113 protein-coding genes and 1 tRNA gene (2 of these 114 cut by a window edge) are annotated in these 115,343 nt (G+C 36.7%); 81 read left to right on the forward strand and 33 right to left on the reverse strand.

Annotation, left to right across the window (positions count from 1 at the left end):
• From yycF to RK01_RS00545, 6 genes are all read left to right on the forward strand, one after another.
• Positions 1 to 170 carry the final stretch of a response regulator YycF gene (gene yycF, locus RK01_RS00520; protein WP_016171337.1) on the forward strand. Its footprint begins 535 nt before the window's first position, so 170 of the gene's 705 nt are visible here — the last part of the coding sequence; its start codon lies off the left edge, out of view; the stop codon is at positions 168 to 170.
• Between the two features lie 4 nt (positions 171 to 174).
• Positions 175 to 2,013 (forward strand): cell wall metabolism sensor histidine kinase WalK, encoded by a 1,839-nt coding sequence (walK, locus tag RK01_RS00525; RefSeq protein WP_016171338.1) that lies wholly within the window; start codon positions 175 to 177, stop codon positions 2,011 to 2,013.
• Positions 2,010 to 3,335 (forward strand): YycH family regulatory protein, encoded by a 1,326-nt coding sequence (locus RK01_RS00530; protein ID WP_016171339.1) that lies wholly within the window; start codon positions 2,010 to 2,012, stop codon positions 3,333 to 3,335. The genes walK and RK01_RS00530 overlap by 4 nt, the downstream gene beginning before the upstream one ends.
• The gene (locus tag RK01_RS00535) at positions 3,336 to 4,205 is read left to right on the forward strand and encodes a two-component system regulatory protein YycI (protein ID WP_016171340.1); all 870 of its coding nucleotides are present in this window, start codon (positions 3,336 to 3,338) and stop codon (positions 4,203 to 4,205) included. It begins immediately after the preceding gene.
• A 77-nt stretch (positions 4,206 to 4,282) separates the two neighbouring features.
• A complete protein-coding gene (locus RK01_RS00540; RefSeq protein WP_016171341.1) occupies positions 4,283 to 5,086 on the forward strand; it encodes an MBL fold metallo-hydrolase in 804 nt (267 codons plus the stop codon).
• Positions 5,087 to 5,403: 317 nt separating this feature from the next.
• Positions 5,404 to 6,756: an MSCRAMM family protein gene (locus RK01_RS00545; protein ID WP_016171342.1), complete on the forward strand. Its 1,353-nt coding sequence runs from the start codon at positions 5,404 to 5,406 to the stop codon at positions 6,754 to 6,756.
• Positions 6,757 to 6,977: 221 nt separating this feature from the next.
• Here the strand turns inward: RK01_RS00545 and RK01_RS00550 are convergent, their stop codons facing one another.
• Complete coding sequence (locus tag RK01_RS00550) at positions 6,978 to 7,616, reverse strand: NAD(P)-dependent oxidoreductase (RefSeq protein WP_016171343.1); 639 nt, start codon at positions 7,614 to 7,616, stop codon at positions 6,978 to 6,980.
• A 103-nt stretch (positions 7,617 to 7,719) separates the two neighbouring features.
• Positions 7,720 to 8,337: a CPBP family intramembrane glutamic endopeptidase gene (locus tag RK01_RS00555; protein ID WP_016171344.1), complete on the reverse strand. Its 618-nt coding sequence runs from the start codon at positions 8,335 to 8,337 to the stop codon at positions 7,720 to 7,722.
• Positions 8,338 to 8,542: 205 nt separating this feature from the next.
• On the opposite strand from RK01_RS00555, the gene groES reads away from it, so the two are divergent.
• Both groES and groL read left to right on the forward strand, forming a co-directional pair.
• The gene (gene groES, locus RK01_RS00560; protein WP_016171345.1) at positions 8,543 to 8,827 is read left to right on the forward strand and encodes a co-chaperone GroES; all 285 of its coding nucleotides are present in this window, start codon (positions 8,543 to 8,545) and stop codon (positions 8,825 to 8,827) included.
• 38 nt (positions 8,828 to 8,865) lie between these two features.
• Positions 8,866 to 10,494 (forward strand): chaperonin GroEL, encoded by a 1,629-nt coding sequence (gene groL / locus RK01_RS00565; RefSeq protein WP_016171346.1) that lies wholly within the window; start codon positions 8,866 to 8,868, stop codon positions 10,492 to 10,494.
• 87 nt (positions 10,495 to 10,581) lie between these two features.
• On the opposite strand, the gene RK01_RS00570 is transcribed toward groL, so the two are convergent.
• Positions 10,582 to 11,346 carry a MerR family transcriptional regulator gene (locus RK01_RS00570; RefSeq protein WP_016171347.1) on the reverse strand — a complete coding sequence of 255 codons (765 nt, stop codon included), beginning with the start codon at positions 11,344 to 11,346 and terminating at the stop codon, positions 10,582 to 10,584.
• A gap of 311 nt (positions 11,347 to 11,657) precedes the next feature.
• Between RK01_RS00570 and RK01_RS00575 the strand changes: the two genes are divergently transcribed.
• The 6 genes from RK01_RS00575 (at position 11,658) to RK01_RS00600 (ending at position 18,636) form a co-directional block, all read left to right on the forward strand.
• Positions 11,658 to 12,014, forward strand: a complete 357-nt coding sequence (locus RK01_RS00575; protein WP_016171348.1) for a DUF1827 family protein — start codon at positions 11,658 to 11,660, stop codon at positions 12,012 to 12,014.
• Positions 12,015 to 12,208: 194 nt separating this feature from the next.
• Positions 12,209 to 13,690 carry a nicotinate phosphoribosyltransferase gene (locus RK01_RS00580; RefSeq protein WP_016171349.1) on the forward strand — a complete coding sequence of 494 codons (1,482 nt, stop codon included), beginning with the start codon at positions 12,209 to 12,211 and terminating at the stop codon, positions 13,688 to 13,690.
• Positions 13,690 to 14,511 (forward strand): ammonia-dependent NAD(+) synthetase, encoded by an 822-nt coding sequence (nadE, locus tag RK01_RS00585; protein ID WP_016171350.1) that lies wholly within the window; start codon positions 13,690 to 13,692, stop codon positions 14,509 to 14,511. The genes RK01_RS00580 and nadE overlap by 1 nt, the downstream gene beginning before the upstream one ends.
• A 258-nt stretch (positions 14,512 to 14,769) precedes the next feature.
• Positions 14,770 to 16,563: a sulfatase-like hydrolase/transferase gene (locus RK01_RS00590; protein ID WP_016171351.1), complete on the forward strand. Its 1,794-nt coding sequence runs from the start codon at positions 14,770 to 14,772 to the stop codon at positions 16,561 to 16,563.
• Between the two features lie 19 nt (positions 16,564 to 16,582).
• Positions 16,583 to 17,329 (forward strand): tRNA 2-thiocytidine biosynthesis TtcA family protein, encoded by a 747-nt coding sequence (locus tag RK01_RS00595; protein WP_016171352.1) that lies wholly within the window; start codon positions 16,583 to 16,585, stop codon positions 17,327 to 17,329.
• Between the two features lie 203 nt (positions 17,330 to 17,532).
• The gene (locus RK01_RS00600) at positions 17,533 to 18,636 is read left to right on the forward strand and encodes a glycerate kinase family protein (protein WP_016171353.1); all 1,104 of its coding nucleotides are present in this window, start codon (positions 17,533 to 17,535) and stop codon (positions 18,634 to 18,636) included.
• Positions 18,637 to 18,677: 41 nt separating this feature from the next.
• Here RK01_RS00600 and RK01_RS00605 read toward each other — a convergent pair whose 3' ends face one another.
• Positions 18,678 to 19,514 (reverse strand): LysR family transcriptional regulator, encoded by an 837-nt coding sequence (locus tag RK01_RS00605; protein ID WP_016171354.1) that lies wholly within the window; start codon positions 19,512 to 19,514, stop codon positions 18,678 to 18,680.
• Positions 19,515 to 19,656: 142 nt separating this feature from the next.
• Here RK01_RS00605 and RK01_RS00610 point away from each other — a divergent pair, with 142 nt between their 5' ends.
• Positions 19,657 to 20,622 carry a TDT family transporter gene (locus RK01_RS00610; protein ID WP_016171355.1) on the forward strand — a complete coding sequence of 322 codons (966 nt, stop codon included), beginning with the start codon at positions 19,657 to 19,659 and terminating at the stop codon, positions 20,620 to 20,622.
• A 136-nt stretch (positions 20,623 to 20,758) separates the two neighbouring features.
• On the opposite strand, the gene RK01_RS00615 is transcribed toward RK01_RS00610, so the two are convergent.
• Together RK01_RS00615 and nrdI are read right to left on the reverse strand one after the other, a co-directional pair.
• Positions 20,759 to 21,118, reverse strand: coding sequence for a hypothetical protein (locus tag RK01_RS00615; RefSeq protein ID WP_016171356.1), 360 nt, complete (start codon positions 21,116 to 21,118; stop codon positions 20,759 to 20,761).
• Positions 21,119 to 21,262: 144 nt separating this feature from the next.
• Entirely contained in the window at positions 21,263 to 21,703 is a 441-nt protein-coding gene (gene nrdI, locus RK01_RS00620) for a class Ib ribonucleoside-diphosphate reductase assembly flavoprotein NrdI (RefSeq protein WP_016171357.1), read from the reverse strand.
• Positions 21,704 to 21,830: 127 nt separating this feature from the next.
• On the opposite strand from nrdI, the gene RK01_RS00625 reads away from it, so the two are divergent.
• Positions 21,831 to 22,397 (forward strand): GNAT family N-acetyltransferase, encoded by a 567-nt coding sequence (locus RK01_RS00625; RefSeq protein WP_016171358.1) that lies wholly within the window; start codon positions 21,831 to 21,833, stop codon positions 22,395 to 22,397.
• Positions 22,398 to 22,704: 307 nt separating this feature from the next.
• Here the strand turns inward: RK01_RS00625 and RK01_RS00630 are convergent, their stop codons facing one another.
• On the reverse strand, positions 22,705 to 23,217 hold the full coding sequence (locus RK01_RS00630) for an LURP-one-related/scramblase family protein (protein ID WP_016171359.1): 513 nt from the start codon (positions 23,215 to 23,217) through the stop codon (positions 22,705 to 22,707).
• A 50-nt stretch (positions 23,218 to 23,267) separates the two neighbouring features.
• On the reverse strand, positions 23,268 to 24,140 hold the full coding sequence (locus RK01_RS00635) for a Cof-type HAD-IIB family hydrolase (RefSeq protein WP_016171360.1): 873 nt from the start codon (positions 24,138 to 24,140) through the stop codon (positions 23,268 to 23,270).
• A 225-nt stretch (positions 24,141 to 24,365) separates the two neighbouring features.
• On the opposite strand from RK01_RS00635, the gene RK01_RS00640 reads away from it, so the two are divergent.
• The 4 genes from RK01_RS00640 (at position 24,366) to RK01_RS00655 (ending at position 27,368) form a co-directional block, all read left to right on the forward strand.
• Positions 24,366 to 25,055, forward strand: a complete 690-nt coding sequence (locus RK01_RS00640; RefSeq protein WP_016171361.1) for a uracil-DNA glycosylase — start codon at positions 24,366 to 24,368, stop codon at positions 25,053 to 25,055.
• Positions 25,056 to 25,218: 163 nt separating this feature from the next.
• Entirely contained in the window at positions 25,219 to 26,205 is a 987-nt protein-coding gene (gene pta / locus RK01_RS00645; RefSeq protein ID WP_016171362.1) for a phosphate acetyltransferase, read from the forward strand.
• A gap of 174 nt (positions 26,206 to 26,379) precedes the next feature.
• The gene (gene tsaE, locus RK01_RS00650; RefSeq protein ID WP_016171363.1) at positions 26,380 to 26,850 is read left to right on the forward strand and encodes a tRNA (adenosine(37)-N6)-threonylcarbamoyltransferase complex ATPase subunit type 1 TsaE; all 471 of its coding nucleotides are present in this window, start codon (positions 26,380 to 26,382) and stop codon (positions 26,848 to 26,850) included.
• Positions 26,847 to 27,368, forward strand: coding sequence for a GNAT family N-acetyltransferase (locus RK01_RS00655; protein ID WP_016171364.1), 522 nt, complete (start codon positions 26,847 to 26,849; stop codon positions 27,366 to 27,368). Before tsaE ends, RK01_RS00655 begins: the two co-directional genes overlap by 4 nt.
• A 94-nt stretch (positions 27,369 to 27,462) precedes the next feature.
• Here the strand turns inward: RK01_RS00655 and RK01_RS00660 are convergent, their stop codons facing one another.
• On the reverse strand, positions 27,463 to 27,996 hold the full coding sequence (locus RK01_RS00660) for a 3'-5' exonuclease (protein ID WP_016171365.1): 534 nt from the start codon (positions 27,994 to 27,996) through the stop codon (positions 27,463 to 27,465).
• 78 nt (positions 27,997 to 28,074) lie between these two features.
• Positions 28,075 to 28,830: an exodeoxyribonuclease III gene (locus RK01_RS00665; RefSeq protein WP_016171366.1), complete on the reverse strand. Its 756-nt coding sequence runs from the start codon at positions 28,828 to 28,830 to the stop codon at positions 28,075 to 28,077.
• 93 nt (positions 28,831 to 28,923) lie between these two features.
• Here RK01_RS00665 and RK01_RS00670 point away from each other — a divergent pair, with 93 nt between their 5' ends.
• Both RK01_RS00670 and murB read left to right on the forward strand, forming a co-directional pair.
• Positions 28,924 to 29,823 carry a Gfo/Idh/MocA family protein gene (locus RK01_RS00670; protein ID WP_016171367.1) on the forward strand — a complete coding sequence of 300 codons (900 nt, stop codon included), beginning with the start codon at positions 28,924 to 28,926 and terminating at the stop codon, positions 29,821 to 29,823.
• Between the two features lie 71 nt (positions 29,824 to 29,894).
• Positions 29,895 to 30,791, forward strand: a complete 897-nt coding sequence (gene murB / locus RK01_RS00675; RefSeq protein ID WP_016171368.1) for a UDP-N-acetylmuramate dehydrogenase — start codon at positions 29,895 to 29,897, stop codon at positions 30,789 to 30,791.
• A 48-nt stretch (positions 30,792 to 30,839) separates the two neighbouring features.
• Here murB and RK01_RS00680 read toward each other — a convergent pair whose 3' ends face one another.
• Genes RK01_RS00680 through RK01_RS00695 form a run of 4 tightly spaced genes read right to left on the reverse strand, consistent with a single transcriptional unit; the run spans position 30,840 to position 33,824 of the window.
• Positions 30,840 to 31,493 (reverse strand): ECF transporter S component, encoded by a 654-nt coding sequence (locus RK01_RS00680; protein WP_016171369.1) that lies wholly within the window; start codon positions 31,491 to 31,493, stop codon positions 30,840 to 30,842.
• Positions 31,493 to 32,050, reverse strand: a complete 558-nt coding sequence (gene coaC, locus RK01_RS00685; RefSeq protein WP_016171370.1) for a phosphopantothenoylcysteine decarboxylase — start codon at positions 32,048 to 32,050, stop codon at positions 31,493 to 31,495. Before coaC ends, RK01_RS00680 begins: the two co-directional genes overlap by 1 nt.
• Before the next feature lie 22 nt (positions 32,051 to 32,072).
• On the reverse strand, positions 32,073 to 32,828 hold the full coding sequence (coaB, locus tag RK01_RS00690; protein WP_016171371.1) for a phosphopantothenate--cysteine ligase: 756 nt from the start codon (positions 32,826 to 32,828) through the stop codon (positions 32,073 to 32,075).
• A 12-nt stretch (positions 32,829 to 32,840) separates the two neighbouring features.
• Positions 32,841 to 33,824 (reverse strand): YhdH/YhfP family quinone oxidoreductase, encoded by a 984-nt coding sequence (locus RK01_RS00695; RefSeq protein ID WP_016171372.1) that lies wholly within the window; start codon positions 33,822 to 33,824, stop codon positions 32,841 to 32,843.
• A 303-nt stretch (positions 33,825 to 34,127) separates the two neighbouring features.
• Here RK01_RS00695 and RK01_RS00700 point away from each other — a divergent pair, with 303 nt between their 5' ends.
• The 4 genes from RK01_RS00700 to RK01_RS00715 are packed head-to-tail and all read left to right on the forward strand — an operon-like array spanning position 34,128 to position 37,943.
• On the forward strand, positions 34,128 to 35,216 hold the full coding sequence (locus RK01_RS00700) for an ABC transporter ATP-binding protein (protein WP_034864840.1): 1,089 nt from the start codon (positions 34,128 to 34,130) through the stop codon (positions 35,214 to 35,216).
• Between the two features lie 11 nt (positions 35,217 to 35,227).
• Complete coding sequence (locus tag RK01_RS00705; protein WP_016171374.1) at positions 35,228 to 36,037, forward strand: ABC transporter permease; 810 nt, start codon at positions 35,228 to 35,230, stop codon at positions 36,035 to 36,037.
• Entirely contained in the window at positions 36,034 to 36,873 is an 840-nt protein-coding gene (locus RK01_RS00710) for an ABC transporter permease (RefSeq protein ID WP_016171375.1), read from the forward strand. Before RK01_RS00705 ends, RK01_RS00710 begins: the two co-directional genes overlap by 4 nt.
• Positions 36,870 to 37,943, forward strand: coding sequence for an ABC transporter substrate-binding protein (locus RK01_RS00715; RefSeq protein WP_016171376.1), 1,074 nt, complete (start codon positions 36,870 to 36,872; stop codon positions 37,941 to 37,943). The genes RK01_RS00710 and RK01_RS00715 overlap by 4 nt, the downstream gene beginning before the upstream one ends.
• 261 nt (positions 37,944 to 38,204) lie before the next feature.
• Here the strand turns inward: RK01_RS00715 and RK01_RS00720 are convergent, their stop codons facing one another.
• Positions 38,205 to 39,110, reverse strand: a complete 906-nt coding sequence (locus RK01_RS00720; protein WP_016171377.1) for an ArsR/SmtB family transcription factor — start codon at positions 39,108 to 39,110, stop codon at positions 38,205 to 38,207.
• A gap of 244 nt (positions 39,111 to 39,354) precedes the next feature.
• Between RK01_RS00720 and RK01_RS00725 the strand changes: the two genes are divergently transcribed.
• The 8 genes from RK01_RS00725 to RK01_RS00760 all read left to right on the forward strand — a co-directional run bounded on the left by RK01_RS00725 (position 39,355) and on the right by RK01_RS00760 (position 49,706).
• Positions 39,355 to 40,167 (forward strand): sugar-binding domain-containing protein, encoded by an 813-nt coding sequence (locus RK01_RS00725; RefSeq protein ID WP_016171378.1) that lies wholly within the window; start codon positions 39,355 to 39,357, stop codon positions 40,165 to 40,167.
• A 12-nt stretch (positions 40,168 to 40,179) separates the two neighbouring features.
• On the forward strand, positions 40,180 to 41,184 hold the full coding sequence (locus RK01_RS00730; RefSeq protein WP_016171379.1) for a glycoside hydrolase family 2 TIM barrel-domain containing protein: 1,005 nt from the start codon (positions 40,180 to 40,182) through the stop codon (positions 41,182 to 41,184).
• 69 nt (positions 41,185 to 41,253) lie between these two features.
• A complete protein-coding gene (locus RK01_RS00735; protein ID WP_016171380.1) occupies positions 41,254 to 42,831 on the forward strand; it encodes a type 2 periplasmic-binding domain-containing protein in 1,578 nt (525 codons plus the stop codon).
• Positions 42,832 to 42,980: 149 nt separating this feature from the next.
• Positions 42,981 to 43,958, forward strand: a complete 978-nt coding sequence (locus RK01_RS00740; RefSeq protein ID WP_016171381.1) for an ABC transporter permease — start codon at positions 42,981 to 42,983, stop codon at positions 43,956 to 43,958.
• An 18-nt stretch (positions 43,959 to 43,976) separates the two neighbouring features.
• Positions 43,977 to 44,879: a carbohydrate ABC transporter permease gene (locus RK01_RS00745; protein WP_016171382.1), complete on the forward strand. Its 903-nt coding sequence runs from the start codon at positions 43,977 to 43,979 to the stop codon at positions 44,877 to 44,879.
• 5 nt (positions 44,880 to 44,884) lie between these two features.
• Complete coding sequence (locus RK01_RS00750; protein ID WP_016171383.1) at positions 44,885 to 45,511, forward strand: YesL family protein; 627 nt, start codon at positions 44,885 to 44,887, stop codon at positions 45,509 to 45,511.
• A 22-nt stretch (positions 45,512 to 45,533) separates the two neighbouring features.
• Positions 45,534 to 47,669 carry a GH92 family glycosyl hydrolase gene (locus RK01_RS00755; RefSeq protein ID WP_016171384.1) on the forward strand — a complete coding sequence of 712 codons (2,136 nt, stop codon included), beginning with the start codon at positions 45,534 to 45,536 and terminating at the stop codon, positions 47,667 to 47,669.
• Positions 47,670 to 47,726: 57 nt separating this feature from the next.
• Positions 47,727 to 49,706 carry a glutaminase domain-containing protein gene (locus RK01_RS00760; protein WP_016171385.1) on the forward strand — a complete coding sequence of 660 codons (1,980 nt, stop codon included), beginning with the start codon at positions 47,727 to 47,729 and terminating at the stop codon, positions 49,704 to 49,706.
• Between the two features lie 404 nt (positions 49,707 to 50,110).
• On the opposite strand, the gene RK01_RS00765 is transcribed toward RK01_RS00760, so the two are convergent.
• Both RK01_RS00765 and RK01_RS00770 read right to left on the reverse strand, forming a co-directional pair.
• Positions 50,111 to 51,472 (reverse strand): family 4 glycosyl hydrolase, encoded by a 1,362-nt coding sequence (locus RK01_RS00765; protein WP_016171386.1) that lies wholly within the window; start codon positions 51,470 to 51,472, stop codon positions 50,111 to 50,113.
• A gap of 18 nt (positions 51,473 to 51,490) precedes the next feature.
• Positions 51,491 to 52,297 carry a carbohydrate deacetylase gene (locus tag RK01_RS00770; RefSeq protein ID WP_016171387.1) on the reverse strand — a complete coding sequence of 269 codons (807 nt, stop codon included), beginning with the start codon at positions 52,295 to 52,297 and terminating at the stop codon, positions 51,491 to 51,493.
• A 155-nt stretch (positions 52,298 to 52,452) separates the two neighbouring features.
• Between RK01_RS00770 and RK01_RS00775 the strand changes: the two genes are divergently transcribed.
• Positions 52,453 to 53,169 (forward strand): MurR/RpiR family transcriptional regulator, encoded by a 717-nt coding sequence (locus RK01_RS00775; RefSeq protein ID WP_016171388.1) that lies wholly within the window; start codon positions 52,453 to 52,455, stop codon positions 53,167 to 53,169.
• A gap of 31 nt (positions 53,170 to 53,200) precedes the next feature.
• Here RK01_RS00775 and RK01_RS00780 read toward each other — a convergent pair whose 3' ends face one another.
• Together RK01_RS00780 and ald are read right to left on the reverse strand one after the other, a co-directional pair.
• The gene (locus RK01_RS00780; RefSeq protein WP_016171389.1) at positions 53,201 to 55,204 is read right to left on the reverse strand and encodes a glucose PTS transporter subunit IIA; all 2,004 of its coding nucleotides are present in this window, start codon (positions 55,202 to 55,204) and stop codon (positions 53,201 to 53,203) included.
• Positions 55,205 to 55,866: 662 nt separating this feature from the next.
• On the reverse strand, positions 55,867 to 56,976 hold the full coding sequence (gene ald, locus RK01_RS00785) for an alanine dehydrogenase (RefSeq protein ID WP_016171390.1): 1,110 nt from the start codon (positions 56,974 to 56,976) through the stop codon (positions 55,867 to 55,869).
• Positions 56,977 to 57,173: 197 nt separating this feature from the next.
• On the opposite strand from ald, the gene RK01_RS00790 reads away from it, so the two are divergent.
• Positions 57,174 to 57,923, forward strand: coding sequence for a potassium channel family protein (locus RK01_RS00790; protein ID WP_016171391.1), 750 nt, complete (start codon positions 57,174 to 57,176; stop codon positions 57,921 to 57,923).
• A 153-nt stretch (positions 57,924 to 58,076) separates the two neighbouring features.
• On the opposite strand, the gene RK01_RS00795 is transcribed toward RK01_RS00790, so the two are convergent.
• Positions 58,077 to 58,757, reverse strand: coding sequence for a C39 family peptidase (locus tag RK01_RS00795; protein ID WP_016171392.1), 681 nt, complete (start codon positions 58,755 to 58,757; stop codon positions 58,077 to 58,079).
• A gap of 280 nt (positions 58,758 to 59,037) precedes the next feature.
• Between RK01_RS00795 and rpsN the strand changes: the two genes are divergently transcribed.
• From rpsN to RK01_RS13585, 5 genes are read left to right on the forward strand one after another with little or no spacing between them, the layout of a single operon-like run.
• Positions 59,038 to 59,307, forward strand: coding sequence for a 30S ribosomal protein S14 (rpsN, locus tag RK01_RS00800; protein WP_016171393.1), 270 nt, complete (start codon positions 59,038 to 59,040; stop codon positions 59,305 to 59,307).
• 32 nt (positions 59,308 to 59,339) lie between these two features.
• Positions 59,340 to 59,513: a 50S ribosomal protein L32 gene (rpmF, locus tag RK01_RS00805; protein ID WP_016171394.1), complete on the forward strand. Its 174-nt coding sequence runs from the start codon at positions 59,340 to 59,342 to the stop codon at positions 59,511 to 59,513.
• Positions 59,514 to 59,523: 10 nt separating this feature from the next.
• Entirely contained in the window at positions 59,524 to 59,901 is a 378-nt protein-coding gene (locus RK01_RS00810) for a hypothetical protein (RefSeq protein WP_016171395.1), read from the forward strand.
• 14 nt (positions 59,902 to 59,915) lie between these two features.
• Positions 59,916 to 60,065, forward strand: coding sequence for a 50S ribosomal protein L33 (gene rpmG, locus RK01_RS00815; RefSeq protein WP_016171396.1), 150 nt, complete (start codon positions 59,916 to 59,918; stop codon positions 60,063 to 60,065).
• A 52-nt stretch (positions 60,066 to 60,117) separates the two neighbouring features.
• Positions 60,118 to 60,249, forward strand: coding sequence for a putative metal homeostasis protein (locus RK01_RS13585; RefSeq protein WP_016171397.1), 132 nt, complete (start codon positions 60,118 to 60,120; stop codon positions 60,247 to 60,249).
• Between the two features lie 131 nt (positions 60,250 to 60,380).
• On the opposite strand, the gene abc-f is transcribed toward RK01_RS13585, so the two are convergent.
• Positions 60,381 to 62,318, reverse strand: a complete 1,938-nt coding sequence (abc-f, locus tag RK01_RS00820; RefSeq protein WP_016171398.1) for a ribosomal protection-like ABC-F family protein — start codon at positions 62,316 to 62,318, stop codon at positions 60,381 to 60,383.
• A gap of 257 nt (positions 62,319 to 62,575) precedes the next feature.
• Between abc-f and RK01_RS00825 the strand changes: the two genes are divergently transcribed.
• Positions 62,576 to 63,211, forward strand: a complete 636-nt coding sequence (locus tag RK01_RS00825) for a redox-sensing transcriptional repressor Rex (RefSeq protein WP_016171399.1) — start codon at positions 62,576 to 62,578, stop codon at positions 63,209 to 63,211.
• 253 nt (positions 63,212 to 63,464) lie between these two features.
• On the opposite strand, the gene RK01_RS00830 is transcribed toward RK01_RS00825, so the two are convergent.
• Complete coding sequence (locus RK01_RS00830; RefSeq protein ID WP_016171400.1) at positions 63,465 to 63,803, reverse strand: thioredoxin family protein; 339 nt, start codon at positions 63,801 to 63,803, stop codon at positions 63,465 to 63,467.
• Between the two features lie 271 nt (positions 63,804 to 64,074).
• Here RK01_RS00830 and RK01_RS00835 point away from each other — a divergent pair, with 271 nt between their 5' ends.
• From RK01_RS00835 to RK01_RS00855, 5 genes are all read left to right on the forward strand, one after another.
• Positions 64,075 to 65,019 carry a permease gene (locus tag RK01_RS00835; protein ID WP_016171401.1) on the forward strand — a complete coding sequence of 315 codons (945 nt, stop codon included), beginning with the start codon at positions 64,075 to 64,077 and terminating at the stop codon, positions 65,017 to 65,019.
• Complete coding sequence (locus tag RK01_RS00840) at positions 65,016 to 65,861, forward strand: TIGR03943 family putative permease subunit (RefSeq protein WP_016171402.1); 846 nt, start codon at positions 65,016 to 65,018, stop codon at positions 65,859 to 65,861. The genes RK01_RS00835 and RK01_RS00840 overlap by 4 nt, the downstream gene beginning before the upstream one ends.
• A gap of 159 nt (positions 65,862 to 66,020) precedes the next feature.
• Positions 66,021 to 66,287 (forward strand): IreB family regulatory phosphoprotein, encoded by a 267-nt coding sequence (locus RK01_RS00845; protein ID WP_016171403.1) that lies wholly within the window; start codon positions 66,021 to 66,023, stop codon positions 66,285 to 66,287.
• Positions 66,287 to 66,721, forward strand: a complete 435-nt coding sequence (gene ruvX, locus RK01_RS00850; RefSeq protein WP_016171404.1) for a Holliday junction resolvase RuvX — start codon at positions 66,287 to 66,289, stop codon at positions 66,719 to 66,721. Before RK01_RS00845 ends, ruvX begins: the two co-directional genes overlap by 1 nt.
• 15 nt (positions 66,722 to 66,736) lie before the next feature.
• The gene (locus RK01_RS00855; protein WP_016171405.1) at positions 66,737 to 67,048 is read left to right on the forward strand and encodes a DUF1292 domain-containing protein; all 312 of its coding nucleotides are present in this window, start codon (positions 66,737 to 66,739) and stop codon (positions 67,046 to 67,048) included.
• Between the two features lie 237 nt (positions 67,049 to 67,285).
• On the opposite strand, the gene RK01_RS00860 is transcribed toward RK01_RS00855, so the two are convergent.
• Positions 67,286 to 68,221, reverse strand: a complete 936-nt coding sequence (locus tag RK01_RS00860; RefSeq protein ID WP_016171406.1) for an alpha/beta hydrolase — start codon at positions 68,219 to 68,221, stop codon at positions 67,286 to 67,288.
• Positions 68,222 to 68,378: 157 nt separating this feature from the next.
• Here RK01_RS00860 and RK01_RS00865 point away from each other — a divergent pair, with 157 nt between their 5' ends.
• The 3 genes from RK01_RS00865 (at position 68,379) to RK01_RS00875 (ending at position 70,570) form a co-directional block, all read left to right on the forward strand.
• Entirely contained in the window at positions 68,379 to 68,939 is a 561-nt protein-coding gene (locus RK01_RS00865; RefSeq protein WP_016171407.1) for a TetR/AcrR family transcriptional regulator C-terminal domain-containing protein, read from the forward strand.
• 100 nt (positions 68,940 to 69,039) lie between these two features.
• Positions 69,040 to 69,720: an SDR family oxidoreductase gene (locus RK01_RS00870; RefSeq protein WP_016171408.1), complete on the forward strand. Its 681-nt coding sequence runs from the start codon at positions 69,040 to 69,042 to the stop codon at positions 69,718 to 69,720.
• A 169-nt stretch (positions 69,721 to 69,889) separates the two neighbouring features.
• Entirely contained in the window at positions 69,890 to 70,570 is a 681-nt protein-coding gene (locus tag RK01_RS00875) for a YcjF family protein (protein WP_229084821.1), read from the forward strand.
• A 282-nt stretch (positions 70,571 to 70,852) separates the two neighbouring features.
• On the opposite strand, the gene RK01_RS00880 is transcribed toward RK01_RS00875, so the two are convergent.
• The 3 genes from RK01_RS00880 to RK01_RS00890 all read right to left on the reverse strand — a co-directional run bounded on the left by RK01_RS00880 (position 70,853) and on the right by RK01_RS00890 (position 74,317).
• Positions 70,853 to 71,968, reverse strand: a complete 1,116-nt coding sequence (locus RK01_RS00880; RefSeq protein WP_016171410.1) for a family 8 glycosyl hydrolase — start codon at positions 71,966 to 71,968, stop codon at positions 70,853 to 70,855.
• A gap of 38 nt (positions 71,969 to 72,006) precedes the next feature.
• Positions 72,007 to 73,317, reverse strand: coding sequence for a glycosyltransferase family 2 protein (locus RK01_RS00885; protein ID WP_016171411.1), 1,311 nt, complete (start codon positions 73,315 to 73,317; stop codon positions 72,007 to 72,009).
• A 142-nt stretch (positions 73,318 to 73,459) separates the two neighbouring features.
• Positions 73,460 to 74,317: a hypothetical protein gene (locus RK01_RS00890; RefSeq protein ID WP_016171412.1), complete on the reverse strand. Its 858-nt coding sequence runs from the start codon at positions 74,315 to 74,317 to the stop codon at positions 73,460 to 73,462.
• A 366-nt stretch (positions 74,318 to 74,683) separates the two neighbouring features.
• On the opposite strand from RK01_RS00890, the gene RK01_RS00895 reads away from it, so the two are divergent.
• The 6 genes from RK01_RS00895 to RK01_RS00920 all read left to right on the forward strand — a co-directional run bounded on the left by RK01_RS00895 (position 74,684) and on the right by RK01_RS00920 (position 82,138).
• Positions 74,684 to 76,138 (forward strand): amidase, encoded by a 1,455-nt coding sequence (locus RK01_RS00895; protein ID WP_016171413.1) that lies wholly within the window; start codon positions 74,684 to 74,686, stop codon positions 76,136 to 76,138.
• Positions 76,139 to 76,170: 32 nt separating this feature from the next.
• Positions 76,171 to 77,016 carry a transporter substrate-binding domain-containing protein gene (locus RK01_RS00900; protein WP_016171414.1) on the forward strand — a complete coding sequence of 282 codons (846 nt, stop codon included), beginning with the start codon at positions 76,171 to 76,173 and terminating at the stop codon, positions 77,014 to 77,016.
• Entirely contained in the window at positions 77,016 to 77,684 is a 669-nt protein-coding gene (locus RK01_RS00905) for an amino acid ABC transporter permease (RefSeq protein WP_016171415.1), read from the forward strand. The genes RK01_RS00900 and RK01_RS00905 overlap by 1 nt, the downstream gene beginning before the upstream one ends.
• A 396-nt stretch (positions 77,685 to 78,080) precedes the next feature.
• Positions 78,081 to 79,826: an ABC transporter ATP-binding protein gene (locus RK01_RS00910; protein ID WP_016171416.1), complete on the forward strand. Its 1,746-nt coding sequence runs from the start codon at positions 78,081 to 78,083 to the stop codon at positions 79,824 to 79,826.
• Positions 79,827 to 79,929: 103 nt separating this feature from the next.
• Positions 79,930 to 81,684, forward strand: coding sequence for an ABC transporter ATP-binding protein (locus RK01_RS00915; RefSeq protein ID WP_016171417.1), 1,755 nt, complete (start codon positions 79,930 to 79,932; stop codon positions 81,682 to 81,684).
• A 94-nt stretch (positions 81,685 to 81,778) separates the two neighbouring features.
• A complete protein-coding gene (locus RK01_RS00920) occupies positions 81,779 to 82,138 on the forward strand; it encodes a hypothetical protein (RefSeq protein ID WP_016171418.1) in 360 nt (119 codons plus the stop codon).
• 122 nt (positions 82,139 to 82,260) lie between these two features.
• Here RK01_RS00920 and rnhC read toward each other — a convergent pair whose 3' ends face one another.
• Positions 82,261 to 83,205, reverse strand: coding sequence for a ribonuclease HIII (gene rnhC, locus RK01_RS00925; protein WP_016171419.1), 945 nt, complete (start codon positions 83,203 to 83,205; stop codon positions 82,261 to 82,263).
• Positions 83,206 to 83,513: 308 nt separating this feature from the next.
• Between rnhC and RK01_RS00930 the strand changes: the two genes are divergently transcribed.
• From RK01_RS00930 to RK01_RS01005, 16 genes are all read left to right on the forward strand, one after another.
• The gene (locus tag RK01_RS00930) at positions 83,514 to 83,963 is read left to right on the forward strand and encodes a cell division protein ZapA (RefSeq protein ID WP_016171420.1); all 450 of its coding nucleotides are present in this window, start codon (positions 83,514 to 83,516) and stop codon (positions 83,961 to 83,963) included.
• 3 nt (positions 83,964 to 83,966) lie between these two features.
• Entirely contained in the window at positions 83,967 to 84,515 is a 549-nt protein-coding gene (locus RK01_RS00935) for a CvpA family protein (RefSeq protein WP_016171421.1), read from the forward strand.
• 71 nt (positions 84,516 to 84,586) lie between these two features.
• Positions 84,587 to 86,953: an endonuclease MutS2 gene (locus tag RK01_RS00940; RefSeq protein WP_016171422.1), complete on the forward strand. Its 2,367-nt coding sequence runs from the start codon at positions 84,587 to 84,589 to the stop codon at positions 86,951 to 86,953.
• 216 nt (positions 86,954 to 87,169) lie between these two features.
• Positions 87,170 to 87,484 (forward strand): thioredoxin, encoded by a 315-nt coding sequence (gene trxA, locus RK01_RS00945; RefSeq protein WP_016171423.1) that lies wholly within the window; start codon positions 87,170 to 87,172, stop codon positions 87,482 to 87,484.
• 311 nt (positions 87,485 to 87,795) lie between these two features.
• Positions 87,796 to 88,779 carry a LacI family DNA-binding transcriptional regulator gene (locus RK01_RS00950; protein ID WP_016171424.1) on the forward strand — a complete coding sequence of 328 codons (984 nt, stop codon included), beginning with the start codon at positions 87,796 to 87,798 and terminating at the stop codon, positions 88,777 to 88,779.
• Positions 88,776 to 89,678 carry a ribokinase gene (gene rbsK / locus RK01_RS00955; protein ID WP_016171425.1) on the forward strand — a complete coding sequence of 301 codons (903 nt, stop codon included), beginning with the start codon at positions 88,776 to 88,778 and terminating at the stop codon, positions 89,676 to 89,678. Before RK01_RS00950 ends, rbsK begins: the two co-directional genes overlap by 4 nt.
• Positions 89,653 to 90,051, forward strand: coding sequence for a D-ribose pyranase (gene rbsD / locus RK01_RS00960; protein WP_016171426.1), 399 nt, complete (start codon positions 89,653 to 89,655; stop codon positions 90,049 to 90,051). The genes rbsK and rbsD overlap by 26 nt, the downstream gene beginning before the upstream one ends.
• A gap of 12 nt (positions 90,052 to 90,063) precedes the next feature.
• Positions 90,064 to 91,548, forward strand: a complete 1,485-nt coding sequence (locus RK01_RS00965) for a sugar ABC transporter ATP-binding protein (protein ID WP_016171427.1) — start codon at positions 90,064 to 90,066, stop codon at positions 91,546 to 91,548.
• 2 nt (positions 91,549 to 91,550) lie between these two features.
• Positions 91,551 to 92,516, forward strand: a complete 966-nt coding sequence (locus RK01_RS00970) for an ABC transporter permease (RefSeq protein WP_016171428.1) — start codon at positions 91,551 to 91,553, stop codon at positions 92,514 to 92,516.
• Between the two features lie 127 nt (positions 92,517 to 92,643).
• Positions 92,644 to 93,570 carry a D-ribose ABC transporter substrate-binding protein gene (locus tag RK01_RS00975; RefSeq protein WP_016171429.1) on the forward strand — a complete coding sequence of 309 codons (927 nt, stop codon included), beginning with the start codon at positions 92,644 to 92,646 and terminating at the stop codon, positions 93,568 to 93,570.
• 212 nt (positions 93,571 to 93,782) lie between these two features.
• Positions 93,783 to 95,999 carry a L,D-transpeptidase family protein gene (locus RK01_RS00980; RefSeq protein ID WP_016171430.1) on the forward strand — a complete coding sequence of 739 codons (2,217 nt, stop codon included), beginning with the start codon at positions 93,783 to 93,785 and terminating at the stop codon, positions 95,997 to 95,999.
• A gap of 367 nt (positions 96,000 to 96,366) precedes the next feature.
• A complete protein-coding gene (gene uvrC, locus RK01_RS00985) occupies positions 96,367 to 98,160 on the forward strand; it encodes an excinuclease ABC subunit UvrC (RefSeq protein ID WP_143139800.1) in 1,794 nt (597 codons plus the stop codon).
• A gap of 187 nt (positions 98,161 to 98,347) precedes the next feature.
• On the forward strand, positions 98,348 to 98,776 hold the full coding sequence (locus tag RK01_RS00990; protein WP_016171432.1) for a hypothetical protein: 429 nt from the start codon (positions 98,348 to 98,350) through the stop codon (positions 98,774 to 98,776).
• Positions 98,777 to 98,889: 113 nt separating this feature from the next.
• A complete protein-coding gene (locus tag RK01_RS00995) occupies positions 98,890 to 99,198 on the forward strand; it encodes a PadR family transcriptional regulator (RefSeq protein ID WP_016171433.1) in 309 nt (102 codons plus the stop codon).
• A 76-nt stretch (positions 99,199 to 99,274) separates the two neighbouring features.
• On the forward strand, positions 99,275 to 100,174 hold the full coding sequence (locus RK01_RS01000) for an ABC transporter ATP-binding protein (RefSeq protein WP_016171434.1): 900 nt from the start codon (positions 99,275 to 99,277) through the stop codon (positions 100,172 to 100,174).
• The gene (locus RK01_RS01005; protein WP_016171435.1) at positions 100,167 to 101,423 is read left to right on the forward strand and encodes an ABC transporter permease; all 1,257 of its coding nucleotides are present in this window, start codon (positions 100,167 to 100,169) and stop codon (positions 101,421 to 101,423) included. The genes RK01_RS01000 and RK01_RS01005 overlap by 8 nt, the downstream gene beginning before the upstream one ends.
• Positions 101,424 to 101,500: 77 nt before the next feature.
• On the opposite strand, the gene RK01_RS01010 is transcribed toward RK01_RS01005, so the two are convergent.
• Together RK01_RS01010 and gloA are read right to left on the reverse strand one after the other, a co-directional pair.
• Positions 101,501 to 102,211: a gamma-glutamyl-gamma-aminobutyrate hydrolase family protein gene (locus RK01_RS01010; RefSeq protein WP_016171436.1), complete on the reverse strand. Its 711-nt coding sequence runs from the start codon at positions 102,209 to 102,211 to the stop codon at positions 101,501 to 101,503.
• A gap of 134 nt (positions 102,212 to 102,345) precedes the next feature.
• Positions 102,346 to 102,720: a lactoylglutathione lyase gene (gene gloA / locus RK01_RS01015; RefSeq protein ID WP_016171437.1), complete on the reverse strand. Its 375-nt coding sequence runs from the start codon at positions 102,718 to 102,720 to the stop codon at positions 102,346 to 102,348.
• Positions 102,721 to 102,849: 129 nt separating this feature from the next.
• Between gloA and RK01_RS01020 the strand changes: the two genes are divergently transcribed.
• Positions 102,850 to 103,296, forward strand: a complete 447-nt coding sequence (locus tag RK01_RS01020; protein WP_195516267.1) for an NUDIX hydrolase — start codon at positions 102,850 to 102,852, stop codon at positions 103,294 to 103,296.
• A 197-nt stretch (positions 103,297 to 103,493) separates the two neighbouring features.
• A complete protein-coding gene (locus tag RK01_RS01025) occupies positions 103,494 to 105,209 on the forward strand; it encodes an ABC transporter ATP-binding protein (RefSeq protein ID WP_016171439.1) in 1,716 nt (571 codons plus the stop codon).
• Between the two features lie 125 nt (positions 105,210 to 105,334).
• Here RK01_RS01025 and yidA read toward each other — a convergent pair whose 3' ends face one another.
• The 3 genes from yidA to RK01_RS01040 all read right to left on the reverse strand — a co-directional run bounded on the left by yidA (position 105,335) and on the right by RK01_RS01040 (position 108,517).
• The gene (yidA, locus tag RK01_RS01030; RefSeq protein ID WP_016171440.1) at positions 105,335 to 106,150 is read right to left on the reverse strand and encodes a sugar-phosphatase; all 816 of its coding nucleotides are present in this window, start codon (positions 106,148 to 106,150) and stop codon (positions 105,335 to 105,337) included.
• Between the two features lie 141 nt (positions 106,151 to 106,291).
• On the reverse strand, positions 106,292 to 107,650 hold the full coding sequence (locus tag RK01_RS01035; protein WP_374047519.1) for an HD domain-containing protein: 1,359 nt from the start codon (positions 107,648 to 107,650) through the stop codon (positions 106,292 to 106,294).
• Between the two features lie 60 nt (positions 107,651 to 107,710).
• Entirely contained in the window at positions 107,711 to 108,517 is an 807-nt protein-coding gene (locus RK01_RS01040; protein ID WP_016171442.1) for a lipoate--protein ligase family protein, read from the reverse strand.
• A gap of 277 nt (positions 108,518 to 108,794) precedes the next feature.
• On the opposite strand from RK01_RS01040, the gene RK01_RS01045 reads away from it, so the two are divergent.
• From RK01_RS01045 to RK01_RS01060, 4 genes are all read left to right on the forward strand, one after another.
• A complete protein-coding gene (locus tag RK01_RS01045) occupies positions 108,795 to 109,229 on the forward strand; it encodes a YwiB family protein (RefSeq protein ID WP_016171443.1) in 435 nt (144 codons plus the stop codon).
• Between the two features lie 75 nt (positions 109,230 to 109,304).
• Entirely contained in the window at positions 109,305 to 109,919 is a 615-nt protein-coding gene (gene rpoE, locus RK01_RS01050; RefSeq protein WP_016171444.1) for a DNA-directed RNA polymerase subunit delta, read from the forward strand.
• Positions 109,920 to 110,054: 135 nt separating this feature from the next.
• Positions 110,055 to 110,600, forward strand: a complete 546-nt coding sequence (locus tag RK01_RS01055) for a hypothetical protein (RefSeq protein ID WP_229084790.1) — start codon at positions 110,055 to 110,057, stop codon at positions 110,598 to 110,600.
• Positions 110,578 to 111,882, forward strand: a complete 1,305-nt coding sequence (locus RK01_RS01060) for a glycosyltransferase family 2 protein (RefSeq protein ID WP_016171446.1) — start codon at positions 110,578 to 110,580, stop codon at positions 111,880 to 111,882. Before RK01_RS01055 ends, RK01_RS01060 begins: the two co-directional genes overlap by 23 nt.
• A 103-nt stretch (positions 111,883 to 111,985) precedes the next feature.
• Here the strand turns inward: RK01_RS01060 and rpoN are convergent, their stop codons facing one another.
• On the reverse strand, positions 111,986 to 113,308 hold the full coding sequence (gene rpoN, locus RK01_RS01065) for an RNA polymerase factor sigma-54 (protein WP_016171447.1): 1,323 nt from the start codon (positions 113,306 to 113,308) through the stop codon (positions 111,986 to 111,988).
• Positions 113,309 to 113,360: 52 nt separating this feature from the next.
• Between rpoN and RK01_RS01070 the strand changes: the two genes are divergently transcribed.
• The 3 genes from RK01_RS01070 to gap form a co-directional block, all read left to right on the forward strand.
• Positions 113,361 to 113,432 (forward strand) — tRNA-Arg (locus RK01_RS01070).
• A gap of 344 nt (positions 113,433 to 113,776) precedes the next feature.
• The gene (locus RK01_RS01075; RefSeq protein WP_195516268.1) at positions 113,777 to 114,874 is read left to right on the forward strand and encodes a sugar-binding transcriptional regulator; all 1,098 of its coding nucleotides are present in this window, start codon (positions 113,777 to 113,779) and stop codon (positions 114,872 to 114,874) included.
• Between the two features lie 37 nt (positions 114,875 to 114,911).
• A protein-coding gene (gene gap, locus RK01_RS01080; RefSeq protein WP_016171449.1) for a type I glyceraldehyde-3-phosphate dehydrogenase crosses the window boundary here: on the forward strand, positions 114,912 to 115,343 show its 5' portion. It continues 570 nt past the right edge of the window; the window shows 432 of its 1,002 coding nt (coding positions 1-432); its start codon is at positions 114,912 to 114,914; its stop codon lies beyond the right edge, outside the window.

A 115,343-nucleotide genomic window follows, 5' to 3' on the forward strand; every position in this document is an offset into this window, starting at 1 on the left:
AACACTTATTACAAACTGTTTGGGGTTATGATTATTTTGGCGACGTTCGTACTGTTGACGTAACTGTGCGACGTCTACGAGAAAAAATCGAAGACAATCCTAGCCATCCCAATTATTTAGTTACAAGACGAGGCGTAGGGTATTACTTGCGCAATCCGGAACAGGAGTAATGGAATGAATAAAAAAGTTCGCTTTTTTCAATCAGTGAACTTTAAAATCGCCCTGGCATTTATCTTGATCTTAATTATTTCGATCGAGATTATCGGGGCGTATTTTATTCGCGGATTGGAAAATAAAACGGTGGAAAGTTTTACCACCGGCATGAATCGGCAAGCCGCCAGTTTAGCTGGCACATTAGGTTCTGAATTAAGTAAAGATGAAGGCAAAGATACCGATGAAGCGGATGCTTCAATACAAAGAATTATTGATACCAACAAGAGTGGCGATATTATTGAAATTCGTGTTGTGGATGAAAAAGGAATTGTACGCGCCACTACCAATGTCTCAGATCGTAGTGCAAGAGGAAAGAAAAATGATTATCGCGATATTGATGATTTAGCAGTGAAAACGGAAATGGCAATTGATGATGCCACGGGAAATCGGGTCTATATCAATGTTCAACCCATTCAATCGCCTACAGGTGACACTATTATCGGGGCAGTTTACATTAAAAGCGATATTGAAAAACAATACTTAGAAATTCAAAATACGGCATTAATTTTTGTCACTGCCTCTATTATTGCTGCTGCTATTTCGATTATCGTAGCCGTTTTAGTTTCCCGTTCGATTACACAACCAATCGGGGAAATGCGCGAACAAGCGCGGCGTATTGCCAGAGGAGATTACAGTCGTAAGGTTGCTGTCCATGGAAAAGATGAGTTAGGACAATTGGCGGAGACTTTTAATCAACTAGGCGATCGCATCGAAGAAACACAAGAAGCAATGGAAGCGGAACGCAACCGTTTGGACAGTGTTCTTTCCCATATGACAGATGGGGTTGTTGCAACAGATAGACGCGGCAAAGTAATTACAATTAATGAAATGGCAACAAACCTTTTAAATGTTACGAGTGAAGAAGCAGTCGGCCATTCAATTTTAGAATTATTAGATATTGAAGAAGATTATACGTTGCGAAAATTATTGGAAAATCCTGATGAAATGTTGATTCCACGAGAAGCGCCAGATGGTAGTGAGTTGATATTACGGACCGATTTTTCTATGATTCGCAGAGAGTCTGGATTTATTAGTGGATTAGTTGCCGTTATGCATGATGTAACCGAACAAGAAAAAACAGAGCAGGAGCGACGTGAGTTTGTTTCAAATGTCTCTCATGAACTACGGACGCCTTTAACGAGTATGCGAAGTTACATTGAAGCGTTAAGTGAAGGGGCATGGGAAGATCCAGAGATTGCACCTAATTTTTTAAAAGTAACGTTGGATGAAACAGACCGCATGATTCGTATGATTAATGATCTATTGAATTTGTCACGGATGGATAACGATAAAAATAATATGCAGCTGGAATATATTAATTTCAATGAACTAGTCGATTTCGTTTTAGACCGTTTTGATATGATGGTGAATGCGCAAGATCAAAAGAAAAAATATATTATTCGGCGCGAGTTTACCAAACGTGAATTGTGGGTCGAAGTAGACACAGATAAAATGATGCAAGTGATTGATAATATCATGAACAATGCGATTAAATATTCTCCTGATGGTGGGACGATTACGGTGCGACTGATGGAAACCCATAATAATATTGCGTTGAGTATTCAAGACCAAGGCCTTGGAATTCCCAAAAAAGATTTACAAAAAGTTTTTGATCGTTTTTACCGTGTGGATAAAGCACGGGCTAGAAAACAAGGGGGCACAGGTTTAGGGTTGGCTATTTCAAAAGAAGTTATTAAAGCGCACGGGGGTAGTATCTGGGCTGAAAGTACAGAAGGGCGCGGTTCAACGTTCTTTATTACACTGCCTTATGAACCATATGAGGGGGATTGGTGGGAATGAAAATATCAGAACGCATTATCAGGATTGGTTTAATTGCGTTGATTATATTGAGTTTTTATCTTTCTTATATGATTTGGTTAAGTCCAACTGCTAGAAGCAGTCTGCAAACAGATAAACATACCGAACGTATCGTGAGCACCACACAAAATATCCGAAAAGCAACGGACATTTTTTTACCATTACGTTTGGTTTGGGTGAATGGTGAAGATAATATTAAGCAAACTTCTTCTGATATCCTCATTGGAGATGTTCAAAGTTTAGTAAATAAGGCTAGCTTTGGCACGCCGGAGAAAAAAACATATGATAACGATGAAAACTTTCTAGCTGATGTGGATATTAAACATGGCGTGGAACTTTCTTATTTTGGTCCGTTTCTTGTGAAAGAGTACGCCGAGATGTTTAATTTGGACTTAACACTAGATAAATTACAAGATGTTCATTTTACGAAAGCTCAAATTGATTTTGATAGTCACCAAATCCGTTTTGTCAATATGCGGCGACATCAAATTATTGAAGTGCCCATCACAATTGATGAGATGAAAATTTCTCAGCTTATGACAGACGCTGACGAGAAAAATTGGCTAATTATGAATGAAGAGAATCGGATTTCGAGTATGCAATACAATACACAAAATCCGGTCAAATTAAAACGTTATAGTTATATTGCCTCCAATTTATCTTATACCACTTTTCGGGATGCTTTTTTTTCCAATCCCCAAGATGTAAAAATGAATGAGGAAACAAGTAATTTAGTTTTATACGATGGTACGGAAAATATGAGTATCCAAGAAGAAAAGCAATTAATTGACTTCAGAGGTGAGATTGATTTAAGCGGTGGTGAAGGAGATATCTATTCACAAAGTTTCAGCTATATTGCGCGTCTTGGCTCGAATTTAGGAAACTTGCGCTATTTTGATCGCGACAAAGATGAAATTAGTTATCGGATTTTTGTCGAAGGTTATCCAGTTTTTGGTGATGCCTATCAAGGTGAAGTAAATTTGAAAGTTAATAGTGAAAATAAGACAGATAATGGCACATTACCGGTTCAGATCTTATCCAGTATGAATGCAATTCAAGTACCGATTCCGTCAGATGAAACGGTTGAACTGCCACCAAGCCATACGATTATTGAAAATTTAACTTATATGGGTGTGAACCAAAGCCTTGTTCAGTCATTGGTTATTGCTTATGGTCGTCAAGACTTATCTTCGACAAGCGGTGTCGTTGATTTAGTGCCGATGTGGTACATTCGTTATGATGGCCAATGGTATTCTTATGACGATCTTATTACAAAACTGCAGCAAGGAACGGGGGCGGATTAATTGGATTTTAAAAAAATCGAATGGATCTTTTTCTTGGCTTTTCTGGGGCTGAATATCTTTTTGTTTAGTATCTATCATGCTGCCCGTAATGAAGAAGGTAATGTTTCTAGTACCAATCAAAAAATTGATATTGAACAACGCTTAGAAGCAGATGAAATCGATATTAAGGGAAAACTTTCCGCAGAAGTAAAAGAAGGTTATTACCTGGCGGCTGTACCGACCGATATGAATGATGCTATCAATAATGAAAAAAATAAAAACAACGGATCCTTTAATAATGAAGTTAGTTTTGCTGGTGATGGTCATAGTCAGGTCATCTACACTCCTAGCACGAATTTTTATATTAAAGATGGCAAAGAAACCAAAGAAAACGTGGCTTCTTTTTTGAAAGATACAAAAGAAGTTCTATTTGGCGGGGAGTATCAATACTTGCCCCATGAGTCGTTGACAGATCCAGAATATCCTGAGATTATCTGTGCGCAAAGTTTTGAAGGTATTCCTTTTTATGACAATACCAGTAAAATGGAGATTGTTTTAGAAGAAAACGATGGACTGCTACGTGTTTCACGATACATGCAAACCCATTTATCTGCGATTGAAAAACTCCGGGAAAAGATGGCACTGTACAGTGAAAAAGATGCTGTAAACACACTTTATATCAATAATAAACTGCCAGCAAAATCAAAGATTTTATGGCGACAACTCTCGTATGTGATGATTTTACAAGTTCGAGGGAAAAACGTTTATGTACCGGCTTGGCTAATTGCCGTGGAAAATGGGAATAATAATATTCAAATAGAAACGGTTAATGCCTTTACAAATCGTATCATTACCAATAATACGTTACAAAAGGTGGAAAATACCAATTAAGGTATGTATAATAGAAACGTTTAGAAGGTGTCGTTATTTAGTGGATACTTTAGTTTAGTTGAAGGGAAGTCTAGCAGATGGTAGAAGCTGCTTTAAAAATTAGTGTGTTAGCCAGTGGCAGTTCTGGCAATTCTTTATACATTGAAAGTGAAAAAAAACATCTACTCGTCGATGCCGGTCTTTCTGGTAAGAAGATTACATCACTAATGGCTGAGGTTGGAAAAAATCCTGCTGATTTAGATGCCATTTTAGTAACCCATGAACATCGAGATCATATTCATGGTGTCGGGGTCCTGGCTAGAAAGTATGGATTAGACGTTTATGCCAATGAAGGAACGTGGCAGGCGATGGATGGCATGTTGGGAAAAATTGATGTAGCCCAAAAGCATATTTTTGAAATGGGCAAAGTATTAACGTTTGGTGACATGGATGTTGAAAGTTTTGGTGTTTCCCATGATGCTGCAGCTCCTCAATTTTATCGGTTCCACAAAGATGGTAAATCTTTTGTCATGTTGACTGATACGGGGTATTGTAGCGATCATGTCCGGGGAATTATCCGGGATGCAGATGCATATCTAGTGGAAAGTAATCACGATTTAGAGATGTTACGCATGGGGCCTTATCCTTGGAGTTTGAAACAGCGGATTTTAGGTGATCGCGGACATTTGTCAAATGAAGATGGGGCTTTAGTTATGACTGATATTATCGGCGATAATACCAAACGAATTTATTTAGGCCACTTAAGTAAAGAGAACAATATGAAAGAACTTGCTCATTTAACGATGAAAAATGTTTTAAAAGAACATGACTTAGGTGTGGATTATAATTTCAAAATTTATGATACCGATCCGGATCAGGCTAGCGAATTATTTGCGATTTAAATTATGTAGAAAATTGGATGATTGTTGTAGAACTGTTACGTTAGAATACAGCTACAATAAGATTGAAATTTAGTTCACTAATTAATGACAAAAACACACTTGTGTATATACACAAGTGTGTTTTTGTGTTTACTGTGATCCGGTTATATCTTTCTTAATACGAAAAGTCTAAACAAGGTCTTGTATAAAGAAGGTGTACATTTTTAAAAAATCGACGCTGATGGCAGAGCGTTAGGGAATGCAAAATATGAGTTGTTGAAACAAGGAAAGCCTGCCATTGTCACAACTTTGTTGTAGACGGCAAACAAGTGAATGGGATGAAGCTTAATTTAGCTAACTATCAGGCCGCGATTACTGGTAAAAAAACAAGTGGAGATACAAAATTAGCAGGTGCAGAGTATCAAATTTTCAGAGCTAATGATACTAGGACACCGTTGACCACAACTGATAAAGACGGTAATAGTCAGACGATTCTTAAAACGGATAATGAGGGAGAATTTTATGCAAAAGGTCTAAGTGCGGATGATTATATTTTGAAAGAAATAAAAGCGCCGACTGGCTATATCTTAGATGAAACAACGCATAAATTTACTATCTATCCACAAAAAGATAAACCCGCAACTTTAGATTTGGGAAATTTTGAAAATTATCAGGGAACCGCAAAATTAATTAAAAAAGCAACCTCTGGAAAATTATTGGCGCGGGCTATCTTTGAAGTTCAAGATATGAAAGGTAATGTCATTCAAAATAGTCTGATGTCTGATGAAAATGGTACGGTATCTGCAAGTAATCTCGCTCCGGGGGATTATCAATTTATTGAAACGAAAGCGCCGACTGGCTATATTTTAAATACAACACCTGCGAAATTTAGTATTGCAGATAAGGCAGTTGGCAGACCTGAAACTGTGGTTGCTTCTGATAATTTTATCAATTATCAAGGTGAAGCGCAGTTGATAAAACATGATGCAGACAACAAAGCATTAGCCGGTGCGCTCTTTGAAGTGCAAGATACTGCTGGAAAGGCCATTCAAAGTGATTTGGTATCCAATGGTGATGGCAAAGTCGTTGCAAGTAATTTGGCCCCCGGAAAATATCAGTTTGTTGAAACGAAAGCACCAACCGGTTATATCTTAAATACAACGCCAGTGGAATTTACCATTACAGACAAAGAGGCCGGCAAACCAGAAATGGTTAAAGCTTCCGATAATTTTGTCAATTATCAAGGGGAAGTGGAATTACTAAAAGTAGATGCAGCGAATTCAAATAAAAAATTGAAAAATGCAGATTTCCAATTGCTTAATGATGATAAAAAAGTATTACAAAACTCACTGAAAACAAATAGCAAAGGAATTTTAACTGTTTCCAACCTTGAACCGGGTAAGTATTATTTCAAGGAAATCAAAGCTCCAACAAATTATCAATTGGTAGATAATTTAATTGAATTTACAATTACAAAAGACCATCGCGGTGCACCTCAAGCAGTCCAACTTGTGGTGAAAAACCAACTTATAACTAAACCTACACAACCTAATAAGCCTACTAAACCAAAAGAGGGTTATTATCCAAAAACAGGCGATAAATTTAATATTGTTGGAATTTTATTAGGTCTGATAGTGATAGTTAGCGTAACAGGAATTTATCTCTTTACGTATTTGCGTAAAAAAAGATAAATAAATGGTTTCCTCATTAAGTAATACTGTCTTAAAAAGTTAGACTGTAAAACTAACTATTAAGATTGGGATTGCTTAATGGGGTTTTTTGTTTAAAAAATCAGGCTTATTTTCATAAGCCAAAAATAAAAAATCCATCTAAGTTTTACCTTAAATGGATTGAGAGATCTGATTTTATTCTTATAGGATTCAATTTTTTTTAAAATTTTCCAAGATTACACTTAGTAATTTTCACTGTTTCCAGCAATACTTATATGAACATTTTTCTGAGGGGTTTCAATCAAATCCATCACGCCTTTTGCATAATCTGCCATACTGACTTCACTTTTACCCGCCATATCTTTTTGTAAAATATCTTTATTTATCTGATATTTGCCCGTATAAGGAGCATCATAAATAAAGTTAGCTGCCGGGGATACGTAAGTCCAAATAACGTCAGGCACTTCTTTTAATGCGGCTAATGACTGTGCCATATTTGCAGCAGTTGGATGGATAGGAGAATTTTCTGGAATGGTGTCTAGCAGACGTTTGGTGCGCTCGGCGCTTAAATATAGCGAAGAAGCTCCCCCTACTACAATGAGCCAAACTGGTGTTCCACTCAGAATATTTGCTAAGTGTACCAAACTACTTTTATGTAGTTCTTCTTTTCCGCGTGGCGCATTAAAAGCATCAATCACTACATCAAAATTATTTAAATCTGCTGTTGTTAAATCGAAAAGATCTTTTTTTATAACTGGAACAGAGACTGACAATTTGTCAGGACTACGAACGATTGCAGTAACATCATAATTCTCAGCTAATGCGGCTTTTAAAAGGTGACTGCCGACATGACCTGTTGCGCCAATAATTCCAATTTTCATCAAAATGCCTCCTTCAAGATAAAAAAATCATTACAATCCTTATTTTAACGATAAGCTTCTTTTTTTGCTAAAAAAAAGCCTCCTAAAAAAGAAGACAAAAAAATTAAGATTTAAAACGAAGTACTTGAATAATTAATACTAAAATATTCGCACCACAATGGCTAATAATTGCTGTTTTTAGGGAACCGCTTTTAACATAAACAAAAGACAAGAAGCAACCTAAAATAAAATAGACCAAAATATCGCTATCTGTATGAACGAGAGCAAAAGCAGCAGAGCTAAGTAAGATGGAAAGTGGTAAAGAAAAATATTCACTAAAAAAGCCAATACAAGCACGTCTAAATACGAGTTCTTCCATAATAGGGCCACAAATAGTTGCTACAATTGCAAAAATAGGTCGTTGCCATATGACTTCCATCATGTTTAAACTACGGTTGAAATTATTTTGGATACTAAAAAAGGTTTCGACATAACCCGCGATACCAATCAATAGAATGGTTAACAGCATACCAGTCACTCCAAAAGTGAGGATGGATTTTTGATTAAGACGAGGCGTTTCAAAAGGTAAAGGCTGTCCTTTTTGATATAAAAAAATCAAAATACCGGTGCCAATCAAGTAGGATAGACTAGCAGAGAGCGTTTCACCATTAATTATTTCTGGAATTAAGAAGACTAAAGTGTAACATAAAATTGACATAAAACTGTATTTAATTTGCGACATCAGACATATCCTCCAGTTATCTAATAAAAGTATACCTGAATCGCTTTCTTAGGACAATCACTTCAGAAAATAGACAAAAATTCTTCAATAAAAAAACAAGGGAAAAAACTTGCAATGTATGGGTAAAATGAGTAATATAGTTCTTGTAGGTTAGCACTCGTTATAAGAGAGTGCTAATACATGAAAATTGATGGAGGGATTTATCGTGTTAAAACCATTAGGTGATCGCGTGATCATTGAAGTCGCAAAAGAAGAAGAAAAATCTGTAGGCGGAATTGTTCTAGCCTCTGCAGCTCAAGAAAAACCACAAACTGGTACTGTCGTGGCTGTTGGCGAAGGCCGCGTTTTAGAAAATGGTGAAAAAGCCGCAATCCCAGTTGCTGTGGGCGACCAAGTAATGTTTGAAAAATATGCTGGCTCAGAAGTAAAATATGACGGCCAAGAATATTTAATTGTTAATGGGAAAGATATTATTGCAATCGTAGAATAATCACGACTATATTAAAAAATTTGAATGAGGTGTTTAGGATGGCAAAAGATATTAAATTTGCAGAAGATGCTCGTGCCGCTATGGTGCGTGGTGTAGATAAATTAGCTGATACAGTAAAAGTAACCTTAGGGCCTAAAGGTCGTAATGTTGTTTTAGAAAAATCTTATGGCTCACCATTAATTACTAATGATGGTGTAACCATTGCTAAAGAAATAGAATTAGAAGATCATTTTGAGAATATGGGTGCCAAACTTGTTTCTGAAGTTGCCTCAAAAACCAATGATATTGCCGGTGACGGTACAACAACTGCTACTGTTTTAACCCAAGCAATTGTGCGTGAAGGAATCAAAAACGTAACAGCGGGTGCTAATCCTTTAGGTATTCGCCGTGGGATTGAATTAGCAACAAAAACTGCTGTGGCAGAATTACACAACATCTCTACTATTGTTGATTCAAAAGAAGCGATTGCACAAGTTGGTGCTGTTTCTTCCGGCAGCGAACAAGTAGGTAACTACATTGCGGACGCTATGGAAAAAGTTGGGAACGATGGTGTAATTACAATTGAAGAATCAAAAGGGATTGAAACAGAACTAGACGTTGTAGAAGGTATGCAATTTGACCGTGGTTACTTGTCACAATATATGGTAACTGACAACGACAAAATGGAAGCTGTCTTAGATAATCCATATATTTTAATTACAGACAAAAAAATCTCTAACATTCAAGATATCTTGCCATTGTTGGAACAAATTTTACAACAATCAAAACCATTATTGATTATCGCTGATGACGTAGATGGTGAAGCATTACCAACTCTTGTATTAAATAAAATTCGCGGTACTTTCAATGTTGTTGCTGTTAAAGCACCAGGCTTTGGTGATCGTCGCAAAGCAATGTTAGAAGATATTGCTGTTTTAACAGGTGGTACTGTGATTACGGACGATTTAGGTCTTGAATTGAAAGATGCAACAATCGAAAGTTTAGGTCAAGCAAGTAAAGTTGTGGTTGATAAAGATAATACGACAATCGTCGAAGGGGCTGGGCAAAAAAATGCTATTGCTGCTCGTGTCCAATTAATCAAAAATCAAATCGCTGAAACAACTTCTGATTTTGATCGTGAAAAATTACAAGAACGTCTAGCAAAATTAGCTGGTGGTGTTGCTGTGATTAAAGTTGGTGCGCCAACTGAAACAGAATTAAAAGAAATGAAACTACGCATTGAAGATGCTTTAAATGCTACTCGTGCGGCAGTGGAAGAAGGCATGGTTTCTGGTGGTGGTACAGCATTAGTTAACGTCATTGCTAAAGTTGTGGCGATTGAAGCCGAAGGTGATGTAGCAACTGGTGTGAAAATCGTGGAACGTGCTTTAGAAGAACCAGTTCGTCAAATCGCTGAAAATGCTGGTTACGAAGGCTCTGTTATTATCGATAAATTAAAACATGCTGAAGTTGGCATGGGCTTTAACGCTGCTAATGGCGAATGGGTAAACATGGTGGAAGCCGGTATCGTTGACCCAACCAAAGTAGCGCGTTCAGCTCTACAAAACGCAGCTTCTGTTGCTGCTTTGTTATTAACAACTGAAGCAGTTGTTGCTGACAAACCAGAACCACAATCTGCTTCAGCAGCTCCTGGTATGGATCCAGCTGCCATGGGCGGCATGATGTAATTTAATCAAATAAAAAGTGATGGTCCCGTGACCATCACTTTTTTTGTAGGTAAAGCGATTATATGCTTTTCATAAGAGATAAGATTATTACGCTGTGGTATAGTAATAAATTACATCATGTAAAATATCCACGACGTCAGCTTCTACGCGATCGTTATAATAAGCGGCAAAACGTTCATCTGAGACATACATATCTGCTAAATTCCGATGATATTCTGCATTGTAAAACGGTGCTGCAATTTGTAACCACGCTTTATGCGCACGAAAAACTTTTTGCGCAATTTCACTTGCCAAATCAATTCTTTCGGTTTGCGCTAAAATTTTTAAGTTAGCAAATAGCTCTTGTTCTGCTGTTTGCAATTCCTCGTATTGGACAAAAGTTAAATGAGCCCACTTTTCATTTGCTGTTGCAACCATTTCATCGCCGTATTTTTCCCGAATTTCTTTACCATAGTGCGCTTCATTTTCCGCAATTTTTTCTGTTTTGAAAGCAGAAAATTTTTCCCTATTTTCCATTTGATTTCCTCCTTTGTAATAAACCAATGTTTGAGAAAGTGTGTGAATCATTTTATTCAACTGCGCTTGTTGCTCTAAAAGCAGTTGATACTGTTCTTCTAAAAGTGCTAGCCGTTTTTGTTGTGATAAATTCATCGCCTCTTTGATTTTAGCCAAACTAAAGCCAAAGCTTTTAAAAAATAGGATTTGCTGTAATGCATTAACAGCATCGTCATCATAAAAGCGATAGTCAGAGTCTGGTTTGCGTTGGGCTTTTAATAAACCAATTTGATCATAATAACGTAATGTGCGGCTAGAAATATGGGCTAATTTTGCTAATTCGTTAATTGTGTACATACAAGGGCCTCCTACTTACAGTAATTCAATTTCACTTCTCCCATATAGAATAAGGTTTGACGCAACGTCAAAGTCAAGCCTTTTCTCCGCAATACTTTGATGTTTTTTAGGAGCATCACGATAAACACAAACAATCAGGATTCATCTAACGCGGACTCGTTTAGGCAGCATAATTCAAAATTCTACCAATTTTCAAGGTTTAAACAAACTTTCTTAGCAAAAGTTGAAAAGTGTTTATGTTATACTATTTTTGCGGAGGCTTACAAAATCGTGTTACCACATAATTAAATTCATTTGAAAGGAAAGATGTTATGAAAATAATCGAAACGCCAGTAAATAAAAACTTGAACTTAGAAAATTTTTATCCTAATATTACCAAATTTATTTTTGGCAAGACTGCTCTTAAATATTATAAACTGTATGCAGCAGATCGTACGCAAGTGATTTATGCAGATACTTACGACAAAATCCAGCTCATTTTAATTAATGATCGCAAAAAGATTCGCAAAGAAGAGGTAGATACCATTATCCATCGTCTTTTAAAAGTTGATCGTCATGATGTTCATGTGGATGTTAACATCAAACATAAGATGCAAGAAGCCGGTAGTAAATTTTCTAAGCCCCACAAAGATATTATTTTAGTGGAATATCCGATATCAAAAGAATAGCATCACTTTCGCAAAATAGGAAAAATGCTTTTTGGAGTTTAAAAATTATATGAACAAAAGACAGAAAGAAGTGAGTCAAAAGGTTTTGGCTTACTTCTCTTTTTTTGTTAAGCTAATAAAAAGTGCGATTTTCCTATCTTTTTATGATTTTTTGATATAATGGTAGGCATAAAATATCTTGAGGAGATTAACCGATGCAAAAATTATATCCTGACGACAGCTTGACGCTGCATACAGATTTATATCAATTGAATATGATGAAAACTTATTGGGAATTAGGTCGTGCCGACCGCCATGCTGTTTTTGAGTGCTATTTTCGCGAGATGCCTTTTAAAACCGGCTATGCTATTTTTGCAGGTTTAGAACGCTTGGTTCGCTATTTGGAAAACCTGCACTTTACAGAAAGTGACATTGCTTATTTAAGAGATGTCACAGGGTATCCAGAAGAATTCTTAGATTACTTAACCCAATTCAAGTTTAGCTGTACGGTTCGTTCTGCATTAGAAGGCGATTTGGTCTTTAGTAATGAGCCAATCGTACAAATCGAAGGTCCCTTGGCACAAGCCCAATTAATTGAAACGGCCCTATTAAATATGGTGAATTTCCAGACTTTAATTGCAACGAAAGCGGCTCGAATTAAATCTGTTATTGGTGATGATCCTTTGTTAGAGTTTGGTTCCAGACGTGCTCAAGAAGTCGATGCTGCATTTTGGGGAACCAGAGCTGCTTTTATCGGTGGAGCGGATGCCACCAGCAATGTTCGGGCGGGTAAAATTTTTGGTATTCCTGCTAGCGGGACTCACGCTCATTCCTTAGTTCAATCTTACGGTAATGATTATGATGCCTTCATGGCTTATGCTAAGACCCACCGAGATTGTGTCTTTTTAGTGGATACTTATGACACGTTAAAATTAGGTGTACCGGCTGCTATCAAAGTTGCCAAAGAAATGGGAGACAAAATTAATTTCTTAGGTGTCCGCATCGATTCTGGTGATATGGCTTATATCTCTAAAAAAGTTCGCGAACAATTAGATGAAGCCGGTTTTACTAATGCAAAAGTATATGCTTCAAATGATTTAGACGAAAATACAATCCTAAGTTTAAAGATGCAAAAAGCGAAAATCGACGTTTGGGGTGTTGGGACCAAATTAATTACAGCCTATGACCAACCGGCGTTAGGTGCTGTTTACAAATTAGTGTCTATTGAAGATGATAATGGAAAAATGGTGGACACAATAAAACTCTCTTCAAATGCTGAAAAAGTTACAACGCCAGGTAAAAAACAAGTTTGGCGCATTAACCGCAACAAAGACGGCAAATCTGAAGGGGATTATATTACGTTGTGGGATGAAGATCCTAGAGAAGAAGATGAAATCTTTATGTTTCATCCGGTTCACACTTTTATTAATAAAACTGTTCGTGATTTTAGTGCCCGTCCTGTACTCCAAGAAATCTTTCATGAAGGTAAGTTAGTATATGACTTGCCAGATTTGGCGCATATTAAAGCTTATGCCCATGAATGTTTAGATTCTTTATGGGATGAATACAAACGGGATTTGAATCCCCAACAATATCCGGTCGATCTTTCGACAGATTGTTGGAATCACAAAATGGCAATTATGGAAAAAGTTCGAAAATCTGTGGCAGTAGTGACCAAAGAGGAGGGACGTTTTTAATGTCTTTACAAAAAGAGATTATTAAAGAATTAGGTGTAAAACCGATCATTGACCCTAAAAATGAGATTAGAGTAAGTGTTGATTTTTTAAAAGACTATTTAAAACGAAATTCTTTTTTGAAATCTTTCGTACTTGGGATTAGTGGCGGACAAGATTCAAGTTTGGCGGGAAGATTGGCCCAACTGGCTATCACCGAATTACGAGAAGAAACAAATGAAAATTATCAGTTTATTGCTGTGCGCTTGCCTTATGGCACACAAGCAGATGAAGCAGATGCACAAAAAGCATTAGCCTTTATTCAGCCAGATGTTTCTTTAGCGGTGAACATCAAACCCGCTGTTGATGGACAGGTAGCTGCTTTAGAAGAAGCTGATGTTGCAATTTCAGACTTCAATAAAGGTAATATTAAAGCGCGTCAACGTATGATTACGCAATATGCTATTGCCGGTACCAATAGTGGAGCAGTAATTGGAACGGATCACGCTGCTGAGAATATCACGGGTTTTTTCACTAAATTTGGTGATGGTGGCGCTGATATTTTACCGTTATTTCGGTTAAACAAGCGACAAGGAAAAATGCTCTTAAAAGAACTGGGGGCACCAGAATCCTTATATCTAAAAGTACCAACTGCAGATTTGGAAGATGATAAACCCCTTGTGGCTGATGAGGCCGCACTAGGTGTCAGCTATGATGAAATTGATGATTATCTTGAAGGCAAAACCATTTCTCAAAAATCACAAGAAGTAATTGAAAATTGGTGGGTAAAAGGCCAACATAAGCGCCATTTGCCGATTACAGTTTTTGATGACTTTTGGAAATAAAATAAGAGTAGCGGCGTTCAAATTAATTTTTAATTAAAATACTTCTTTCGCTTTTGCTATATAACTTAGTTTATTTTATACTGAAAGTGGAGTTTTGGGGAAGACTCCGTCAACAACGGCTAGAGGATACCAGTTTGGTTCCTCTTTTTTTTGTCCTTTTTTAAATTTTTTGGAGATTCTTTACAGTATTCAGGCAAAACGCTACAATAAAGGCTATTGAAACAATGACAACAAAAATAAGGAATAGAAGGTTTCATCATGAAAAAATTAAAATATAGTTTGGCTGTTGTAGCAGTTTTTTTATTGGTTATAATGAGTAATTTATATTTACAGTGGTGTCAAAATAATTTGTCCTTGGATTTAGTATTAAAATTTGCTTTTTCTTGGCACACTGCCAAATTTTTCTTAGGGAGTTTGGTTTTATTAGCAGTCTATGGGGTCTTTGCCGCTATCGCCGGGTCACTGTTATTTGGAGGTTTATTTTATAGTGTAGCGATTGGCTTACTTGGCTTTGCTGACTATCAAAAAATGACAGCCCGGCAAGAACCGATTTATCCCGATGATTTGAAGATGATAGGACAACTTGGTGTTTTAAAAGATATGGTAGGAGCTCCTATCTTTATTTTAGCGGTAGTAGCCATTTTATTGGCAATCGTGGCTTTAGGCTATAGTATTTATCGTAGTCGTAAACTATCTCGCAATGGGCAAATTTTTCGCGGCGTTATCTTTTTGTTGAGTCTATTTTTTTTAGTTTATGCTAGTCATTTTAATTCCAATGAGAACTTATTGCGAAAAGCCTATAACAAAACCGCTCTTTGGATTCCATACTCCCAGAAGATGAATTATTATAATGTCGGTTTTGTCGGGGGATTTTTATATAATTTAAGAGTTGAAGCAATGGCAAAACCAAAGGATTATTCGGAAGAAAAAATTGCTTCTGTCGTCAAAAAATATCAAGGAGTAGACGGCAGCAAAGAAAAACCCAATATTATTTATGTGATGTCAGAAAGTTTTTCCGATCCGGCTCATTTAAAAGGGGTGCAATATACTGGTGAGCCACTAGCCGATTATTATGCTGTCGCTAATAATACGTATAGTGGCAAAATGTTGTCACAAAATTATGGTGGCGGGACAGCCAATATAGAATTTGAAGCACTGACCAGTTTTAGTATGGAGCCGTTAAATGCCCAGATGACAACGCCTTATACGCTTTTAGTACCAAAGCTAAAGCAATTGCCCTCTTTAGTATCGTTAACCAAAGAGCAGGGTTATACTACTACTGCTATTCATCCGTATGATACCTCAATGTATAAACGTAAGGATGTTTACAATGTTTTAGGTTTTGACCGTTTTCTTGATCAGGATACAATGAAGAATCGTAACAAAATTGAAAATAACCCATATATTTCCGATGAATCTGCATATGATGAAATTTTGGCTATTTTAAAGGCGAATCAGAGTCCGCAATTTGTTCACTTGGTGACGATGCAAACACATATGCCTTATGGTGAGAAATATAACAACATTTCTTATCAAGTAACTGCTGATGGGAACACGAATGTAATTGCCAATTATTTGCAAGATATTGCGTATAGTTCTGAAGCATTACAGCACTTTACTGAGGCTGTTAAGAAGTTGCCGCGACGGACATTAATCGTATTTTGGGGGGATCATTTGCCTGGAATCTATTCAGATGCAATTCAAAAGGCAAATAGTGGGACCACGCTACATGAAACCCAATTTTTGATTTTTGATTCAGCAGGAAAATTGACTAATAGTAAGGAACATGATGTCATTACCAGTCCCTTTTATTTTGCACCGAATTTGTTATCTCAAGCAGGGCTTAAAGTTACCCCATATTATGAAATGGTCTTAAAATTAGAGAATACTTTGCCGGCTTTTGAAAAAAATATGTATTTAAATCAAGGGACATGGCAAAAGAATCTGACATTAACAGACGATGCGAAAACGACTTATGACGATTATCGTTTGATTCAATACGATATTTTAGCAGGGAAACAGTACAGCTTAAAAACTAATTTTTTTAACTAATTATTTTGAGGGAGTTACTATGAGCTTTAAGAAAAAAGACAATCAGCTTTATTACAATCCAATTCGCCGCGCCATTTTAAATCACACTTTGATTGAACCTGGCGATAAAGTTGCGATTGGTTTAAGCGGAGGCAAAGATAGCAGCAGTCTACTTTATTTTTTAGATACGATTGCAAAACAACAACGTCTGGGCTTTTCTTTTGAAATCGTGCCGATTAGTTTGGATATGGGGTTTGAAGGGGTCGATTTGCAGCCTTTACGTGCCTTTTGTCAAAGACTAGGCTATGACTTGGAAGTTGTTCCTACCAAAATTGCTGAAGTAGTTTTTGATATTAGAAAAGAGCAATCTCCTTGCTCTTTATGTGCGAAATTACGTCGGGGAATTTTATACAATAAAGCCAGAGAACTGGGTTGTAACAAAGTTGCTTTAGGACATCATTTGGATGATGCAATTGAAACTTATTTTATGAACTTTCTTTTTCATGGTAAGTTAAATAGTTTTGAACCCAAAAGTTATTTGTCAAAAACAGAAGTTACCTTGATTCGTCCGTTGCTATATATACCAGAACAAGAGATTATTCGCTTTGTAAAAAGAGAAGAGCTTCCAATTGTTTTTAATCCTTGTCCTGCAGATAAGAAAACAAAACGAGAAGAAATCAAGGGTTTTGTTGAAAACATCGCCAAAACGTATCCGGATGTTCGACAAAAATTTTTAATGGGGATGGAGCAAGGAACAGCAGCTGATTTTTGGCCATTAAAAAAATAAATAATTTTATCGAATACGAAGAAAATGACGCGCTTTTTTCTTCGTATTTTTTGATGCCTTGACTATTGTAACTTCATTAGCATAAAGAGCTGCACTATTGGCAATCCACTATGAAACCGTTAAATTTTTGCCTTAAACCATTCTTTTCCCTACAATTAGAGAAAAGGGCAATAATGAGTTCTGCGCATAAGGAGTTGAAGTGGATGAAAGTTTGTGTAGCAATTGATTCATATAAAGGCAGTGCAACTTCTCAAGAATTAAACAGTACAGTCTGTCAAGTGTTGGGAAAATTAGGAATTCCTTCATGTAATGTACCCATTGCAGACGGCGGTGAAGGAACCTTGGCTATTTTAGCTGCCGCATTTTCTGGGCAAATAAGAGAAATTGATACGATTGATTTATTAGGTCGACCAATTAAAGGAAAGTATTGGCTAACAGAAATTAATCACGTCAAAACGGCAATCATTGAATCTGCCCAAATCCTTGGTTTAACTCAAATCATTCCTAATCAAAAAACGATTCAAAAAGCACACTCGTACGGACTAGGTTTAGTAATTTTGGCGGCTTTCAAAGAAGCAAACCAAGTGTTTGTCTCTTTAGGGGGCAGCGGGGTAAACGATGGTGGTTTGGGATTACTTGCAGCGCTGGCAAAAAAAGATATCCCTCTAGAAAATCCGTTGTGTTTAGGTGAAAAATATTTAGCAGAGATTGCATTGCCAAATTTAGAAAATAAAAAATTAATTGGTCTAACCGACGTTACCAATCCTTATACAGGAGCCAATGGTTTTTCTTATATCTATGGCGTGCAAAAAGGGGGGAATGCTGAAATTTTAGCAAAGATGGATCAGGCTGCAGAAGGTGTACGACAAAAATTTCAAACAAAAATGGATCTGAATGAATTTTCAGGCAGTGGAGCAGCAGGCGGGATTGGCGGGGGAATTCTCTTAGCAGGCGGTCTGTTACAACCGGGTTTTGCCACAATTGCCCAACTGCTTGATTTAGATAAGAAAATGGCAACTTGTGATTTTGTTATTACCGGAGAAGGTCGTTTTGATGAACAGACCGCGCAAGGTAAAGTACCTTTAGGCGTAGCGCGCTTAGCACGAAAACATCAGCTTCCGGTAGTCGCGTTTTGTGGTGCACGCCCGGAAAATATTACAGGGATTGAATATCATTTTGATGGTGTTTTTTCTATTCAAACAAGACCGCTTACGTTAAAACAAGCTATGACCAAAAAAGTAACTCTTCAAAATATTGCATTGTTAGCAGAAAATGTGATAAAACTCTATTTATCCGGAAATAAATAAAAGCTAGCTGAGTCCTTAGTAAAAAGGAATCAGCTAGCTTTTTAAAATATTTTTTGTTCCAGTAAGTGAGGCACTAAAATTTCGATAAAAGCTGCAATTTCACGTAAAACATCTTTAAATACCGCTTTATGAGTCAAAAGGTAAAAATGACGTAGATGATGCTCATGAATCTCCTCATAAGGAATATCTGAAGTAATGGCTAATTTTGAAATAATGGAACGGCCAAAACCTTCTCTTAATAAAGCCAAAATTGCTTCATTATTATCAACAAAGATAACATGAGGGAGGAGGTTGTTCTCCCGCAGATAAATTTCATTATAAAAGCGCAAGCCCGATTCATTTTCCCGTAAAAGCCAATATTGTGATTTTTCGTCACCAGCTAAAACGAGTTCATCTTCATAAATAGGTGTTTGATTGATTGCTTCATTTCGTTCTGGTTTTTCAATAAAACCAATGCTCACCTTATTTTGGGCCATTTGTTGGCCAACTTCTTCGGAATTCATTAACTTAATGGAAAAATCAACATTGGGAAATTGTTTGACCAAATAAGGAAGAAGTTTGGGGACAAAATAAACAGCGCAAGTGTGGGAACAGCCCACAATACATTGCAAGCGGAAATTTTCTTGATTTTTTAGTCGTTGGCTGGTATCTTCCCATTCTTCAATAATTTGTAAGGCACGGGGATATAAAAAAACGGCTTCTTTTGTGGGAATAATTTCTTGCTTTCCATTGCGAATGAACAATTCCACTTGTAAATGGTCTTCTAATTTTTTGATTTGGGCAGAAATTGTGGGTTGAGATAAAAATAAATCTTCAGCAGTATGGGTAAAATTTCTTGTCTCATAGACAGAAACAAAGGTGTGAAGTAGATGTAACATGAGAGAACCTCCGTTTTAATAAAAAAAGCTAATGATAAGTATTTATACTATTTATTTTTCTTTTAGTCAAAAAATCACTATACTAATGATGAACTCACTAGTGAGAAAGTAAACAAACTTTTACAACAATAGGAGGAAAAAAGTGAGAGACTTTCTAAAAATAATTCCCATTCCCATTTGTGGGTTGGTTTTAGGCTTAGCCACAACTGGAAATGTTTTAAAAAATTATCAATTAATCGCCCTTGGCAATACTTTTGGCTTAGTAGCGGGTATTTTATTTGTTGCTGTTTTGCTTAAAGTTTTTTTGACCTTTCAGCATGTTCATAGCAGTTTAACCGATCCAATTATTGCATCGGTTGCCCCCACATTTACAATGGGGACAATGGTTTTATGTACGTATTTGTTACAATTTCCAAGCCTTGCGCCAATGGCAAAATATATGTGGCTACTGGCGATTCTTGTCCATTATTACTTAATGGCGTATTTCACATATCATTTTTTAATTAAACCTAGCGTTAAAATGGACCATCTTTATCCTAGCTGGTTTATTGTCTACGTCGGCATCGGTGTTATCTCTGTCACAAGCGGAAATTTCTTTCCTTTAATTGGTCAGGCAAACTTTTGGATTGGCCTATTTTTCTACTTGATTTTATTGCCATTGATCATGCATCGTGTTTTCTTATTTAAAAATATGGCAGAAGCAACATTGCCTTTAATTACGATTATTGCCGCACCGGGTTCCTTAGAATTAACTGGTTATTTAAAAGCATTTCCTCAACCGCAGATTTTCTTAGTAGTGGGCTTATTGATTTTATCACAAATTCTATATTGGTTCATTATTTTCCAAGTAGTAAAAATGATTCGTTTGCCATTTTATCCCAGCTATGCTGCGTTTACCTTCCCTTTAGCGATTTCTGCTTTTGCGGCAAAAAGTGCTGGTGATTTCTTACAAGAAATCGGATACGGGGTTCCTTTAATGAATTTTCTAGCCAAAGTTGAGACTGCCTTCGCGGTGATGATGGTAATCTATGTACTCGGTCATTACTTGAATTACTTAATAAAACAAGCACAAGTTTTACACTTGGGGCATCATCGCCAAAATGGATAGAATAAAAACAGAAACCCACACATTTTTTGTGAGGTTTCTGTTTTTATTCTTTCATTCAAAAAATACTAATTTGGCATTTTAAGTTTCGCAATGATTTAATCAGCTTTTTTTATAAATCTTTCTTGCAAATATGGAACTATTTAAGCATAAGCTGTGTAAGTTGTTGTTCGATTTTTTCCAAACGGTCTTGTATAATTTGAAATTTTAGCTGGATTTCATCTCGTTTACCCTGCGTATAAAGATCTGTTTTTCCACTACTTAAATACGCAGTAATTAAAGCAGAAACTTTATTTTTTGGGACAGTAACTTGGGTAACTTCACGCACTTCACCATTAACATCCACTCTTTTGGTAGTTAAAACAGCCATTTCATCCCAAGCATTTGGGCCGGTAATATAGCCTTTTGGACCTTTTTCAATTAAACCTGTTTCTTTTAACCAATTGTAAAAAGTTTGTTGGTTAAATCCATTTTCTTTGCGAATATGATAAAGTTTCATCAAAAAATCTCCTTTCCTTCTTCTCATAATAAAATACGCAAAAAAGGGAGAGATTATTTTTTGTTACGCTTGTAATAAAACAGGTCATTTGTATACATTGAAATAAACTTTTTGCTACCGATAAGAAAAACGCAGAGAATCTTACTAAGCTTTTAGTAGAATTTGATAAATACGCTCTATATCTTTTGGTGTTCCGCGTAGTTCGTAGTCAGCTAAAAAAGGACAGTCAAATTGTGCGGCATACTGTTTGGCGGTTAGGCAATATTGACGATTAAAGTTCTTGTTGCCACTACCAACAATCCCTAAGCAATTTTTCGCATTATCTTCATAGGCAATGTATTCTCGTAAGGCTTCGGTCAAAATCTCTTGATCGCCATTATCTACACCATTGCCACCTTCTAAATAAGTGGGGACAAAGACAAAAAAGGGTTCTGTAATGGATTCGGGTAGGGTATTATCATCAATCGCATGAAGGGTGATAGTAGGGTTCAAACTATTTTGCTCGTGTTGGGTGATAGCGTACTTTTGAAGGTTCGTAACAAATGCACGGGTGTTACCAGAAATAGACATATAATAAATATTCATTCAAATTACTCCTTTTTATAAATCAGCACTTCGTTTTGAATTATAACACGCTTTTTTTAGAAATTTGTAGTAAGTCCCCTTGTAAAATATAAAGCTCATGGTAAGCTTGTCTGTGGAGGTTGATAACATGATACGTTATGCAAAAAAGTCTGATGCGGTTGCTATTGCGCCACTAGTATTAGTCATTTTAGAAGATATGGAGTTGCCCTTTGTTAAAAAATACGGTGCAAAAAAAACATTAGCTTTATTAGAAGAAAGTGTGGCGATTTCTGATTATCGCTATGGCTACCAGCGCGCCTTAGTAAAAGAAATTGATGGTAAAGTTGCCGGGGTGGCCTATGGTTATCCTGCGAGTGCGGAAAAAAGTATTGATGAGCCATTAATACCATTATTAGAAAAATTTGATATTCCCACCAATACGCGTCTTTTTACTGATTCCGAAACGATTGAACCGGAATGGTACTTGGATTCTATTTCAGTAGCAAAAGAATTTCGTGGACGTGGTATTGGTGGCGAATTATTAGCAGCACTGCCACAAATTGCTATACGGGATGGAGAAAACGTCATTGGGCTAAGTGTGGATGAACAAAATCCTGGAGCTAGGCGGTTGTACGAACGTAATGGTTTTAAAACAGTCGCCAAAACCATGATTGCCGGTCATCAATACGAACATATGCAAAAACCAATTGCTTAAAAAAGTATGTAATTTTCCCTAGGAATAAAGCTGATATGCCTTCTTTGATCCAGCTTCACAAACGATCTCTTGGAGGTATTAAGGCAAAAGAGTCACCTTTGTTTTTTAGCTTTTCTAATAGTTAAAAGCCAGTAAGTTAGGGAAAAATTGCCAAGTGAAAGTCATGAAATTATATATAAAAGAGGTGTGACAAAAGACTTGTCACACCTCTTTTTTGCAAATAAACGGTTTTTTAAAAACAACTTCTTCTTTTTTGAAGCTGACCGCTTCTGCTACAACCGCAAATAAATGATTTTAATTGTATTTTTTAGCAATTAGGTGTTAAACGGTAATCGAACTTTTGAGATTTGCTGCGATTATAAAGCCAATAGTCCATGATCGCTGCAATACAAATACAAACAGGAGCGTCCTCATCATCTGTAACATCCAAAACATAGTAATCACCAGAAAATAAAGTGGCTTTATCCATTTTCATAATGAGATGATTGAAATGGCGAATACTATACTGATGTTGATAAATATTTCCTTGGACAGTCCAATGCAATTGTTGAATATAATAAAAATCCCCCGGCCAGCGGAAAATTTTTTGTAAGGTACCCACTTTTTCAAAATTTTTATAAATTTCAAAGCGTGTACCAAAGGTAAAACTGATTTGTTTAATACTGGCTACCAGTTCTCCATTCATTTTATAAAGAGAGAGCGCATCACCTTTTGTTCCCCAACGTCCCACTAGTAAAAACAAAGATTTTCCTTTTTCGTCTTTGACTATCGTACGGGTAATGGAACTCAACTGTTTGTCTTGAATAAAAAATTCAGACATCCTTGCGCCTCCTTAATAAATTAACTAAAACCTATCCATCGTCTTTTAGTTTACGCCAAATTCTCTTGGATTGCCCGCATAATGGCTTTACCAACACCGGATTCAATATTAGTATCGGTTAAATATTTGGCATTTTCCTTCAATTCAATTTTAGCATTACCCATCGCAAAACTCACGCCCGCCAGCTGAATCATGCTTAAATCATTCATGTTGTCACCAATTGTCATCACTTCAGACAAAGAGATATTGCGCTCTTTGGCAACATGAGCGACAGCAATTCCTTTTTGAGCATCGCGATGATTGATTTCAATATTGTTTTGTCCCGAAGAAGTAACGTGTAATTTTTCGTTTGCATCTAATTTTTTTGCCACAGGTCCTAATACCGCTGGACCATCTTTATGAAAACAAATAATTTTTAACACTTCAAAATGTGGTTTATCTAACAGTGTTTTAATATCCGCAACGTAGTTTACTGGTAAAAATTCTAATTGCGCTGACGTCATGGCAATCGCCATTTTATGGGTCAAATGGGGCATCATTTCTGCCATATGTTCAGAGAAATTCTCAATTCTTTTTGCTTGGCTTTCAGAAAAAAGGCCTTCATTGGTAGCTACCTCATAATAAATATCAGCAGCTCGTAAAGTATCGAGAATCTCTGAGACAGTATCCAGTGCAATTGGAACCGTAAATAAAGAATTTCCAGCTGCATCAAAAACTTGTGCGCCATTTAAATTAATCATGGCACATTTTATCCCTGCTTGTTCCAAAGCAGGTAAGGCTTCTTCTCGATTACGCCCAGTGGCGACCATAAATTCAATCCCTTGTTCTTTGGCGTATTTAATAGCCGCAATATTTTCTACGGAAATCTGCATCCGGGAATTTAACAAGGTCCCGTCCATGTCAGAGGCAATTAATTTAATCATAAAATAGATGACACCATCCTTTAAAAATCTGACGCAAAAAGTTGCGTGATTAAGTCTATTTAAAGCTCATTTATTTTCAGTTTACCATAGATTAGGACAAATTTGTGGCGGTTTCAAAGACAATCCCAGACATTTACGCTACAATTACTTTGAAGGATAGAACTGATTTAATCATGCTAGTATGGCGGTAATCGCCTATTTTATCAGTTATTATAGGAGGCAGACATGAAAACAATTATTCATAACAGTTGGCAAGAAATTTTAGCACCTGAATTCACCAAACTGTATTATTTACAGTTGCGCGAATTTTTAAAACAAGAATATAAGACGCAGAAAATTTATCCGGATATGTATCATATTTTTGAAGCGCTCGAACTAACGCCCTATGAAGAGGTAAAAGTCGTTATTTTAGGACAAGATCCGTATCATGGTCCTAATCAAGCCCATGGATTATCTTTTTCCGTTCAGCCTGGCGTTAAAATTCCGCCTTCTTTACAAAATATCTATAAAGAATTACAGAGCGATTTAGGAGTAGCACCGGTTAATCATGGCTATTTAACTAGCTGGGCCAAACAAGGAGTCTTACTTTTAAACACGGTATTAACAGTACGGCAAGGACAAGCATACTCGCATCGTGGCAAAGGCTGGGAACAATTAACGGATAAAATTATTGAGAAATTAAACGAAAGACAAAAGCCGATTGTCTTCATTTTGTGGGGCAAAGGTGCGCAAGATAAAATTAAAATGATTGATCAAAATCGCCATGTCGTTATTGCATCTCCACATCCAAGTCCACTATCTGCTCATCGTGGCTTTTTTGGCTCGAAACCATTTTCAAAAGCCAATGCTGCATTGGTTTCTTTTGGTGAAAAGCCAATTAATTGGGAACTACCACAAGATCCAACAACTGTATAATACAGTGTAACAATAAAGCGTTTGCTGTTATATAATAAAAATGTCAGTATGTGAATTCAAAAACAAAGTGTGGCGTATTTTCACTGTAACAGCAGAAATAACTGTTCTTTTTTTTGTGAATAGTGTATGATGAGGGAGATAAAAAATACAGGAGGTAATTCCGGTGGAATTATTTGATAGTTTAAAATTTAAAATTGTGCGTCGTGGCATTAAAATTGCTTTTCCAGAAGCGACTGATTCTCGTATTTTAGGTGCAGCTGCACGTTTGAAAGCAGAAGAATTAATTACGCCTGTTTTAATAGGCAATAAAGATGAAGTTGCAAAAGCTGCTACTGCTCGTGGTATTACCATTGATCAATTTGAAATCCTTGATCCTAATGACTATGCAGATTGGGATAAAATGGTAGAAGCTTTTGTCGAACGTCGTAAAGGTAAAGCAACCAAAGAACAAGCAGAAGAAATTTTAAAAGATGTCAACTATTTTGGAACCATGTTAACCTACATGGGTGTCACTGACGGTATGGTTTCTGGCGCTATTCACTCAACAGGGGACACTGTTCGTCCAGCACTTCAAATCATTAAAACAAAACCAGGTGTTAGCCGTACCAGTGGCGCATTCTTAATGGTACGTGGTCGTGATCAAGAAAAATATTTATTCTCTGACTGTGCGATCAATGTAAATCCATCGTCACAAGAATTGGCAGAAATCGCTGTTGCTTCTGCTGAAACTGCTGAATTATTTGATATTGATCCCAAAGTTGCACTATTGAGTTTTTCAACAAAAGGCTCTGCTAAAGCACCAGAAGTAGACAAAGTTGTTGAAGCCACAAAAATTGCAAAAGAAATGGCACCAGATATTATTTTAGATGGTGAATTACAATTTGACGCAGCTTATGTTTCTGCGGTGGGACAATTAAAAGCTCCAGATTCAACTGTTGCAGGTAAAGCAACTGTCTTTGTTTTCCCTGAATTACAATCGGGTAATATTGGCTATAAAATTGCCCAACGTTTTGGTAACTTTGAAGCAATCGGACCAATCTTGCAAGGATTAAATAAGCCGGTTTCTGATTTATCTCGTGGCGCCAATGAAGAAGATGTTTACAAACTATCAATTATTACGGCAGCACAAACATTAAATACTACCAAATAAAACAATTAATCAGCCTTACTCTTTTGTGAGTAGGGCTTTTTTTATACCGTTAATAGCCCATATTATTAGCGATGGATTTTCCTGCTTTTGTTTTTGCATTCTGGTATTGTCCCAGTTATACTAAGCAAAGCTTATACTAAAAGTAGAGATATTTATTGATGAGGAGGCGCAATTATGATTGCTTTAACAGATCTATTGGCAACAGAAAAATTGGGAGAAATTATGGGCGAATGTGCTGCTGCTGGGGATGTCATTATTTTGACAGGAGAGCTAGGTGCAGGCAAAACGACCATTACAAAAGGCATTGCCCAAGGCCTTGGGGTAACACGAATGGTAAAAAGTCCAACATATACGATTATACGTGAGTATGAAGAAGGCCGTCTGCCACTTTATCATATGGATGTTTATCGAATTGGACCCGATGCAGATGAATTAGGCCTGGAAGAATATTTTGAAGGTGAAGGTTTATCCGTCGTGGAGTGGGGACAACTACTAGGAGAAGTGATGCCATTAGATTATTTGGAATTAACTCTAACAAAAGTTGATCGCGATGAGGATGCCCGTAAGGTTGATTTTAAAGCAGTTGGTAGCCACAGTGAAGCTTTTTTAAAACGCATTTTAAACGGATGGGAGAATAGAGAATGAATGATGTTGCTGTAACAATTCGTCCGACACAACCAACAGATGCCCCTCAGCTTTTACAAGTGATGAAAAAAATTGGCGGTGAAACTGATTTTCTAATTATGGATGAGCATGGCCTTTCTTTGACAGAAGAACAACTGGCCATGCAATTAGCAGCTTTTTTGGAAAGTGCTAATAATCTATCGTTAGTAGCATTAGCTGGAGAAAAAATTATTGGCATGGCTTCTGTTTTAGCAGAGGATAACCCCCGCGTCGCTCATATTGGAGAAGTTGGCATCTCCATTTTAAAAGAGTACTGGGGCATGGGACTTGGTGCTGCCATGATGGAAGAAATTATCTGGTGGGCAGAAAACTCCGGTGTTATTCGTCGATTAGAGTTGACAGTTCAAACGCGTAACAAAAGAGCAATTCATCTTTATCAAAAATTTGGTTTTACCCAAGAAGGAAAAATGCAAAGAAGCTTTTTAACTGCGCAAAATGAATTTATTGATGCTTATTTAATGGCACTTTTGATTGATTGAATTCCTTTTTAAAGCAATAAAGAGTCCCAAGAGTTTTTGTAAATGCAAAATAGACGTAACGTCTGTTAGCTATTAAGCTATACAAACGTTACGTCTATTTGATTGTCACTAATTTTTTTAACGGATCAGTACCAAATTCTGCTTCTTGCCGTAATAAAATTTCAGCACAAGCACGGCTGTCTTCTAAAGCATCATGGTGATTATTCAATGTAATATCTAACATATAACACATCGTATTTAAGCGGTGATTAGGAAATTCAGGGTATAGTTTGCGGCTAGAACGCGCGGTGCAAAGGGATAGATAGGGTTGTTTTTCCAAGCCATAATACTCAAGGCAACCGGCTAAAACACCATTATCAAAAGGCGCATTATGAGCTACAATTAAGCTGTTTTGATTATAGTATTGCGAAATCTCTTCCCAAACAGTGGGAAACTTAGGAGCACTTACAACATCTTCGGGATGAATCCCGTGAATTTGAATATTACGCCAGAAAAAAGGTGTCTCCGGTTTAATTAAAGAGTAGTATTCACCGACAATTTTACTATTGCGCACCATGACTAAAGCCAGTGAACAAGCACTGTGTTTTTCGTGATTGGCTGTTTCAAAATCCATTGCAATAAAATTCATTTTAACCGCCCTTTCTTCGTGTAATTTAGCACAAAAAAGACGATAGAAGCAATTGTCTCATCGTCTTTTTAACACAAATTAAAAATTTAAATCCAATTCAACCGGACAATGATCGCTGCCAAAAATTTCTGTATGAATTTTGGCATCGACTAGGTTGGCTTTTAGATCCTCTGAAACGACAAAATAGTCAATCCGCCAGCCCGCATTGTTTTTTCGTGCGTTAAACCGGTAGCTCCACCAAGAATAAACACCTTCAAGTTCAGGATAAAAGTAACGGAAACTGTCAATAAAGCCCGCCTTTAATAATTCGGTGAATTTACCTCTTTCTTCATCAGTAAAGCCGGCATTCTTGCGATTAGTTTTCCAATTTTTTAAATCAATATTTTCGTGCGCGACATTTAAATCACCACAGAGAATAACTGGTTTTGTTTTATTCAGCGCAACTAAGTAATTACGAAAATCATTCTCCCACGTCATGCGATAATCGAGGCGTTTTAATTCATTTTGTGAGTTTGGAGTATAACAGTCGACCAAATAAAATTCGGGATATTCCAAAGTAATAACGCGACCCTCTAAATCATGGTGATCAATCCCAATGCCATAAGTGACATTTAGCGCTTCTTTTTTGGCGAAAATGGCCGTTCCAGAATAGCCTTTTTTCTCGGCATAATTCCAATATTCATAGTAATTAGGCAAGTCCATTTCAATTTGGCCTGCTTGCAATTTTGTTTCTTGTAAACAGAAAAAATCAGCATCCAATTCGTTAAAAACATCCATAAAATTCTTTTTCATCACCGCCCGTAAGCCGTTGACATTCCAAGAAATTAATTTCAAAATTTTTCCTCCTTTGTTCTCTTTAACATTCTTATTTATTTTAGCGAAAAATGGTGTAAGATGAAAGAAAAGGCAACTAAAGGAAGTGTTTTAATGAAAATCGGTGTCCTAGGAATTGGCAATATTGCCCAAAAGGCTTATTTACCCACTTATTTAAAAAAACAAGATGAGGCGCAGTTTTATTTTGCTACGCGTAATAAAGAAGTTCAAACATTGTTAAAAAAGCGTTATGGCTTTTTACGCGTGTATGATAATATTGTCGAATTATTTGAGCAAGATATCACCGCTTGTTTCATTCATAGTGCGACTGAAAGTCACTATGAGCTTGTAAAAGAGTGTTTAACTAAAGGAATTCATGTTTTTGTCGATAAACCACTGACAGAAAATTGGCAGCAGACAAAAGAATTATATCAACTTGCGGCTGCTAAAAATTTGATTTTAATGTTAGGATTTAATCGACGTTATGCACCTTATATGAAACATTTAAAAGATTTACCTGACAAAAGACAACTTCACCTGCAAAAAAATCGGATTGCCGGAAATGGTACGCCTGAGTTTTTAGTCTATGATTTATTTTTACATTTAGTCGATACGGCGGTCTATCTAATGCCTGGTACGCCAAAACTAGCTTACGGTGATTTACAAGTGACAGACAATAACTTGGAATATGCAACGATGTTACTTACCAGTGAGCAAACGAGCGCGACGATTACGATGGATTTAAAAAGCGGGGCAAATTATGAACGCTATGAAGTGACGAGTCCCGTGAAAACGCTAATTCTGGAAAATCTGACAAATTTATCGGAATTAAACACCACGGGTAGTCTGCGGTTAAACGGTGACGATTGGCAGACAACTTTAGCGAAGCGCGGTTTTGAAGAACTTGTCACACAATTTTTAGCTGCAATTGAAAACAACGAACATCCAGTTCAGAAAAATGTCTTGGTGAGTCATCAATTATGTGCAGAACTTTTAGCAATCGGCATAAAATAAACGCAGGTGGCAAGATTTTCCTTGACGTGCTAAAATAAGTGGGATGTTTTTAAAAGAGAGGAAAATTTTTCATGAAAGATGCATTTAAACAAGCTTTTCCTGAAATTAGTATTTTATTAGATGAACCGTTAATGAATTATACCTTTACCAAAACGGGTGGGCCAGCCGATGTTTTAGCTTTTCCTAAAAATACAGCTGAAACCAAAGCATTGGTTGATTACTGTCGTGAAAATGACATACCATGGCTGGTTTTAGGCAATGCCAGTAATTTAATTGTTCGTGATGGCGGCATCAGGGGTCTCGTGATTATGTTAAGTCAATTGACAAAAGTTAGTGTGGAAGATACGATTGTAGAAGCACAAGCTGGGGCAAAGTTAATTGATACCACTTATGCCGCTTTAAAAGAAAATCTAGCTGGATTTGAATTTGCTAGTGGCATTCCTGGAAGTATTGGTGGTGCAGTCTTTATGAATGCAGGTGCTTATGATGGCGAAATCAAAGATGTTTTTGCCAGTTGTGATATTTTGTTTGCCGATGGCACAATTAAGACGTTAAATCATGATGAAATGAATTTTTCATATCGTCATAGCTCAGTTCAAGACTTAGGAGCGATTATTTTAACCGCTCGTTTCCAATTAAAAAAGGGTAATCATGAAATGATTAAAGCGCGTATGGATGAATTGACTGCTTTACGTCAATCCAAGCAGCCCTTGGAATATCCTTCTTGCGGTAGTGTTTTTAAACGCCCAGTAGGACACTTCACTGGTAAACTCATTCAAGATGCTGGTTTGCAAGGAATGAAATGGGGCGGAGCCCAAATATCTGAAAAACATGCAGGCTTTATTGTGAACATTGATAACGCTACGGCGACAGATTATGTGGAGTTAATTGCTTACATTCAAAAAACAATCAAAGAAAAGTTTGATGTGGCATTGGAAACAGAAGTCCGCATCATTGGCGAAGAATAAAAAATGGCTAAAATCAGTTTTCTGATTTTAGCCATTTTTTGATAACTTTTAATACATTTCGGTACGATTCTTCTTGGTTAAACGCAGCAAAATACTGCAAACGGCCGCTGTTACAACACCAGCTACAATTGCTTCTGGAATGCCTTGCGTGAAAATAACCGTTAAAATAGCGCCATATAAGAAATCGTGACTTTTTCCACTTTGACTGACATAGGTGGCATAACTATTTTGAAAAAGAAAATAAATCAGATTCATTACCAATAAGGTGTTGGTTAACCCGCCACTAATCCCTGCTATAAATAAAGCAACGCTGTCGGCTCTATTTTTTAATAAACGTCGTCCGTATTTGTAAACAAAAAAGGGGACCACACCGATTAAAATGCGGGGGATAATCGCCACAATTAACGCTTTCCAATCCCCATGATTGGTCCCAATCACATTAATAAAAGGGGAGAAAACAAAAGATAATGGATTAGGTCTAGTTGTTGCGTTATAGACGCTCATAAGCCCCATTGAAAAACCAAGAAATGCCCCTAAACGAGGGCCTAAAATAATCGAACCGATAATTACCGGTACATGTAAAATTGTTGCATTTAAGGGGCCAATGGGAATAAAACCTAAAAAAGGGACAAGACTCATTAAAATCATGATGCCTAAAAAAAGTGCAGTTAACACAAGATCGAAAGTTTTACTATTCTTCATTATAGACTCCTTTTACTTAGTGTCGCTTCCACCGCTTTAATAATCGTTTCATTTGTTGCCAGCGCACCGCGACCAAAATCACCACAAGCAAGCAGCGCTTCCCGTGGCTCTATTTCTTTATACCCGAATTCGTTTAAAGTGACAAGATTTTTTTGAGTTACTGGGTTTTGATACATGTAAGTATTCATGGCAGGGGCAATTAATTTTGGTACTTTGGTTTCTAATGCCATCGCAACAGTCGTAACCATATCATCGGCAATACCACTAGCGAGTTTTCCAATAATATTAGCAGTTGCAGGGGCAATCAAAAGTAAATCCGCATGTTTGGCCAACTCAATGTGGTTGACTAAATCAGCCCGGTGTTCAGTCATTACGTCGGTGTGTACGGGGCGTTTGGATAGTGTTTGTAACGTTAAAGGTGTAATAAATTTGGTGCTGTTTTTTGTCATTAAAACATCAACTGCATAACCGCGTTTGGTTAATTCATTGGTTAAATCGGCTGCTTTGTAAGCTGAAATACTAGCCGAAACACCTAATAAAATATGTTGTTGGCGCATAGTAATTTTCTCCTATATAAAATTATTTTTTTAAAGTCGTGGTAATTGCTGCTTTGATCAACTCAGCAATTTCCTTTTTAGTGCTGGCTTCACCATAGCTACCGTCTTTTGCAATTAAATAGCCATGGTGTTTATCTGTGCTGACTTCAGTCAAATCATTCGCTAAAATAAAGTCGGCATCATTTTTTTTGATACTATTTGTTGCAGCTTCATGTAATTTTTTAAAGTTCACATCAACTAACAACTTGAAACCGACAAGAATAGTATCAGGTTGTAATTGTTTAATTAGCTGAATAATTTTGGGATTTTTCTTTAAAATCAAAAATAAGTGGTCTGTGTCAGAAGAAATTTTTTTAGCCGGTATTGGTAATTGTTCCAATTCACTCATGCTATTTTTCAAATCTGCCATGCTTAAAGAGTTCCCGTGATGTTTGGTAATCAACTGATTGAAAACAGTCAGTAATTGTTCTTCGGATAAACTAGTGGCTGGCGTAAAGTCACTGACTGCCATACTGTGAATAACGGCATCGTAGTGATTTTGGATGAGCAAAGAATGTAAAGTAGTGCTCAAATTTTGCGTATCACTGATAAGGTGTAAGCGGATGTTATCTCCACGGGGTTTGAGTGCATTTGCCGTGGTCACATAGTCAATAGTTGTAGTAGAAGCCGCAAAAGTATTGGCAATCGTTACTCCTAGACGACCACTAGAATGATTGGTAATGGATCGAACATCGTCAATTTTTTCGGCTGTTCCGCCGGCGGTGATTAAAATTCGCATACAATTCTTCCTTTACATAGTAATAATACTGCGGCCTTCGTGTGTACCGCTAAGTAAAGCTTTTGTGACATCTTCAATAGCTGTTAATGGTACTTCTTCATATTTTAACTGAGAAGTTACCTTCCAATCTGTTCCTAAAAGCTGCCAAATTTTTTGGCGCTTCACCATTGGTTGGTTGACAGAATCAATGCCAAAAACTTTTATACCTCTTAAAATAAAGGGCAAAACAGTGGTGCTTAATTGGATGCCACCGGCATTGCCACAAAGGGCCGCAGTTCCTTCATAGTGGAGCTGTGGCAATAAAGCAGTTAAGAGTTCGCCACCAACTGTGTCAATAATCCCAGAAAATTGTTGTGGGGCTAAAGGACGGATTTTTGCTGGAATTAGGGCTTCTGGTGGGATAATCTCAGTTGCGCCTAATTTTTCTAACCACGTTTTTACTGCAGTTTTGCGGCTTACAGCGATAATTTTTTGGTAGCCTAATTGATGCAATAAGGCAATGGCAATACTCCCCACACCACCAGATGCTCCGGTCACCAAAACGGCTTCATCTTTAGTGACATTTTCACTAATTTTAGCTACTGCTAATGCTGCTGTAAAACCAGCAGTGCCATAAATCATACTTTCTTTCAAACTTAAATTTTGTGGTAGTTTTACTAACCAATCGGCGGGGACGCTTTGATACTCACTTAAACCGCCAGGGGCACTGACACCTAAACCATATCCAGTTGCTATAACTTCATCTCCTATTGAAAATCGCGGATCTGGACTTTTGACAACTGTCCCTGCTAAGTCAATTCCTAAAGTTAAAGGATAGTTTCGAACGACTCCTGTTTTAGGTTGAGTGGCCAGTGCATCTTTGAAGTTTAAAGACGAGTAAGCAATCTTAATGATTACGCCTTCAAAATCAAGGACGTTAAAATCTTTTTCTACTAAACGAGCTTCTATTGTTTGATCTTGTTTGCTAACGACAAATGCGCGAAATTGATTCGTCATAGTGTACCTCCATCTTATAAAAAAGCAATTTAATTTTCTTCATCATACCACAAGATAGGAAAATTCTTGGCTAGGTTTTCTCCGGTATAACAGAAAAATTTGGAAGTGGAAAAATGCGTCTGATTTTTGAAATATCATTTACTAAAGCGATAAAATAAGGAGATCCTTACATCAAAGAATGGTTATTGTAATACAATTCAGCAAGTTTTTGCTATGATTGAATTAGGACTTGTTTTTTGTTCATTTATCAGTATTCTTAATGAGTATGATAAAAAAATTTGGAATGAAAAAGGGGGAGAAAAAGTGGCTAAATCCATCATCTCATTTAAAAATGTAACCAAACGTTATGACGATGAAGATACGGTATTAAAAAATGTCAGTTTTGAGATCGAGGAGGGCAAGTTTTATACCCTTTTAGGGCCTTCTGGTTGTGGAAAAACGACTATTTTACGGATTATCGCCGGCTTTTTAGATGCTACAGAGGGAGATATCTTCTTTGATGGGCAAAAAATAAATGATGTTCCAGCAAATCAACGTCAAGTGAATACCGTTTTTCAAGACTATGCATTATTTCCCCATATGAATGTTTTTGATAACGTTGCTTTTGGGATGAAAATAAAAAAAGTACCGAAAGATCAGATTGAAAAGCGCGTCATGGAAGCGTTGCGTTTAGTTCAACTAAAAGGCTATGAAAAGCGGGAAATCAGTGAAATGTCAGGTGGACAACGACAACGGGTAGCAATTGCCAGAGCAATTGTCAATGAACCTAAAGTTTTGCTATTAGATGAACCATTATCAGCTTTGGATTTAAAGTTGCGAACAGACATGCAATATGAATTACGAGAATTACAACAACGTTTGGGTATCACGTTTATTTTTGTGACCCACGACCAAGAAGAAGCTTTGGCAATGAGTGATGAAATTTTTGTTATGAATCACGGTAAAATTGTGCAAAGTGGAACACCAGTTGATATTTACGATGAGCCGATTAACCATTTTGTTGCGGATTTTGTCGGGGAAAGCAATATTGTGGCGGGCACCATGATTGAAGATAATCTGGTAGAATTTGTCGGTAAAAAATTTGAATGTGTGGACGGTGGGATGCGTCCGAATGAACCAGTTGAAGTGGTTTTACGCCCAGAAGATTTGTCATTAACTTCAGTTGAAAAAGGCAAATTAATTGTAAAAGTCGATACGCAACTCTTTCGTGGCGTACATTACGAAATTATTTGTTATGATGAACAGCAAAATGAATGGATGGTACACTCGACGAAAAAGGCCATTGAAGGCAGCCAAATTGGTTTGTACTTTGAACCAGAGGATATTCATGTTATGCGCTTTAATGAATCAGAAGCTGATTTTGATGCCCGCTTGGAAAGTTATGATGAATAGGGGGAAAAAGCATGACTAAATTACGACGTTTATATTCTGTACCCTATTATATCTGGCTTTTACTGTTTGTAATTGCCCCGGTTTTACTCATTATATATCAATCATTTTTTGATATGAATGGGAATTTTTCTTTGACAAATTATGAAACCTATCTTGGCTCTGGTAAATATTTGATGATGACTTTGAATTCCGTTTGGTACGCCTTTTTGATTACATTATTTACCTTAGTGATTAGTTATCCCACCGCTTACTTTTTAACCAAGCTGCAGCATAAGGATTTGTGGCTGTTGCTAATTATTTTGCCAACGTGGATTAATTTGTTACTAAAAGCCTATGCGTTTATTGGTATTTTTGGTGTTCATGGTGGCATTAACAACTTTTTAGGATTATTTGGAATTGGACCAGAACAAATCTTGTTTACCGACTTTAGTTTTTTAGTCGTGGCCACCTATATCGAGTTGCCCTTTATGATCTTACCGATTTTCAATGCATTGGAGGAAATAAATCCTTCTTTGGTTTTTGCAAGTCGTGATTTAGGAGCCAATAGTTTTGAGACTTTTCGTCGTGTTATTTTGCCGCTTTCAATGAATGGTGTGAAAAGTGGTGTGCAGGCTGTCTTCATCCCGTCACTATCGTTGTTCATGTTGACGCGTCTAATTGGGGGCAATCGTGTGATTACCTTAGGGACTGCCATTGAGCAACATTTCTTAGTGACGCAAAACTGGGGGATGGGTTCTACGATTGGCGTAATTTTAATTATTGCAATGTTTATCGTTATGAGCCTAACCGGGGAAAAACGTAAAGGAGGCGTGAAAAAATGAAGAAATTTCGTTGGTCTAACCTTTACCTAATTTTTGTTTTTATCATTTTATATATTCCGATTTTTTATTTGATTTTTTATTCCTTTAACGCTGGGGAAAATATGAATAGCTTTACTGGATTTAGTTTGCAGCACTATCAAGCGGTTTTTGAAGATACGCGGTTGATCATTATTGTTTTGAATACCTTTATGCTCGCCTTTTTGTCGGCATTATTAGCCACGATAATTGGAACTTTCGGCGCAATGGCTATTTATTACACGAAAAAAAGACGTTGGCGTAATGCCTTTTTAAGCGCAAATAATATTTTATTAGTATCTCCTGATGTGATTATCGGTGCGAGCTTTTTGATTTTATTTACTTTACTAGGTAATATTTTCAAAAGTTTTAGTTTAGGCTTTTTCAGTGTTTTGTTATCGCATATTGCGTTTTCAATTCCTATCGTCGTTTTAATGGTTTTACCAAAATTAAAGGAAATGAATGATTCCATGGTAGATGCTGCACGCGATTTAGGAGCGAATAATTTTCAAGTCATGCAAAACATTATTTTACCTTATTTGGCACCAGGCGTTATCGCCGGCTATTTCATGGCCTTTACGTATTCCTTGGATGATTTTGCGGTAACATTCTTTGTGACAGGCAATGGCTTTACGACTTTATCAGTGGAAATTTATTCCCGAGCAAGACAAGGAATTAGCTTGGAAATCAATGCCTTAAGTACATTAGTGTTTATCTTTTCGATGGTGCTTGTTATTGGATATTATTTTATTAGTAAAGATAATCGCAGTAAAAAGCAAAAGAACCGCCGCAAGAAAGTGGAGGTGCCAGAACTACGATGAAAAAATTACAATCCCTTTTTATTGGCATTATCGCCGTCATTTTAGTTTTAGTTTTTGCCGTTAATCGTTTGGAGCATTCCAGTGGAATGGCGGGCGCAAAAGTATTAAATATATACAATTGGGGCGATTATATTGATCCTGCTCTTTTAAAGAAATTTGAAAAAGAAACAGGTTATAAAGTCAATTATGAAACGTTTGATTCCAATGAGGCGATGTTTACGAAGATTCAACAAGGCGGAACAGCTTATGATATTACGATTCCCAGTGAGTATATGATTCAAAAAATGATTCAAGAAAAACTCGTTTTGCCTTTGGATCATAGTAAAATTAAAGGATTAAACAATATTCACGAGGACTTTTTAAACCAAAGTTTCGATCCTAAAAATAAATATTCCATTCCTTATTTCTGGGGAACATTGGGGATTGTCTACAATGATAAATTTGCAAAAGCCGAAGAGTTGAAATATTGGCGGGATTTATGGAATGATAAATTTCGTGACAACATCATGTTGATTGATGGGGCTCGTGAAGTTATTGGATTGGGATTAAACAGCCTTGGCTATTCATTAAACAGTAAAGATGATGGACAATTAAATGAAGCGGTAGAAAAACTAAAAGGTTTAACACCAAATGTCAAAGCTATTGTAGCCGATGAAATCAAAATCTATATGGCAAATGAAGAAAGTATGGTTGCTGTCACTTTTTCTGGTGAAGCAGCTGATATGATGTATGAGAACCCGCATTTGCATTATGTGATTCCAGCAGAAGGCTCAAACTTGTGGTTTGATAATATTGTGATTCCTAAAACAGCGCAAAATAAAGCAGGTGCCTATGATTTTATCAACTTTATGTTGCGTCCCGAAAATGCCGCCCAAAACGCTGAGTATATCGGGTATTCTACCCCGAATAAAGCAGCTATGAAGCTTTTACCAAAAGAAATTATTAATGATAAACAATTTTATCCTACTGATGAAATGTTATCGCATCTAGAAGTTTACCAAGATCTAGGAAAAGAATATCTAGGAATTTACAATGATTTATTCTTAGAGCTTAAGATGTACAGGAGATAATTATAAAAAAGGCGACTTGCAGGTCGCCTTTTTTATTTTAAATAAAAATTAGATAACAAAACCAATAGGAAAAAATAATTTTGTAAATGGTATATATCGTTTTGAAAAAGAAACTTTACTATTAAACCAAGAGCTATAACCAGATTGTCAAGTAAAAGGATTTTACAATTTTCATAAAAAGATATTTATCAGAAAAATATCCGTATTTGCATTATCTAAAAATAACAAATTTTGTTATTATCAGCCGGCATATGTTTCGAATTAACTTACATAGGTTAAGACTTTAATATTTTGCTCATGATTACCCCAACGTGCACCAAAAAGGGTTAGACCGCCAACAGAATCCATAAGTTCTTCTGAGGCAATACGCAGTGTGAAATAATCAGTTTCCTTTAATGCTAAGTCATTAATATTTAAATCTGTTGTAGGAACACCATCGATGCTTGTATCATACTGATTAATGCGAATATGCTTTAATTCCCCATATTGACTACAAGTGTCTGGCCACCAAGTCGGTGTCAAGCGTCCACGAACGTCGGCATAATTGCCATGCACGGTATCACTACCTAATTTTTTTCCATTGATGTAATAAGTGATGTCACTGGGCCACGTATTGTTTGAAATTGGAAATTCAGAAGCGATTTCAAAGCTGATATCTAATAACTCGAGATGATCATCAGCTTGGACTAAATTTGGAATTTTATATTCTAAGAAACCTTTACTAGTCCAAACTAACTGTGCATTGACGCGTTGGCTATCAAGGAATGAACGTGGCTGGTCTGCCATTCCAATGTGTCCTTCTTCAGAAGCAAGTCCGCAAGTTGGTTCTGCATGATAATCAGTAAAGTGTCCAACTTTTACGTCAGCGTGATAGTGACGATATTCAGGAAAAATTTTTTCTGGAAATTCAATTCCGATTTGATCAATGGCTAGAGCTACAATTTTTTGTAACCCAAATTTACCGGGACAGCGCCTTGTTTTTACAATACCAGCATCTTCTAATTGTTGGACATGACGCGTTGTAATAGCGTTTGAAATTGCAAGCGCTTTAGCTATTTCGCCAATGTTCATTTCTTTTATTGCGAGCTGGTTTACAATTCCCAAGCGGGTCTCATTTGCTAATGCTTGCAAAACAGGGAGTGATTTTGTAGATGTATCAATAATCATAAGGAAGCTCCTTTACTTAATTGTTAAGTATAATTCTGAAAATGGTTGTAATTTTATATCTTGTTTTACCAATTGGTTAAAATGATTAAGGTTAATATATCGGGATTGATGCTGTATGAAAACGCTGTTATTATTTTGTGTGTTGACAGATAAGTTAAATAGTAATGTTATTATAAGTCTTTGTTAACTAAAAGGTCAATAAAGTTTTTTTGAAAATAGACCAAAGAAATTTTTGGAGGAATTAATGTTGAATAGAAAAGAACATCCGCGACCGCAGCTCATAAGAAAAAAATGGCAAAGTTTGGATGGCGAATGGGATTTTGCCTTTGATGATGAAAACATTGGCTTATCACAACAATGGTATAAAGTGTTCCCTGCTACACATAAAATTTTGGTTCCGTTTACATATGAGACGGAATTAAGTGGTATTCATGATACGTCTCACCATAAAACGATTTGGTATCAACATAATTTTGAACAAGAAAGTGATCAAAATCTTGTCTTATATTTTGAAGGTGTAGATTTTGAAACCCAGGTATGGTTGAACGGAAACCTCATTGGCATCCATAAAGGGGGAAATGAAAGATTTTCTTTTGATTTAAAACCTTATTTAACTAAAGGGCTAAATACGATTACAGTACGGGTAGAAGATTCACTTTCTTGTGAACAGCCAAGAGGTAAACAACGGTGGTTAAAAGATAATTTTGGTTGTTGGTATGTTCAAACAACGGGAATTTGGAAATCCGTTTGGTTGGAAGAAGCCCAAGAACAGCGAATAAATTATTTAAAACTTACACCAGATTTGGACGTTGATTTACTAAAAGTAGAAATTGAATTAAAAGACGCTGCTGTTTTGCCAGACAGCAGTAGTTACTTTATTGAAGCCGAAGCAAGTTTTAAAGGTGAATTAATCAGTTATCATAAAGGATTATTTCATCATAACAGCAGTAGTTTTACTTTAGATACCCGGACAAAAGAAAATGCTGATTCAGGCACTCATCGTTGGAGTCTACATACACCTAATCTCTACGATTTAACGGTTCGGTTATATAAATAAACGGGTGAATTGTTGGATGAAGTCTACAGTTATTTCGGAATGCGAAAACTTAGCATCGAAAATGGACAAATTTTATTAAATAATCGGCAATTGTACCAACGTTTAATCTTAGATCAAGGGTATTGGCCCGAGTCTGGTATGACGCCACCTTCTCTTGCAGCCTTGGAAAAAGATTTGGAAAAAATTAGCGCAATGGGCTATAACGGCTTGCGCAAACATCAAAAAATTGAAGATGAACGTTTCTTATACCTATGCGATGAAAAAGGAATTCTTGTTTGGGCAGAAATGCCCTCAACCTACGTTTTTACTGACGTCGCGATGAAGCAATTCACTGCAGAATGGCTAGAAATTGTTAAGCAGCATTACAATCATCCAGCAGTTATTACATGGGTACCTTTTAATGAAAGTTGGGGGATTAAAGGAATTAATGAACATATTCGCCCGCAACATTTTACCGAAGGAATTTATCACCTCACGAAAGCGTTTGATTCCAATCGGCCTGTCATTACAAATGATGGTTGGGAACACACTATTTCTGATATTTTAACTTTACATGATTATGAAGAAACTGGTTTGGCTTTTGCAAAACGTTATTCAGACCATCAAGATTTCGCACCTTTTGGTTATTCAAATAAAGAAAAAATTGTTACTAATAAAATTCAATTTAATGATGGCTGGTTTGCTTTTGCAAAAGGGTTTGAATATAAAGGCCAACCGATCATGATCAGTGAATTTGGTGGCATTGCATTTACAGTTAATACTGAAGGGCAATGGGGATATGGCAATCAGGTAAAAAATGAAACCGAATTCATGAAGCGCTTTGAAAAAATATATGCCGCCATTCAAAGTAACCCTTACATTGCTGGTTTTTGTTACACACAACTCACAGATGTAGAGCAGGAAGTAAATGGTCTGTTAACTGCAGATCGTAATAACAAAGTGGATTTGCAAAAGGTTAGAGAAATTAACGAACGTCGACTCAATTTTAGTGAGATGAAAGTTGAAAACAATTTTTAAACGAGGCATTAATTCGCAGTTTCTTACAAAAGAAACTAGCAATTTTATTTATTTTTGGAGGAAATAGATATGAAAAAATGGAAGACATCTTTATTGGGATTAACATTATCAGCGGTTGTATTGGTATCACTTAGCGCTTGCGGGTCAGGAGATGCAAGCTCTGAAGACAAATCAGGAGACAGCAAAGGGTTTACTCTATTGAGTCCAGACCATAGTGCCGACCATCCAAAAAATGAAGATCTTTGGATGTGGAAAGAGTATGAGAAAAAGACTGGTGTTCCAATTACTTGGCAAGAGACAAAAGATATCAATGAAAAGAAAAATTTACTATTATCAGAATCAAAATTGCCAGATGCCTTTTATCAAGTATATTGGACGTCAGATGAATTAGTAAAATATGGTGGACAGGGAATGTTCCAGCCGATTGAAGACTTAATTGAAAAACATGCACCAAACTTTAATAAACTAATGGAAGAACATCCCGAAATTAGAAAAAGTATTACTGCCCCAGACGGACATATCTATTTCTTGCCAGAATTATCTATTGATCCACAAATTATGGGTTTGACATTCAGATATTATATCAATCAAGAATGGTTAGACAAATTAGGTCTTGAAAAACCACGAACCACCGAAGAATTGAAAGAAGTATTAACACAATTTGTCACAAAAGATCCAAATGGAAATGGTAAAGCGGATGAACAAGGCTGGTATATGAATAGTGGTGAACTCCCTAATAGTTTTGAAAAACTTTTAATGGCCGCTTATGGTATGGGCACAGGTGGTCGAACTGGAATTGAATCTTCTGTATATTTTGAAAAAGATGGCTCGATGCAACTGACATTAAATAGTGACCGAATGAAAGATGTATGGAAATATGAAGCAGATCTTTATCAAAATGGCTTAATGTCTAAGAATTCTTTTGCTGGTGCTGATGGCGATAAATGGCGTGCAGATGCAGCCAATAATACTGTTGGTCTTTGGACTTGGGTAAGTCCAGAATTTATCGGGGGGTCTGTCCAAGACAAATATACACCGATTAATGTCATTGCCGGTCCTGAAGGAGATCAGAGCTTAGTAATTAATGGCCCGGTAGGAACATCTGGTTTGGTTATTACTAAAGATTGTAAAGATCCTGGCAAATTACTAGAGTGGACAGATTATTGGTATAGCCAAGAAGGTTCTGACTTTGGTTATTTAGGAGCAGAAGATGTTACCTACCATAAAGTAGACGATAAAAATGTTTATGTCGATAAAATTTTGAATTATGACAAAGGAGCACAATTAGGCGCATATCAATATTTAGATAATGTTTATGGTGGCGGCTATCCTTATTTAAATCCTGATCAAGCTAACCGTGACATCGCGCAAGGATTAGAACCGATTCAATATGATGACTTTAATGAAGATGTTATGCCAGAAAAAATGTTATCTCCAGTAATGCCAACCCCTGAAGAGTCTGGACAATTGTCCACAATTATGACAGACATGAATAATTATGTTGAACAATCTCGGGTGAAGTTTGTTACAGGTGAGTGGAATTTTACTAGCGATTGGGATAAATATGTTAAACAGTTGAAAAAAATTGGTGCGGACAAGTTGCTTGAAATTCGCCGTACGCAGTATGAACGTTATGACAAAGAGTAAATAGAATTTTTGTCCAGGCTTAAAGCAAAATGACAAAACCTGCTTTGAGCCTGGTTTTTATGACAAAATGTTTTATTGAACTAATCAGCTTAGCATTCAGATGCTGCGCTGAACAGTTTGATAAAGCACGGAGAAAGGAAGAATAATAGATGGTAGAAAAAATATTATTCGATATGAAAAAGCATAAATGGCTTAATACATTATTTGTTGCACCGATGGAATCTTTTAACAAGTTGTTATCCGATATGAAAAAACATAAGTGGTTGTACGTTATGTTGGTCATTCCTGTACTATTTGTGCTTATTTGGAATTACTGGCCGATGTATGGTGTTGTAATTGCTTTTAAAGATTATTCACCTGCTTTTGGTATTTGGGATAGTCCTTGGGTTGGTTTCAAGCATTTTCAACGTTTCTTTGATTCTTATTTCTTCTTGGAAATTATCATTAATACTATTCGCGTTAGTTTCTATAGTTTACTAGTAGGCATTCCATTGCCGATCATTCTGGCATTAATGTTTAACGAAATTAAACGAAAATGGTTCAAATCGACAGTTCAAACAGTTTCATATATTCCAAACTTTATTTCAGTAGTTGTTGTTATTGGGATGGTAACCTTCTTTTTCTCTGAACAAGGCTCCATCAATCAAATTCTAACTTCTTTACACATGAAACCTATTGATTTTTTAGGCGATGCAAAGTGGTTTCCTCATGTCTATGTATGGTCTGGAATCTGGCAAGGTGTCGGCTGGGGAACGCTGATTTATACTGCTGCGATGTCTGGCGTACCGCAAGATCAATATGAAGCTGCTTATCTTGAAGGGGCAACGCGGATGCAATGTATTCGTAATATTGCGATTCCAGCAATCATGCCTACCATTGTTATTTCAGCAATTTTAGCAACCGGTAGTGTTATGTCTGTAGGTTTTGAAAAAGCTTATTTATTGCAAAACGCATCAAATCTTGCAACTTCTGAAGTATTGTCGACTTATACATATAAAGTCGGTTTGATTAATGGTGAATATAGTTTTTCTGCCGCAGTTGGGTTGTTTAATAATATCGTCAATTTCATCATGCTTTTTGTTGTCAATAAGATTGCACAAAAAACTGGTGAAAATAGTTTGTGGTAGAAAGGCTGGAAAATTGAAATGGAAAAAATGCGATACATCTCAACGAAATCAGATAAAGTTTTTGACGTTGTCAACGTTGTAATTATTACATTGCTGACTTTGATTTTGTTATATCCTATTGTTTTTGTAGTGAATGCTTCTTTTAGTAATCCTAATAAAATCTATGAAGTACCGTTGTTACTTTGGCCGCGAGGTTTTAATGTCAACGGATATACCGAAATTTTAAAAAATAAAGATATTTTAGTTGGCTTTAAAAATGCTGTCATTTACACGGGGTTAGGAACACTAGTTAGTGTTCTTGTTACAACGCTCGGGGCATATCCACTTTCCCGAAAAGATTTACGCGGTCGCTCAATGTTGACACTATTTTTTACTATTACGATGTTTTTTGGTGGTGGTCTAATTCCAACGTATTTGGTAAATCAGCGTTTAGGTATCATCAATACGTTATGGGTAATGATTTTGCCAGGTGCTGTAGGTGTCTACAATATGATTTTAATGCGAACTTATTTTCAACAGAATATTCCTTCTGAATTAGTGGAAAGTGCTTATATGGACGGTGCCAATGATTTGCAATTGTTATATAAAATCGTTCTACCACTTTCTACACCAATTATTGTTGTTATTGCGATGTTTAATGGCGTAGGTCGTTGGAATTCATACTTTGATGCCATGATTTATTTGCGTGATCGTGCCCGTTTCCCATTACAATTGATTTTACGAGAAATCTTGATACAAGGACAATTTGGTGATGATGTAAATCAAACTTTGGTGGGGAGCGCCCAAGCTGAATTAATGATGCTGAAATTAACACTAAAATATAGTGTCGTTATCGTTTCAACGTTACCTGTTTTACTGTTTTATCCAATTGTTGCAAAATACTTTGAAAAAGGGATTTTAGTCGGAGCTATAAAGGGGTAAGTAAAGTGGTTAATAAAATTTATGAAGTTTTTAATCGGATTTATTATTTAATGAAATTAAACGGGTTGTGGCTTTTGTTTACACTTTTAGGTGGTGTCGTTTTTGGAATTATACCAGCAACGATTGCTCTTTACGCTTGTATTCGTCAACAAATTCGTAATGAATCAGAAACCCATCTCTTTCAAATGTTTAAAAGATATTATGTAGAAACTTTTCGTCGCAGCATGTTGTTTAGTGTTGTATTTGCAGCGATTGCCTTATTTTTCTTTGGGGAGACCGTTATTTTAGTGAATGTTGGTACCGGAAATCTGTTGCTTGAAATTGCCATTAAAGTCACGCGTCTATTGATAATTTTAGGTGTAGCGATGTTTTTCCCAATTTTTGTCCATTTTGATGTCAAAGGAATCAAAATGGTGGTACAATCTTTGCTTTTTTTACTCATTTGTCCTTTAGAAGTTCTCTATATGGGACTAATTTTTGTTTTAGTCAGCTTATTATTTGCCATTAGTCCACTTTTGATTCTTTTTATAGGTATTGCTTTGCCAGCTTATGGGATGAGTCTTATCATGATGAAAAAATTTACTCGACTAGAAAAAAATATTAATTTTACTACGTCAGCTCAAACGAAATAACTTGATTTTAAGGAGTATTTAAATGGATATTAATCAAATTGACACACGGCATGCTACAAGTAATTCATTTGAATTGTCGCGAGGAAATTGTTTCCCTTTTACAGGTGTTCCTTTTGGAATGAATTATTTTGCCATTGAAACTCATGAAGACAACTGGTGGTTTCGACCAGAAGCAATGCATTATCGTGGCATTCGCTTATCACACCAGCCAACGATGTGGGCTGGTACAAAAGGTGATTTTTGTTCTTTGAGAATTTTGCCTTTTACCAAGCATACCAAAGGTTTAAAGGTAGTACCTTATGCACCCCAACAATCTGACTTTCACCCTAATTATTTAAAAATTAGGCAATTAAATAATCAGTTAGACACCACCTTGGTTCCTTCTGAATATGGTGCAATTCTATCAATGGAGTCCCCACAAAAAGATAAAGGGATCATGATTAGCTTTCCCACAGATGGAAAAATTACAAAAGCGCAAGGTCATATAATTGAAGGATATTCAAACCAATTACATGTTCATCGTACCGTTCCATTAAAATTTTACTTTCATATAGAAGTAAGTGAAAAAATTGTAGGATTTAGTGAAAAAGATGGTTCTTTTGAGATTAATTTTGCGGATGCAAACACTATTGAAATACGATTAGGAACATCTTTTATTTCTGCAGAATTTGCGGTGAAAAATTTACCAAAAACAAAAAAAGAGCTGCAATTACAAGAAGTTACCACGCAATGGAATGAAAAGTTAGCTAAAATTACTGTTTCTGATCAAGAAGCGGAAAAAGTAAAAACTTTTTATCACAATATGTATCGAGCTTTTTTATACCCTCAACGATTATATGAGTGGGACGACAATGGACAACCAGTTCACCGAGATGCTTATGCTAATGAAGTGAAACCGGGATACTTGTATATGAATAATGGTTTTTGGGATACCGCTCGAACTGTCTATCCATTGTTTTCTTTAATTGAGCTAGAAGAATATGAAAAAATATTGGCTGGTTTTTTAAATAGTTATCGGGAAAGTGGATACTTACCAAAGTGGTTAGCACCTGAAGATTCCGGAGGAATGCCGGGAAATTATATCGATGGTGTTATTGCCGATGCGGCCGTAAAAAACATTGCGACAGATTTAATGCCTGAATTCTTAACGGGGATGTTGTACTCTGCTCAGCAACAAGAACCAAATCGTCAAGCAGGACGGTCATATGCTAATGAATATAATACTTACGGCTATGTACCGTCAGATCTCCATGAATCCGTCAATCACACATTGGATTACAGTTATAGTGACTACTGTATTGCAAAAGTTGCCGGCAAATTAGGCGAAAAAGAAGTAGCTGAAAATTTCATGGAACAATCTTATCGCTATCAAAATTTATTTTCACTTGAAGATAGATTCATGGTGGCAAAAGATCGTCAAGGGCAATTTAAAGAAAAGTTTAGTCCTTTTTCTTGGGGCGGCGATTATACAGAAGGTTCCGCATGGCAATCCACCTTCGCAGTTAACCATGATATTGCGGGGCTGATTGCATTATATGGAGGAGAAGCTGCTTTTGAAGAAATTTTAGTAGAACTTGCTAATACACCGCCGGAATATACTGTTGAAGGTTATGGTCATGTGATTCATGAAATGGCGGAAATGGAAGTGAATGGTTTTGATCAAATTAACGTGGGAAATCAACCAAGTTTTCATTTACCATACTTATTTCACTTCATAAAAAAACCGTATTTTGCGCAACCACTGCTAAAGCAAGCCGTCAATCGTTTATTTTCGGCTGGATTTAAAGGCTACCCTGGTGATGAAGATAACGGCAGTATGGCATCTTGGTATATTTTTAATGCTTTAGGTTTTTATCCATTTTGTCCGGGTAGTGGTGAATATTTGATAGGAATGCCGAATTTTGATGAAGCGATTATTCATTTAGCAAATAAAAAAGAAATTAAAATTACAACCACTTTAAATAATCCACAGCAGCAATTTATTCATCGTATTACGGAGAGTGCACAAGATTTTAGAAAATGTGTGCTTTCCCATGATGAAATAATGAAGGGAAAAGATTTTAATTTTGAACTAGGAATGGTTCCAAATTCAAAATGTTTTGATGAAACTTTACCAACCAGTATGAGTAGAAAAGCTGCACAAGCAATCTATTCGTAATGAGATATATGTGATTTAAAAGAATGATTTTAAAGATGGAAATGGAGTTATTAGAAGATGACAAAAGTAAAACGAGGAGCTTCAATTCCTCTAATTGCAAATGATCCCTATTTTTCAATCTGGTCCCCAGCTGATCATTTAACAGATTGTGATACACAAAGTTGGACAGGAAAAGAACAGCCGGTGCGGGGGTACATTCGAGTAGGAGAAAGCACATATCGCTTTATGGGAGCAGATGATATCATTCCTGCTATTGCGCAAAAAGATTTAGACGTGAGTGCAACGCAAACTAAGTATACTTTTGAAAATGAAGATGTCCACTTGGAATTATTGTTTTCCGTTGATTTGGATTTACAAGATTTAAAAAAAATTAGTGAACCTGTGACGATGATTACAGTAAAAGCTGATGTAAAAAATGATAGTGAAGCAGCGATTACATTTGCTTTTTCAGAAGAAATTTGTCGGGATCAAACCTCTGAGGACCTTCATTGGCGGACGATTACGACAACAACTGAAAAAATGGTTTGGATGGGTAAGGGACGCCAAACCCCACTCAACTCTTCTGGAGATTTGGTCGATATCGATTGGGGATATCTATACCTTGTAGCTAAAAATAATTTGCCAATTACTTATCAAAAAAAACGTGACATGTTATTAGCAGATTTTTCCATTCATTCAGGTGAAGCAGCAACAATTTTAGTTGCATATGATGATATGCATGCGATCAATTACTTTGGTAATGTGACAAATGCACTATGGAAAGAAAGCTATCTAGGAATGTACGATTTGCTGCAAAATTATTTAGCCGACTTGCCGTTACGGTTAGAAAGTTGTAAGCAAATTGATAAAAAAATTCAACACGAGTCTTCTACTGCTGGTGGCGACACACTGGATTTTATTACAGCATTTAGTTATCGCCAATCAATTTGTGCCCATAAATTAATCCGAGATTCAGAAGGGGAAATCGTCTTTTTATCAAAAGAATGCAGCTCCAACGGTTGTATTGGAACAGTTGATATTAGCTACCCGTCTATTCCTTTGTACCTGCTTTATCAAACAGAATTGGCCAAAGGGATGTTACGGCCGGTATATAAATTTGCTGATATGCCAGTATGGGAATTTGATTTTGCGCCCCATGATGTTGGCCGGTATCCGTATGTAACTGGACAAGTATATGGAGAAATAACCAATTCAGGTAGTAAAGATTGGTCAGATCGTGGTCCATATGACACAATTTATGACTATTATCAACTACCAAAAGGACAAAATGTCTACCGCTTTGAACAACAAATGCCAATTGAAGAATGTGGCAATATGTTAGCCATGATTTCAGCAATCTATTTGCGGGATAAAGATGATAAATTCTTTACGCAGTATTTAGCCACTAATTTAAAATGGGCTGACTATTTAGCGACGTTTGAGCAAGATCCCGAAAACCAATTATGTACTGATGATTTTGCTGGGCATTTAGCTCATAATTGTAACCTATCTTTAAAAGCCATTACGGCACTTGGTATGTTTGGAGCGGCTTTAAAATCAGCAGGGTATGAAGAGGGCGTACTTTATTCTAAACGGGCCAAAGAGATGGCCAAAATTTGGCAAGAGTCTGCTATTGCAAATGGAGAGCACACACCATTAGCGTTTGATCAACCGAATAGCTGGAGTATAAAATACAATATTGTGTGGGATAATTTGTTTGATTTAGGATTATTTCCAGCGGAATTAATGGAAAAAGAAATCACGAAATATTTAGCTGAAGCTAACGAATATGGGATTCCGTTAGACCAACGTGCAAATTATACTAAAGCAGATTGGATTATGTGGATTTCAATTTTTGCGAAAAATGAAAAAGAGAGAGAGCGCATTATCCAGCCGGTACGTCATTATTTAGAAAATACATCAAATCGTGTGCCGTTTTCCGATTGGTATGATACAAAAGATGCGCGTGTGATGAATTTCAAAAATAGAACAGTCGTAGGTGCGATGTTTATGCCATTGTTAAAACAAGCATTAGTGAGTAACTTAGTGAATGTATAGATAAAAAAGAATTAAGAGCTGGCTCTTAATTCTTTTTTTTGTAAATTGTTAGTAGGAAAAAATTTTAGCGGTGGATTTCAAACAGCAGTAAATAATTGGGTTGAAAAAAAGGCATAATTTCTTGATAGAAAACGAAAGTGAAGGCCTATATTGGTTTGTTAAAATAATTCAAAGAAATTTAATATTGTCCTTTTCAAAGAGGATGCAATAAGCTTTGTAAGTGTTAAAACTAATGACTATAAGTTTTTATCTGCAGGTTAATTGTTGCTAAGAGCCGAGTAATCTCAAGATAAAACAAAAATATTTCAATCAAAAATGAGGAGTTATACGAAAAAAGTATAACTCCTCATTTAGATAAGGTTTAAAAATTATTTTAATTGATTTTCCCTAGGCTTAAATTCGATTTAGACTAATACAGTTTTTTGTTCAGGGATAAAGTCATCTTTTAATTTTGGCCACCACTCTTTGTTAGCTTCATACAAATCATCAAGGACCGCTTTACCAACGCTAAAGTTTGGAATTGTTTTGTTTAACATTACTGCTTTTAAAGCAGTTTGATAAGAACCGGTTAAGGCTGCTTCCACAGTTAATTTTTCATAGGCTTTTTGCATTTCCATTAATCCTTTTTGGAAAGTTGGAATTTCGCCCACGACAATTGGTTCTGCACCTGATGCCCCAACATAGGCGGGTAGCTCAACGACTGCTTTGGGATCAAAGTTTGAAATAGAGCCGTTGTTGGTGATATTCACAGTAAAGCGTTCACGCGTATCGTGAATAATCGCATGGCAGATATCCACAATGTAATTTCCATGAACACCAGCATGTAAGCTGGAATCTTTGGCAGAGCCATTAGCAATAACACGTTCACATTCTTCGTAAATTCGTTTTTCACGACCATTTGTCACGTAATCACCACGGGTGAAGTTAATATCATCATGCGCGACCATTTCATCAGGTGTCAAATAATATTGTAAGTAGCAATTTGGAAAATATTCAGGAAAATTCTTAAATAGTTTAATCATTTGCTTGTAGGTATCAATCCAGTATTGATCGCCAACTGTTTCATCATTAGACATCAACAACGTATCAATTTTTCCGGATAAAACATCTTCTCGCAGTAGAGGAAGTAAGTCTTTACCATCTTTATCAATTATTTGTGTCCACCAGCCAAAATGATTTAAGCCAAAATATTTAAAAGTTAAGTCGCGCAAATCTTTATCAAAGTACTTTGCGATAGCACCTTCAATTGAGATGGGCATATCACAAATACATAAACATTTTGCATCAGGAAATTCACTATAAATAGCTTCTGATAAAATAGCTTCTGGATTAGTATAATTTAAAATCCAAGCATCTGGGCATAGTTCTTTTACTTTGCGAATAATTTGTCTTACTGCAGGAATAACGCGCATTGCAAATGAGAAGCCCCCTAATCCACAAGTTTCTTGCCCCACAACGCCATGACTTAAGCAGATTTTTTCATCTACTGCACGCTGAGCATTTAAGCCTGGACGAATTTGCATAAATAAGAAATCTGCCCCTGTAAAAGCCTCATCAATATCTGTTGTGTAAGTAACGTTCACCAAAGAGCCCATTTCTGCATAGTACATCTTTGTATATTGCCCTAAAAGTGAAACGCGTTTTTCATCAATGTCGTAGAGCACCAATTCGTCGATTGCTAATTCTTGTGCACGTCTACGTAATACTTCTAAAATGCCAGGAGATTGAGTAGAACCTCCGCCGACCATTACAAATTTGTTTCCCATGATTGTTTCCTCCTAATTTTATACAGTTTGAGTTATTTTTGCGGTTTGATAATTTACGAGTTCATACTTTAATGACGCGATTAATTGACGAACTATCGGATCTGTTAAAATCTCTACTTCTCGCATCCGCGCGATATTGAAAGAAGAGTGGGTTAATAAGTACTCATCTACAAAAGCAGGATGCACCATCATTTCAAGTGTTTGAACGTTATTTGCTTTTTCAAAAGTATCTTGTAACTCTTGCAAACACTGCTCTCTTAAAGCTTGATAAGATAACGACATATCGCGAATGGCACTGGTATTCATCATGTCTAAAAGAAGATCGTTAACATCGGGTGACTCAATTGGTCCAAAATTTTCAGTCCCGTAAGAGTTCCGAGCGGGTAGACCATATTTTTTTGAAATTTTAGTTGTGATTGCTCTATTTTCAGGGTAAAAATGAATGTGATGATGAGAATCAAAATGGGTGAGTTTCACACCCTTATCTAATAAGTATTCAATTTGTGTACACCATTCGTGATAAATTTCTTCATCTGAATAGTGGCTACGCATGGTAGGGTAATCACATAATTTATAAAATTCTCCCTTTTCATCTTGAAAACTAGTATTGGTCCCATCAAGTGGGCGTCCCATTGTCAAAACTAGATGACAACCTATCCCTAAGCTGGGATATTGTTTTGAAAGCGCAATAGCATCCAATGTTCCGGGCATATTGGCCATTAAAGTTGCTGAAGTTAAAACGCCTTGACGGTGAGAATGAATAATACCGGCATTAATTGCTGCACTGTAGCCGAAATCATCTGCATTTATGATTAGCTGTTTCAAAACAGAACCTTCTTTCTTTGGATTTATTAAAAGTAATCGTTGTTCCCTTTCCGTAAATAGAGTATATTATAGAAAAAAAACGGATACAATGCGTTTAAACCAATGAGGTATCGTTTTCAAAGAGCGAAATTATTTTCACTTATGGAGGATTAACAATGAAAATTTATCATATTTCAAAATTATTGCCGGACAATACTTTACGTGAAGAAGATGAGCAAATTATTGAATATATTGTCAAAAAAGTTGAAAAAGGGGAAGACATCGATATCAGAACGACAGCGGAAAATAATTATACTTCACCAAGTTCGATTTCGCGTCTTTCTAAAAGAGCAGGTTTTAATAATTTTAAAGAGATGGTTTTCTTTTTAACTCAAAAATTTAATGAAAGCCAAATTGCTGAACGAACATTAACACAACAAAAATTTTTGAACACAAAACAGAATTGGGAAGAGATTGATAAAATTTTTGAACTCATTAAAGAACAAGGACAAGTGTATTTATCAGGAGAAGGATTTTGTGATTTGCTTGTAAAGTATGCTTATCGAAAACTAATGTTAAAGAAGATTTATGCGATTGATTTAAAAGATATGGAGGTCAAACTCGTTTCAGATGGGAAACCCAAAAGCTTAATTATCTTTTCTCAATCAGGGGAAAATCGTGAAGCATTAAGAAAAATAAAAGAATGTAAGGAATTGGGGGGGAAAGTAATTACTTTTACCGCTTCGGCAAACAGTACTTTTCTAAAAGAAGGGGATGCCTCCTTTCAAGTTGATCCAGAGTCAAGTGTGATTAACTCTGAAAATTCTACCTTAAATTTTTTCTTTGGCAATTGTTTAAACGCACTAGAGTATTTATTTGATCGCTATCTATAAAAAAAAGGGAGATAATCTCCCTTTTTTTTGACTAAATTTCAAAAGCTATATCATTGCGTGTAATTTTATCAGAAGGTGCAATTACTTTTCCGGCAGCGTTTTCAAGCGTAACGACAATAATCATATCATTTTTGCCGGCTGCTTTTATTTGGTTGTTATCAATTTGAGCAAGCAGATCCCCTTGTTTTACCATCTGTCCATCCGTTACCTTAATATTAAATGGTTTACCAGCAAGATCTACTGTATCAATTCCCATATGCACTAAGACTTGTTCTCCGTTTTCATTTTCGATTCCAATAGCATGAAGCGTTGGGAAAATGGTAGTGATTTTACCGCTGGTTGGTGAATGAATCATGCCATCATGATTCATAATTGCAAAACCGTTACCTAAAGATTTACTTGAAAATACTTCATCAGGCACTTCTTCGATTGGAATAATCTCACCACTAGCGGGAGCATAAACAAGTTGTCCTGTTTGCGTTTTCGTTAAAGGCAATGTTGCTTGTCCACTGCGCAGTTTTTCAACGTAAGCTTCTAGTGCTTCTCTTAATTCAGTGACGCCAATTCCAATAATAATTTGAATATGTTTTTGTTTATCTACCACACCAGAAGATGGAAAAGTCTTTAATAAGTTAATATCCACTTTCTTATCATCTAAAACATCTAAGCGCAAACGGGAGTAACAATTGTAGATTTCTGAAATGTTGTCAACGCCACCTAATCCATTGACGATTACTGCTAAACCAGCTTCGTCACCTTTAACCGTGATAGTTTCATTTTGAGGAGTAAGCTCTTCTTTAGGTTCACGACCAAGTGTTGGTAAATTCAGTTTTACAATAAGATATTTGAAAGCAAAATATTCCATTACTGCAATCACAAGGATGATTGGAATGATTAACCAAGTGTGGCCAAGATTCATCGGTACAAATAAAGATGGAATAGTTTCTGGAATACTACCAACCATTACGCGCAGTCCTAAAACATTTGCTAGGAAGAAACTAAAACCAAACAAGATTGCATGGACCAACCATAATACTGGTGCTGCAAACAAGAAAAGAAATTCAATCGGTTCTGTTGTTCCGGCTAAAGCAGCTAAAATTACTGCTGGAATCACAATTGCTTTTACTTTTGCTTTATTTTCAGGAAGTGCAGTTTTGATGAAAGCTGCTGCAATGGCAGCAGGAAAGGCCAAAGGACCAAAGTTGGTTAAAAAGCCCACAGCGGAGTTCATTGTCGTAACATTACTAATGTCACCTAGTTGTGCTAACCAAATATTGAAAGCACCACTTACTGTTTCACCAGCAATTTGAGCAGTTCCACCCATTGGTGTAAAGTGTAGTGGCATCCATAATAGATGGTGCATTCCTACTGGCAGTAACATCCGATTTAAAAAACCATAGGTAAAGAAACCAAAAGGACCAGAACTGGCCATGACAGATACGGCTGCATTTACGCCAGAGTTGATGATAGGCCACACATAAGTAACAATAATAGCAAGTGCAATAGTGGCAAAGATTGAAATGGCATAAGCAAATTTTGTACCTTCATATGGAGTCAAGTATTTATGAAATTTGACGTTTCCAAAACGATTGACAATAAAACCGACCAGACAGCCAATGACAATTCCTAAAAAGACGCCCATGTCATTAACTTGAATTCCCATAACCATATTTTGTCCTGTTCCAAATAACCCTTGTTCACCCGGTTCTGCTAAACGATTTGTCAAAGTTAGCCATGAATTATTGGCATATAAGAAAATCATAAAGCAAGTAATCGCAACAATTGCAGAATCGGTCTTTTTCTTTGTTAAAGCAGCAGCAATACCCACACAAAAAATAACAGAAAGTGAACCAATTGCTCCGCTGTTAATGATACCAAAAAAGAAATTTCCCACATTGGCGATAGCACTAGGCATGAATTCCATCCGCATAATTGCGGCAATAGAAATAATCAAGCCGGAAACGGCCATAAACATAACCGGTTGAATAATTGCGCGGGCAAAAGTTCGCATCGATTTTTGAACAGTTTCTTTCATAAAAACACTCCTTCATTTGAAATAAATTATTTTTCTTCTATTCGGACAAAGTATAGTATATAGAAAACGGTTACACAATATTGGAAAGAAATGAAGCAACCCTTTTCACGTTTTGAAAATACTTTCAATTTATATTGAAGCGTGAAAGTAAGATTTTCACTTGGTTGATCTTATGTAAAATGTAGCTTTTTTGAAAAGTGCAGCATTGATATTGACGTTTTTTTAGTAGTACTCAGTCAAAATAGTATAGAAATACGTAAAAAGCAATAGGGAATCATTTTATTTAATAAATAACAAATGTTAATGGAGAGTTGTAATCAAAAAGGAAGGCAGCAAGTAAGAAAATAAGCTAATTATAAAGAGGATAAAGAATTATTTGGTAGAATTCATCCTCTAAAGAAGACAATATCTTTTATTTATTGAAAACGTTGACCCTTAGTAAGTGCGTTAAAGAACGTTTTTCCAACATCTTAGAATTGGCGTCATTGCCACACAATTATAGGAACTTGAAAATGTGAGGAGCAACTGTTAAGCAGTGTTGTTTAATAAAAATGATTTTCTACGATTTTAGAGTGATGGACTTTCCTAAGTGTCAATAAGATAAAAAAAAGCACCAGAAGTAAAATTGGATAACTTCTGGTACTTTTTAATTTTTGCAGCCTTTAAATCAAAGTAGACAACTCTGTGTAAGGCAGATTTAAATCCTCTGCCACTGCCTGCATTGTTAAATGTCCTTGATAGGTGTTAACGCCGTGGTAAAGGGCATTATTGTATTGCAATAAATCGGCTAAATTAGTGGATGCCAAAAGTCTTACATATGGTAAAGTAGCGTTACTTAATGCGTATGTTGAAGTCTGTGGTACTGCTCCAGGCATATTGGCCACTGCATAGTGAATGACACCAGAATGTACATAAGTGGGGTCCTCATGGGTTGTAACTTTGTTTCCAGTTGCAAAAATTCCCCCTTGATCGATTGCGATATCGACAATAACTGATTCTTTAGGCATGGCTGCTACCATGTCTTTTGTAATTAATGTTGGTGCTTTGTGACCCGGAAGTAAAACAGCCCCGATAACAAGATCGGCATCTTGTAATGAAGTACGAATATTTAGTTCATTAGAAAGAAGTGTTTGTACTTGACCGCTAAAAAGATCATCCAATTCTTTTAAGCGGTTTAAATTGATATCTAAAATGGTAACATGCGCCCCTAAACCAAGAGCAAGTCGTGCGGCGTTATAACCTGAAACACCTCCACCAATAATCACCACATTACCTTGCCGTACCCCAGGAACTCCTGCTAGTAAAATTCCTTTGCCGCCAAAGGTTCGTTGTAAATATTGTGCACCAATTTGTGCTGCCATTCTGCCAGCGATTTCACTCATGGGAGAAAGAAGCGGAAGGCTGCCATCGGTTAGCTGCACATTTTCATAAGCAATAGCGGTAACGCCCCGCTTCATTAATTCTTCTGTCAATTCTTTATTAGCTGCTAAATGAAGGTAGGTAAATAACAGCAGGCCATTTCTAAAATATTGATATTCACTGGGGTGAGGTTCTTTAACTTTCAGGACCATTTCACAGTTCCAAACTTCTGCGACAGTGGTCAAAATAGCACCAACTTTTTGATATTCCTCATCTGCAATCCCAGAGCCTAAGCCGGCACCGGTTTCAACTATGACGGTATGCCCAGCGTTTATTAATTCTAAGACCCCACTAGGAGGCAATGCAACCCGATTTTCATGATTCTTAATTTCTTTTGCGATTCCAATTTTCATGTGCAACACTCCTTTTCTTCTGTCAATTTAGCCTAACTTACGCCTCCATACTAGAAGAGGAACTCACTTCTTACTTTTCAGTATAGTGGAAAAGGAAACGATTACAAAGCAGCTTTTCAAAATTTAGAAAAAAAACGCCAAAATTCTTGTGATAAAACAGCTCGATGGCTAGAATAAGAAAGACAAGAGGTGATGAGATGCTCAAGAAATTGCAAAAAAAATTAAATGAGTATAATCCGCAATATCATGTTTTAAACTTAACTTTATCTATTATTTGGATTATTTTAATGTTATTGGATTTTGCATCTGTCATTAATATTAATGAAAATCCTTTTCGTATTTTAGATTATCTTATCTGGCTGTTATTTACTGTTGATTTTTTTGGTCGTTTAATTGTTGATCCAGATAAAAAAACTTTTTTTAAAAAAAATATTTTTGATTTAATTGCAATTTTACCCTTAAACTTTATTTTTGGCTTATTCGGTTTGGCTCATTTTGGTAAAATTTCACGGATTAATCGGATTGCCCGTATTATTGGACTATTTGGTAAGTTATCTCGCAATAAGCGTAGTATTTTATATACTAACGGTTTTATTTATGTGCTTTATATTAGTTTGGGGATTATTGTTATTGGCGCAGGTTTATTTTCAATTGCTGAAAATAGATCTTTTGCAGATGCATTGTGGTACGCCATTGTTACGGTAACTACCGTCGGTTATGGCGACATTGCCCCCACAACCGATGCTGGAAAATTGATTGCGGCAGTCTTGATGATTTTAGGGATTGGATTTATCGGGATTTTGACTTCTACAATTACCTCATACTTTAGTCATAAAAATGAAGCGATGCGGCAAGTTGAAGAAGACAGTGAGTTATCGCAATTAAAAAAGGAAATTACGACTTTGCAACAACAATTGGATCGGATTGAAAAATTATTAAAAAAATAGCGAAAAAGAATCAGGGGCAAAAAATGAATTCTTGCTCCTGATTCTTTTTCATGTAACCAGTAGAAAATAAGCGCTCAAGCGCTAAGTAGAAATCTACTAGAAATATGCAGTGCAGGTTGCTTTTTGTTAACAGTAGAAATTTTCTTTCCCAGATTAACTTTTAGTAAATGTCCAATAATGAATAATTTCTCCTGTTAAGTCTTGAGGATGAAATAGCTCTTTATACGTGGTTTTTGCGGGTTTGTCATTGGGATCTAAAACCAATACTTGATTGTTTTGCTGGGCACCTAAGACCATAATGTGCCCCACCTCAGTGAAGCGACCAGGTTTGACAGAGACGATAACCGGAATTTTTTGTTGTAAATATTTGCTGGCAGTTTGAAAATCATTACCTAAGTCATGATATTGCAATTGATAGTGGTTGGCAAAATCACTGAAAATTTGCCAAGCAGTTCCTTGTCCAGTTACAAAATAATTATTATGTGCCCAAGACAAGATATCATATGGGGTGGCTTCTTTTTTTTCAAAATACGAAAGAACCATCGTTAAAGATAAAATAGCACAACCATTTTGTGCCAACGTATTATCTTCCCCTGTACCATAGCTATCTTGTGCCCAACGTTCATCTGTTTGGAGAATAAGAGGCGTTGGGACGTTATTCCCTTTTAAGGTTTGGTTTGCTTTTTGACTGTATTGTTGTTGCGTAATAGTGGGAGTAGAGTCAAAAAAAGTAGTATCAGTTGGCTTTGCGACTAAAAGCCAAATCCCCCCTAATAAAAGCATGCAAAAACCAATAAAAATTATTTTAGGTTGCCGTGATTTTTTACGGGCCATCAAAACACCTCGCTTATAGTAGATACTGAGTTTACTCTAAAGCAAATGGTAGAAAAATAAAATCGGTCACAGGACTGATTTAGGAAACTTTAAAGTTTGAAAGGGATATTTAGTAAAAACATTTGTCAAAGTAAGCAATCTAGAAGGCATAATTAAGAAATCATAAAGTACAGGTTAGCTAAGTGTTGACAAAATTTTTGTTAGTTGGTAATCTAATGAAGTTCAAAACGAAATGGTTACGATTTACAAAATAGAAAAAGAAATGAAAGGAGCTATTTCAATGGCTAAAAAATCAAAGATCGCTAAAGCGAATAAACAAATCGCTTTAATTGAAAAATACGCATCACAACGTGCACGATTAAAAGATGCCAAGGATTATTCTGCATTGGCAAAATTACCCAAAGATTCCAATCCCAATCGTTTGAAATTACGGGATCAAATTGATGGTCGTCCACGAGCATATATGCGCAAATTTGGTATGTCACGAATTAATTTTCGGAAACTTGCTCATGTGGGACTAATTCCAGGCGTGAAAAAAGCAAGTTGGTAAAAGTAGAAGAAACAGTTTAGGAGGAATAGACTATGGCAGTTCCTGCAAGAAAAACATCAAAAATGAAAAAAAGGCTGAGAAGAACACATCAAAATTTAAATCGTCCAGAAATCTCTTTTGATGAAGCAACTGGTGATTACAGACATTCCCATCGTGTTTCTTTAAATGGTTATTACAAAGGACGTAAAATTACGGCTGAAAAATAGGAGAAAAAATATGCAAATTATTTATCCGCCTTTAGTTGAAGAATATTTCAACTATCAACGCCATAAAACTAAAGAAAATTTGGATAAAAGTTCCGTCTATCAAGATATGGTAGTAGCTGGTCTAATTACGGAGACTGGTATGCCCACAAAAGAAGCATTAGAAAAAGGGATGATTAAAGATTTCTATGAAGAAGAAGATTTAAGCTTTTCTGATTTCTTAAATTTGTATCCTGTTTTTTCAGATTATGATACAACGGTGTTTCAAAAAATCGCTGGTTTTTGGGAAATTACGCTTGAGTTTAAAACAGCATTACTGGCTGACTTAGCAGCTAAAAACTTTGATTATGATGAAGCATTACAAATTCAAATGTATTTAGCAGATCGATAAATAGGAGATAAAAAATGCGACAAACGATTATTTTAGAAGGTGTCCAAACCAAAGAACGCCTTTATTTAACTACAAAGAACAAGCGCAACCATCCTGAACGCTTGGAACTTAAAAAGTATTCACCAAAACTACGTCGTCATATAACGTTTAAAGAAGTCAAATAAACGTTTCAATTTAAAATAGAAATTAGTTGAGCAGTTGGGAGGAGAAAAGAAAATGGAAAAGACAGATTTGGCCACGGCGTACAGACGCTTAAAGAGCCCGAATATTCAAACCAGAAAACAGGCGTTAAAAGTTATTAAAGAACATAAACGCGCGAAAATAAAAGCATATTATGCTGCAAACTAAAAAAGGGACAATCATTTTTGATTGTCCCTTTTTTTGTAATATTCCAATGTTTGATCCCAAAAGCAAATGGCAGTAGGAAGGGCGTAACGTCTAATTTTCAGTCTAGGAAACAAGAGGATACTGCTATGTTCTTATTCATATTCTTCTAACTCAAGACTTAATTCTTCCCATTGTTCGAGTAGCTGATTTTGTTTGCTGCGAGCGGCTTCTAATTTTTCATTTAATTCTTGTAGCTGCACATGATCTGCTAAAATTTCTGGTTTAACCATTTCTGCTTCTAATTGATCAATCGTGGCATCGGTTTGACTCATGGTTTGTTCCACATCGTTAACTTTTCGTTGAAGATTACGAACGAGCTTTTGTTGCTCTTTACTTTTTTGAAAGTTTTCTTTACCCGCAGACACTATAACGGGTGTATTGCTCTCTTCAGCTGCTAGTAAAGCGGCAATTTCTTCTTCTTCTTTTTTCTTTTCCAAGTAATAATCGTAATCCCCTAAAAACAGACGACTACCTGCAGGGGAGAGTTCAATGACTTTGGTGGCGATCCGATTGATAAAGTAACGGTCATGAGAAACAAATAAAAGGGTACCTTCATAATCAATTAAGGCATTTTCTAAGACTTCTTTATTATCAATATCCAAATGGTTCGTTGGTTCATCTAAGATCAAGAAGTTTTCTTCATCCATTGCTAATTTGGCTAAAGCAACCCGAGCTTTTTCGCCACCGCTTAATAAATTGATTGGCTTGTCAACATCTTCACCTGAAAATAGAAAACTACCTAAAATATTGCGGATTTCTAATTCTGGTGTGGTAGGATGTTCATCCCATAACTCTTGTAGAATAGTTTTATTACTATTTAAATCTGCTTGGCCTTGATCGTAGTAGCCAATCGAAACATTGGCGCCTAATTGGACTTCGCCACGTATAAAAGGCAGTTGGCCAATAAGAGATTTTAATAAAGTTGACTTACCGATCCCATTTGGTCCCACTAAAGCAATTGCATCTTGACGACGAATATCTAAATCAACAGGTTGCGCTAAAATTTCATTGGGACCATACCCGATGGCCGCATCACTTAACTGTAAAACCACATTGCCGGAGACTTTGTCAATGTGAAAAAGAAAATGGGCTGACTTTTCGGCACTTTGGGGACGATCCATGCGCTCCATTTTTTCTAATTGTTTGCGGCGACTTTGAGCTCGTTTAGTAGTGGAGGCGCGCACTAAATTGCGGGCAACAAAATCTTCTAATTTATTGATTTCTTGTTGTTGTTTTTCATAGGCTTTCCATTCACTAGCAAGCTGTGCGGCTTTTAAATCCAAATAGCGACTGTAATTCCCTTTGTAATGCGTCATTTTATGACGGCTTAATTCATAAATCTCATTGGTTACTTTATCTAAAAAGTAGCGGTCATGGGAAACAATCAAAAGTGCACCACTGTAATTTTGCAAATAATTTTCCAGCCAACTTAGCGTTTCTATGTCCAAGTGGTTGGTGGGTTCGTCCAAAATTAAAATATCTGGTTTTTGCAAAAGCATGCGGGCGAGAGCTAAACGGGTTTTTTGACCACCAGAGAGGTTGTTAATTTTTTGCTGATAAAAACTTTCATCAAATTGAAAACCATGTAAGACGGAACGAATTTCGTTTTCATAGCCGTAGCCATTAATATCGGCAAAATCATGTTGCAAGGTGTCGTATTCTTTTAAAATATTTTCGTAATCATTACCATTGGGATCACTTTTAGAGATTTTAATTTCTAAAGTGCGCATCCGTTGTTCCATTTGCCGCACCTTGTCAAAGGCGGCAAGCATTTCATCCCATACGGTCGCATCAGAGGAAAGACCTGTATCTTGGGCTAAATAACCTAGTGTAGCTGTTTTATTTTTGGCAATTGTCCCTTCATCTGGCGCTTCAATTCCAGCGATGATTTTTAATAGGGTGGATTTGCCAGCGCCGTTGCGACCAACTAAACCAATCCGGGCTTTAGAGGCAATTTCTAAATGTATGTTGCGAAATAAAACATCTGCGCCAAAAAGACGGGCGATTTGATTTGCTTGTAATAATATCATGGATAATCTTCCTTTAAATGAATTCTGTCATGCGACTGATTTTTCACAAATTTTAATGCGTAAGAAAAATAATAAAATAGGGAAATTTTCAGCATATCAAGTGTAGTCTATCATAATTTTACTACTGGTGTATATTGTCCTCTTTTACAAAAATAAAAATTCACAAATTTATGAGCAGAGAAATTGCATTTCCATAAACACCCTGTTATGATTTGTCAGTAAATTACGTGAAAAATTCACAAATGGAGGCGTACACGTTGAAAGATCATCACATTCCAAAGGCAACAGCAAAGCGTTTGCCCTTATACTACCGTTATTTGCGGATTTTAAATAATGCTGGAAAACAAAAAGTTTCTTCAACTGAACTGAGTGAAGCCGTTCAAGTGGATAGTGCTACTATTCGCCGCGACTTTTCGTATTTTGGTGAGCTAGGAAAAAGAGGCTATGGTTATGATGTGGAAGCATTGATGAATTTCTTTGCTAAAACATTGAATGAAGACCATATGACAAATGTTGCATTAGTTGGGGTGGGGAACTTAGGAACTGCTCTTTTAAAATATAAGTTTCATCAAAGTAATAGCATTCGCGTTAGTGCAGCCTTTGATGCAGATGAAAATATAACCGGTCGCATTATTGATGGTGTGCCAGTTTATGCTATGAAAGATATGGTAGAGCAAATTAAAATTCAAGAAATTGATATTGCAATTCTAACTGTCCCCGCAGAATTTGCTCAAAATATTGTAGATGAACTTGTCTCTGCAGGAATTAAGGGTATCTTGAATTTTACTCCGGCTCGTCTAAATGCACCAAAAAGTGTTTTAATTCAAAACGTCGATTTAACCAATGAATTGCAGACATTGATTTATTTCTTACATTCACAAGATGAAAAATAAAAAGAAAGACCGAAGCTTAAAAAAGCCGGTCTTTTTTTTAGGTATTTTTAGGTAAAGGATTATATAATTTCACAAGAAGTGAAGCCGATGTACCAAGGTTATTGATGTCTAGCTGCACGAAAGCTTAGCGACATTAAAGCAAACATATAAGAAATTTGTAGAACATTTTATTGCAATCCCTTCTTATTACTAGCGAGTTGGTGCGTTCGTAAAGTTTTTCTTACGGCTAACAATTAAAAGAAAAGATGAATCGCTAACGAAAAAGTTCTTCATAGTTCGGTGTTTCATCAGAAAATTCAGCAATAATTTTTGTCATTGCGGGGTAATCAATGAAACGAGCCGAACGTGTTAATTCCTTACCATGACTAAGTAATACGACTAAAGGTGCTGTTAATGCTTGGAAATGGCCGGCTACTTCAGGAAACTTACTGCCATCAAAATGATAAATTGGCACCTCTTCTCCAAAGCGTGCTTCTAGTTGCGGTTTTACAGCCACACAAATACTACACCCAGGTTGTGAAATGTAAGCAATCGCTAATTTTTCTTGGTTTAATTGTTGCAGTTCTTGGTTAAAATCTGTGACTTGAATCATGGCGTCACCTGCTTTCTTTTAAAATGCATTTCTAATGTAAGTTTTTGGTCAATAAAAGTCAAATGAGTTGTTTGCTATCTTCAAAAAGTAAATGAAAGGTTAATTTTTTATCCTAGACTTGTGAGTTTTAGCAAAAAAGCGTATATTAAGGCGACGAAAAAACAAAGTGAAAATTTTTTTGCTAGAATAAACCCTTGTGTTAAAGGGTTTTTGTTTTGATGAAAAAACAAAATTTGATTGCGATATTGAAAAGTACAAAAGGAGTTCTTTTATGTTTAATCATTTACCTGATTCAGTCTTACAAATGAGTATGATTTTTTTATCAATTGTGATTGAAGCTTTACCCTTTGTATTATTGGGCTGTATTATTTCTGGTGCGCTCTATGTATTTTTAACACCGGAAAGAGTGCAAAGACTGTTGCCACAAAATAAACTTGCTTCCATTGCAGTGGGATGCGGCTTAGGCTTTTTCTTTCCTTCTTGTGAATGTGGCATTGTGCCGATTGTTAATCAATTTGTGCGTAAAGGGGTACCAAATCATACAGCCTTTGCCTTTATGTTAACAGCTCCCATTATTAATCCAATTGTGATATTCTCCACGTTTATTGCATTTGGCAATTCCATGCAGTTTGCTTTTTTACGGGTAATAGGAAGTTTAATTGTGGCACTTGTGATTGGCGTATGGTTGGCTTATTTTAATCAACGGAGCATTATTAAAGATGCGACTTTGCAACAAGCAGTTATGAACGTGAAACATTCGCATCACCATCATCTACCTGCAGAACAAGAACATCACGAAAAAACAAAAAAGAATTTTTTTCAACAAGTCGGGCATGTATTGGAACATAGTGTCGACGAATTTTTTGATACAGGGCGCTATTTAATGATTGGCGGCCTATTGGCTGCAGCGATGCAAACGTATTTGCCAACTGGCGTGATGCTGACGCTAGGTTCAAATAAAGTTTTGGCGGTTTTCGTCATGCTCTTTTTAGCATTAGCGATGTCCCTATGTTCAGAAGCGGATGCCTTTATTGGGTCTTCTTTGTTAAGTCTGTTTGGTACCGGTCCTGTGGTGGGCTTTTTAGTTTTTGGCCCGATGGTCGATATTAAAAATCTTTTAATGATGAAACGTTATTTCAGCGGCAGATTTATCGTCAGCTTAGTGGCGATTATTGTCGTTTGTGTAACAGGTTATGCATTGGTGGTGTCACTATGATTCGATTTCTAATTTTAGGCGGTTATTTTGAATTAATGATGTATTTGCAAGTTAGTGGCAAATTAAATCAATTTATTAACGTTCATTATCGTTATTTGGCTGTTTTATCGATGATTTTATCTTTGCTACTGGCAATGGTGCAATTAGTTTTATGGGTGAAGGCAGATGGAAAAATCAAAGAACACCATCATGAAGAGGGTATGGCACATGAGCATGGGTTGAAAAAAAGATACCAACGCGTGATTGCGTATGTTTTATTAGCCCTGCCGGTGATTGTCGGAACTTTTTTTCCAGTTGTAAGTTTAGACACAACAATTGTACAAGCAAAAGGGTTTCAATTTCCCATTAGTAAAGAGTCTGTGGGAGATCCTCAAATGCAGACGCAGTATCTCCAACCCAACACGAGTATGTATTACAATAAAACCGAATATCAAAAGCAAATGGACAAATTGATGAAAAAATATGATCAAGCAGGTACATTAGCTGTGACAGAAGAAAATTATTTGGAGATAATGGAATTGATTTACAACTATCCTAGTGCATTTATTGGGCGTAAAATCAGTTTTGACGGCTTCATTTATCACGCCAAACAAGACAAATTAGAAGATGATTTTGTTTTCCGTTTTGGTATTATTCATTGTGTGGCTGATTCTGGTGTTTTTGGTCTACGTATTCATTTGCCAGAAGGAACGGCTTTAAAAAATGATCAATGGGTGCATATTGAAGGGGTTATTCAAAGCAACTTTTATCAACCGTTAAAAAGAGAACTGCCAGTGGTACAGACGACAAAAACAAGTACGATTGCTGCACCAAAAAATCAATATGTTTATCGCTCATTTTAAGCTCTTTTTTGTGAGAAAAAATGTTAAAATAAGAAGCGGATTTCATAAAAAAAACATATTCCTTTGCTAGAGTAGGAATTGTAGACGCTTTGTTTGTAGTTTCAGACAAGTTTTAGTAAAATGAAAAGTAGCAATAGGTAGAAGAAAGAGGTGTTAACTGTGGGGTTTACAGATGAAACAGTACGTTTTGATTTTGACGATAGTCGCAAAAAAGAAGTGAGCGAAACGTTGGCCATTGTTTATCGCGCTTTAGAGGAAAAAGGATATAACCCAATTAATCAGATTGTAGGGTATTTACTTTCCGGCGACCCGGCTTATATACCTCGTTATCGTGATGCGCGTAATCTAATCCGTCGTCATGAAAGAGATGAGATTTTAGAAGTCTTAATTCGTTACTATCTTGGTAATCACGGGATTAGTCTTTAATGCGGATTATGGGACTAGATGTCGGCTCAAAAACTGTCGGAGTAGCTGTTAGTGATTTATTAGGTTGGACCGCTCAAGGTGTGGAAATTATCCGCATTGATGAAGCTCATGGCGAGTTTGGTTTTGACCGGATAAAAGAGCTGGTAGCAGAATACGAAGTGACACAATTTGTGGTCGGTTTACCAAAAAATATGAACAATACAATCGGCCCTCGTGCCGAAGCATCACAGGCGTATGGTAAAAATTTGGAAGAACTTTTTCATTTGCCGGTTTTTTATCAAGATGAACGTCTAACAACAGTACAAGCAGAGCGCATGTTAGTGGAACAAGCGAATACATCACGAGCTAAGCGGAAAAAAGTGATTGATAAACTGGCCGCCGTGATGATTTTGCAAAATTATTTAGATCGCAGCGATACCAAGTCGCCTTTATAGGAAAGAGGAAAGCATATGACAGAACATAATCACGACCACAACCATGATCATGAAGGACATGAACACATTACTTTAGTAGATGATCAAGGCAATGAAACACTTTACGAAATTTTACTAACCATTGATGGTCAAGAAGAATTTAAACGTAATTACGTGTTATTGTATCCAGCAGGCGCGTCAGAAGATGACGATGTTGAACTACAAGCCTACGCTTACATCGAAAATGAAGATGGCACAGAAGGCGAATTGGAACAAATCGAAACAGAAGCAGAATGGGATATGATTGAAGAAGTCTTCAATACATTCATGGCTGAAGAAGAAGAATAGTCTTTAATCTCTAGAAACCTTGCCATGCAAGGTTTCTTTCTTTGACTTATTTATCTTTTCATCAGAACCCATGTAGATTACCTTAGCTGTACACGCACAAAAAACTCAGAGCATATTTCAATTATGCTCTGAGCAAACAGCTCTAATATTTTACTGTGACATAAAAATGAGTTAAATACTTTTTGCAACTGAAATTTATTCTCTACTATTTAATAACCTGATTAATAACCTGAAAAATTAAACTGTTAAATATTTTTCAAAAAAGGCAGTTAATTTTTCGACTGCGGGATCGACAGCTTTTGGTTGATCGTATAAGTCATAGTGACTGATATTAGGTAAAACTAGAATATCTTTTTCTTTAGATGCTGCCCGTGTGTAAACATCAAAGCCATTGCGGTAAGAAGCAAAGCCACCAACTTTATCTCCAACAATAATTTGAAGAGGTTGGGTTAAGAATTTTTCCAATAAAATATTAGTATCAAAACCGAGAATAGCTGCATAGTTTGTAAATGGTACCAAGTTTGTTGCAAGTGAATTGTAACCTCTGTCCGTGCGGTAGTAGTCGACAGCTTCTACAAAATCAATATCTGTCATCCCAGATTCTTTTAATTCTTTTGGTGAATTGGGAATCCAATTTACTTCCAAGACATCTGCGCCACGTGCTTCTGCTGTACGTTGTTGTCCAATTTTATCTAGCATGGCTAATAAATTATCTTCGGGACCAAAAGCACCACGGAATGTTGCGCCAATATTAGCCGGAGCAACACCTGCGACAGCTTTAATCCGACGTTCTGTTTTCGCAGCATTAATCGTGTAGCCACCGCCTGCACAAATGCCTACTGCACCAATCCGATTTTCATCGACATAATCAAGCGTAACGAGGTAATCAATAGCTGAACTAATATCTTCAGTCCGTACAAATGGATCTTCTGTATTACGGGGATCACCTTCACTACGACCTTGATAAGAAGCATCGAAAGCGATTGTGACAAAACCATTTTGTGCTAATTTTTCGGCATACAAGCCTGATGTTTGCTCACCTACGCTGCTGGTGGGATGAGAAACGACAAGTGCAGGATATTTTTTATCGGCATCAAAATTATTTGGCACAAAAACATCGCCAACAAGATTAAAATGACGCCCTTTAAATGTTACAGTTTTTTTATCTACCATCATACTTCCTCCTTTATTAATTCCCTTGTGTTACTTATAACACACATGTATAATAACTCCCAAGGCTATCAGTAAGCAATTACCACTTAAAGGTAGAATGTAAAATAATACACACTTTCTAATAAATTGGGTATTATTTAAGGAAGAAGGATAAAGGATGCAACTAGAGGAAAAAAAAGTTGATCGTCGGATTTTGAAAACGAAAAAGGCAATCAAAGATGCTTTTACCGACTTAATTATGAAAAATGAAATTGATACTATCTCAATTGCGATGATCACCGAACAAGCCAACATTGGGCGTAAAACTTTTTATCTCCACTATTACGATAAATACGATTTAATGGATCAGATTATCGCAGAATATTTAGAGGAATTAGGTCTACGTTGTAATCAGAACAAAATCAAGCGTTTAGGCTTTGAAGCTTCCACTTTGGAGTGGTTTACATTTTTAGATGAGAACTTTTCACTTTTTGCCCGTTTATTTCAAAGCAAAGCGGCCACTTCTTTTCGCAATCAGTTTTTAGTTTTTGTGAGTGAACAATTACGAAAAAAAGAAAAGTTAGCTGCATCAAAAGTTAGTCTTGCATTTAAATTACAGTTTTTAAGTTATGCTGTCACAGGAATTATTGAGGAGTATATTACGAAAGACTACCGGCATAAAAAGCAGGAAGTAGCCAAACAATTAAGTATTATCGTCAAGCAAAATTTGACGCTTTAGCTGAAACTGTGGCGGTGCATTTTAGCAATTAGAGCATCTTTTTTAATAGCACTTGTCAAAATGTTGTTAAATACACAAAAAATTAGGAAGAAGGGGTAGTATGAAAGTTTTAGTAGTAGGTGCCAACGGCAAAGTAGCGCGACACTTTGCAGATCAAATTAAAGAACATCCTTCAATAGCAGAAATAGCGGTTATTCGCAGTGAGGCGCAACTTTCCTTTTTTGAAAAACGTAAGATTGAAACGGTTTTATTAGACATTATTAACAATTCGATTGAAGATTTTTCTGCGGCCATGAAAGAGGTAGATTCAGTTGTCTTTAGTGCGGGGGCTGGAGGCAAAGGATTGGATAAAACAATCATGGTCGATTTAGACGGTGCAATAAAAGTAATGACTGCGGCCGAACAAGCGAATGTTAAACGTTTTGTGATGGTAAGTACATTTAAAACCGGACGAAAAGAAATTAGTCGCGAAATAAAAGCCAATTCAAGCTTAGCTCCTTATACTATTGCTAAAAATTATGCAGATGAATGGTTAAAGCATCGCACCAATCTAGATTGGACGATTATCCACCCGGGTTCATTAACAGACGATGCAGGTAGTGGAAAGATTACTTTAGCCGACAGTTTAACTGAAGAACTTGAAAAAACGTCCATTCCCCGAGAAGATGTTGCAGCAGTGATTTTAGCAGTTTTAGAAAATGCGAATACGATTGGTAAAGAATTTGAAATTATTACAGGTGATACGCCAATTGAAGCTGCAGTACAATCTTTTAAAGGATAAAATTACGTTATTTGGTGATTTCTAATATCTAACTCCCTTTTTAATTAAAAATCATAAGAGTTGTCTTTAGTAGAAAAAAAGGATATTTTGGAGTTAGTAACGATATAGTCTACTGTTAGGGCAATAAATAGATTAACCCGCGAAAGGAGAGGAAAACGTGAAATTTCCGATGAGACATAAAAATGGTGATAAGCCAGTAGAGAATAAAGAAGAAATTCCAGTAGAAAAGAAAGTAGAGGATGTAGATGATGCAGACTTTCAATCTTTTTTTGGCGATGTATTAAAACGTCTACCAAATCCGGCGGTAAAAATTATTACCAAAACATCTACTGCTACAAAGAAAAGAGCAGAAATATTACTTGCCTCAACTCGTGAGCGGTTTGATGGTGTTTTTGCCGATTTCTTAACAGATGTTGATTTAACCACCCGTAAAAAAGCGCATCGCATTATTCATATGGCCGCATTAAGTGCAGCGATTATTGGTTTATCACCGATACCATTTTCTGATGCTATTTTACTCGTTCCAGTTCAGCTGGTTATGATGGCACGGCTATATAAACTTTTTGGCCAATCTTGGTCAGAAGGAATAGCTAAAAGTATCACCAAAGAATTAGTTGTGGTTAGTTTTGGGCGTAGCGCAGTGGGAAATGTTTTGAAATTTATTCCAGTTGCCGGAACCATTAGCGGTGGTGCTGTGAACGCTGTTGTGGCTATTGCGATTACGGAATCACTGGGCTGGGTAACGGTTAAGATGCTATACGATGGAGAAGATATGTTTGAACAGGTGATGTCTTTTAAAGGACAATTTAATACTTTATTTAAAGCTTTACAATCTGCTGGTAAAAAATGATATTCGACACAAGAAAAGTTGAGCTGATTTCTACAGCTCTCAATCATTAAGACGAAATCTTTACAACTTGCTCTTTCATTTCTCAAGATTTAACTTAATGCCGCTAAGCGTTTGTTTAGGAAATTATATAGCAATAAACTTTGATATATCGAATTTATTTTTTGTGGCGAGCAAAGAAAGCCCAATAAAAAGCACTGAAATTTAATGTGCTTTTTATTGGGCTTTTGGTGTAGCTCTGGCGCTTTACTATTCTTTAAATTAAGTTTCTATGGCTCAAGGTGGCTACTTATTATACATTTCTAAAACAGATAATACTTTAAGTGTCTCATCATAGTAATTTTTACCATGAATAGGTTCTTCTACTACCCATTTTTGTGAAGTGACAAGTCCGCTATAAGGTTCTGCTTTATACGCGGCAGCTAAAACAGGAGCAGAAAAACTTTGATTTTGATAGTCGACTAAAGCCTTACCTTTTAATGAGTAGCCCGCATAGACAAATTTTTGATCCGCGAAAAAAGCTAACATTTTATCCAAGATATGGGCAACCTTAGGATCATTTGATTTCATGAGTCGTAGTGGTATACGGCAGGCATTGGCAGAATAATCACCATCATACTGATTATTTACTTGATTTTTTTTTGCTGGTGTAAGTTTATTATTTGTTTCAAACCAGGCAAAATCAGGCATAAGTCCTGTTTTTACTTGTTTACTTAAAATTTGGAGTAATTCAATGCCACGTGTATTTAGTCCCTGCCAAAATGAATCATGCGTAAAATGATAAAATTCTGTAAAATAGGCGGGCATGATGTCAGAAGGGCGTAAAATTCTGCTGGCTTTTTGATCCACAGTGGCCCAATCTCCCACTGTCAAAAAGTTTGTATCCGCATTATAGTTATACTGTTTAATGTCTGCCAGAAGTTTATTGGCAGCTGCGGCATAATCATGCTTACTCTTGGGCCATAATTTACTTGCTTTGATTAAGCTATAGGCGATATCCAAATCACCGTCTGTGGCATTGTGCAAACTGTCAGACTCCCAGCCTTTTTTTGTTTGGCTTTGACGCCATTGCATAAGATGGTTGCCATTCCCAATTTGATATTGGGTATAGTAAGCATAAAGGGCCTCAAAATCTGATTCTGAAGCAAATCCCTTTTCAGCCGCTAAAGTAGTGATCACCATCGCGTAGCCTTGTGCTTCTGATAAAGTAGAACGAGTAGTAGTACCCGTGTCAACAAAGGAACCTTCTTTTGTTGTGATGACGTAGTTTTCGCGCCATTTTTGATATAGATTGATTTGGATATTGTGTTCGTTATCAGCAATTGTACGAAATAAAATTACGACATAGGATGCTAATAAACAAATGGCAATTCCCCACAATAATAATGGCTTTTGCTTCATTATCAACCTCTACTTTCTAAAAAAATTAAAATGATTACTCAGTCATTAAAACGTTGTGTCTTGTACCATTTTGTGCCATCCCGTTTAAAGATACGGTCCAACATGAGTGAAAAAAAGGCAACGACAGACACGCCTAAAAAGAGTTGGGAGTACGTAAAATAGGAGGCAACAGAATATAAAAAATTTTCCGTAGTTGCTTGACCGTATTGGCTTACTAAAGCGACATTAATCTGCAGCAAATAAATGGCAAACATTAAAGCCCAATTAACCAATAAAATAGCTGCAATTTGGCGATTTCCACCACCAAAAGTAAATGGTACAGGTAAATCTAGATGGAAAATATTGAGTAATGTCGTAATTAAGTTGGACCAAAAGATAATTGTCGAAATGACAATGGCACAGTTAAACCAAAAGAATGTGTTGATATAGTAAAATATTTCCCATTTGATACGCCAATTACTCCGGTCAAATAGGTGCTTCAAATTCCCCGTAATAACTTCGTAATTTCCCTTTGCCCAACGTTTGCGTTGATTATAGTAAACGTTGATTGTTTCCGGTTCTTGTTGAAAGGCTTCAGATTGAGCAGCTAAGGCAATTAATTTTCCTTGTTCCATGATTTTAAAAGAAAGAGCGGTGTCTTCTGTTAAGGCACCATTATCCCAACCACCAATTTCTTTAACATAATTTTTTTGAATGATGAAGTTAGTGCCGGGAATATGGCCGATTTTAAAGAGTTCCCATAAACCTGTATGTTGAATGCGTTGGGTTGTCACGACTTCCAGATTAATACAGCGGGTCAAAAAATTTTGTTTATAATTCCGGGTCTTATTGCGACCGAAAACAGCAGCGTAATGTTCAGGATCTTCCAATGCTTTTTTGACGAGAAAATATAAAGCATTTTGTTCAGGCATCGCATCAGCATCATAAACACAGAGCCAATCGCCTTTTGCTTGTTTAAGGGCATCGTTTAATACCCCCGATTTTCCCCCAGAGCCTGTACGTTTGATAATTTGAATATCGTGATTGGCAAATTGTGGTAAATTTTTAACACTCATTGCTTCTGCATACGTGTTATCGGTGCAATTATCAGCAAAAACTAAAAACTCTAGCCGGTTGACAGGATAATTTAAGCGCAAAATGGCTTGCACTGTATCTTTAATCACTATCTCTTCATTATGAGCTGGTACGACAATGGTGATTAAAGGATATTCTTTTAATGGTTCCAAAAAACGCTTTGGCGGTTTCAAATTTTTTAGCAAAAACTTGATTGCACCAAAAATAGTTAATAAAGAAAAGAAGACAGAAATCCAAATTGACACAATTGTAAAAATCATGAGTCCCTTAGCCATTTAAGTTCCTCCTTTTAAAGTATTTCCAGACCCTTGACTGGATGATAAGGGCGGAAATAAATAGCCCTACCGTGGCGATAAAAAATAAAATGGTGACGATAATACTCAGCCAGTAAAATATATCTAACAAGTGATTCACTCCTTAAACGATGTATTCTGCCATTAAATCAGTCTCGGCCCGCCGATTGAGTCTACTTAGTACTTGTTCAGCGGTCAGCTGCGTATCCCGTTGTAAAACAATCATACTTTGGCGGATGGTAATATCTTGATTGTGATCAAAGGGGAAAAGCATCAATTGCGTTTTAGTAATCTGATTCAAACTCTCTGTTTCTGCAGTACATTGATTGTTAAAAAGTGGCGATATGACAATGAATGTTCCTTCATCAACATAAAAAAGCTGTTCTTCTGGTAAACGAATGAGTTCTAAGTCATCAGCCAAATTATGAAGCAATTCGTTGGTTTTGTTTTCACTTTGATAGCGATATTGATCCAGATTATCGACATAAAACATTGAAACCGCCAAAGAACGATCCAGTTTTGGTCGAATCGTCATGGTATCTAAAAATTGTTGGTAGCGCTCAATAAATTTATTCATACTACCAAGTCCAGTCAATGCATCTGTATTTTGTAAGAAAGTGGCAATTTCTTTACGACCACTAATTAATCGTTTCCTCAAAAAAATGTCAGTTTTGATAAAATATCCCGCAATAGTAAAAGTAGGGACGATGACAATAAGATAAATTTTTAACCAGCCACTCATGACAACTGGGAAAAAGTAGAGTACGAAGCTTCCAATTCCAATCATAAACATCGTGATAACAACGACAAAAAGGGAATTGCCCATCATACCAAATAAAATCCCCAAAAATACCAATAAATTTGCATAGTAAAACGTTTGGTGATCAACAAAATTATACAAAATTAAATCTTGAACCAAACTGAGTGCCATTAAAAGAATAACACCGACTTCCAAGGGGATACGATAACGAAGGTTTTTCATTTGTTTCACCTCAATAGAAAATTTTATTTTTGCTTAATTCTAGCGTACCATAGCCGGTTGCATTCTACTCTTATTTTGATTATTCTTCAAAAGAAATCTATTGAAAAATGAATTTTTTAATTGTTTTTTGGGAATATCTCATCAAGACGAAAAAGTGAAAATGAATAGTGCTACAAGTTGGCATTCTGTTCTAAAAAATAGATGGAATATATGATTGTTTTGTTGTTATAAACGGATTTTTGCTTGTTTAGTACAGATTTATAAGTTGTACTCTTTTTAAGAGTGTGGTAAAAATAAATAGATAAAAAAAGCGCTTGCGAATTTGGAGTTTGGTTAAAAAGGGAATGTGAAAGTGAGGAATAGCGAATGAGGGATGCAACATATTATGCTACTGCGCTAAAAAATGGTGTATTTTCAATCGATGAATTATTGGAAATGATTGTTAAAAAAGCGCAATTACACCAAGATTTAAATGCCTTTATTTATGATTTTGATATCCATGGTGCTAAAAGTGATTATGAAAAAACAAAAAACGGAATTTTTGGTGGGTTACCTATTCCTTTGAAAATTTTAGGACAAAATAAAGCAGGATGGCCAGCCACTTCCGCTTCACGAATCTTTGCAGATACCAAAGCGCGCAAAAGTAATAATTATGTCAAAGCCTTGATGAAAAGTGGGCTAACGCCTTTTGGTCAAACGAATGCACCGGAATTTGGCTTTAAAAATATTACAGATCCAACTCTTTACGGTCCTAGCCGTAATCCGTGGAATCTTGCCTATTCACCTGGCGGTTCTAGTGGCGGTGCAGCAGCGGCGGTAGCTGCGGGAATTTTTCCTTTAGCTGGTGCCAGTGATGGTGGCGGTTCCATTCGTATTCCTGCTTCTTTTAGTGGATTGATTGGGTTAAAACCAACGCGTGGTGCGATTCCCACCGGACCAGATTCCTGGCGCGATTGGCAAGGAGCGGCGATTAATTTTGCTCTCACTGTTTCCATACGGGATACTGAAAAACTTTTTTACGGAATTAGAGGGCAACATCCTGCCGCACCGTATCAGGCACCACAGAGAGAATGGGAAAGGAAACCTTTAAAAAATAAACTTAAGATTGCCTACACAACAACTTCTCCTGTGGGAAGTATGGTGTCAGCAGAAGCGGAAAAAGCAGTAGTTGATGCGGTTGTCTTTTTGCAATCGCTTGGTCATGAAGTTGTTGAAATTAAATATCCTTTAGATGGTCGACAGCTCATTTGTGATTATTACAAAATGAATGGAGCAGAAACGGCAGCTATGTTTGCAGAGATTGAACAAGGAATTGGGCGTGCAGTCACAAAAGAGGACATGGAGCTGATGACTTGGGGGATTTACCAAGCTGGTTTAAAAACACCAGCAGCAAAATATGTGGCAACATTGCAAAATTGGGATCATGCTGCATTTGTAATGGAAGAACTCTTTACGGATTATGATTTGTTCTTAACACCTACTACGGCTTATTCAGCGCCGAAAATTGATGAAAATTTGCAAAGTGAGAAAATCTTTGCCCAACTGGCTCAGGTGGAAACACTAAATGAAACTCAAGCTGATGAGCTCGTTTATGAAATGTTTGAAAAAAGTTTGGCATTGTCACCTTTTACGCAGTTAGCAAATTTGACGGGTGAGCCGGCTATTAGTTTACCAACTTTTATCACGCAGGCGGGTATGCCATTAGGAATACAATTTATGGCAGCCAAAGGACGAGAAGATTTATTGTTTCAAATTGGTAAAATTTTTGAGTTAGAAGGAAAATTTCGTTTACCAAAAACTTATCAACATGAAACTTTTTAAATAAAAATATTGGAGATTACAGGGGGAAGACAATGAAGAAATGGGCAACAATTCTGTTAGTAGTAGCCAGTGGGGTAATTTTGGCATCATGCAGCAGTAACACAACAAAAGCCAAGACAAAAGATACAAGTTGGGATGAAGTTGAAAAAGACAAAACTTTAACAGTAGCAACTTCGGGAACTTTATTTCCATCTTCTTACTATAACGATAAGAATGAATTAAATGGTTATGATGTTGATATTGCAAAAGAAGTCGCTAAACGCTTAGGCGTCAAAGTTGTCTTTAAAGAATACAATGTGGATGGTCAAATCGCATCTATTAATCGCAACGAAGCAGATTTTGCTGCGAATGATTTTGGTTTATCAAAAGAGCGTGCAAAGAAATTTTCTTTATCAGTACCAATTAAATATTCTTTTGATAGTATGATCGTCAGAAAAAGTGATGATTCAGGAATTCACAAACTTAGCGATTTAAAAGGAAAAAAGGCAGCAGGGGAACCCAATACGAGCTACATGAAAATTGCCGAAAAATATGGTGCAACACCCATCACTTATGATAATGCCACTAATGATCAATATTTAACCGATGTTGCCAACGGACGGACGGATGTTATTTTAAATGATTACTATTTACAAAAAATGTCAGTCGCAGCACTACCAGATATTCCGGTGAAAATTTTGGAAGATGTCTATTTCAATGCCAATCATATCGGCTTTTTATTTGTCAAAGAACATCAAGCGCTAAAAGCTAAAGTAGATGAAACTTTAAATGCAATGCAAAAAGATGGTACCTTGAAAAAAATCGCAGAAACGTATTTTCAAACGGATGTTTCCGTGAAACCAAAACAAGAAATAAAAGAAACGGTGTCTGCAGATTAATGTATATTCCAAAACTGGATTTTTCTTTAATGGTGGCATCTTTACCTTTTATTTTACAAGGATTGCGCTATACGCTTGGTATAAGCATTTTGACGTTTTTGTTGGGAAATATAATGGGAATTTGCTTAACTGTGCTCTCTTTTTTACCTAGCAAAATATTGCGTAATCTCATCCGCTTTTATATTTCTTTTTTACGCGGTGTACCTGCATTAGTATTGTTATTTTTACTCTATTTTGGTTTACCTTATCAACTCTCAGCTCTTAGTGCAGCAATTATTTGTTTTAGTGTAACCAGCAGTGCTTTCATCGCGGAAATTTATCGTGGTGCGATTACCGGAGTTGATGTGGGACAATGGGATGCAGCTTATGCTACTGGCTTGAGTTTTTGGCAGACAATTTATTTGATTATTTTACCCCAAGCGTTCCGCTTGTCGGTCCCGGCATTAGGAAATGTGGCCATGGATTTGGTCAAAGGGACATCCTTAGCGGCCATGATTACGATTCCGGATATTTTTCAAAAAGCTAAAATTGTCGGTGGCCGGACCTTTGATTATATGTCGATGTATATTCTGGTTGCATTCATTTATTGGCTTTTATGCATTTTGATCGGTTTTGGTCAAAATCATTTAGAAAAATATTTCAAAAAACGTTTTGGCGCAGCTAATTAATCTAAAATCATTGATACTAAAAGCTTCGCAACAGGATTGTGTTTTAGTTAAAAGGATGATTAAATGTACAAAAAAGCACATATTTTTAAATATTTATGAAGAAAATACTTGTGTAATTTTTTGTAACCTGATATCCTTTGTGTAACGTTTACAAAAAATGGGAAGGAGGAAGCATGATGATTAAGTTAAACGAAAAAAAATTAAGTCTATTCATCGCAAATAATTCCTTACTCCCGTATGATAATTCCAATTAGCGAAGATACTGAATTAACCCTCAGACTCTGCCCTTGGTATACTCGGGTAGAGTCTTTTTTGCGCGCAAAAATACAGAATATTAAGGAAATATTCGCGAAAAGCTCAGAAATAGCGATTTTTGAATTTTAATTGGAGGTTATTATGAATTACGTTTTAAAGCACTTATTCACTTATATTAAACAACATAAAAGACGCTATGGGATCGTTTTATTTTTTATGATTTTAAACAGCGCATTAGCAGTAGTGCCCACTTATATTATTCGTCTTTTTATTGATGCAATTATCCAAAAGACATTAACATTTTCATTATTGTTACAATATAGTGGCGTTTTTGCCTTGACGATTATTTTATGCTATTTGGCAGATTTTACTTGGACGTATCTCTTATTTATCGGCTCTTATGATTTACAAAAGAGTTTGCGGGAACAATTAATGGCACATTTTTTGAAAATGGGTGCGCCTTTTTATGAACGTTTTCGTACCGGAGATTTAATGACCCGCTCTAGTGATGATGTACAGGTCATGGGGATGACAGTCGGGTATGGTCTTATGGTGTTTATGAATACAAGTTTATTTTTAGGTTTTATTCTCCTGATGATGGCCACAACTGTTTCAGGTCTATTGACTTTCATCGCTTTATTGCCAATGCCGATTTTAGCTTACTATATTTTTAAATGGGGCTCAAAAATAGATCGTCTTTTTACCGAAGCACAAAAGTCGGTTTCGGATTTAAATAGTGAAGTTTTAGAAATTATTGATGGTATTCGGGTCGTACGCGCTTTTGGTTTAGAAACAGAAAAAACAACAGCTTTTGAAGCAAAAACAAAAGCAGTGAATGAAAAAAATAATCAAGTTTCAGAACTTGATTCCCGTTTTGGTCCGTTGATTACGATTATTTTGGCAATCAGCTTTGTGGCGAGTTTTGGAGCCGGAGCCTTTTTAGTCCAAAAGCAACAAATTACCGTTGGGGCCATGGTCTCTTTCCAAGTGTATTTGACAATGATTGTTTGGCCGATGATTTCAGCGGGGGATTTAGTCAACGTCATGCAACAAGGGGCAGCTTCTTGGCGCCGGATTAATGAAGTTTTAAAAGCAAAAGATAATTTGGAAGAAGATGGAACCAAGCGATTGCCTCAACTTGAAAAAATTAGTTTTGAAAATTATGATTTTGCTTATCCTGCTAGTACCCAAAATGTTTTACAACAAGTGAATCTCACCATTAATAAAGGGCAATTGATTGGCATTGTCGGTAAAACCGGTAGTGGTAAAACAACTTTACTGCGCCAGTTACTTCATCGCTATCCGTATTCTGCACAAGTGCCCCAATTAAACGATAGACCTTTAACTGCTTTTGAGACGCGTGATGTGCGGGAACAATTTGCGGAAGTCCCACAAGAACACACGCTGTTTTCACGCACGATTAAAGAAAATTTGTTGTTTGGTAAAGGCGATGCGACAGAAGCTGAACTGTGGCAAGCTTTGACGGCTGCTTCTTTAGCTGAAGATGTCAAAAAAATGCCGGCGCAGTTAGAAACTTTAATTGGAGAAAAAGGAATGTCGTTATCTGGTGGACAAAAACAGCGTTTGGCTTTAGCCCGTGCTTTTTTGCGCCATAGTCAAGTTTTATTGTTGGATGACGCCCTTTCAGCGGTGGACGCCAAAACCGAACAAGCGATTATCGATCAATTAAAGCAAGTACAAGCCAAGCGGACTGCTATTATTGTGACACATCGCTTATCTGCGATTACCACAGCAGATCAAATTATTGTGTTAGAAGACGGCAAAGTGGTCCAAAAAGGAACCCACCAAACGTTGATTCAAACACCAGGCTGGTATCAAGAGCAATATTATCATCAGCAATTAAATGAAGAGAAAACGCAAGGTTAAAAGATGCGGACAAGTTATAGCTAAAATTATACGTTCATCTGTTTAGCCAAGTTTCGTTTTCCAATCACAGTTTTACCAGTTTATGAAGTAGGAGTTGAAAAAAATGGTCAAAACCATCAAACGGCTTTTAAGTTATGTCAAAGCCGATAAAATGATTTTTAGTATCAGTGTGGGATTGCTAATATTAGCCTCAGGCCTGGAGCTTATTTCCCCATTAATTGCCAAACGCATGATTGATAGCGTTATGACGCCAGCTTTTGATACCGGAAATTTACCTGTATTGTTATTAATCCAATTGTTGTCTTTGTATTTGCTATTAAATATTGTGGGTTCTCTCTTTCGCTATCTGAGTATTTTAAAATTGCGTAAGATGGCCAATCAAATTGTTAAGAGAATGCGAGATCAATTATTTGGGCATTTACAGCAATTGCCTATCGCTTATTTTGATAAATTACCTGCCGGCAAAATCGTGGCGCGTATCACGAATGATACAGAAGTTTTACGGTCGAGTTTTTATGTCAGTGTCATTAGCAATTTATTAAGTAATCTTATTCAAATTATTGGTGTTTATATTGCAATCTTTTTATTAAATGCACGCTTAGGGGCGGCCTTATTACTATTGTTGCCACTTCTTATATTATGGCAACATTTCTACACTCGTAAAGCATCGAAATACAATTTAGCGATGCGGGAGTATATTTCGCAAATTAGCGGTCAGCTAAATGAGTTTGTGCAAGGTGTAGCGGTTATTCAAGCTTTTCAAAAAGAACAGCAGTTGTTACAAGAATTTCGCCAAACGGTAACCAAATGGTTTAATGTGGGGAAAAAAGCTTTACTACTAGACGCAGGGGCTGCTTGGGGATTAGGAACCTTTCTACGTAACGGTACTATTTTATTAGTGGTGACCACTTTAGCTAGTTTCTTTTTAAATGGTCAATTGGCCATTTCTGCAGGGCTACTTTATGCCTTCATTGACTATATTAATCGGCTTTTTGATCCAATTGAAGGCATGGTTCAAACAGTTGCTGGCGTACAACAATCTTTGGCTGCTGGCACCAGAATTTTTGCATTAGCTGATGAAAAAATTGAAAGTCAAGAAACAAAGAACATTCAAATTGAAAAAGGGGCAGTAGCATTTCAAGATGTTTCTTTTGGCTATACCTCTGATCAAACTGTCTTACACCATATTGATTTTGCAGCTGAACCAGGAGAAACAGTCGCTTTAGTGGGACATACGGGTTCAGGTAAATCCAGTATTTTAAATTTACTTTTTCGTTTTTACGAACCGAGTAATGGCGCAATTTTAATTGATGATCAAAATATTTCAGACTACAGTCGTCAGTCATTGCGGCATTTTATGGCAATTGTGATGCAAGATCCATATCTTTTTAGCGGGACGATTGCTAGTAATATTAATATGGGAGATAAAAACATTAGTGACGACATGGTATTAAGTGCTTTAAAGCAAGTGGGAGCAGAATATTTAGTTCAGCGCTATCCAGAAGGCATTTATCATCCGGTAGTAGAAAAAGGACAAGCTTTTTCAAGTGGGGAAAGGCAGCTGATTAGTTTTGCCCGCGCGTTAGTTTTTAACCCCAAAATTTTAATTTTGGATGAAGCAACGAGTCACGTTGATACGCAAACAGAAGTAATTATTCAAAAAGCAATGGAAGTTTTGCAAAAAGGACGGACTACCTTTATTATTGCTCACCGCCTTTCAACCATTAAAGAAGCAGATGAAATTTTAGTGTTGGAAGATGGCCGAATTGTGGAACGGGGCTCGCATCAAAGATTGCTTGAAAAAGCGGGTATTTATTATCAGATGTATCAGATGCAAGCCGCCCAATTGTCAGCTTAAGAGCTAGATTTTGACATTCTAAGTCCCTGTGTTAAAATCGGAACAGACATTTTTAGATGTTTGAAATTGATTCTTAATAGATTGGAAGTTTAACATGGTCAGTGATATTTTAAGTTTATTTGTCATGATTTTAGTCGGAATTTATAGCGCACTGTTCTTAAGTACAGGAGTTTGGTTAATGTACTTGCAAATCAAGAGCAAAGTCAGCAAAATGGATCAAAACAGCTGGGAGAATTATTTTAATAAAATTAAACCTAAAGGGGTTATGATCCGCGTCTTAGTTTGCTATTTCATCATCTTGGCTTTGATTGCAGTGTTAAATACGTTTGCAGTTTGGCAAGGAAATTTTTACTACGGCATTTTAATGGTGGCTTGTGGTCTGTTTCATATTTTTTATAAGTTTCAAACGCAAAAAGGGGATTTTTCTAAGCTTTTTAAAGGTCCAAAGTCTTAATTTGCTTTTTGATAAAATCTGAAAATACCCGAAAGATGTGCCTTTCTGACGTTTTATAAAACGTCCTACTGTAAGAAGTAGAGGAAAAAGATGGACATCTTTCGGGTATTGTTTTTGAAAAATTAGAAACCTGCCAATTTTTGTGCTTTTTGAGTATTGGCAAAATGAAGTTTGGCATATTTGGCTAATAAATCCATGCCGCCTTGTTGCAATATTTTGGCGGCTACTTGATCAGATTTATTGCCCGCGCCAGATGGAACCAGCATACCTAGTTCTTTGGAAGCCATCTCCAATTCCTCTAAAAAACTGGCTCGACATAAAATGGACGCTGCTGCAACAGCTAAATGATATTGTTCACCTTTGGTAATGAAATGAAGATCAGTAGTGACTTGATTTTTTTCTTGGCGCAAATATTTTCTATAGTTGACCTCTGAGGTAAACTGGTCAATTAGAATACCATCCGCTTTTACTGGCGCAATTTTTTGTTGCAACAGATAAATGGCTTGGTTATGCAAAGCTACTTTCATGCGAACGGCATTATATTTAGGTTGGATCTCATTGTATTTTTCTGGTGTGACAACCAATTTTTGAAAAGGTACTGTAGCAGCGATTTTTGGCGCAAGTTGGCGAATTTCTTTATCCGTTAACATTTTAGAATCTTTAACACCAATTTTTTTGAGGTAAGCTAGATTCTCACTGGCTGCATAGACAGCACAAACGACTAAAGGCCCAAAATAACTGCCGTTACCAACTTCATCGCTTCCGATAATGCTCTTTTTTGAAAAATCTTTTGGTAAGTCATTTTCAGCTGCCGTTTGCTTTTTAGCAACTTTATTATTCCCATGTGTAACTGTATCTGTCTGTTTTTGGTCCCATTTTGCCGCTTCTAATTGTGCATTGGCTCCTTGAAACATCACTTTGCCAGAAGTATAAGCAGTGATTGTGACGCCATTTTTTTTTGCGACAAATAGTGTGTAGGGATTTTTGTTGGGAATACTTTGAAGTGCATAATGGGCTTTCAGCTGTGGAAATTGAGTTTTACTTAATTTTAAGACAATGGTATTCATATAAACTTCCTTTTTCGTTATTCTATTTTCTTTTAGCCATGTTCTTCAATGCTTTTAAAGATGTTTGGTATTCCAAAGGTTAATGGAGTTCACCGTCATTTCTCCTGTTTAATTTGCAATTAGATTTTAACATAGATATAAAAAAGCGTAAGCCTAAGCGGGGATTTTTATCTAATCATGGAAATTTTACGATTTTTCCCCTATAATATACAGGAGTTTGCCACTTAAACATTTGGTGGGAAAATACTAGCATAATCGAAATGGTTTTGTGAAAGATAATGAAAGTTATGAAGAAGGGAAGACAGAGCATGGTAGCGGAACGCAAACGCTATAAAGCTGTGATTGCCAATCGCACCTATACAATTATTGGTGAGAAGACTGCGCAGCATATGAATCTGGTCACAAAGCTTGTCAATGAACAGCTTAATGAAATTAAAACTATTTCACCGCAAATGAATGATGAGCAAGCAGCAATTTTATTGGCTGTTAATGCGGTATCAGATCAAGTAGACAAGCAAGGAGAAGTCCTGCGTTTACAAAAAGAAGTGCAAGAACTGCGGGAAAAAACTGTCAGAATCGTTGAATTGGAAAATCGTATCAAACGAATTGAAGCGATTGAAAACGAGGCACGTAAATATTTAGCTGAACAAGGACAAACAGATATCAAAATAAAAGACCATGTTCAGGCACAACAAATTTTAAATGAAGCACGCAAAAAACAAATAAAACAAAAGACGTCATTGGACAGAAAGGATTAACAGATGATTGGATTACTTATCATCCTGATACTCGTGATTGCGTTTTATATCGGAGGTCGTCGAGGGGCGCCACTTCAATTGGCTTATACACTAGGATATTTTCTATCTTTTGCCGTGGCTTGTTTTAGCTACCAAAGCTTGGCAAAAAAATTAGAACTATTCGTTCCGTATCCTTCTGTCACTCCCGATGCGAAAATGGTTTTTTACAGCCAAAATCAATCTTTAGATTTGGATAAAGCTTATTATGCAGCCGTTGCCTTTTTACTGGTTATGTTTATTGGTTGGCTTATTACAAGTTTAATTGTCGTATTTTTAAACAATTTACGGTTTAAACGATTATTGGAAAATTACGATTGGGTTCTAGGTGGCTTGTTCAATGTATTGACAGCTTATGTGGTCATCTTCTTTGTCCTCTTTGTGTTAGCTATGATTCCTTTGGCAACAGTACAAAATATATTTCGAGATCACTTTTCTGCCCGCATGATTGTGGAACATTCTTTTATCTTGTCTTGGCTTTTTAAAAATCTGTGGGTAACAAGTATTCTTGGTTAAAAAAACGGGACAGTGTTTGGCAGCAGCTGAACTGTCCTGTTTTTTCATAATTTAATAGGTAGGTGAACTAAATGAATAAACGAATATATGAAACTCTGGAACTTTCCCGTGTGAAACAAATGGTAGCCCAATACCTTCAAACTGCCCAAGGGATAGAAGAGTTGGAAAGTTTAGTACCAAGTATAGACGAAACAGTAATAAATGGCTGGTTAAATGAAACAGCAGATGGTTTGAAAGTTCAGCGTTTACGGGGAGGAATCCCGATTCCAAAAATTGAAAATATCCGGCCGCAAATGAAGCGGATTGAAATTGGAGCAGATTTAAACGGCGTCGAATTAGCGCAAATCGCCCGTGTTTTATCCACAACGGGTCAAGTGAAAAAATTTATTGCGGATTTGGCTGATAGTGAAATTGAATTTTTACGTCTTTACGATTGGGCGGAACAATTAGAACATTTGCCTGATTTAACGCGCCGCTTACAAACCGCTATTGATGAAGACGGCTATGTCACTGATGAAGCATCTGCGGAGTTAAAAGTTATTCGCAATAATATTCGTCGCAGCGAACAGACAATTCGGGAACAATTAGATGGCATTTTACGGGGAAATAATGCCCGATATTTAAGCGACACAATTATTACGATGCGAAATGATCGTTATGTAATTCCCGTCAAACAAGAATATCGTGGTGTTTTTGGAGGCGTGGTTCACGATCAAAGCTCCTCTGGCCAAACCCTTTTTATTGAGCCCAAACAAATCGTGGACTCTAATAATCGCTTGCGCCAACACCAAATAAATGAACGACAAGAAATTGAACGTATTTTAGCGGAACTTTCTGCTGAATTAGTTCCTTATCAAAAAGAAATTATTCATAATGCTTTTGTGCTCGGCAAGTTTGACTTGATGAATGCCAAGGCACGCTTTGGAAAAGAATTAAAGGCGGTCGTGCCCAATGTTAGTACTGAAAATCATGTTTACTTTAAGCAAGCGCGTCATCCTTTGATTGATCAAGATGTTGTGGTGGCCAATGATATTATGATTGGTCAAGATTTCCAAGCAGTTGTGATTACCGGCCCCAATACGGGTGGGAAAACCATTACGTTAAAAACACTAGGCTTATTGCAATTGATGGGACAATCAGGATTACCTATTCCAGCAGGTGAAGATAGCCAAATGGGAATCTTTCATGAGATTTTTGCTGATATTGGCGATGAGCAATCCATTGAGCAAAGTCTGTCGACATTTTCTTCTCATATGACCAATATTGTCTCTATTTTAGCGAAAGTAGATAAACATAGTTTGGTCTTGTTTGATGAATTGGGTGCGGGCACCGATCCCCAAGAAGGGGCTGCTTTAGCAATTGCGATTTTAGATGCATTAGGCGCCAAATCTGCTTATGTGATGGCGACAACTCACTATCCGGAATTAAAAGTATATGGTTACAATCGCAGTAATACGATTAATGCCAGTATGGAATTTGATGTAGATACCCTTAGTCCGACTTATCGTTTGTTAATTGGAGTGCCTGGGCGTAGTAATGCTTTTGAAATTTCGAAACGCTTAGGCTTAGACAATCACATTATTGATGCCGCCAAACAAATTATGGATGGTGAAAGTCAAGACTTAAATGAAATGATTGCCGATTTAGAAAACAGACGTAAAATGACGGAGACAGAATATTTAGAGGTGCGTCACTATGTCGATGAAGCGGCTAGGTTACAACAAGAATTAAAAGAGGCCTATAGCTATTTCTTTGAAGAACGAGAAAAAGAATTGGCAAAAGCTAAAAAACAAGCCAATAAAATTGTCGACGAAGCCAAAGAAGAAGCAGAAGTCATTATTTCAGACTTACGCAAAAAGCAATTAGCAGCAGGGCAAGCGCAAGTAAAAGAACATGAATTAATTGATGCCCGCACTAAATTGGAGAATTTGCATCAAGAAGATAATCAGCTGAAGAAAAATAAAGTCCTCCAAAAAGCCAAGCAAAAGAAAAAACTAAAAGTTGGCGACGAAGTATTAGTGGCTTCGTATGGTCAAAGAGGCATTTTACTTCAAAAAATGAGTGGTGATAACTGGCAAGTACAATTAGGTATTTTGAAAATGACATTACCTGAAAGTGAACTACAAAGTGTAGCACCTGTTAAAGAGCCTGTGCAACGGGTGGTTAGTACTGTTCGTTCAGATAGCAATAGCCACGTGGCAACGCAACTGGATTTAAGAGGCAAGCGGTATGAAGAAGCGTTAAATGAAGTAGATCAATATTTAGATGCTGCGATTTTAGCCGGTTATCCGCAAGTGACTATCGTTCATGGCAAAGGAACAGGGGCTTTACGCCAAGGAATTACGGATTATTTGAAAAATCACCGTAGTGTAAAAAGTTTTGAATTTGCACCACCAAACCAAGGTGGCAATGGCGCTACTGTTGTTAAATTTAAATAATTAAAAAAACTTTAACAAAAGATAGCTTAACATGTGGACTTGTGGCCAAATTAATCGCTATCATTTTTGGCACTTACCAATTGTAAGCAAAAAATTATCATCATTAAGTTTTCAGTGCTATACTCTTTTTATAGAAATGATCAATCTTCTTTAAGGTTATCATTTGGGGAAATCCAATTGGGACAAACACCCAATAGTAAAATCGGAGGTAATAATATGTCAAAAGCAATTACAGATGCAACATTTGCAAGTGAAACTGATGAAGGCTTAGTTTTAATCGACTTTTGGGCAACTTGGTGTGGTCCTTGTCGGATGCAAGCACCTATTTTAGACCAATTGGCAGCTAGTCATGATGAAGATGAATTGAAAATTGTGAAAATGGATGTGGATGAAAATCCTGAAACACCCGCACAATTTGGTGTAATGAGTATTCCAACTTTATTACTTAAAAAAGATGGCGAAGTTGTCGACAAAGTTATCGGTGTGCATACAAAAGATCAATTAGAACAATTAATTGCCACTCATTTATAAAATTTCGTTTTGCTGATTAGCCGGCTTATAGCCGGCTTTTTTTATAGCAAGGAGTTATAGAATTTTCACAAGGGGTAAAGTCGATTACCAAAGTTATATATAGTTTAACAAACACCCCTTAGCAACATGCAGTCAAAATCTTGAGTAATGGCAGAGTAAGTTATCAAGCTTCTATCTTATAACTTGAGAGCTGAAGGAATTCATTTGGTTTTTTCATTTTTACATAAAAAAATTAGCTTAAGTGGTTGCAATTTAGAGTTAAATCATTTATATTATGTGTGTAAACGGTTACACACGAGGAAGGTGAACAGATGGCAACGATTCGTGATGTCGCAAAATTAGCAGGATTATCTGTTGCAACAGTCTCAAGAGCAATAAATGGAAGTGGTTATGTTAGTGAAGAATCCCGTCAAAAAATTGAGCATGCGGTAAAAGCTTTAGACTTTCGTCCTAACGAAGTGGCGCGCTCACTTTTTCAAAAAAAGTCAAAACTAGTAGGATTACTTTTACCTGATATTTCCAACCCATTTTTCCCCTTATTAGCTAAAGGTGTGGAAGATTATTTGCAAAAAAAAGGCTATCAAGTCATTTTGGGCAATGTCCAAGAAAATCCAGAGCGAGCTAATGATTACTTACATGCTTTTCACCAAAATAATGTAGCCGGGGTCTTATCAGCGGTAGATAATGATTATGCTATTTATGATAAAGTGCATCCTCTCGTGTTTTTAGACCGAGTGGGAAAAGATTCAGAGTATTCTATTCATGCCGATGATGTGTCGGGAGGCGCAATAGCAGCAACGACAGTTTTAAAAAGAAAAGCAAAAGAAATTATTGTTATTTCGGGACCTGCAGAAATTGATCGTTCCAAAGAACGGTTGCAAGGTGTTCTAAGTGTTTTAAAGCAAGCAAAAAGTAATTACAAGATTGTGAATTCCCAATCATTTTTATTAGAAGATGCTATTATAACTGCTCAAACAGTGTTTAGACAATTTCCTCAAGTTGATACAGTTATTGCACCAAGTGATATTCATGCAATTGCCTTAATTCAAGAAGCGTATCGTCGGAATATAAAAGTTCCTGATGCGTTGCAAGTAATCGGTTATGATGATATTCCGATTAGTAACTTGGTAGTACCCCCATTAACGACTATTCATCAACCGGCGTATGAAATGGGGTATCAAGGTGCAGAAATGCTTTATCAACTGATGAATGATCAACAAGTTAGACAAAAGAAATTAATCTTACCTACCCGTTTGGTAGAGCGGGATACTTTACGAAAGAAGGAAACACAATGAAAATTACGGTTGTAGGAAGTATGTCGACAGATTTTGTGGTAACGACGAAGGTAAAGCCAAATCAAGGTGAAACGGTTTTTGGTGAAAAATTTGCGACAGCATTTGGTGGGAAAGGTGCCAATCAAGCAGTTGCTGCCAGTCGCTTAGGTATGGATGTCGCAATGGTAGGCGCAGTGGGTAAGGATGATTTTGGAACGGCTATTTTAGATAATTTAGTTAAAAATGGTGTGGCTGTAACAGGTGTGGAACGGGTTACACATGCTGAAAGTGGTTCGGCCCATATTGTTTTATACGACAATGACAACAGCATTATCGTTATTCCGGCTGCAAATAACGAAGTAAAACCTGCAAATATAGAAAAATTTACGGATCAATTATTAACCAGTGATTTGGTTATCTTACAAAATGAAATTCCCCAAGAAACAAATGAAGCGATAATTGATTTTTGTTGGCAAAATGGCATTCAAACATTACTAAATCCAGCACCGGCTCGTAGCATTGCCAAAGAATATATTGAAAAATTAACGTATTTAACCCCAAATGAACATGAATCTGCGATCATTTTTCCTGATCAGAGCCGTTCTGAGGTGTTGGCGCAATATCCTAATAAATTAATTATCACCCTTGGTGCGATGGGGGCAATTTATCATGATGGCATAAAAGAAGAAATCGTACCGGCCTTTGAAGTCCAACCCGTCGACACAACTGGAGCCGGTGATACATTTAACGCTGCAATGGCGACCGCATTGTTACAAGGACTGGAAATGTCTGCGGCTTTACGTTTTGCTAATTTAGCGGCTGCTATTTCTGTGCAAGGCTTTGGTGCCCAAGGTGGAATGCCAACATTAGAAAAAATGAAGGAGCAGTCACAATATGAAAAAGCATGGAATTTTAAATAGCGAGATTACCAAAGTTTTAACTGATTTGGGTCATACTGATCAAGTTACCATTGGGGATGCCGGCTTACCGGTACCCAGTGGTGTTACAAAAATTGACTTGGCTTTAAAATTTGGTTTACCGAGCTTTCAAGAAGTTTTACAAACAGTCCTTAGTGATATGGCAATTGAAAAAGTTTTTTTGGCTGAAGAAATTAAAAGTCAAAACAACAGTCAATTACAAGCGGTTTTGAAAGCGCTGCCTGATGATGTCGAAATAGTATATGTCAGTCACGAAGAATTTAAACAACAATCCCACGTAAGTAAGGCTATTATTCGTACTGGTGAAGTAACACCGTATTCGAATATTATTTTACAATCCGCTGTCATTTTTTAAGGAGGTTATACGATGCATGTTGCAATGAAAAATATTTCCAAGTCTTTTGGCACCAATCAGGTTTTACGCGACGTCAGTATGGAAATTAAAAGTGGAGAGATTCATGCCTTGATGGGAGAAAATGGGGCTGGAAAGTCAACCCTTATGAATATTTTAACTGGGCTGCATAAAAAAGATGCCGGAACGATTTTAATTGACGGGCAAGAAAAAATATTTTCAGGTCCCAAAGAAGCCGAAGAGTTTGGTATCAGTTTTATTCATCAAGAAATGAACTCGTGGCCCCAAATGACAGTATTGGAAAACTTATTTTTAAATAATGAATTAAGAACTTCCTTTGGTTTATTGGATACTAAAAAAATGCGTAGTATTGCTTTGGAGCATTTTCGTGATTTAGGCATTTCTCTTGATTTGGATAAAGATTTAGAAGAGCTTTCAGTCGGGCAACAGCAAATGATTGAAATTACAAAATCTCTTATGACAGATGCCAAAATTTTGATTATGGATGAACCCACTGCCGCATTATCCGATACAGAAATTAAGGCATTGTTTAAAATTATTGCACAATTAAAAGGACAAGGGGTAGCCATTGTTTATATTTCTCACCGCATGGAAGAAATTTTCCAAATCAGCGATGAGATTACCGTAATGCGAGATGGTTTATCTATTGATACCTCTAAAACTAGTGCTACCAATGTGAATGAAGTTGTCCGTAAAATGGTAGGACGTGAGATTTCAGATTATTATCCTGAAAAAACAGCTGAGATTGGTGAGGTGATGTTTAAAGCAGAACACTTGACCGCTTCAAATGGCGTCTTTAAAGACATTTCTTTTAGTGTCAGAAGTGGTGAAATTGTGGGCTTTTCTGGACTGATGGGAGCTGGTCGAACGGAAATTATGCGAGGAATCTTTGGTTTGGATCCTTTGTCAGATGGTTCTATTACTATTGAAGGAAACGCCAAAAAAATTGAATCGCCGGCTAAATCAATTCAAAATGGCATTGGCTTTTTAACAGAAGATCGAAAATCAGAAGGTTTAGTTTTGGATTTTTCCGTTTTAGATAATATTAGCTTGCCATCAATTGATGGCTTTGTAAAAAATGGTGTAGTCGACAAAAAAACTGAAGCAGAATTTGCCGAACTATTGATTCAGCGTCTTTTAATCAAAGTCCAATCCGCCGAAGATATTGTCGGTGATTTATCTGGGGGAAATCAACAAAAAGTCGTACTTGCTAAATGGATTGGAGCAGGACCTAAAGTTTTAATCCTAGATGAACCGACCCGTGGTGTTGATGTGGGAGCCAAACGCGAAATTTATCAATTAATTAATGAATTGGCTGAGCGAGGCGTTGCCATTATTGTTGTTTCCAGTGATCTGCCCGAAGTAATGGGGGTTAGTGACCGCATCTTAGTGATTCATGAAGGTAAAATTAATGGTGAGTTGCAGAAAAAAGAGTTTGACCAAGAAAAAATTATGACTTACGCCACAGGAGGAAAATAGAGATGGAGAATAAGAAGAACGTCGCAAAAAAAAGTAGTTTTGACGCAGCTGGTATCATTGCAAAACTCGGACCGCTACTTGCCCTGATTGTCTTGGTCATCGTGGTCTCGGTTATGAACAGTGATTTTTTAAATCCTAATAATTTATTGAATTTACTTCGACAAGTAGCTGCCAATGGGTTTATTGCATTTGGGATGACTTTTGTCATTTTGACAGGAGGGATTGATTTATCAGTCGGCTCAACTTTAGCTTTATCTAGCGCATTAACTGCAGGCTTTATCGCAAATGGTATGAATGCACCTCTGGCAGTTTTAATCGGTCTTTTAACTGGTGCTATTTTAGGCGCTATTAATGGCTTGTTAATTGCAAAAGGGAGCATGGCTCCTTTTATTGCCACGCTGGCAACGATGACAATTTATCGGGGTGCAACGCTTGTGTATACCAAAGGAAATCCAATCACCGGTTTAGGAGATAGTTTCTTCTTTAGTTTCCTTGGTCGAGGCTATCTTTTTGGAATTCCTTTTCCTGTTGTTTTACTCTTTATCATGTTTATTATTTTGTTTATCTTATTGCACAAGACTGCTTTTGGGAAAAAGACATATGCCATTGGAGGCAATGAAAAAGCGGCTTTTGTTGCGGGTGTGAAGATCGATAAAATCAAAATCTTGATTTATTCCTTGTCTGGTTTAATGGCAGCAATTAGTGGCATGATTATTACTTCACGTTTAAATTCTGCACAACCAACTGCTGGTCAGTCTTATGAAATGGATGCTATTGCTTCGGTGGTATTAGGCGGTACGAGTCTTTCAGGTGGTAAAGGACGAATTTTTGGAACTTTAGTAGGGGCTTTAATCATTGGTACCTTAAATAATGGTTTGAATTTATTAGGTGTTTCCAGTTTTTATCAACAAATTGTAAAAGGTATTGTTATTGTCATTGCCGTATTATTAGATCGTAAGAAAAAATAACTGTTTTTCCACGTAAAATGTTGTAAGCCCTTTATTAATTGGTTTTAGCAGTGTAATGCATATTATCCCCATTGGTTTTTAGGAAAAAGACTTTCCTTTAAAAGAAATTCACTCATAGGAGGAAGAAATGATGAAAAAATTTTTCGTATTAGCAGCAAGTGTTCTTATGTTGGCAGGATGTGGTGCAACAGGTCTTGAAGGCGGTTCTAGTAGCTCAGAAGGAAAAACAGCTGAAAAGAAACCAGAAGAATTGACCGTTGGTGTTTCTGTTTCAACGTTAAACAATCCTTTCTTTGTTTCATTGCGAGATGGTATTCAAAAATTAGCGGATGACAACAAAACGACGATTAAAGTTGTGGATGCGCAAGACGACACAGCCAAACAAAGTAATGATATCGATGATTTAATTCAACAAAAAGTGGATGTTATTCTAGTAAATCCAGTTGATTCTTCAGCCATTGTGCCGGCAGTTGAATCTGCCAATAGTGCCAATATTCCAGTCATTGCCATTGACCGCAGCAGTGATGGTGGTGAATTGTTGACAACTGTTGCCTCAAATAACGAAGAAGGCGGCAAAATGGCGGCGCAATTTATTATTGAAAAATTAGGAGAAAATGCAAAAGTAGCAGAACTAGAAGGAGTTCCCGGAGCTTCAGCTACCCGTGAACGAGGCAAAGGTTTTGATGATTATGCCAAAGATAAATTAGATGTCGTGGACAAACAATCTGCTAACTTTGACCGTGCAAAAGGCTTAACGGTTATGGAAAATATTTTACAAGCACATTCTGACTTGCAAGGCGTATTTGCACAAAATGACGAAATGGCATTAGGCGCTTCTGAGGCAGCCAGCAGTAAGGGCAAAGATTTTATTATCGTTGGCTTTGATGGCACAGAAGATGGTCTAAAAGCCATCAAAGATGGTAAAATGAGTGCCACGATTGCTCAAAAACCAGAAGAAATGGGTAAACTTGCGTTACAAGCAGCCTATGATCACTTTGCTGGTAAAAAAGTTGATGAAAAAATTGATTCGCCCCTTGATTTGGTAACTGAATAACAAAGTAACTGGAGTCTGTGTTAAGTAAATTAGCACAGGCTTTTTTTGTTTGAGAACGTGGAGATGAAATGAAGCGGGAATTACTTTGAAATTTTTGAATAGCCTAGCAAGAAATTGAACTTTCCGATAGGTTCTCACTTCTGTTTTTCTGACCTGCCAGTTATAATTAAGATGGAAAGATAAAAGGAAAATTAAATATAAAGGAGTAGACAATGAAAAAAAACAAATGGGTTAAAGTGTTGTTGGTTGCAAGTATTTTAACGACTTCATTGCCGCTAAATGTTTGGGGACAGGAAAATACATCCACTACAAGTGAAGCAAATTTAACAAGTTCGTTTAGTGATTCGCAAACAGATGGAACAAACACTACTGGGGAAAGTGAAACAAAGCAAGAAACGACAGATTCTTCTATCCCGGATTCAAGTTCAACTACCTCCGCAACAAAAACAGCTGAGACTAGTCCAACAAATACACAGGAATTAGCAGAAACAACCACAAGCAAAGCACCAACACTCGAAAAAGGCCAACCGCAGCAAGATGAAGTTTTAGAAATTGCAGTGGGAAGCAAACAAGCTTTGAAAACATATGCTAAATTAACAAATACAAATGAATTCATTTATCAATTAAACGAGCAAAATCAATTTATTAAACAAAAAAGTTTATCCGATTATAAAAATCAAGTTTTTCGTGTAACAGACAAGGTGAAAACTAGCGGAGATAAAGAGATGATCCGACTGGTTCAAGAAGATAGCGCCAATACAGAAATTGGTTGGGTACCCAAAACAGCGCTAGTGTTACATCATGGCACATATACGAAAAAAACCGGCTATGTTGCCGTTACAACCAAAAAATTAGGCTTACAAAAAGATGTCTTTAGCAATGCAGAAATTAAAGATTTAGACAGAAAGACATTCCAATATCGGGAAATTTATACAGTAAATAAAAAAGAATATTACGCTCTTTATAATTATCAAAATCAATTTGTAGGTTTTGCCGCTAAAGGGAATGGTTTAGTGTTGAACACAAGTCCTGGGGGTAAATTTTACAGTGACAATCGTTACGCTACTTTTATGCAAAAGGGAAAGGTCTTGTGGAATAACTTTTCTTTTAACAGTGTCCGCGGTAATACTTCTTCTTACTACGGTAGGACAGTGAAAATTAAAGGTTACTATCAGCATTTTAACGGTAAGACGTATTATTCACTTTATGAGAATAGAAATAAAAAAGACAGTTGGGTAGGTTATCTGGAGGCTAAAGACATTCAAGTGGCCGCCGGCAGTCAAGGGGCTTATCAAAGTTTGAATCGCTACGTCACCATTACCAGTAAAAACTATAACACTTGGAGTAGTTTTAGCTGGAAAAAGCGCGGTATAACAGCTTCAATGACAACAAAAACCTATCTGGCAAAAGGAATGTATCGGCATTACAACGGCGCAACTTATTATAGTGTAAGTGATAATAAAAATCATTGGGCGGGATATTTGAACGCAAGTGCTGCAAAACAAGCCACAAGTCCTGGCGGTATCGCACAAAAAGAAAATCGCAAAGTGAAGATTACTTCAAAAACTGCAACTTTCTGGCGTAACTTTCATTGGCAGAAAAAAGAAAGTGCCGCGAAATATTATGGCAAAGTTTATACTGTTAAATGTAAATATCGTCATTTTAATGGTGCTTGGTATTATTCCATTTACAATGGCAATACTTGGATAGGCTATTTAAATGCCGGTTTTACCGGAACACCGCATACAATTTACAGTACTAAAAACATTAACCGTTATGTCCGAATTAATTCCAATAGTGGTAATTTTTATAGTCAAGCAGATCCCAACAGTAGTAAAAAAAGCGCGAAAAAGACTTATAAAGGCTATATGGCACAAGCGACAAAAGATGCAAAAACCAGTGGTGGAACTTATTATTATGTCAGTTTACCAGGCGGCGCTTTAGGCTGGTTAAAAGCAAGTGAAACCACGAATGTTCATAATCGTTTTTACATGTACACTACTGGTGGACGTTATCCTTCTTTAAAAGTTAAAAACTTGAATATTCAAGTTTCAGTGAAAAAACAACGGGTATATATTCGTTCAGGTTCTAAGACGATTTATACCATGTTATGTTCAACGGGATTGGGATTGTGGCCCAATAATTTAAGTACGCCTTATGGCAATTTTAAAATTCAAGCAGAGCGGGGAAATTCATTCTGGTTTGGTGGCTCTGGCGGTGCGTTTTATCGCTCTTACCACCAACACGGTGTCTATTTATTCCACACTGTTCCAATTGCTTATCCTGGTACAACGACTGCCTTTAATCACATTGAAGGTATGAAATTAGGACGGCGGGCATCTCACGGCTGTATTCGTATGTCAGTAGCGGATGCGAAATGGTTCTATTACAACATGCCTGGAAACACGCCGGTAAAAATTTACTATTAAATTGACACAAGTAAAAGCAGCGAAAAAATTTTTCGCTGCTTTTAGCTTTTCTTATGACTTCACGAACGAACACTCTACGGCAATAAGTCAAAATCCGGAGAAATTAAAGAGCAATTTATCAAGATTTCGCCTTAATGCTAAAGAGTTGTGCGAGTTCATTTAGCTTTTCTTTGATCTAGCACAGGCAGCAACTCTTCGGGAAAAATTCAAAAATTAGTTTCTGGTAAAGCGCACCAGAAAGCAAATTTCTGAGATTTTTCCAAAGAGCTAACCACTGCCTTTAGCTTTTCTTATGATTTGACGTGCATGTTATAATCAAAGGTGCTTTTAAAGCATACCATTAGCAAAAGAAATGGGTGAAAAAGACGTGAATGAACGAATTAAAAACAAATTAGCACTTTTACCAGATCAGCCTGGCTGTTATCTGATGAAAGATAAAAATGGCACGATTATTTATGTCGGAAAAGCCAAAATCTTGAAAAATCGAGTTCGATCTTATTTTACTGGTAGTCATGATACCAAAACTGAGCGTCTGGTATCAGAGATCGAAGACTTTGAATATATTGTGACCGAATCAAATATTGAAGCGTTACTGCTTGAGATTAACTTAATTAAAAAGAATGATCCCAAATACAATATCATGTTAAAAGATGATAAGACCTATCCTTTTATTAAAATTACCAATGAAGCTTATCCCCGGTTATTAATTACCCGTAAAGTTTTAAAAGATAAGGCGTTGTATTTTGGTCCGTATCCTGATGTTGGAGCCGCCAATGAAACTAAAAAACTTTTAGATCGTCTTTTTCCTTTACGAAAATGTAAAGTGTTACCAAAAGAAGTGTGTCTGTATTATCATATGGGCCAATGCTTAGCACCTTGTGTATTTGATGTGCCAACGAAGGTTTATGAAGAAATGGTTGCTGAAATTAAACGCTTTTTAAGTGGAGGACACACGGAAATTCGTGACAATATTGCAGCGGAAATGGAAGCTGCGGCTGCAAATTTAGAATTTGAAAAAGCGGCAGAATTACGGGATCAAATTAAAGCAATCGATACTGTAATGACTAAACAAAAAATGACCCAAACCGACTTTATGGATCGCGATGTCTTTGGTTATGCGATTGATAAAGGCTGGATGTGTGTTCAAGTCTTTTTTGTCCGACAAGGAAAATTAATTGAACGGGATGTTTCGATTTTTCCATTTTATAATGATGCCCAAGATGATTTTCTTACCTATATTGGACAATTTTATCAAGAAAACGAACATTTTATTCCAAAAGAAGTTTTAATCCCCGATGATATTGATAAAGAATCTGTGGAAGCTTTATTACAAACTAAAATTTTGCAGCCTAAAAGAGGGGAAAAGAAAAAATTGGTGGAGCTGGCTAATAAAAATGCCGGTGTTGCGCTGAAGGAAAAATTTGATTTGATTGAGCGCAAAGAAGAAAGAACGATTGGTGCAATTGAAAGTCTGGGAAATGCGATGGGAATTCCAACCCCGGTTCGGATTGAAGCCTTTGACAACTCCAATATTATGGGGACAAATCCTGTTTCCGCGATGGTAGTTTTTCTGGATGGCAAACCTGCCAAAAATGAATACCGCAAATACAAGATCAAAACCGTGACTGGTCCGGATGATTACGCGTCAATGCGCGAGGTGATTTATCGCCGCTATTCCCGTGTGCTAAAAGAAAATTTACCTTTTCCTGATTTAATTGTAATTGATGGGGGAAAAGGGCAAGTGGATGCAGCCAGAGAAGTTTTAGACAATCAATTGGGGTTAGATATCCCCATTGCAGGACTGGCTAAAAACGATAAACACAAAACTAGTGAGATGCTCTTTGGCCCGGAACTAGCCGTGGTCCCGTTAGAACGAAATTCACCAGAATTTTTCTTATTACAACGGATTCAAGATGAGGTCCATCGCTTTGCCATTACTTTCCATCGGCAACTGCGCAGTAAAAATAGTTTTGCTTCAAAATTAGATGGTATTCCAGGGCTGGGACCGAAACGAAAAAAAACACTGTTAAAAGAATTTAAATCGTTAAAAAATATTCAGGCTGCATCATTAGCTGAAATGAAAGCCATTGGTATTCCAGAAGCTGTGGCTAAAACCATTCAAACAACATTAGCCGCTGATAAAAAAAATGAAGAGCACTAACTTTTGCTTATTAGTAGTGGACGGACAAAATACGGACCATCCATGGATTAAAAATAGACAAGTAATTTCATCACAGTTGTTAAATGGCAAAAGATAATCATCATTACCCTCTAGCGTGGAAATTTTCCACGCTTTTTTTTGACAAAAGCTTTCTTTTTTTCGTTGTTAAATTGAAGGGGGAAAAATAATGTATCTTATTGTTAATCCTAATCAATTGGGGTATTTTAAGCCAGAAACGACCGCGCGACGGTTAAAATTATTTTTACAAGAAGAGTCAGATGAAAAAGGTTTTTTAGCTTACCTTGATTTTATTCAAATTTGTCATAAATTGTTTGTTAAAGTCGCCCCTTTAAAAACTGCGCTTTATCAAAAAGAAGTGGATAAAATTTATCGGCAGCCTAAATGGACACATTATATGGCTTTTTATTTATACAAACTACGGGTTTTCTTTAAAAAGTCTGCTTGGGTTTATCTGCTAAAAAAATATCGGTACTATCAAGCGCAGTTTTTATTAGTACTCTTAAAATATTGCCAGCGAAGTGAAGAATATTTAAACGGACATCTCTGTTCTTATCTAGTTTGGAAGCAGAACATTTTATTATGCGACAGCAGTTAGTAAAGGTGAGATCAATAAATTTAACAGCGCTTGTTATTATTGACAGTTATCGGTACGTAGCATACCATATCATTAAGCGTTATATCATTTTGTGATATAGAGGAGGTTTTACAATGGATGATGCACTATCTGATAGTGTATATGCAATTTTACTCGTATTATTAAATCCGCAACATGGTTATGGAATTATGAAAGAAATTAGTGAGATAACCACCGGAGCGATGAAAATTGGGCCTAGCAGTATGTATACGAATTTGAAAAAACTCCAAAAAGCAGACTTCATTACATTGACCGAAAATTCTGATCGCAAAAAAGTGTATCATATTACAGCAAAAGGAAGAGCAGCACTAGAAAAAGATGTCCAAAGGCGACGCCTGTTTTATGAAGCTGGTGCAGCTTTGCTCGCAAAAAATAGCAGATAAATCTTTTCGTTTACTGAACGTCAAATTTTGTGTTTGCCGCTTAAGCGCTTAAGATAAAGGAATAGGAGGCGTAAAAATGTTAACGGTTAAAAATTTGGAAAAAAGTTTTGGTGATTATACAGCCGTAGATGATTTATCTTTTTCAATACAAGATGGGTCAATTATGGGATTAATTGGGCAAAATGGAGCTGGAAAAACAACTACTTTTCGTCTGATTTTAGATTTTTTGACACCAGATAAAGGTGAAATTCTCTGGAACGGTGAAAAAATCGGTAGTAAAGATTACGATATTATTGGTTATTTGCCTGAAGAACGAGGACTTTATCCCAAAGTAACAATTGAAGATCAGCTGATCTATTTTGCTGAATTGCGGGGGAAAAAACGCAAAGACATTCTGCCGGAAATTGATAAATGGATGGAAAAATTTGAAGTAAAAGGGAAAAAAACGGATAAAGTAAAATCTCTGTCAAAAGGCAATCAACAAAAAGTACAATTGATTGCCACTTTAATCCATGAACCCAAACTGGTTATTTTAGATGAGCCGTTTAGTGGATTGGATCCTGTTAATGCCGAGCTTTTAAAAAATGGCATTATTGAATTACGCCAAAAAGGGGCCTGTGTCATTTTTTCCAGTCATAATATGGACAATGTGGAAAAAATATGCGATCACCTGATTATGTTGAAAAATGGCAAGACGGTTTTAAATGGCAAAGTTCATGAAATTCGGGAATCATTTGGCCGCAGTAAGCTCTTTTTAGAATCGCCATTAACCAAAGAAGATGTTGAAGGCATTGATGGGGTAGGCAGTGTGGTACAAGTCGAAGATGACTCCTTAGCTATTACATTAACAAATCCAGATGCGGGCAAAGAAATTTTTATGCGCGCCACTCAAAATGGCTATATTCCGATGTTTAATCAGCAACCGCCAACCTTAGAAGAAATCTTTAAATGGAAAGCAGGTGACAGTCATGAGTAAATTTTGGGTCATTGCAAAAGATGTATACAAAAAAAATGTGAAGTCGGTCAGTTTCCTAATTTTAATTCTGGCACCATTTTTAATGGGTGCTTTTTATTACTTCACTGGTCAATTAGCGGATAGTTCGAGTGTCAATAAAATTGGCATCTATTCCGAAAATGAAACCTTGGCAAAGACTTTTACGCAATTGGATCATGAAGATTACGAGTTTAAATTACTTTCTTCAAAAGAAAAAGCGGAAAAAGAATTGTCAGCAGAAAAACTGGATGCCTTTTTAGTATTAACTGCTAAAGATGATAGTTTTACCGGCAAGATCTACGCTGAGTCTTCTGTCGGTCAAACCACACAAATGATGATGCAACAGTTATTGAGCCAAATGCAAACAAATCTGCGCGCCCAAGAAATTGGATTAACTTCAACAGAAGTGGCACGGTTAGGCCAGCCAGCACAGTTAACTACGCAAAAAGTTTCCTTTGATAAGGCTGGCAAAATGTCATCTGAAACCGATCATAGTAGTTTGCAGATGATTGTCACCAATGTTTCTGCGATTATTTTATTTATTTTTGTCGTGACCTATTCTAGTATTATTGCCCAAGAAATTGCTTCTGAAAAAGGAACTCGAATTATGGAAGTCATCTTATCGAGTACCAAAGCCCAAACTCATTTTTATGGGAAATTAACCGGTGTTTTAATGGTGGCTTTAACCCAGCTCTTCATCTATGGAATTATGATTGTTTTTGGCTATCAAAAATTTAAGGATATGGCGATCGTCAAACAATTTATCGGGGATGCTTCTTTGGAAAGTCTTTTTGGTCCATTTCTAATTTTTTCTGCCATTTTTGTGATATTGGGAATTTTGTTGTATGCTGTTTTAGCCGCTCTATGTGGCTCATTAGTCAACAAAGCCGAAGATACGTCCAAAGCGATTATTCCAGTGACCTATTTGTCAATGGGAGCTTACTTTTTAGCCCTATTTGTCGGGATGTTTGATCCGCAAAATATCGCGTTACGAATTTGCTCTTACATTCCTTTCTTTTCATCTTTTGCGATGCCTGTGCGCTTAGCCAATGATACTGCCAGCATTTCTAGTGCCATCGTTTCAGTGATAATCTTAGCCGTCTTTACAATTTTCTTAATGCTGATTTCATCTGGTTTGTATAAATCAAATGTTTTAGTTTATAACGAAAATGGTGTGATAGCCGCGCTAAAACAATCCTTCACCATGATGAAAGCTGAAAGTAAAAAATAATAAAACAGCTTGCCACCAGCCTAAAGCTTGATGGCAAGCTGTTTTTTATTTCACTCTGCTATTAAATAGACGAAAAATTAAGCAAATTTTTGGACAAAATAGGTAAAAAATTCTCGTTCTTTTTCAACAGTAAAGTAAGCCAATTCTGGATGCCATTGCACCCCTATAATTGGGTGGTTGACACTTTCAATACCTTCAATAACGCCATCTGGTGCTGTGGCAGTGACGATAAATTCATCGGCTAGTTCTGCCACCACTTGATGATGAAAAGAGTTGACTTGATAGCTTTGGGGAAGGAAATCTCCTAGGCGGCTGTTGCTGTCAATTTCAACAGTATGAGTAGGTAGTTCAAAAGGGGTTGGCACTTGTACATGTTTTAAAAGTGGTTCTTTAGCGAGACTTAAATCTTGTAAAAGAGTGCCACCAAAGGCGACATTTAGAAGTTGCATGCCGCGACAGACGCCAATAATTGGTTTTTTCGCTTTAACGGCTTCTTTGACTAATGCCATTTCGAATAAATCGCGTCGATGATTGGTTGCGCCTAATTTTTGATGGGGGGATGCCCCATAACTTTCTGGGGAGATGTCTTGGCCTCCTGCCAAAAGTAATTTATCAATTTGTTGGATATAACTTTTTGCGTCTTCTACTGAACCAATTGGTAAAAGCAAGGGCAACCCACCCGCGTTTTGAACCCCGGTTATAAAGTTGCGCGGCGTATAGCTGATCCAATGACTATCTGTATCAATCATCGTCTGTTCATTTGCAGCAATGCCGATGATAGGTTTCATATTTTCACGTCCTTTTAAAAAAGAACTGATACCAAAAGATAAGCGGAAAAGAAGCTACTCTATCACGGCTTTCCCAGCCAGAAAATAATTTAAACAGCCATTTGCTCTTTTTTTGGCACAGTCCAATTTGTACACTATTTTTCTCGAATAACTTCAATTTTATAGCCGTCAGGATCAACTACAAAATAATAAGAAGGAGCAGTTCCAGGTAATCCTTTTAAATCTGTTAGATTGTAACCAGCTTCTTTTTGCTTTTGATGTAAAGCTTCTAAGTCGCTGACAGCAATTGCGATATGACCATAGCCATCACCTAAATCATAAGCTGCGTGATCATAGTTATACGTTAATTCTAATTCATAATCATCTGCTGGTAAGCTCAAATAGACTAAAGTGAATTTGTTTTCAGGAAAGTCGCGACGGCTTTTTTCAACAAAGCCAAAAGCTCCTTCGTAAAAGGCTAATGAAGCCTCCAAGTCTTTAACGCGCACACAAGTATGAGCCATTTTCATAAAAAATCAGTCCTTTCTATTTTATAAAGACATCTTATCATAGCCCGTTAAGCGTGATAAGAAATACGCTTTAGCTTGTGAAAATAGCGGCATTTCGGTAAAATAAATAAAATGAAAAGTGGAGGTTACATAATGGAACCAGTGTTTGGGAAAAAGGAGCAAGATAAGTCTTATAAAGCGCGTTACGGCGCTTATGTCGTGGTGAGTCGCCATGAAGAGCAAGAAGTTATTTTAGTACAAGCCCCAAATGGCGCCTATTTCTTACCGGGGGGAGAAATTGAAGGTACTGAAAATCATCTGGAGGCGATTAACCGGGAAATGTTGGAAGAATTAGGTTTTGAAGTTACGATTGGCCAGTATTTAGGCGAAGCAGTGGAATATTTTTATTCCAGCCATCGTGATACATATTTTTATCATCCGGGGTATTTTTATGTTGTAAATAGTTGGGAAGAAGTTGCCGCACCCACTGAAAAGACGAATAATTTAGTTTGGGTTACGCCAGATGAGGCAATGCTTTTATTAAAACGAGGCAGTCATCGCTGGGCAGTTCAAAAGTGGATGAAAAGAAGTAATTAGAAAATAGGTTTTAGCCAAGGAAGATCATCTTGGCTAAGGCTTTTTTTTATTGTCATAGGATGAAAACAAAATTAGACCCATTCTACTGTGTTTTGGGCAGAAGTTGGTTATAATGGATGAAGTTGTTTGTAATTTTGACAATTTGAGGCTGTTTTATTACAAGCCTTAGATTAGATTTTATTAAAAGGAGAGAAGAAATGCTGAAACGTTTTTTTCGTTACTATCGTCCTTATAAAGGATTATTTATTTTAGATTTTACCTGCGCTGTTTTAGCTGGATTATTAGAGTTGGCGTTTCCAGTAGCGGTCAATGAAGTTATTGATAAAATCATGCCACAAAAAGAATTTCGCATTATTTTAATGGCCTGTCTGGCACTTTTTTTATTTTATATATTAAATACTATTTTACAATATATCGTAGTCTTTTTTGGGCATAAATTAGGTGTCAATATTGAAACAGATATGCGTAAAGAGTTGTTTGCCCATTTGCAAACTCAACCTTACGAATATTATGACAATCAAAAGACTGGCAAATTGATTAGTCGTTTAACCACCGATTTATTTGAAATTTCTGAAGTGGCCCATCATGGTCCTGAGGATATTTTTATTACAATCATGACCTTAGTTGGTTCATTTTTGCTGATGCTGCATACGCATGTGAGACTAGCAGTGGCAACTTTTGCACTATTGCCTCTGATTACGATTGCTTTGGTTTTCTTTAATAAGAAAATGACAAAAGTGAATACGCGTATTTATGAAAATTTGGGCGAATTTAATGCGGGCGTAGAAGCCTCTGTGAGTGGGATTCGGGTCACCCAGTCTTTTGCTAATGAGGGTTTTGAATCAGAGCGTTTTGCAGGATTAAGTGAGGCGTATCGGCAATCAAAGATAGTCTTTTACCGCGTTATGGCAGTAAGTTCGGCCTACAATTATTTACTCATTCGTTTAATTAATTTATTTACTTTAATTTTTGGCTCCTATTATGTGATTCAAGGTGAATTAACCAATGGCCAATTTGTCGGGTTTATCTTATTAGCCAATGTTTTTGTCCGCCCCATTGAAAAAGTGAATAATATGATTGAAAGTTACCCCAAAGGCATTGCGGGGTTCAAACGTTTAACAGAAGAACTTGATAAACAACCTAATATTGTCGATCGTCCTGATGCTGTTGTGGTAAAGGATTTAAAAGGCGATATTTTATATCAAAATGTTTCGTTTTCTTATGCAGAAGGCAAACAAGTTTTAGACCATATTGATTTGGCGATTCATCCGGGAGAAACGGTGGCATTTGTCGGGCAAAGTGGTTCTGGTAAAACTACTTTATGCAATTTATTGCCTCGTTTTTATGATGTAACAGATGGGGCTATTACAATTGACGGTATGGATATTCGCCAAATGACGTTAAAATCTTTGCGCAATCAAATTGGTATTGTGCAACAAGATGTTTTCTTATTTCCAGGCAGTATTAGAGAAAATATCGCCTATGGTCGTTTAGATGCCAGCGATGAGGAAATTATGGCAGCGGCAAAATTAGCCCATTTGGATGGTGTCTTAGCCCAGATGCCCGCCGGAATTGAAACGCAAATTGGTGAGCGGGGGGTGAAATTATCCGGAGGACAAAAACAGCGGGTCGCTATTGCCCGCATGTTTTTAAAGAACCCGCCGATTTTAATCTTAGATGAGGCCACATCGGCACTGGATACAGAGACTGAACAAGTTATTCAAGAATCGCTTAATTCTCTGGCAAAGGGACGAACTACATTAATCATTGCCCATCGTTTGGCTTCGATTAAACATGCGAGTCGGATAGTCGTAGTTAGCCCAAAAGGTATTGTCGAACAAGGAAGTCATGAAGAATTAATGGCAAAAGGCGGCGCATATCGCGCATTGTATGAAGCACAATTTCGCAAATGATTTTTTTATGCTGAAAGTTTAGGCTAATAAATAGAGCAATAAAAAAGCAGACTCAAATCTCGTTAACATGAGTTTGAGTCTGCTTTTTTAGTATTATCGACCACTAGACGACGCGACGGATTATCTTATTCACAAAACTTTTCGATGGCTTCTTTTACGCCGTCTTCATCGTTTGAAGCAGTGGTAACATAATCGGCAACCGCTTTGGTTTTTTCCACCGCATTTTGCATGGCAACCCCAATACCAGCATATTCAAGCATCGCCATATCATTTTCATTATCGCCAATGGCCATCACTTCGGCTTGTTTAATATTTAAATGTTCCGCAAGTTTTGCCAACGCAATGCCTTTATTGGCACCTTTGTGTAAAATTTCCAAATAAAAAGGTGCGCTTTTAACAATCGTGTATTGTTCTTTAAAATCTAGCGGCAGTTGCGTAATAGCGTGATCTAAAATTTCCGGTTCATCAATCATCATCATTTTAATCATGTCATAATCATTATGCACCATTTCATCTGAAGTACGGTATTTGATTGGCATGTGAACCAATGCTGATTCATGAACGGTATAAGGACTAATATTACGATTGGCAGTAAAAATCGCATCGACACCTGAGACGTGCAGATGAACACCTAGCTTTTGCGCCATGTAATTTACTTTTAAATAGTCGCTTTTAGTTAGATTAGCAGAAAAAACAGTTTGTTGGGTTGCAACATTTTGCACCAATGAACCGTTGTAAGTAATGACATAATCATCAGCGCTTAAAAGATCCAAAGTATTTAAATATTCTTTTACACCGGGTAAAGGACGGCCCGTACATAATACGATGTAAACACCTTTTTCTTTTGCTTTTTGCAACGCTTCTTTCACACCGGTAGTTAATTGACTTGCACTATTTAATAAAGTGCCGTCAATGTCAATTGCGACTAGTTTAATACTCATGTAAAACTTCCTCCTAAATTTTCAATCCCATAGCGGGGTTATCTATTTAAAACAATAGCTAAATTGAGCCGATCCGTTTTCTATTCTACTAAAAGAAAGCTCCCTTCGCTAGTGGTGATAGCAAAGGGAGTAAAGAATCTACTATTCGACTAATTCGCCATTTTTGATATGACGGGCAAATTCACTGTACGTGTCACTGAATAAATCATGATTATCTTGTAATGTGCGGTCGACCATTTCTTTGGGAAAATAATAACGATGATCCCCCGTTTTTTGGCCGGCTAATGCAGCTACCAATTGACTGACTTTTGACAGTTCGACTAAAGAGCCGTCACTTTGTTGTAATTCGATTTGCGTCCGATGCACACCGGATTTGGGCCGGTAAAAATCATAAGGAAGATCATAACTGGAATTGATGGCGGTATAGTATTTGGGATTATAGCCAACCTCTTCTACAAGGCGGCATAGTTTTTCAATCAAATTTTGCTGGTTTTCTTTGAATTTGGCTGATTTTAATGGTTTTCGGGATAACCAACGATTGGCTAAGTCACTTAAAATTGCATCGTCTTCATCAACCCATTGAATAAAATAAGTAATTAATACCCCATCATCGAGTTTTAAATAGTCTGCCAAAGTAAATTCTTCTTTTAAAAAAGGAACCAAAAGTTGGGAGTGTTGTTGAAACACTTCGGCATTTTCATTATAGAGTTCGTGGGCGCGATTCAACAAATGTTCCAATAATACTTCCATACTTCGAGAAACAGGATGAAAATAGACTTGGACATACATTTGATAGCGGCTGACGATATAGTCTTCAACCGCGTGCATACCATTCATCGAAAAGGCAATACCGCCTTCATAAGGACGGATGACCCGCAAAATCCGCGTTAAATCAAAGGTACCGTATTCTGTGCCCGTAAAATAGGCGTCTCGTAACAAATAATCCATGCGATCAGCGTCAATTTGGCTGGAAATCATTTGTACGACTTGCGGATTGGGATAGTCATGGGTAATCACACTGGCAACTTTTTCTGGAAAGCCCGCGCCTACTTTATTTAAAATTTGATAAACCTCAGTTTCTGGTGAAGTAATGATTTCTACTGTGATTTTTTCATGATCAGTGTGAAAAATGTGTTCAAAAGTATGAGAAAAAGGACCGTGGCCAACATCGTGTAATAATGCCGCACATAAAGCAACTAAGCGCTCATTATCGTCCCAGCCGCCGTTCCCAATCTTGGCAATCGAAAAATTTCGTTGAAAAATATCACAAATACGGCGGGTAATTTCATAAACCCCTAATGAGTGAGAAAAACGACTGTGTTCTGCGCCGTGAAAGGTAAATGAAGAAGTTCCTAACTGCTTCACCCGTCTTAAACGTTGCACTTCTTTTGAATTGATTAAATCCAAAATCACTTGATGTTGGACGTGAATATAATTATGAACAGGATCACGAAATACTTTTTCGATTGGTAATTTTTGATCTTTATATAAAGTCATCACTGTTTTACTCCTTTTTAAGTAAATTTTTTAAACGCTGTGGCTGACTTTTTATAAAGCAGATTATAGTGTTTCAAGAATTTGATTACGTGTAATCATGCGATTTAATTTTTCTTCATAGAGTGTTCTATTTTCGGTTGCCATTAGCCAATCGCTGCTATCCATTTGAGAGACATTGCTTTTTTTTAGCTTACTAAAAGCTGTTAAGAAGCGTTCTTTGGTTTGAGCGATAGTGATTTTTTCAGCCAACACGTCTGAAACAGTGGTCATACTGGCGGGATTGACTGGTGGATAGCCGTCTTGACCGAAATGTTCTTTTAAGCTTGTCAAATAAAAATCTCTTACTATTTGACCCCGGTTTTGCTGAGCACCAGAGACACTCAGATACATCATAATGGCGATACCTGCTTTAATTTTTCGTTGGGCAATACCGGCGATTTTTTTTCCATTACAACTTAAATCATACGTTCCTGGGCAATAAGAATCAAAAACTTCTCCTGTAACAATTGCTAACTCTGGAAATGCCATTTGTGTTAAGCGATACATCTCTTCATAAGCAGAACTGGTGGTATGACTGCCTTGGGGAATAAAAAGAGAAATGTTTAAGACATCGGGATCACTAATAACACCTAATCCGCCGGCACTCCGAATCACAGGCGGATAACCGGCAGTTTGTAAGTGTGCGACTCCTTGTTTAAGATTGGCAACACGGGTATCTTTCATGCCTAAAATCATGGTATTTTCTAACTGCCAAAAATGCAGTAAGGGCTGTTTATTTTGACTTACCGATTCGATTAAGACATCTGTTAAAGCAAAAGGCAAAAGCGCCTGTTGGTTGGGATAAATGGGTTGATCTAAACTCAAATTCATATGCAAACTCCTAAATAACTGTTTTTTATTGTAAACTTTAATAAATTACGATAAAAACAGCAAAGTTTTAAGTGCTATCCTTTTTAAGTGAAAAGAATAAATTACACTTTTCTTTCATTATATACGAAAAAGAGTTGAAAAAATAACAGAAGGCCTTGAAATAGACGCATTGTTTGACAAAAGTGGTAAAACTGTGAAGAATGAAACTAAAGATGAAAAGTATGATTGCGTGACAAAAATACTTTTGCAATGATTGTGAGAAGTGGAGGATATAACAATGGATTTAAAAAATGGCGTACCAGTTTCAATCCAGCTAAAAACAAAAGTGAAGCAACACAATGAAGTACAAGACTTTAGTTTTGATTTGCCGGGACAACTGGTCACAATTGGTGATAAACTATACATTCGGTATCAGGAAGTACAAGAAAGTGGAGAAGCGATTCCCGTTATTATCAAAATTATGCCCGATGGAACCGTGCAATTAACCCGTTCAGGAGAAATGCGATTGCGTTTGAAATTTGATTATAAGAAAAAATTAGAAACGAGTTATACAACCCCGTATGGTGTGATGTATTTTGGTACTTTTACTAAAAATCTACACATTAGCTTGAAAGATCGCCCGACCTCTGGCACCATTTTCATTGACTATGATTTGTATATGGCTGATGAGCGCGTAGGAGAATATCAAATCAGCTTAGATTTCACAGCATAATTTTGCGAAATAAATTGATTTTTTCAAAACATTTTTGTATGATAAGGCGTAGACTGCGAAAGGACGTGTCCTATTTTGGAAATTACAGTATTTGAAGGGGCAAACAAAAACGAGTTGTCCATGATCGAAGTGGCTCATGCGATTTTAGAGCAACAGGGCGACGTAATGGAGTTTTCGGATTTAGCAAACCAAATTCAAACATATTTGGGTAAATCTGATAGCGAGATTCGTGATTCATTGGCCCAATTTTATACCGATTTAAACATTGACGGCAGCTTTATCTCATTAGGTGAAAACCGATGGGGGTTGCGTTCATGGTATGCTATTGACTCGATTGATGAAGAGTTGTCTCATGGTCTTGATGAAGACGAAGAAGACACACCACGCAAACGTAAACGTAAAAAGGTGAATGCCTTTATTAACGATGATGAAGATGCCATCGATTATAACGATGATGATCCAGAAGATGCCGATCCAGAAGATGAAGACGACAAAGAATTGTTTGATGATGATGATGATGATGATGATGAAGAAATCTCAGCATACAACAGCGACTTACAAGAAATTGGCGCCGACGATAATTCTGACGATGAAGAAGAAGTACCTGGGAATATCGAAGAAGATCTGACAATTATTGATGACGATGATGATTTAGATGACTTTGATGACGATGATGAAGACGAACAATAAGAATTAAATTAAAGCCTGCACATTTTGTGCAGGCTTTTTGTTTTTCTCAAAACAGTCAATAATTGTGAAAAAATTCTTTTGATTTGCAAAATTGTAATAATTACGAAATACTAAAAGAGAGGAAGGGGTGTAGTGATGAAAGCAAATCAAAATAAAGCAAACCCAAAATCTACGGACAAAAAAGTAGAAAATACGGTCTTTAAAGATGATTTTTTTGAAAAAGGTCATTTTTGGTTAAAGTTACGTACGATTGTGCTGACAATAATTGCGTGGCTTGGTGTAATTATACCAATCTATTGGACGGTTACCTCTACTTTATTACGCAATCATAAGAATGTGAAACCTGTCTGGAATTATCAAGAAGGAATTGATACGTTTTACTTTTTACTAAAAGTTTTTTTCCTCTTCTTTGTTGGCGCTACCATCTTCACCGTGATTATGACGTTGCGGAGTAATCGTCAAATAAAAGACAGGTATAGTCAAGAGTTCACTTACGATTTTGATGCTATGTTGAAAAAGCGCCGCGCATTAGATAAATTTTATACCGCCCGTTTTGGTCCGACAACCGTCCGAACAGTCACAAAAACTTATGTGGTGCCAGCAGAAAAAAATATTACCAAAGAAGAATTAAATGACGTCTTCAAAAAGGAGGAAACAGATGAAAATCGTTCAAACAGGTAATGTATATCTCGATTTTGTTTTAAATGTGATGCTGTTCATTTTGTTTACCTACCCGATTTTAGGCGCGTTTATGTGGTTTATTGGCGTGGTATGTTACCGGTTTTTATTTCGCTACCAAAAAAAAGGCTTCAAAGAAATTCCAGCGGATAAACAGCCCTGTATTACCATTATGGTCCCAGCCCACAATGAAGAAACTGTAATTGAAAAAACACTTTACTATTTACTCCACGAAATAAATTATTACGATTACGAAGTTTTAGTAATTGATGATGGCTCAACTGATGATACGGCTAAAATATTAGCAGACCTGGTCACCAAAGAAGAACGCTTGCGAGTGATCACTATTGAGAAAAATAAAGGGAAAGCCCATGCCTTTGATATTGGCTTTGCTTTTGCAAAAGGGGAGTATATTTTAAGTAATGATGCAGATACAATTCCAGAACCAGATGCACTAATAAAATATATCAATTATTTTATGACCTCCCAAGACGATAATATCGGCGCAGTGACAGGCAATATGGATGTCTTAAACCGTTCCAAAATTATTGAAAAAGCGCAGACTGTTGAATTTTCCAGTATTGTCGGGGTAATTAAACGCAGTCAACAAGGAACTTTAAATACGATGTATGCCTTTAGTGGTGCCAATACCATGTATCGAAAAACAGCGCTATTAGATGCGGGATTATTTCGCCAAGATCGGGCCACTGAAGATATTAGTATTGCTTGGGATGAGCAACTGTTGGGTTGGGTGCCGGTTTTTGCACCAGATATTATGTTTTATATGATGGTACCTGATACACTTCCAATGCTTTATCGGCAACGTAAGCGTTGGGCAAAAGGGGGGACTGAAGTTTGGTTAACTAATTTTCCCAAAATTGTTTTGCATCCTATTAAGCATTTTAATCAGTTGATTATGTTTATTGATCAAACGTTGAGTATTCTCTGGTCATTATTTTTCTGGCTTTCTAGTCTAATTTTCTTGTTAACACTTATGCATTTTCTCGTGACCCAAAATTATGAACGAATCTTTCATATGTTTGCGATGGCGTTTATTTTTGTGAACTTTCAAATGGTGGCAGGCTTTTTACAATTAGGTGCCGCACTGTTTATTGATGATAGAGGAAAAAAATTGCGCTATTTTATCTTTGCACCATTTTATATGCTGTTATATTGGATGATGAATGCGTTAACGATTTTAACCACGCTAATTCCAGCGATTAAAACAATTCTAGGTCATGGTAGTGGTACGTGGGTGAGTCCAGAAAGAAGACCCAATAAATGAAAAAGCCGCTTAGAAATTTTGGATTGTCTCTCAAAATTAGTTTTTTGAGAGCACTTCATTTCTAAGCAGCTTTTTTATAGTCTATTTAAAAAGTTTTGTTTCATTAGTCAAACCGTTTGCGTTTACTGGAGCTTGGGATTTTTAAGGCATCCCGGTACTTAGCAACAGTGCGGCGGGAGATGTCGAGACCTTCCTCTTTTAATAAATCAACTAACTTTTGATCGGACAAAGGTTTGCGTTTGTCTTCATCAGCTACAAGTGTTTGCAGACGAACTTTGACATTATCAGTGGACACCTCTTCACCGTTTTCGTTTTGAATTCCAACTTTTTGGCTGAAAAAGTGTTTTAATTCAAAAATACCAAAATCTGTTTCTAAATATTTTCCATTAACAGCGCGGCTCACAGTCGATTCATGAATTTCCAATTCAGCAGCAATATCTTTTAGAATCAACGGTTTAATCGGGCGGCTATCATCGAAGAAAAAATCTTGTTGATTAGCAATAATTGCTTGTCCCACACGTAAAATGGTATCGCCACGTTGCTGCACCATTTTTTGAAGGGATTCAAAATCTTGCTTTTTCTCATTCAAATATTTTTGCGTCTGAGCGTCCGCTTTTTTTGCCATTTGATCAAAGTAGCTTTGTTGAAAATGCATTTCTGGCATTCCACGGCGATTACTAATAATTTTAATTTTACCTTGCGCATTTATTTTCACAGTTAAATCAGGAATGATGTAAAGACCGTCTGTTGTGCCAAAACTTGCGCCGGGGGTAGGGGTTAGTGTTTGGATGTAATCAAACACTGTTTGGACTTCGCTAACTGGAATTGCGAGCGCCTTGGCTAATTCTGGCCATTTACGATTGACCAATTCTTCAAAATGTTCTTCTAAAATAAGATATGCTAAATTAGGCGCAGAGTCGTCCCGTTCCGTTTGGAGCATCAAGCATTCCTGTAGATTTCGGGCGCCAACACCGGCAGGATCCAATTGCTGAATTAAAGTTAAGGCATCTAATACTTGAATTTTAGTGGCTTTCTTCTTTATCGCTACTTCATCTAAATCAATTGTTAAAAAGCCATTTAAATCGATATATTCGATTAAAAATAAAGTAATATCGCGTAAAAAAGTGTCGCGATAGTTTAAGTGAACTTGATCGATTAAATATTCAAATAGTGAAATTCGATCATCAGGAATTTGGCTTAAATAATTTAATTCTTCGCCACTAGAAGAACGCGGTTTGGAATAAGTTAAAGCATAATTGGGTTCGGAAACTTCTATTAATGGATTTTCCATCGCTTGTGTTTCAACAAATTCAGCCAATTCATCAATTGAAAATTGTAAAACTTGAATGGATTGCTGTAACGACTGTGTCATAGCAAGCTTTTGGGATTGTTTTTGCTTTTGTGAAAAACTTTGTTGAAATTTCATGTATTTTCCTCTTGATTTTATTCTGATTATTAGCTAAACTAACATATGTTCGGCGCTCTTAGTGTAGTGGATATCACGTAAGATTCCGGTTCTTGAGACAGGGGTTCGATTCCCTTAGAGCGCGTATTGACATCTTCTAGCCAAGAAGGTGTCTTTTTTGTAAGTATGAAAAAACGCTCTCACAAAACTACTGAGTTATTTTAACATGATTTTTAAAGGAATTGAATCATTCAGAAATGATTCTTATTATTTTCTATGATTCCATCGACCTGATGAATGTTTTCTTTGTCTACTAAATGTGCAAATTGTCACTTGGCGGTAAATCAATTAATAAAGCGATTTAAAGGTATAGAACAGTTTTCGCGCGGATTTTTCTTTGCTTTTTAGTTGCACAATAGTAGTGAAAATGGTAATATTAATTTCGTAAGGTTAAAGAAATTTAACTTGCGGAAATTTTTTTTGATCTTGATGGGTCGAAATAGGTCTACGATGGACATTAAACGTCCAATGTTAAAAAGGAGAGTAATCATGCTTGATGACTTAAAATTGATTGAAGCAGTTGCTCCTGATATCCTCCACGTTTTGCAAGAGCGCTACAAAATCTTGCGTAACATTTACTGGATGCAGCCTATTGGTCGCCGAAATCTTGCAGAGAGTTTGCATATGACTGAACGGGTCTTACGAACTGAAACGGATTTACTAAAACGATTGGCTTTGATTGATGTAACTAAAAGCGGCATGAGTTTGACTAAAACCGGTGAAAAAGTTTTTACCGATTTGGGTAAAGTCATGGATCAGTTATTTGGCGTTCATCAATTGGAAAAGCATTTGGCCAATCATTTTGGGATTGCCCGTTGCGTGATTTCCGCTGGGGACAGCGATCGTCAAGAAAAAGTCGTGAAAAACTTTGGTGAAAGTCTAAATGAATCTTTAGATTTACTTTTACCTGAAGGAAAAAACATTATTGCTGTAATGGGTGGGACAACGATGGCCCAAGTGGCAGAGTGTTTGACAAACCTTGAAAGTGATAAGCGGCATAACTTGTTTGTACCGGCTAGAGGTGGTATTGGGGAGGCTTTGACTGTACAAGCTAACTCGGTTTCTGCTATGATGGCTATGAGGTCTAATGGGGAACATCGGGCATTATATGTCCCAGAACAACTCAGTTCAGATACGTATCGTTCGTTGATGAAAGAGCCCTCAATCCTTGAGGTATTAAACTTGATAAGCCAAGCCAATTGTGTTATCCATAGTATTGGACGAGCACTGCATATGGCAGCCAGACGCAAGATGAGTGAAAAAGAAATTTTGATGTTAAAACAAGCAAACGCAGTCGCAGAATCATTTGGTTATTTCTTTGATGAAGCGGGAAAAGTGGTCTATAAAGTACCACGAATTGGTTTGCAATTAAAAGATTTACAAACGGTGCCGCTTATCTTGGCTATTGCCGGGGGCAAAAGTAAAGCCAAAGCAATCAATGCTTATATGCAAAATGCACCAAAACAAACGTGGCTTCTCACGGATGAAGCTGCTGCTAATGAGATTTTAAAAGGGGAGACCCTTTAAAATAAAAAACCTGATTTTCATAAGGAGGAAATCTTTAATGACAGTTAAAGTAGGTATCAATGGTTTTGGACGTATCGGACGCTTAGCATTCCGTCGTATCCAAGATGTAGAAGGAATCGAAGTAGTTGCAATCAACGACTTAACAGACGCAAAAATGTTAGCTCACTTGTTAAAATATGACACTACTCAAGGACGTTTCAACGGAACAGTTGAAGTAAACGAAGGTTCTTTCACAGTAAACGGTAAAGAAGTAAAAGTTTTATCTAACCGTAACCCTGAAGAATTACCTTGGGGCGACCTAGGCGTAGATATCGTGTTGGAATCAACTGGTTTCTTCACTTCTAAAGAAAAAGCTGAATTACACTTAAAAGGTGGCGCTAAACGCGTAATTATTACAGCTCCTGGTGGAAACGACGTACCAACAATCGTTTACAACGTAAACCATGAAACATTAACTGGTAAAGAATCA

This window comes from Enterococcus dispar ATCC 51266 (assembly GCF_000406945.1).
GTDB lineage: Bacteria > Bacillota > Bacilli > Lactobacillales > Enterococcaceae > Enterococcus_C > Enterococcus_C dispar.

Bases quoted from the DNA above. Each gene is read 5' to 3' on its own strand.
- walK (WP_016171338.1), top strand. From the start codon at position 175: ATGAATAAAAAAGTTCGCTTTTTTCAATCAGTGAACTTTAAAATCGCC.
- RK01_RS00530 (WP_016171339.1), top strand. From the start codon at position 2,010: ATGAAAATATCAGAACGCATTATCAGGATTGGTTTAATTGCGTTGATT.
- RK01_RS00540 (WP_016171341.1), top strand. From the start codon at position 4,283: ATGGTAGAAGCTGCTTTAAAAATTAGTGTGTTAGCCAGTGGCAGTTCT.
- RK01_RS00545 (WP_016171342.1), top strand. From the start codon at position 5,404: ATGAAGCTTAATTTAGCTAACTATCAGGCCGCGATTACTGGTAAAAAA.
- RK01_RS00550 (WP_016171343.1), bottom strand. From the start codon at position 7,616: ATGAAAATTGGAATTATTGGCGCAACAGGTCATGTCGGCAGTCACCTT.
- RK01_RS00555 (WP_016171344.1), bottom strand. From the start codon at position 8,337: ATGTCGCAAATTAAATACAGTTTTATGTCAATTTTATGTTACACTTTA.
- groL (WP_016171346.1), top strand. From the start codon at position 8,866: ATGGCAAAAGATATTAAATTTGCAGAAGATGCTCGTGCCGCTATGGTG.
- RK01_RS00570 (WP_016171347.1), bottom strand. From the start codon at position 11,346: ATGTACACAATTAACGAATTAGCAAAATTAGCCCATATTTCTAGCCGC.
- RK01_RS00575 (WP_016171348.1), top strand. From the start codon at position 11,658: ATGAAAATAATCGAAACGCCAGTAAATAAAAACTTGAACTTAGAAAAT.
- RK01_RS00580 (WP_016171349.1), top strand. From the start codon at position 12,209: ATGCAAAAATTATATCCTGACGACAGCTTGACGCTGCATACAGATTTA.
- nadE (WP_016171350.1), top strand. From the start codon at position 13,690: ATGTCTTTACAAAAAGAGATTATTAAAGAATTAGGTGTAAAACCGATC.
- RK01_RS00590 (WP_016171351.1), top strand. From the start codon at position 14,770: ATGAAAAAATTAAAATATAGTTTGGCTGTTGTAGCAGTTTTTTTATTG.
- RK01_RS00595 (WP_016171352.1), top strand. From the start codon at position 16,583: ATGAGCTTTAAGAAAAAAGACAATCAGCTTTATTACAATCCAATTCGC.
- RK01_RS00600 (WP_016171353.1), top strand. From the start codon at position 17,533: ATGAAAGTTTGTGTAGCAATTGATTCATATAAAGGCAGTGCAACTTCT.
- RK01_RS00605 (WP_016171354.1), bottom strand. From the start codon at position 19,514: ATGTTACATCTACTTCACACCTTTGTTTCTGTCTATGAGACAAGAAAT.
- RK01_RS00615 (WP_016171356.1), bottom strand. From the start codon at position 21,118: ATGAAACTTTATCATATTCGCAAAGAAAATGGATTTAACCAACAAACT.
- nrdI (WP_016171357.1), bottom strand. From the start codon at position 21,703: ATGAATATTTATTATATGTCTATTTCTGGTAACACCCGTGCATTTGTT.
- RK01_RS00625 (WP_016171358.1), top strand. From the start codon at position 21,831: ATGATACGTTATGCAAAAAAGTCTGATGCGGTTGCTATTGCGCCACTA.
- RK01_RS00630 (WP_016171359.1), bottom strand. From the start codon at position 23,217: ATGTCTGAATTTTTTATTCAAGACAAACAGTTGAGTTCCATTACCCGT.
- RK01_RS00635 (WP_016171360.1), bottom strand. From the start codon at position 24,140: ATGATTAAATTAATTGCCTCTGACATGGACGGGACCTTGTTAAATTCC.
- RK01_RS00640 (WP_016171361.1), top strand. From the start codon at position 24,366: ATGAAAACAATTATTCATAACAGTTGGCAAGAAATTTTAGCACCTGAA.
- tsaE (WP_016171363.1), top strand. From the start codon at position 26,380: ATGATTGCTTTAACAGATCTATTGGCAACAGAAAAATTGGGAGAAATT.
- RK01_RS00655 (WP_016171364.1), top strand. From the start codon at position 26,847: ATGAATGATGTTGCTGTAACAATTCGTCCGACACAACCAACAGATGCC.
- RK01_RS00660 (WP_016171365.1), bottom strand. From the start codon at position 27,996: ATGAATTTTATTGCAATGGATTTTGAAACAGCCAATCACGAAAAACAC.
- RK01_RS00670 (WP_016171367.1), top strand. From the start codon at position 28,924: ATGAAAATCGGTGTCCTAGGAATTGGCAATATTGCCCAAAAGGCTTAT.
- murB (WP_016171368.1), top strand. From the start codon at position 29,895: ATGAAAGATGCATTTAAACAAGCTTTTCCTGAAATTAGTATTTTATTA.
- RK01_RS00680 (WP_016171369.1), bottom strand. From the start codon at position 31,493: ATGAAGAATAGTAAAACTTTCGATCTTGTGTTAACTGCACTTTTTTTA.
- coaC (WP_016171370.1), bottom strand. From the start codon at position 32,050: ATGCGCCAACAACATATTTTATTAGGTGTTTCGGCTAGTATTTCAGCT.
- coaB (WP_016171371.1), bottom strand. From the start codon at position 32,828: ATGCGAATTTTAATCACCGCCGGCGGAACAGCCGAAAAAATTGACGAT.
- RK01_RS00695 (WP_016171372.1), bottom strand. From the start codon at position 33,824: ATGACGAATCAATTTCGCGCATTTGTCGTTAGCAAACAAGATCAAACA.
- RK01_RS00705 (WP_016171374.1), top strand. From the start codon at position 35,228: ATGACTAAATTACGACGTTTATATTCTGTACCCTATTATATCTGGCTT.
- RK01_RS00710 (WP_016171375.1), top strand. From the start codon at position 36,034: ATGAAGAAATTTCGTTGGTCTAACCTTTACCTAATTTTTGTTTTTATC.
- RK01_RS00715 (WP_016171376.1), top strand. From the start codon at position 36,870: ATGAAAAAATTACAATCCCTTTTTATTGGCATTATCGCCGTCATTTTA.
- RK01_RS00720 (WP_016171377.1), bottom strand. From the start codon at position 39,110: ATGATTATTGATACATCTACAAAATCACTCCCTGTTTTGCAAGCATTA.
- RK01_RS00725 (WP_016171378.1), top strand. From the start codon at position 39,355: ATGTTGAATAGAAAAGAACATCCGCGACCGCAGCTCATAAGAAAAAAA.
- RK01_RS00735 (WP_016171380.1), top strand. From the start codon at position 41,254: ATGAAAAAATGGAAGACATCTTTATTGGGATTAACATTATCAGCGGTT.
- RK01_RS00740 (WP_016171381.1), top strand. From the start codon at position 42,981: ATGGTAGAAAAAATATTATTCGATATGAAAAAGCATAAATGGCTTAAT.
- RK01_RS00745 (WP_016171382.1), top strand. From the start codon at position 43,977: ATGGAAAAAATGCGATACATCTCAACGAAATCAGATAAAGTTTTTGAC.
- RK01_RS00755 (WP_016171384.1), top strand. From the start codon at position 45,534: ATGGATATTAATCAAATTGACACACGGCATGCTACAAGTAATTCATTT.
- RK01_RS00760 (WP_016171385.1), top strand. From the start codon at position 47,727: ATGACAAAAGTAAAACGAGGAGCTTCAATTCCTCTAATTGCAAATGAT.
- RK01_RS00765 (WP_016171386.1), bottom strand. From the start codon at position 51,472: ATGGGAAACAAATTTGTAATGGTCGGCGGAGGTTCTACTCAATCTCCT.
- RK01_RS00775 (WP_016171388.1), top strand. From the start codon at position 52,453: ATGAAAATTTATCATATTTCAAAATTATTGCCGGACAATACTTTACGT.
- RK01_RS00780 (WP_016171389.1), bottom strand. From the start codon at position 55,204: ATGAAAGAAACTGTTCAAAAATCGATGCGAACTTTTGCCCGCGCAATT.
- ald (WP_016171390.1), bottom strand. From the start codon at position 56,976: ATGAAAATTGGAATCGCAAAAGAAATTAAGAATCATGAAAATCGGGTT.
- RK01_RS00790 (WP_016171391.1), top strand. From the start codon at position 57,174: ATGCTCAAGAAATTGCAAAAAAAATTAAATGAGTATAATCCGCAATAT.
- RK01_RS00795 (WP_016171392.1), bottom strand. From the start codon at position 58,757: ATGGCCCGTAAAAAATCACGGCAACCTAAAATAATTTTTATTGGTTTT.
- rpsN (WP_016171393.1), top strand. From the start codon at position 59,038: ATGGCTAAAAAATCAAAGATCGCTAAAGCGAATAAACAAATCGCTTTA.
- rpmF (WP_016171394.1), top strand. From the start codon at position 59,340: ATGGCAGTTCCTGCAAGAAAAACATCAAAAATGAAAAAAAGGCTGAGA.
- RK01_RS00810 (WP_016171395.1), top strand. From the start codon at position 59,524: ATGCAAATTATTTATCCGCCTTTAGTTGAAGAATATTTCAACTATCAA.
- rpmG (WP_016171396.1), top strand. From the start codon at position 59,916: ATGCGACAAACGATTATTTTAGAAGGTGTCCAAACCAAAGAACGCCTT.
- RK01_RS13585 (WP_016171397.1), top strand. From the start codon at position 60,118: ATGGAAAAGACAGATTTGGCCACGGCGTACAGACGCTTAAAGAGCCCG.
- abc-f (WP_016171398.1), bottom strand. From the start codon at position 62,318: ATGATATTATTACAAGCAAATCAAATCGCCCGTCTTTTTGGCGCAGAT.
- RK01_RS00830 (WP_016171400.1), bottom strand. From the start codon at position 63,803: ATGATTCAAGTCACAGATTTTAACCAAGAACTGCAACAATTAAACCAA.
- RK01_RS00835 (WP_016171401.1), top strand. From the start codon at position 64,075: ATGTTTAATCATTTACCTGATTCAGTCTTACAAATGAGTATGATTTTT.
- RK01_RS00840 (WP_016171402.1), top strand. From the start codon at position 65,016: ATGATTCGATTTCTAATTTTAGGCGGTTATTTTGAATTAATGATGTAT.
- ruvX (WP_016171404.1), top strand. From the start codon at position 66,287: ATGCGGATTATGGGACTAGATGTCGGCTCAAAAACTGTCGGAGTAGCT.
- RK01_RS00855 (WP_016171405.1), top strand. From the start codon at position 66,737: ATGACAGAACATAATCACGACCACAACCATGATCATGAAGGACATGAA.
- RK01_RS00860 (WP_016171406.1), bottom strand. From the start codon at position 68,221: ATGGTAGATAAAAAAACTGTAACATTTAAAGGGCGTCATTTTAATCTT.
- RK01_RS00865 (WP_016171407.1), top strand. From the start codon at position 68,379: ATGCAACTAGAGGAAAAAAAAGTTGATCGTCGGATTTTGAAAACGAAA.
- RK01_RS00870 (WP_016171408.1), top strand. From the start codon at position 69,040: ATGAAAGTTTTAGTAGTAGGTGCCAACGGCAAAGTAGCGCGACACTTT.
- RK01_RS00875 (WP_229084821.1), top strand. From the start codon at position 69,890: ATGAGACATAAAAATGGTGATAAGCCAGTAGAGAATAAAGAAGAAATT.
- RK01_RS00880 (WP_016171410.1), bottom strand. From the start codon at position 71,968: ATGAAGCAAAAGCCATTATTATTGTGGGGAATTGCCATTTGTTTATTA.
- RK01_RS00885 (WP_016171411.1), bottom strand. From the start codon at position 73,317: ATGGCTAAGGGACTCATGATTTTTACAATTGTGTCAATTTGGATTTCT.
- RK01_RS00890 (WP_016171412.1), bottom strand. From the start codon at position 74,317: ATGAAAAACCTTCGTTATCGTATCCCCTTGGAAGTCGGTGTTATTCTT.
- RK01_RS00895 (WP_016171413.1), top strand. From the start codon at position 74,684: ATGAGGGATGCAACATATTATGCTACTGCGCTAAAAAATGGTGTATTT.
- RK01_RS00900 (WP_016171414.1), top strand. From the start codon at position 76,171: ATGAAGAAATGGGCAACAATTCTGTTAGTAGTAGCCAGTGGGGTAATT.
- RK01_RS00905 (WP_016171415.1), top strand. From the start codon at position 77,016: ATGTATATTCCAAAACTGGATTTTTCTTTAATGGTGGCATCTTTACCT.
- RK01_RS00910 (WP_016171416.1), top strand. From the start codon at position 78,081: ATGAATTACGTTTTAAAGCACTTATTCACTTATATTAAACAACATAAA.
- RK01_RS00915 (WP_016171417.1), top strand. From the start codon at position 79,930: ATGGTCAAAACCATCAAACGGCTTTTAAGTTATGTCAAAGCCGATAAA.
- RK01_RS00920 (WP_016171418.1), top strand. From the start codon at position 81,779: ATGGTCAGTGATATTTTAAGTTTATTTGTCATGATTTTAGTCGGAATT.
- rnhC (WP_016171419.1), bottom strand. From the start codon at position 83,205: ATGAATACCATTGTCTTAAAATTAAGTAAAACTCAATTTCCACAGCTG.
- RK01_RS00930 (WP_016171420.1), top strand. From the start codon at position 83,514: ATGGTAGCGGAACGCAAACGCTATAAAGCTGTGATTGCCAATCGCACC.
- RK01_RS00935 (WP_016171421.1), top strand. From the start codon at position 83,967: ATGATTGGATTACTTATCATCCTGATACTCGTGATTGCGTTTTATATC.
- RK01_RS00940 (WP_016171422.1), top strand. From the start codon at position 84,587: ATGAATAAACGAATATATGAAACTCTGGAACTTTCCCGTGTGAAACAA.
- trxA (WP_016171423.1), top strand. From the start codon at position 87,170: ATGTCAAAAGCAATTACAGATGCAACATTTGCAAGTGAAACTGATGAA.
- RK01_RS00950 (WP_016171424.1), top strand. From the start codon at position 87,796: ATGGCAACGATTCGTGATGTCGCAAAATTAGCAGGATTATCTGTTGCA.
- rbsK (WP_016171425.1), top strand. From the start codon at position 88,776: ATGAAAATTACGGTTGTAGGAAGTATGTCGACAGATTTTGTGGTAACG.
- rbsD (WP_016171426.1), top strand. From the start codon at position 89,653: ATGAAAAAGCATGGAATTTTAAATAGCGAGATTACCAAAGTTTTAACT.
- RK01_RS00965 (WP_016171427.1), top strand. From the start codon at position 90,064: ATGCATGTTGCAATGAAAAATATTTCCAAGTCTTTTGGCACCAATCAG.
- RK01_RS00970 (WP_016171428.1), top strand. From the start codon at position 91,551: ATGGAGAATAAGAAGAACGTCGCAAAAAAAAGTAGTTTTGACGCAGCT.
- RK01_RS00975 (WP_016171429.1), top strand. From the start codon at position 92,644: ATGATGAAAAAATTTTTCGTATTAGCAGCAAGTGTTCTTATGTTGGCA.
- RK01_RS00980 (WP_016171430.1), top strand. From the start codon at position 93,783: ATGAAAAAAAACAAATGGGTTAAAGTGTTGTTGGTTGCAAGTATTTTA.
- RK01_RS00990 (WP_016171432.1), top strand. From the start codon at position 98,348: ATGTATCTTATTGTTAATCCTAATCAATTGGGGTATTTTAAGCCAGAA.
- RK01_RS00995 (WP_016171433.1), top strand. From the start codon at position 98,890: ATGGATGATGCACTATCTGATAGTGTATATGCAATTTTACTCGTATTA.
- RK01_RS01000 (WP_016171434.1), top strand. From the start codon at position 99,275: ATGTTAACGGTTAAAAATTTGGAAAAAAGTTTTGGTGATTATACAGCC.
- RK01_RS01005 (WP_016171435.1), top strand. From the start codon at position 100,167: ATGAGTAAATTTTGGGTCATTGCAAAAGATGTATACAAAAAAAATGTG.
- RK01_RS01010 (WP_016171436.1), bottom strand. From the start codon at position 102,211: ATGAAACCTATCATCGGCATTGCTGCAAATGAACAGACGATGATTGAT.
- gloA (WP_016171437.1), bottom strand. From the start codon at position 102,720: ATGAAAATGGCTCATACTTGTGTGCGCGTTAAAGACTTGGAGGCTTCA.
- RK01_RS01025 (WP_016171439.1), top strand. From the start codon at position 103,494: ATGCTGAAACGTTTTTTTCGTTACTATCGTCCTTATAAAGGATTATTT.
- yidA (WP_016171440.1), bottom strand. From the start codon at position 106,150: ATGAGTATTAAACTAGTCGCAATTGACATTGACGGCACTTTATTAAAT.
- RK01_RS01040 (WP_016171442.1), bottom strand. From the start codon at position 108,517: ATGAATTTGAGTTTAGATCAACCCATTTATCCCAACCAACAGGCGCTT.
- RK01_RS01045 (WP_016171443.1), top strand. From the start codon at position 108,795: ATGGATTTAAAAAATGGCGTACCAGTTTCAATCCAGCTAAAAACAAAA.
- RK01_RS01055 (WP_229084790.1), top strand. From the start codon at position 110,055: ATGAAAGCAAATCAAAATAAAGCAAACCCAAAATCTACGGACAAAAAA.
- RK01_RS01060 (WP_016171446.1), top strand. From the start codon at position 110,578: ATGAAAATCGTTCAAACAGGTAATGTATATCTCGATTTTGTTTTAAAT.
- rpoN (WP_016171447.1), bottom strand. From the start codon at position 113,308: ATGAAATTTCAACAAAGTTTTTCACAAAAGCAAAAACAATCCCAAAAG.
- RK01_RS01075 (WP_195516268.1), top strand. From the start codon at position 113,777: ATGGGTCGAAATAGGTCTACGATGGACATTAAACGTCCAATGTTAAAA.